The sequence below is a fragment of the Pseudomonas fluorescens Q2-87 genome, from assembly GCF_000281895.1.
GTDB classification, from domain to species: Bacteria; Pseudomonadota; Gammaproteobacteria; order Pseudomonadales; family Pseudomonadaceae; genus Aquipseudomonas; species Aquipseudomonas fluorescens_S.
Map to the genome: position 1 here is coordinate 4,514,104 of NZ_CM001558.1, position 111,080 is coordinate 4,625,183.

Annotated in this window: 112 protein-coding genes, 2 tRNA genes, 7 pseudogenes and 1 riboswitch (2 of these 122 only partly in view); of the genes and pseudogenes, 55 read left to right on the forward strand and 66 right to left on the reverse strand. The window is 60.0% G+C overall.

The features are described from left to right. From PFLQ2_RS08085 to aceK, 3 genes are all read right to left on the reverse strand, one after another. On the reverse strand, positions 1-95 hold the 5' end (the start) of the coding sequence (locus PFLQ2_RS08085) for a beta-ketoacyl-ACP synthase III (protein WP_003184207.1). It extends 1,027 nt beyond the left edge of the window; only the first 95 of its 1,122 coding nucleotides appear in the window; the start codon lies at positions 93-95; the stop codon falls past the left edge of the window. 338 nt (positions 96-433) lie between these two features. Next, a complete protein-coding gene (gene hrpA, locus PFLQ2_RS08080) occupies positions 434-4,345 on the reverse strand; it encodes an ATP-dependent RNA helicase HrpA (protein WP_003184209.1) in 3,912 nt (1,303 codons plus the stop codon). 215 nt (positions 4,346-4,560) lie between these two features. Further along, positions 4,561-6,282, reverse strand: coding sequence for a bifunctional isocitrate dehydrogenase kinase/phosphatase (aceK, locus tag PFLQ2_RS08075; protein WP_003184211.1), 1,722 nt, complete (start codon positions 6,280-6,282; stop codon positions 4,561-4,563). A 131-nt stretch (positions 6,283-6,413) separates the two neighbouring features. On the opposite strand from aceK, the gene PFLQ2_RS08070 reads away from it, so the two are divergent. Beyond that, on the forward strand, positions 6,414-7,322 hold the full coding sequence (locus tag PFLQ2_RS08070; protein ID WP_003184212.1) for a DMT family transporter: 909 nt from the start codon (positions 6,414-6,416) through the stop codon (positions 7,320-7,322). 120 nt (positions 7,323-7,442) lie between these two features. On the opposite strand, the gene PFLQ2_RS08065 is transcribed toward PFLQ2_RS08070, so the two are convergent. From PFLQ2_RS08065 to cysK, 5 genes are all read right to left on the reverse strand, one after another. Beyond that, the gene (locus PFLQ2_RS08065; RefSeq protein ID WP_003184215.1) at positions 7,443-8,306 is read right to left on the reverse strand and encodes a DMT family transporter; all 864 of its coding nucleotides are present in this window, start codon (positions 8,304-8,306) and stop codon (positions 7,443-7,445) included. A 95-nt stretch (positions 8,307-8,401) separates the two neighbouring features. Then, positions 8,402-8,566, reverse strand: a complete 165-nt coding sequence (locus tag PFLQ2_RS30485; RefSeq protein WP_172680621.1) for a hypothetical protein — start codon at positions 8,564-8,566, stop codon at positions 8,402-8,404. 77 nt (positions 8,567-8,643) lie between these two features. Next, a complete protein-coding gene (locus PFLQ2_RS08060) occupies positions 8,644-9,582 on the reverse strand; it encodes an aspartyl/asparaginyl beta-hydroxylase domain-containing protein (RefSeq protein WP_003184217.1) in 939 nt (312 codons plus the stop codon). Position 9,583: 1 nt separating this feature from the next. Then, a complete protein-coding gene (locus PFLQ2_RS30855; protein WP_256217232.1) occupies positions 9,584-9,706 on the reverse strand; it encodes a hypothetical protein in 123 nt (40 codons plus the stop codon). A gap of 237 nt (positions 9,707-9,943) precedes the next feature. Continuing rightward, positions 9,944-10,918 (reverse strand): cysteine synthase A, encoded by a 975-nt coding sequence (gene cysK / locus PFLQ2_RS08055; protein ID WP_003184219.1) that lies wholly within the window; start codon positions 10,916-10,918, stop codon positions 9,944-9,946. A gap of 132 nt (positions 10,919-11,050) precedes the next feature. On the opposite strand from cysK, the gene PFLQ2_RS08050 reads away from it, so the two are divergent. Continuing rightward, positions 11,051-12,127: a DUF748 domain-containing protein gene (locus tag PFLQ2_RS08050; protein WP_003184220.1), complete on the forward strand. Its 1,077-nt coding sequence runs from the start codon at positions 11,051-11,053 to the stop codon at positions 12,125-12,127. Here the strand turns inward: PFLQ2_RS08050 and PFLQ2_RS08045 are convergent. Together PFLQ2_RS08045 and PFLQ2_RS28985 are read right to left on the reverse strand one after the other, a co-directional pair. Beyond that, complete coding sequence (locus PFLQ2_RS08045) at positions 12,124-12,624, reverse strand: DUF2442 domain-containing protein (RefSeq protein WP_003184222.1); 501 nt, start codon at positions 12,622-12,624, stop codon at positions 12,124-12,126. The two genes, PFLQ2_RS08050 and PFLQ2_RS08045, sit on opposite strands and share 4 nt — an antisense overlap. Next, positions 12,612-12,844 (reverse strand): annotated as a pseudogene (locus tag PFLQ2_RS28985) (DUF4160 domain-containing protein). The gene PFLQ2_RS08045 and the pseudogene PFLQ2_RS28985 overlap by 13 nt, the downstream one beginning before the upstream one ends. Before the next feature lie 200 nt (positions 12,845-13,044). On the opposite strand from PFLQ2_RS28985, the gene PFLQ2_RS08040 reads away from it, so the two are divergent. Together PFLQ2_RS08040 and PFLQ2_RS08035 are read left to right on the forward strand one after the other, a co-directional pair. Further along, positions 13,045-13,890, forward strand: a complete 846-nt coding sequence (locus PFLQ2_RS08040) for an AAA family ATPase (RefSeq protein WP_003184225.1) — start codon at positions 13,045-13,047, stop codon at positions 13,888-13,890. A gap of 33 nt (positions 13,891-13,923) precedes the next feature. Beyond that, positions 13,924-15,102, forward strand: a complete 1,179-nt coding sequence (locus tag PFLQ2_RS08035) for a vWA domain-containing protein (protein WP_003184227.1) — start codon at positions 13,924-13,926, stop codon at positions 15,100-15,102. Between the two features lie 104 nt (positions 15,103-15,206). Here the strand turns inward: PFLQ2_RS08035 and PFLQ2_RS08030 are convergent, their stop codons facing one another. The 7 genes from PFLQ2_RS08030 to PFLQ2_RS08000 all read right to left on the reverse strand — a co-directional run bounded on the left by PFLQ2_RS08030 (position 15,207) and on the right by PFLQ2_RS08000 (position 21,132). Further along, a complete protein-coding gene (locus tag PFLQ2_RS08030; RefSeq protein WP_003184230.1) occupies positions 15,207-16,127 on the reverse strand; it encodes a biotin-dependent carboxyltransferase family protein in 921 nt (306 codons plus the stop codon). Next, positions 16,124-16,828: a 5-oxoprolinase subunit PxpB gene (gene pxpB / locus PFLQ2_RS08025; RefSeq protein WP_003184232.1), complete on the reverse strand. Its 705-nt coding sequence runs from the start codon at positions 16,826-16,828 to the stop codon at positions 16,124-16,126. The genes PFLQ2_RS08030 and pxpB overlap by 4 nt, the downstream gene beginning before the upstream one ends. After that, positions 16,825-17,577 (reverse strand): 5-oxoprolinase subunit PxpA, encoded by a 753-nt coding sequence (locus PFLQ2_RS08020; RefSeq protein ID WP_003184233.1) that lies wholly within the window; start codon positions 17,575-17,577, stop codon positions 16,825-16,827. The genes pxpB and PFLQ2_RS08020 overlap by 4 nt, the downstream gene beginning before the upstream one ends. Before the next feature lie 63 nt (positions 17,578-17,640). After that, positions 17,641-18,927 (reverse strand): MFS transporter, encoded by a 1,287-nt coding sequence (locus tag PFLQ2_RS08015; protein WP_003184235.1) that lies wholly within the window; start codon positions 18,925-18,927, stop codon positions 17,641-17,643. 344 nt (positions 18,928-19,271) lie between these two features. Next, the gene (locus PFLQ2_RS08010; RefSeq protein WP_003184238.1) at positions 19,272-19,814 is read right to left on the reverse strand and encodes a DUF2937 family protein; all 543 of its coding nucleotides are present in this window, start codon (positions 19,812-19,814) and stop codon (positions 19,272-19,274) included. Between the two features lie 12 nt (positions 19,815-19,826). Then, a complete protein-coding gene (locus PFLQ2_RS08005; RefSeq protein ID WP_003184239.1) occupies positions 19,827-20,603 on the reverse strand; it encodes a class II glutamine amidotransferase in 777 nt (258 codons plus the stop codon). A 31-nt stretch (positions 20,604-20,634) separates the two neighbouring features. After that, a complete protein-coding gene (locus tag PFLQ2_RS08000) occupies positions 20,635-21,132 on the reverse strand; it encodes a hypothetical protein (protein WP_003184240.1) in 498 nt (165 codons plus the stop codon). 157 nt (positions 21,133-21,289) lie between these two features. Between PFLQ2_RS08000 and PFLQ2_RS07995 the strand changes: the two genes are divergently transcribed. Further along, positions 21,290-23,344, forward strand: a complete 2,055-nt coding sequence (locus PFLQ2_RS07995; protein ID WP_003184241.1) for a S9 family peptidase — start codon at positions 21,290-21,292, stop codon at positions 23,342-23,344. A 188-nt stretch (positions 23,345-23,532) separates the two neighbouring features. Then, positions 23,533-24,006 carry a cyclic nucleotide-binding domain-containing protein gene (locus PFLQ2_RS07990; RefSeq protein ID WP_003184242.1) on the forward strand — a complete coding sequence of 158 codons (474 nt, stop codon included), beginning with the start codon at positions 23,533-23,535 and terminating at the stop codon, positions 24,004-24,006. 127 nt (positions 24,007-24,133) lie between these two features. On the opposite strand, the gene PFLQ2_RS28990 is transcribed toward PFLQ2_RS07990, so the two are convergent. Next, positions 24,134-24,421, reverse strand: coding sequence for a hypothetical protein (locus tag PFLQ2_RS28990; RefSeq protein ID WP_088021792.1), 288 nt, complete (start codon positions 24,419-24,421; stop codon positions 24,134-24,136). Between the two features lie 74 nt (positions 24,422-24,495). Here PFLQ2_RS28990 and PFLQ2_RS07980 point away from each other — a divergent pair, with 74 nt between their 5' ends. The 4 genes from PFLQ2_RS07980 (at position 24,496) to PFLQ2_RS07965 (ending at position 26,771) form a co-directional block, all read left to right on the forward strand. After that, positions 24,496-25,182, forward strand: a complete 687-nt coding sequence (locus PFLQ2_RS07980) for a spermidine synthase (RefSeq protein WP_003184244.1) — start codon at positions 24,496-24,498, stop codon at positions 25,180-25,182. Positions 25,183-25,230: 48 nt separating this feature from the next. Further along, a complete protein-coding gene (locus PFLQ2_RS07975; protein WP_003184246.1) occupies positions 25,231-25,605 on the forward strand; it encodes a YajD family HNH nuclease in 375 nt (124 codons plus the stop codon). 240 nt (positions 25,606-25,845) lie between these two features. Beyond that, positions 25,846-26,316, forward strand: coding sequence for an RNA methyltransferase (locus tag PFLQ2_RS07970; protein ID WP_003184248.1), 471 nt, complete (start codon positions 25,846-25,848; stop codon positions 26,314-26,316). Positions 26,317-26,393: 77 nt separating this feature from the next. Then, positions 26,394-26,771 carry a YgaP family membrane protein gene (locus tag PFLQ2_RS07965; protein ID WP_003184253.1) on the forward strand — a complete coding sequence of 126 codons (378 nt, stop codon included), beginning with the start codon at positions 26,394-26,396 and terminating at the stop codon, positions 26,769-26,771. 128 nt (positions 26,772-26,899) lie between these two features. On the opposite strand, the gene PFLQ2_RS07960 is transcribed toward PFLQ2_RS07965, so the two are convergent. Together PFLQ2_RS07960 and PFLQ2_RS07955 are read right to left on the reverse strand one after the other, a co-directional pair. Next, positions 26,900-28,129, reverse strand: coding sequence for a hypothetical protein (locus tag PFLQ2_RS07960; RefSeq protein ID WP_003184255.1), 1,230 nt, complete (start codon positions 28,127-28,129; stop codon positions 26,900-26,902). Between the two features lie 32 nt (positions 28,130-28,161). Further along, complete coding sequence (locus PFLQ2_RS07955) at positions 28,162-28,611, reverse strand: YcgN family cysteine cluster protein (protein WP_003184256.1); 450 nt, start codon at positions 28,609-28,611, stop codon at positions 28,162-28,164. A gap of 160 nt (positions 28,612-28,771) precedes the next feature. Between PFLQ2_RS07955 and PFLQ2_RS07950 the strand changes: the two genes are divergently transcribed. Continuing rightward, the gene (locus PFLQ2_RS07950) at positions 28,772-29,365 is read left to right on the forward strand and encodes a nitroreductase family protein (RefSeq protein WP_003184258.1); all 594 of its coding nucleotides are present in this window, start codon (positions 28,772-28,774) and stop codon (positions 29,363-29,365) included. Positions 29,366-29,499: 134 nt separating this feature from the next. Here PFLQ2_RS07950 and PFLQ2_RS07945 read toward each other — a convergent pair whose 3' ends face one another. The 6 genes from PFLQ2_RS07945 to PFLQ2_RS07920 all read right to left on the reverse strand — a co-directional run bounded on the left by PFLQ2_RS07945 (position 29,500) and on the right by PFLQ2_RS07920 (position 36,041). After that, entirely contained in the window at positions 29,500-30,432 is a 933-nt protein-coding gene (locus PFLQ2_RS07945) for a D-2-hydroxyacid dehydrogenase (RefSeq protein WP_003184260.1), read from the reverse strand. 125 nt (positions 30,433-30,557) lie between these two features. Next, on the reverse strand, positions 30,558-30,851 hold the full coding sequence (locus tag PFLQ2_RS07940) for a YcgL domain-containing protein (protein WP_003184263.1): 294 nt from the start codon (positions 30,849-30,851) through the stop codon (positions 30,558-30,560). After that, positions 30,848-31,981, reverse strand: a complete 1,134-nt coding sequence (gene rnd, locus PFLQ2_RS07935) for a ribonuclease D (RefSeq protein ID WP_003184265.1) — start codon at positions 31,979-31,981, stop codon at positions 30,848-30,850. The genes PFLQ2_RS07940 and rnd overlap by 4 nt, the downstream gene beginning before the upstream one ends. 121 nt (positions 31,982-32,102) lie before the next feature. Beyond that, positions 32,103-32,744 carry a class I SAM-dependent methyltransferase gene (locus PFLQ2_RS07930; protein WP_003184268.1) on the reverse strand — a complete coding sequence of 214 codons (642 nt, stop codon included), beginning with the start codon at positions 32,742-32,744 and terminating at the stop codon, positions 32,103-32,105. Positions 32,745-32,813: 69 nt separating this feature from the next. Further along, positions 32,814-34,463, reverse strand: coding sequence for a phosphoethanolamine transferase (locus PFLQ2_RS07925; RefSeq protein ID WP_003184271.1), 1,650 nt, complete (start codon positions 34,461-34,463; stop codon positions 32,814-32,816). 195 nt (positions 34,464-34,658) lie between these two features. Further along, positions 34,659-36,041: a glutamine synthetase family protein gene (locus tag PFLQ2_RS07920; RefSeq protein WP_003184273.1), complete on the reverse strand. Its 1,383-nt coding sequence runs from the start codon at positions 36,039-36,041 to the stop codon at positions 34,659-34,661. Positions 36,042-36,562: 521 nt separating this feature from the next. Between PFLQ2_RS07920 and PFLQ2_RS07915 the strand changes: the two genes are divergently transcribed. Beyond that, entirely contained in the window at positions 36,563-37,495 is a 933-nt protein-coding gene (locus PFLQ2_RS07915) for a LysR family transcriptional regulator (RefSeq protein ID WP_003184276.1), read from the forward strand. Positions 37,496-37,498: 3 nt separating this feature from the next. On the opposite strand, the gene PFLQ2_RS07910 is transcribed toward PFLQ2_RS07915, so the two are convergent. From PFLQ2_RS07910 to PFLQ2_RS07885, 6 genes are all read right to left on the reverse strand, one after another. Beyond that, positions 37,499-37,864 carry a 5-carboxymethyl-2-hydroxymuconate Delta-isomerase gene (locus tag PFLQ2_RS07910; protein WP_003184278.1) on the reverse strand — a complete coding sequence of 122 codons (366 nt, stop codon included), beginning with the start codon at positions 37,862-37,864 and terminating at the stop codon, positions 37,499-37,501. A gap of 103 nt (positions 37,865-37,967) precedes the next feature. Continuing rightward, the gene (locus PFLQ2_RS07905) at positions 37,968-38,891 is read right to left on the reverse strand and encodes a LysR family transcriptional regulator (RefSeq protein ID WP_003184280.1); all 924 of its coding nucleotides are present in this window, start codon (positions 38,889-38,891) and stop codon (positions 37,968-37,970) included. Between the two features lie 72 nt (positions 38,892-38,963). Then, positions 38,964-41,048, reverse strand: coding sequence for a DUF6311 domain-containing protein (locus PFLQ2_RS07900; RefSeq protein WP_003184283.1), 2,085 nt, complete (start codon positions 41,046-41,048; stop codon positions 38,964-38,966). Next, entirely contained in the window at positions 41,045-41,428 is a 384-nt protein-coding gene (locus tag PFLQ2_RS07895; RefSeq protein ID WP_003184285.1) for a GtrA family protein, read from the reverse strand. Before PFLQ2_RS07895 ends, PFLQ2_RS07900 begins: the two co-directional genes overlap by 4 nt. Then, on the reverse strand, positions 41,425-42,135 hold the full coding sequence (locus PFLQ2_RS07890; protein ID WP_003184287.1) for a class I SAM-dependent methyltransferase: 711 nt from the start codon (positions 42,133-42,135) through the stop codon (positions 41,425-41,427). Before PFLQ2_RS07890 ends, PFLQ2_RS07895 begins: the two co-directional genes overlap by 4 nt. A gap of 2 nt (positions 42,136-42,137) precedes the next feature. Beyond that, the gene (locus PFLQ2_RS07885; protein ID WP_003184289.1) at positions 42,138-43,106 is read right to left on the reverse strand and encodes a glycosyltransferase family 2 protein; all 969 of its coding nucleotides are present in this window, start codon (positions 43,104-43,106) and stop codon (positions 42,138-42,140) included. A gap of 298 nt (positions 43,107-43,404) precedes the next feature. Between PFLQ2_RS07885 and PFLQ2_RS07880 the strand changes: the two genes are divergently transcribed. The 3 genes from PFLQ2_RS07880 to PFLQ2_RS07870 all read left to right on the forward strand — a co-directional run bounded on the left by PFLQ2_RS07880 (position 43,405) and on the right by PFLQ2_RS07870 (position 45,084). Next, positions 43,405-43,596, forward strand: a complete 192-nt coding sequence (locus tag PFLQ2_RS07880) for a YegP family protein (protein ID WP_003184291.1) — start codon at positions 43,405-43,407, stop codon at positions 43,594-43,596. Between the two features lie 211 nt (positions 43,597-43,807). Continuing rightward, complete coding sequence (locus tag PFLQ2_RS07875) at positions 43,808-44,614, forward strand: AraC family transcriptional regulator (protein ID WP_003184293.1); 807 nt, start codon at positions 43,808-43,810, stop codon at positions 44,612-44,614. Positions 44,615-44,715: 101 nt separating this feature from the next. Next, positions 44,716-45,084, forward strand: coding sequence for a cupin domain-containing protein (locus PFLQ2_RS07870; protein WP_003184294.1), 369 nt, complete (start codon positions 44,716-44,718; stop codon positions 45,082-45,084). 11 nt (positions 45,085-45,095) lie between these two features. Here the strand turns inward: PFLQ2_RS07870 and PFLQ2_RS07865 are convergent, their stop codons facing one another. The 3 genes and pseudogenes from PFLQ2_RS07865 to PFLQ2_RS31055 form a co-directional block, all read right to left on the reverse strand. Continuing rightward, complete coding sequence (locus PFLQ2_RS07865; RefSeq protein WP_003184297.1) at positions 45,096-45,842, reverse strand: phytanoyl-CoA dioxygenase family protein; 747 nt, start codon at positions 45,840-45,842, stop codon at positions 45,096-45,098. A 13-nt stretch (positions 45,843-45,855) separates the two neighbouring features. Next, positions 45,856-46,644, reverse strand: a complete 789-nt coding sequence (locus PFLQ2_RS31050; protein ID WP_371261222.1) for a methyl-accepting chemotaxis protein — start codon at positions 46,642-46,644, stop codon at positions 45,856-45,858. Positions 46,645-46,713: 69 nt separating this feature from the next. Next, positions 46,714-47,508: pseudogene (locus PFLQ2_RS31055) on the reverse strand (MCP four helix bundle domain-containing protein); the annotation flags it as partial. 500 nt (positions 47,509-48,008) lie between these two features. Between PFLQ2_RS31055 and PFLQ2_RS07855 the strand changes: the two are divergent. From PFLQ2_RS07855 to PFLQ2_RS07840, 4 genes are all read left to right on the forward strand, one after another. Beyond that, positions 48,009-48,275 (forward strand): hypothetical protein, encoded by a 267-nt coding sequence (locus PFLQ2_RS07855; RefSeq protein WP_003184301.1) that lies wholly within the window; start codon positions 48,009-48,011, stop codon positions 48,273-48,275. 287 nt (positions 48,276-48,562) lie between these two features. After that, positions 48,563-48,979, forward strand: a complete 417-nt coding sequence (locus tag PFLQ2_RS07850; RefSeq protein ID WP_003184303.1) for a type II toxin-antitoxin system YafO family toxin — start codon at positions 48,563-48,565, stop codon at positions 48,977-48,979. Positions 48,980-49,139: 160 nt separating this feature from the next. After that, positions 49,140-49,943: a hypothetical protein gene (locus PFLQ2_RS07845; protein WP_003184304.1), complete on the forward strand. Its 804-nt coding sequence runs from the start codon at positions 49,140-49,142 to the stop codon at positions 49,941-49,943. Positions 49,944-50,123: 180 nt separating this feature from the next. Continuing rightward, entirely contained in the window at positions 50,124-50,693 is a 570-nt protein-coding gene (locus PFLQ2_RS07840) for a recombinase family protein (protein WP_003184305.1), read from the forward strand. Between the two features lie 250 nt (positions 50,694-50,943). Here the strand turns inward: PFLQ2_RS07840 and PFLQ2_RS07835 are convergent, their stop codons facing one another. Together PFLQ2_RS07835 and PFLQ2_RS28375 are read right to left on the reverse strand one after the other, a co-directional pair. Beyond that, positions 50,944-51,876: a hypothetical protein gene (locus tag PFLQ2_RS07835; protein ID WP_003184307.1), complete on the reverse strand. Its 933-nt coding sequence runs from the start codon at positions 51,874-51,876 to the stop codon at positions 50,944-50,946. Positions 51,877-52,129: 253 nt separating this feature from the next. Then, complete coding sequence (locus PFLQ2_RS28375) at positions 52,130-52,726, reverse strand: hypothetical protein (protein WP_003184309.1); 597 nt, start codon at positions 52,724-52,726, stop codon at positions 52,130-52,132. 111 nt (positions 52,727-52,837) lie between these two features. Between PFLQ2_RS28375 and PFLQ2_RS07830 the strand changes: the two genes are divergently transcribed. From PFLQ2_RS07830 to PFLQ2_RS28065, 4 genes are all read left to right on the forward strand, one after another. Beyond that, positions 52,838-53,320: an OB-fold protein gene (locus tag PFLQ2_RS07830; RefSeq protein WP_003184311.1), complete on the forward strand. Its 483-nt coding sequence runs from the start codon at positions 52,838-52,840 to the stop codon at positions 53,318-53,320. Positions 53,321-53,499: 179 nt separating this feature from the next. Then, complete coding sequence (locus tag PFLQ2_RS07825; RefSeq protein ID WP_003184313.1) at positions 53,500-54,150, forward strand: hypothetical protein; 651 nt, start codon at positions 53,500-53,502, stop codon at positions 54,148-54,150. A gap of 55 nt (positions 54,151-54,205) precedes the next feature. Next, positions 54,206-54,934: a hypothetical protein gene (locus PFLQ2_RS07820; protein ID WP_003184315.1), complete on the forward strand. Its 729-nt coding sequence runs from the start codon at positions 54,206-54,208 to the stop codon at positions 54,932-54,934. Between the two features lie 381 nt (positions 54,935-55,315). Then, positions 55,316-55,894, forward strand: coding sequence for a hypothetical protein (locus PFLQ2_RS28065; protein WP_033046209.1), 579 nt, complete (start codon positions 55,316-55,318; stop codon positions 55,892-55,894). A 179-nt stretch (positions 55,895-56,073) separates the two neighbouring features. On the opposite strand, the gene PFLQ2_RS07815 is transcribed toward PFLQ2_RS28065, so the two are convergent. The 5 genes from PFLQ2_RS07815 to dapA all read right to left on the reverse strand — a co-directional run bounded on the left by PFLQ2_RS07815 (position 56,074) and on the right by dapA (position 59,762). Further along, positions 56,074-56,163 (reverse strand) — tRNA-Ser (locus PFLQ2_RS07815). A gap of 83 nt (positions 56,164-56,246) precedes the next feature. Next, positions 56,247-56,960, reverse strand: a complete 714-nt coding sequence (purC, locus tag PFLQ2_RS07810) for a phosphoribosylaminoimidazolesuccinocarboxamide synthase (RefSeq protein WP_003184316.1) — start codon at positions 56,958-56,960, stop codon at positions 56,247-56,249. Positions 56,961-56,987: 27 nt separating this feature from the next. Further along, a complete protein-coding gene (locus PFLQ2_RS07805; RefSeq protein WP_003184318.1) occupies positions 56,988-57,746 on the reverse strand; it encodes an MBL fold metallo-hydrolase in 759 nt (252 codons plus the stop codon). A gap of 4 nt (positions 57,747-57,750) precedes the next feature. Then, positions 57,751-58,866, reverse strand: a complete 1,116-nt coding sequence (gene bamC / locus PFLQ2_RS07800) for an outer membrane protein assembly factor BamC (RefSeq protein WP_003184321.1) — start codon at positions 58,864-58,866, stop codon at positions 57,751-57,753. Positions 58,867-58,883: 17 nt separating this feature from the next. Continuing rightward, entirely contained in the window at positions 58,884-59,762 is an 879-nt protein-coding gene (gene dapA / locus PFLQ2_RS07795) for a 4-hydroxy-tetrahydrodipicolinate synthase (protein WP_003184323.1), read from the reverse strand. Positions 59,763-60,077: 315 nt separating this feature from the next. Between dapA and PFLQ2_RS07790 the strand changes: the two genes are divergently transcribed. Then, complete coding sequence (locus PFLQ2_RS07790; protein ID WP_003184325.1) at positions 60,078-60,638, forward strand: glycine cleavage system protein R; 561 nt, start codon at positions 60,078-60,080, stop codon at positions 60,636-60,638. A 10-nt stretch (positions 60,639-60,648) separates the two neighbouring features. Then, positions 60,649-61,122, forward strand: a complete 474-nt coding sequence (locus tag PFLQ2_RS07785) for a peroxiredoxin (protein WP_003184328.1) — start codon at positions 60,649-60,651, stop codon at positions 61,120-61,122. A 138-nt stretch (positions 61,123-61,260) separates the two neighbouring features. Here PFLQ2_RS07785 and PFLQ2_RS07780 read toward each other — a convergent pair whose 3' ends face one another. Together PFLQ2_RS07780 and PFLQ2_RS07775 are read right to left on the reverse strand one after the other, a co-directional pair. Further along, positions 61,261-62,331, reverse strand: coding sequence for an AI-2E family transporter (locus tag PFLQ2_RS07780; RefSeq protein ID WP_003184330.1), 1,071 nt, complete (start codon positions 62,329-62,331; stop codon positions 61,261-61,263). Between the two features lie 30 nt (positions 62,332-62,361). Next, positions 62,362-62,601, reverse strand: coding sequence for a sulfurtransferase TusA family protein (locus PFLQ2_RS07775; protein WP_003184334.1), 240 nt, complete (start codon positions 62,599-62,601; stop codon positions 62,362-62,364). 98 nt (positions 62,602-62,699) lie between these two features. Here PFLQ2_RS07775 and PFLQ2_RS07770 point away from each other — a divergent pair, with 98 nt between their 5' ends. Beyond that, a complete protein-coding gene (locus PFLQ2_RS07770) occupies positions 62,700-64,133 on the forward strand; it encodes a M48 family metalloprotease (protein ID WP_003184336.1) in 1,434 nt (477 codons plus the stop codon). A gap of 61 nt (positions 64,134-64,194) precedes the next feature. On the opposite strand, the gene PFLQ2_RS07765 is transcribed toward PFLQ2_RS07770, so the two are convergent. The 4 genes from PFLQ2_RS07765 to rpoE form a co-directional block, all read right to left on the reverse strand. Beyond that, the gene (locus PFLQ2_RS07765) at positions 64,195-65,625 is read right to left on the reverse strand and encodes a DegQ family serine endoprotease (protein WP_003184338.1); all 1,431 of its coding nucleotides are present in this window, start codon (positions 65,623-65,625) and stop codon (positions 64,195-64,197) included. 227 nt (positions 65,626-65,852) lie between these two features. Then, positions 65,853-66,797: a MucB/RseB C-terminal domain-containing protein gene (locus PFLQ2_RS07760; RefSeq protein WP_003184339.1), complete on the reverse strand. Its 945-nt coding sequence runs from the start codon at positions 66,795-66,797 to the stop codon at positions 65,853-65,855. 8 nt (positions 66,798-66,805) lie between these two features. Continuing rightward, on the reverse strand, positions 66,806-67,393 hold the full coding sequence (locus PFLQ2_RS07755; protein ID WP_003184342.1) for a sigma-E factor negative regulatory protein: 588 nt from the start codon (positions 67,391-67,393) through the stop codon (positions 66,806-66,808). A 30-nt stretch (positions 67,394-67,423) separates the two neighbouring features. Further along, positions 67,424-68,005: an RNA polymerase sigma factor RpoE gene (rpoE, locus tag PFLQ2_RS07750; protein ID WP_003172477.1), complete on the reverse strand. Its 582-nt coding sequence runs from the start codon at positions 68,003-68,005 to the stop codon at positions 67,424-67,426. Between the two features lie 547 nt (positions 68,006-68,552). On the opposite strand from rpoE, the gene nadB reads away from it, so the two are divergent. Further along, positions 68,553-70,169 carry an L-aspartate oxidase gene (nadB, locus tag PFLQ2_RS07745; protein ID WP_003184344.1) on the forward strand — a complete coding sequence of 539 codons (1,617 nt, stop codon included), beginning with the start codon at positions 68,553-68,555 and terminating at the stop codon, positions 70,167-70,169. Here nadB and PFLQ2_RS07740 read toward each other — a convergent pair. Both PFLQ2_RS07740 and PFLQ2_RS07735 read right to left on the reverse strand, forming a co-directional pair. Then, complete coding sequence (locus tag PFLQ2_RS07740) at positions 70,138-70,590, reverse strand: protein YgfX (protein WP_003184346.1); 453 nt, start codon at positions 70,588-70,590, stop codon at positions 70,138-70,140. The genes nadB and PFLQ2_RS07740 overlap by 32 nt on opposite strands. After that, positions 70,574-70,828 carry a succinate dehydrogenase assembly factor 2 gene (locus PFLQ2_RS07735; protein WP_003184348.1) on the reverse strand — a complete coding sequence of 85 codons (255 nt, stop codon included), beginning with the start codon at positions 70,826-70,828 and terminating at the stop codon, positions 70,574-70,576. The genes PFLQ2_RS07740 and PFLQ2_RS07735 overlap by 17 nt, the downstream gene beginning before the upstream one ends. Positions 70,829-70,977: 149 nt before the next feature. Here PFLQ2_RS07735 and PFLQ2_RS07730 point away from each other — a divergent pair, with 149 nt between their 5' ends. Both PFLQ2_RS07730 and PFLQ2_RS07725 read left to right on the forward strand, forming a co-directional pair. Further along, complete coding sequence (locus tag PFLQ2_RS07730; RefSeq protein ID WP_003184349.1) at positions 70,978-71,919, forward strand: YgfZ/GcvT domain-containing protein; 942 nt, start codon at positions 70,978-70,980, stop codon at positions 71,917-71,919. Between the two features lie 34 nt (positions 71,920-71,953). Beyond that, positions 71,954-72,775: an HDOD domain-containing protein gene (locus PFLQ2_RS07725; protein ID WP_003184351.1), complete on the forward strand. Its 822-nt coding sequence runs from the start codon at positions 71,954-71,956 to the stop codon at positions 72,773-72,775. Positions 72,776-72,820: 45 nt separating this feature from the next. Here the strand turns inward: PFLQ2_RS07725 and PFLQ2_RS07720 are convergent, their stop codons facing one another. Together PFLQ2_RS07720 and PFLQ2_RS07715 are read right to left on the reverse strand one after the other, a co-directional pair. After that, a complete protein-coding gene (locus tag PFLQ2_RS07720) occupies positions 72,821-74,212 on the reverse strand; it encodes a sensor histidine kinase (RefSeq protein ID WP_003184353.1) in 1,392 nt (463 codons plus the stop codon). Beyond that, a complete protein-coding gene (locus PFLQ2_RS07715; protein WP_003184356.1) occupies positions 74,205-74,876 on the reverse strand; it encodes a response regulator in 672 nt (223 codons plus the stop codon). The genes PFLQ2_RS07720 and PFLQ2_RS07715 overlap by 8 nt, the downstream gene beginning before the upstream one ends. A 447-nt stretch (positions 74,877-75,323) precedes the next feature. Between PFLQ2_RS07715 and PFLQ2_RS07705 the strand changes: the two genes are divergently transcribed. The 4 genes from PFLQ2_RS07705 to PFLQ2_RS07690 are packed head-to-tail and all read left to right on the forward strand — an operon-like array spanning position 75,324 to position 79,368. Next, complete coding sequence (locus tag PFLQ2_RS07705) at positions 75,324-76,301, forward strand: Bug family tripartite tricarboxylate transporter substrate binding protein (protein WP_003184360.1); 978 nt, start codon at positions 75,324-75,326, stop codon at positions 76,299-76,301. A gap of 56 nt (positions 76,302-76,357) precedes the next feature. After that, positions 76,358-76,819, forward strand: a complete 462-nt coding sequence (locus tag PFLQ2_RS07700) for a tripartite tricarboxylate transporter TctB family protein (RefSeq protein ID WP_003184362.1) — start codon at positions 76,358-76,360, stop codon at positions 76,817-76,819. A gap of 1 nt (position 76,820) precedes the next feature. Then, positions 76,821-78,335, forward strand: a complete 1,515-nt coding sequence (locus tag PFLQ2_RS07695) for a tripartite tricarboxylate transporter permease (RefSeq protein WP_003184364.1) — start codon at positions 76,821-76,823, stop codon at positions 78,333-78,335. Next, entirely contained in the window at positions 78,328-79,368 is a 1,041-nt protein-coding gene (locus PFLQ2_RS07690) for an AbrB family transcriptional regulator (RefSeq protein WP_003184366.1), read from the forward strand. Before PFLQ2_RS07695 ends, PFLQ2_RS07690 begins: the two co-directional genes overlap by 8 nt. Before the next feature lie 90 nt (positions 79,369-79,458). Here the strand turns inward: PFLQ2_RS07690 and ung are convergent, their stop codons facing one another. After that, positions 79,459-80,154 (reverse strand): uracil-DNA glycosylase, encoded by a 696-nt coding sequence (gene ung / locus PFLQ2_RS07685; RefSeq protein ID WP_003184368.1) that lies wholly within the window; start codon positions 80,152-80,154, stop codon positions 79,459-79,461. Between the two features lie 131 nt (positions 80,155-80,285). Here ung and PFLQ2_RS07680 point away from each other — a divergent pair, with 131 nt between their 5' ends. Continuing rightward, positions 80,286-81,398 (forward strand): enoyl-CoA hydratase/isomerase family protein, encoded by a 1,113-nt coding sequence (locus PFLQ2_RS07680; protein WP_003184369.1) that lies wholly within the window; start codon positions 80,286-80,288, stop codon positions 81,396-81,398. 172 nt (positions 81,399-81,570) lie between these two features. Here PFLQ2_RS07680 and PFLQ2_RS07675 read toward each other — a convergent pair whose 3' ends face one another. Then, positions 81,571-81,966, reverse strand: coding sequence for a hypothetical protein (locus PFLQ2_RS07675; protein ID WP_003184370.1), 396 nt, complete (start codon positions 81,964-81,966; stop codon positions 81,571-81,573). 304 nt (positions 81,967-82,270) lie between these two features. Next, positions 82,271-82,372: riboswitch (guanidine-I (ykkC/yxkD leader) on the forward strand. 60 nt (positions 82,373-82,432) lie between these two features. On the opposite strand from PFLQ2_RS07675, the gene PFLQ2_RS07670 reads away from it, so the two are divergent. The 13 genes and pseudogenes from PFLQ2_RS07670 to PFLQ2_RS30700 all read left to right on the forward strand — a co-directional run. Continuing rightward, entirely contained in the window at positions 82,433-83,503 is a 1,071-nt protein-coding gene (locus PFLQ2_RS07670) for a putative urea ABC transporter substrate-binding protein (RefSeq protein ID WP_003184372.1), read from the forward strand. Positions 83,504-83,518: 15 nt separating this feature from the next. Beyond that, a complete protein-coding gene (locus PFLQ2_RS07665) occupies positions 83,519-84,334 on the forward strand; it encodes an ABC transporter permease (RefSeq protein ID WP_003184374.1) in 816 nt (271 codons plus the stop codon). Continuing rightward, complete coding sequence (locus PFLQ2_RS07660) at positions 84,331-85,119, forward strand: ABC transporter ATP-binding protein (protein WP_003184376.1); 789 nt, start codon at positions 84,331-84,333, stop codon at positions 85,117-85,119. Before PFLQ2_RS07665 ends, PFLQ2_RS07660 begins: the two co-directional genes overlap by 4 nt. A 12-nt stretch (positions 85,120-85,131) precedes the next feature. Further along, positions 85,132-85,857, forward strand: coding sequence for an urea amidolyase associated protein UAAP1 (locus tag PFLQ2_RS07655; protein ID WP_003184378.1), 726 nt, complete (start codon positions 85,132-85,134; stop codon positions 85,855-85,857). An 11-nt stretch (positions 85,858-85,868) separates the two neighbouring features. Continuing rightward, a complete protein-coding gene (locus tag PFLQ2_RS07650; protein WP_003184380.1) occupies positions 85,869-86,510 on the forward strand; it encodes an urea amidolyase associated protein UAAP2 in 642 nt (213 codons plus the stop codon). Between the two features lie 302 nt (positions 86,511-86,812). After that, positions 86,813-90,493: an urea carboxylase gene (gene uca, locus PFLQ2_RS07645; protein WP_033046212.1), complete on the forward strand. Its 3,681-nt coding sequence runs from the start codon at positions 86,813-86,815 to the stop codon at positions 90,491-90,493. A 22-nt stretch (positions 90,494-90,515) separates the two neighbouring features. Continuing rightward, positions 90,516-92,294, forward strand: a complete 1,779-nt coding sequence (atzF, locus tag PFLQ2_RS07640) for an allophanate hydrolase (protein WP_003184384.1) — start codon at positions 90,516-90,518, stop codon at positions 92,292-92,294. Positions 92,295-92,550: 256 nt separating this feature from the next. Next, positions 92,551-93,162, forward strand: a pseudogene (locus PFLQ2_RS07635) (GGDEF domain-containing protein); the annotation flags it as partial. Beyond that, positions 93,155-93,373: a cysteine-rich CWC family protein gene (locus tag PFLQ2_RS07630; RefSeq protein ID WP_003184387.1), complete on the forward strand. Its 219-nt coding sequence runs from the start codon at positions 93,155-93,157 to the stop codon at positions 93,371-93,373. The pseudogene PFLQ2_RS07635 and the gene PFLQ2_RS07630, both read left to right, overlap by 8 nt. Before the next feature lie 35 nt (positions 93,374-93,408). Then, positions 93,409-94,101, forward strand: coding sequence for a pseudouridine synthase (locus PFLQ2_RS07625; protein WP_003184389.1), 693 nt, complete (start codon positions 93,409-93,411; stop codon positions 94,099-94,101). Positions 94,102-94,411: 310 nt separating this feature from the next. Further along, the gene (locus PFLQ2_RS07620; RefSeq protein WP_003184391.1) at positions 94,412-95,296 is read left to right on the forward strand and encodes an alpha/beta fold hydrolase; all 885 of its coding nucleotides are present in this window, start codon (positions 94,412-94,414) and stop codon (positions 95,294-95,296) included. Between the two features lie 160 nt (positions 95,297-95,456). Next, a tRNA-Gly gene (locus PFLQ2_RS07615) sits at positions 95,457-95,530 on the forward strand. A 677-nt stretch (positions 95,531-96,207) separates the two neighbouring features. Continuing rightward, a pseudogene (locus tag PFLQ2_RS30700) lies at positions 96,208-96,544 on the forward strand (PIN domain-containing protein); the annotation flags it as partial. 248 nt (positions 96,545-96,792) lie between these two features. Here PFLQ2_RS30700 and PFLQ2_RS28075 read toward each other — a convergent pair. Continuing rightward, complete coding sequence (locus PFLQ2_RS28075; RefSeq protein WP_025212339.1) at positions 96,793-96,987, reverse strand: hypothetical protein; 195 nt, start codon at positions 96,985-96,987, stop codon at positions 96,793-96,795. 300 nt (positions 96,988-97,287) lie between these two features. Further along, positions 97,288-97,401 (reverse strand): annotated as a pseudogene (locus PFLQ2_RS30705) (SDR family oxidoreductase); the annotation flags it as partial. A 152-nt stretch (positions 97,402-97,553) separates the two neighbouring features. Here PFLQ2_RS30705 and PFLQ2_RS07610 point away from each other — a divergent pair. Then, on the forward strand, positions 97,554-98,132 hold the full coding sequence (locus PFLQ2_RS07610) for a hypothetical protein (RefSeq protein ID WP_003184397.1): 579 nt from the start codon (positions 97,554-97,556) through the stop codon (positions 98,130-98,132). Between the two features lie 62 nt (positions 98,133-98,194). Here PFLQ2_RS07610 and PFLQ2_RS07605 read toward each other — a convergent pair whose 3' ends face one another. Beyond that, a complete protein-coding gene (locus tag PFLQ2_RS07605; RefSeq protein WP_003184399.1) occupies positions 98,195-98,671 on the reverse strand; it encodes an Lrp/AsnC family transcriptional regulator in 477 nt (158 codons plus the stop codon). Positions 98,672-98,817: 146 nt separating this feature from the next. Between PFLQ2_RS07605 and PFLQ2_RS07600 the strand changes: the two genes are divergently transcribed. The 3 genes and pseudogenes from PFLQ2_RS07600 (at position 98,818) to PFLQ2_RS07595 (ending at position 100,370) form a co-directional block, all read left to right on the forward strand. Next, a complete protein-coding gene (locus tag PFLQ2_RS07600) occupies positions 98,818-99,447 on the forward strand; it encodes a LysE family translocator (protein ID WP_003184400.1) in 630 nt (209 codons plus the stop codon). Positions 99,448-99,742: 295 nt separating this feature from the next. Beyond that, a pseudogene (locus PFLQ2_RS29020) lies at positions 99,743-99,919 on the forward strand (type II toxin-antitoxin system HicA family toxin); the annotation flags it as partial. Positions 99,920-99,959: 40 nt separating this feature from the next. Then, on the forward strand, positions 99,960-100,370 hold the full coding sequence (locus PFLQ2_RS07595) for a type II toxin-antitoxin system HicB family antitoxin (RefSeq protein WP_003184405.1): 411 nt from the start codon (positions 99,960-99,962) through the stop codon (positions 100,368-100,370). A gap of 134 nt (positions 100,371-100,504) precedes the next feature. Here the strand turns inward: PFLQ2_RS07595 and PFLQ2_RS30490 are convergent, their stop codons facing one another. Next, positions 100,505-100,651: a hypothetical protein gene (locus PFLQ2_RS30490; RefSeq protein WP_003184407.1), complete on the reverse strand. Its 147-nt coding sequence runs from the start codon at positions 100,649-100,651 to the stop codon at positions 100,505-100,507. A 174-nt stretch (positions 100,652-100,825) separates the two neighbouring features. On the opposite strand from PFLQ2_RS30490, the gene PFLQ2_RS07590 reads away from it, so the two are divergent. Then, positions 100,826-101,230, forward strand: a complete 405-nt coding sequence (locus PFLQ2_RS07590; RefSeq protein WP_003184410.1) for a low affinity iron permease family protein — start codon at positions 100,826-100,828, stop codon at positions 101,228-101,230. A gap of 48 nt (positions 101,231-101,278) precedes the next feature. Here the strand turns inward: PFLQ2_RS07590 and PFLQ2_RS07585 are convergent, their stop codons facing one another. The 4 genes and pseudogenes from PFLQ2_RS07585 to PFLQ2_RS29030 form a co-directional block, all read right to left on the reverse strand. Then, positions 101,279-102,187 (reverse strand): SDR family oxidoreductase, encoded by a 909-nt coding sequence (locus tag PFLQ2_RS07585; protein ID WP_003184412.1) that lies wholly within the window; start codon positions 102,185-102,187, stop codon positions 101,279-101,281. Positions 102,188-102,262: 75 nt separating this feature from the next. After that, on the reverse strand, positions 102,263-102,766 hold the full coding sequence (locus PFLQ2_RS07580; protein WP_003184415.1) for a DUF4142 domain-containing protein: 504 nt from the start codon (positions 102,764-102,766) through the stop codon (positions 102,263-102,265). 345 nt (positions 102,767-103,111) lie between these two features. Further along, the gene (locus tag PFLQ2_RS07575; RefSeq protein ID WP_003184418.1) at positions 103,112-104,461 is read right to left on the reverse strand and encodes a sensor domain-containing protein; all 1,350 of its coding nucleotides are present in this window, start codon (positions 104,459-104,461) and stop codon (positions 103,112-103,114) included. Positions 104,462-104,552: 91 nt separating this feature from the next. Next, positions 104,553-104,699, reverse strand: a pseudogene (locus PFLQ2_RS29030) (glutathione transferase); the annotation flags it as partial. Positions 104,700-104,973: 274 nt separating this feature from the next. On the opposite strand from PFLQ2_RS29030, the gene PFLQ2_RS07570 reads away from it, so the two are divergent. Together PFLQ2_RS07570 and PFLQ2_RS07565 are read left to right on the forward strand one after the other, a co-directional pair. Then, positions 104,974-106,209: an aminotransferase class I/II-fold pyridoxal phosphate-dependent enzyme gene (locus PFLQ2_RS07570; RefSeq protein ID WP_003184422.1), complete on the forward strand. Its 1,236-nt coding sequence runs from the start codon at positions 104,974-104,976 to the stop codon at positions 106,207-106,209. A gap of 13 nt (positions 106,210-106,222) precedes the next feature. Further along, positions 106,223-107,386: an MFS transporter gene (locus PFLQ2_RS07565; protein ID WP_003184424.1), complete on the forward strand. Its 1,164-nt coding sequence runs from the start codon at positions 106,223-106,225 to the stop codon at positions 107,384-107,386. Here the strand turns inward: PFLQ2_RS07565 and yiaY are convergent. After that, positions 107,383-108,531 (reverse strand): L-threonine dehydrogenase, encoded by a 1,149-nt coding sequence (gene yiaY, locus PFLQ2_RS07560; protein WP_003184426.1) that lies wholly within the window; start codon positions 108,529-108,531, stop codon positions 107,383-107,385. The two genes, PFLQ2_RS07565 and yiaY, sit on opposite strands and share 4 nt — an antisense overlap. Before the next feature lie 138 nt (positions 108,532-108,669). On the opposite strand from yiaY, the gene PFLQ2_RS07555 reads away from it, so the two are divergent. Continuing rightward, on the forward strand, positions 108,670-109,689 hold the full coding sequence (locus PFLQ2_RS07555; protein WP_003184429.1) for a DUF4917 family protein: 1,020 nt from the start codon (positions 108,670-108,672) through the stop codon (positions 109,687-109,689). 176 nt (positions 109,690-109,865) lie between these two features. Here PFLQ2_RS07555 and PFLQ2_RS07550 read toward each other — a convergent pair whose 3' ends face one another. The 3 genes from PFLQ2_RS07550 to PFLQ2_RS07540 form a co-directional block, all read right to left on the reverse strand. Then, a complete protein-coding gene (locus tag PFLQ2_RS07550; protein WP_003184431.1) occupies positions 109,866-110,210 on the reverse strand; it encodes a YegP family protein in 345 nt (114 codons plus the stop codon). Positions 110,211-110,303: 93 nt separating this feature from the next. Next, positions 110,304-110,885: a DJ-1/PfpI family protein gene (locus tag PFLQ2_RS07545; protein WP_003184433.1), complete on the reverse strand. Its 582-nt coding sequence runs from the start codon at positions 110,883-110,885 to the stop codon at positions 110,304-110,306. A gap of 159 nt (positions 110,886-111,044) precedes the next feature. After that, on the reverse strand, positions 111,045-111,080 hold the 3' end of the coding sequence (locus PFLQ2_RS07540; protein ID WP_003184435.1) for a class I SAM-dependent methyltransferase. Its footprint extends 1,179 nt past the window's final position; only the last 36 of its 1,215 coding nucleotides appear in the window; the start codon falls outside the window, past its right edge — the gene reads right to left on this strand; the stop codon is at positions 111,045-111,047.

A 111,080-nucleotide genomic window follows, 5' to 3' on the forward strand; every position in this document is an offset into this window, starting at 1 on the left:
GCGACATAGGTATTGAAAGATTGCACCAGCTCTTCGTTGGAAATGCTGTTGGCCGGGGTGTACAGGCCGGTGCCGCTGATGACGACGTTATGCATGGTCGTGTCTCTGATCTGTTCAGGCAGAAAGTATTGGCACCGACGTACCAATACGCAAAGGGACTTTTCCCATCCCGGGAAGCAGCCCTGGCATCGCTTTATTCCGATCCGCCCGTGGCATTGAAGCTCAAAACCACGGGACCGGCATTTATAGGCGCGAAGTTTGCCATAAACCCGGGGGGATTGGCTCATTCTCCCTTACTTAACGCCATAACCCCTGTGGGAGCGGGCTTACTCGCGAAAGCGGTGGGTCAGCTTGCATCAATGTTGAATGTGCAATTGCATTCGCGAGCAAGCTCGCTCCCACAGGGGTCCGGTGGTGTTCAGCTGATTGGGTTTCAACCCTCCACCAACCCCCACTGCTTGCCCAGGCGCTTGTCGGAAATCGGCACCTTGGTCCCCAGTTGCTGGGCGAACAGCGATACCCGGTATTCCTCCAGCCACCAGCGGTACAGCTCCAACTGCGGGTCGCGCTTGCCTTCCTGGGCGTGTTTGCTGGCGCGGGCCTGGTATTGGGCCCAGAGGTTCGACAGTTCGCCGCTCCAGACCCGGTCCTTTTGCACCTGGCTGCCCAGCTTCTCGAAGCGTTGCTCGATGGCCTTGAGGTAGCGCGGCATTTCCTTGAGCCACTGATGCGGGGTTTCGCGCACGAAGCCCGGGTACACCAGATGGCTAAGCTGTTGCTTGATGTCGTTCAGTGCCACGGCCTGGGCCAGGTCGATCTTGCCCTTGAAGCGCTTTTGCAGGCCGTGCCAGAGCTTGAGGATGTCCAGGGTCAGCTTCGCCAGGCGTTCAGCATGCTCGGTCCAGCCGCCACGCTTGCGCTCGGCCAGGGCAGCGAGCGCGGCGCCGTCGCGGGGCAGGCTCGCTTCGCCTTCGAGCACGCAGCTGTCGAGGCTGGTAAGCAGGATGTCTTCCACCAGGCCGTCGATGCGGCCCAAGTCGCGGTACAGCAGGCCCAGTTCCGTCAGCCCCGGCAGCTTGCCGCGCAGGAATTTGGCCGACTCGGCCAATTGCTGCATCAGCAAGCGCTGCAACGCGCGGCGATGTTGGAATTCGGCTTCGGCCGGTGTGGGAAAACGGCCTTCCTTGACCACGCCACCCTCTTCCACTAGCGCCGGATAGACCGTCATCGACAACCCGGCGATCTTCTGCTGGGTCTTCTCGGCCACCGGCGCGAAGACTTTTGCCTCCACCGGCGCCTGGCTCTTGGCCGTTTGCGGCACGGCCAGGGCCGCCTGGCTGGCTTCGGCAAAACGCGCCGTCAGTTCGGCCAGGTCACGGCCTTCGCCCAGGAATTTGCCTTGGGCGTCGACGATTTCCAGGTTCATGCGCAGATGGCTTTCCACCTGCTGCGCGGCTTCCGCCCAGGCTTCGTCGCTGACCCTTGCGCCGGTCATGCGCAACAGCTCACGGCCCAGGGCTTGTGGCAACGAACCTTCGGCGAAGGTGATGCGTTGCAGCGCCGCCTTGACAAAGTCGGGCACCGGCACGAAGTTCTTGCGCAAGGCCTTGGGCAGGTTGCGCACCAGGGCGATGCACTTGGCCTCGATCATCCCCGGCACCAGCCATTCCAGGCGCTCCGGCGGCAACATCGGCAGCAACGGCGCCGGCACGCGCAAGGTCACGCCGTCGCGCGGATGGTTGGGCTCGAAGTGATAGCTCAGCGGCAAGGTCAGGTCACCGACGCGCAACGTGTCGGGGTAATGCGTGGCGGTGACTTCACTGGCCTCGCGGGCCAGCACGTCTTCTTCGCGCATGATCAACAACTGTGGATCTTTCTGGCTGTTGATCCGGTACCAACTGTCGAAGGTCGCGGTCTGGTGGATCTCGGCCGGCAACCGTGCGTCGTAGAAGGCGAACAGGGTTTCCTCGTCCGCCAGGATGTCACGGCGACGGGCCTTGGCTTCCAGCTCGTCGAGCTGTTCCAGCAAGCGGGTATTGGCGCTCAGGCATTTGGCCTTGGACTGGATCTCGCCACGCACCAGCGCCTCGCGGATGAACAACTCACGGGACACCACCGGGTCGACCGGCCCGTAGTGCACCGGTCGGCGACCGACCACGATCAGCCCGAACAGGGTGATCTGCTCATAGGCCACCACTTGTCCACGTTTCTTCTCCCAATGGGGTTCGAAGTGGTTTTTCTTGATCAGGTGCCCGGCCAGCGGCTCGATCCAGTCTGGTTCGATCTTGGCCACCATACGCGCGTACAGCTTGGTGGTTTCCACCAGCTCGGCGGTCATCAGCCACTGTGGGCGCTTCTTGCCCAGGCCCGACGAGGGATGAACCCAGAAGCGCCGCTGGCGGGCACCGAGGTAGTCGCCGTCTTCGGTTTTCTGGCCGATCTGGCTCAGCAGACCCGAGAGCACCGCTTTATGCAGTTTCGGAAAATCCGCCGGCTCCTTGTTGAGGCTCAGTTGCATGTCCCGACAGATGAGGCTCAATTGCCGATGGGAATCGCGCCATTCGCGCAGACGCAGGTAGTTGAGGAAGTTCTTGCGACACCAGTTGCGCAGCGGGCTGGCGGTCAATGCCTGGCGCTGCTCCTCGAAACCGCGCCACAAATTGACCAGCCCGGCGAAATCCGAGTCCGGGTCTTTCCATTGGGCGTGGGCCTGGTCGGCAGCCTGTTGGCGCTCGGGCGGACGCTCGCGCGGATCCTGGATCGACATGGCGCTGGCCACGATCAAGACTTCCTGCAAACTGCCCAGCTTCGCCGCTTCCAGCAGCATGCGGCCCATGCGCGGGTCCACCGGCAAGCGCGCCAACTGGCGGCCCAGCGGGGTCAGTTGACTGTTGCGATCCACCGCCGACAGCTCTTGCAGCAGGTTGAAACCATCGCTGATGGCCTTGCCGTCCGGCGGCTCGATGAACGGGAAGTCGGTGATCTCGCCGAGGCGCAGGTGCAGCATCTGCAAAATCACCGCCGCCAGGTTGGTGCGCAGAATCTCCGGGTCGGTGAATTCGGGCCGACCGAGAAAATCTTCCTCGCTGTACAGCCGCACGCAAATCCCCGGCTCGACGCGCCCGCAACGGCCCTTGCGCTGGTTGGCGCTGGCTTGGGAAATCGCTTCGATGGGCAGGCGCTGGACTTTGGCGCGATAGCTGTAGCGGCTGATACGCGCGGTGCCGCTGTCGATCACGTAGCGGATGCCCGGCACGGTGAGCGAGGTTTCGGCGACGTTGGTCGCCAGCACTACACGGCGGCCCGGGTGAGACTGGAAGATCCGTTGTTGTTCGGCCGGCGACAGGCGCGCATACAGCGGCAGGATCTCGGTGTGCTTGAGCTGGGCCTTGCGCAGCATCTCCGCCGCATCGCGAATCTCGCGCTCGCCCGGCAGGAACACCAACACATCGCCAGGGCTGCGGCGCTCGCTGCGCTCGTAGGCGGCGATTTCGTCGAGGGTGGCGAGGATCGCCTGGTCGACGGTCAGGTCGTCCTCGACGCGGTTGCCCTCCTCGTCCTGCTCCAGGGTCAGCGGGCGATACCAGGTTTCCACCGGGAAGGTGCGCCCCGAGACTTCGACGATGGGCGCGTCATCGAAGTGTTTGGAGAAGCGCTCCAGGTCGATGGTCGCCGAAGTGATGATGACTTTAAGGTCAGGACGGCGCGGCAGCAGAGTCTTGAGATAACCCAGCAGGAAGTCGATGTTCAGGCTGCGTTCGTGGGCTTCGTCGACGATGATCGTGTCGTAGCGCTCGAGGTAGCGGTCGTTCTGGGTCTCGGCCAGCAGGATGCCGTCGGTCATCAGTTTGATCAGGGTGTTGGCGTCGCTCTGGTCCTCGAACCGCACCTGATAACCCACCAGCGCCCCCAACGGCGTCGCCAGCTCCTCGGCCACACGGCTCGCCACGCTACGGGCGGCGATCCGGCGCGGCTGGGTGTGGCCGATCAGGCCATGCTGGCCACGACCGATTTCCAGGCAGATCTTGGGCAACTGGGTGGTTTTACCCGAACCGGTTTCGCCGGCAATGATCAGGACCTGATGCTTGAGCAAGGCGTCCTTGATTTCGTCGCGCTTGGCGGCGATCGGCAAATTGTCGTCATAGCGGATCACCGGCAGGCTGGCCTTGCGCGCCAATACCTGGTCGCACGATGCTTGCATGCGCACCACCCATTGGGCCAGCTTGGCCTCATCGGGCTTCTTGCGCAGCTCGAGCAACTGACGCCGCAACCGGTGACGGTCGGCGAGCATGGCGTGGTCGAGGTTTTTCAGCAGCTTGTCGATAGCGGGGGCTTGGTCAGTCATCAGGTACGCAGGGGTCGTCGGTTTGTGCAGGGGGCGGATTGTCGCAGATTTGTGCGCAAGACGACGAATGCAACCCGTTTAATGGTCAAGCAGGCTTTTGTGGCGAGGGAGCTTGCTCCCGCTCGGTTGCGCAGCAGCCGCAAAAACTTGGGGCCGCTACGCGACCCAGCGGGAGCAAGCTCCCTCGCCACATGAGGCTTCGTTTGTCTGCCGGGTTATTCGTTGTCCAGGTCTTTTCGCCGATACGGGAACACGTCGATCACTTTCCCCGCCCGAATCGCCTCTTGCAGGCTTTTCCAGTAATCGGCGTTGTACAGCTCGCCATGCAACTGGTCGAACAACTTGCGCTGCCCCGCGTCGGCGAACAGGAACGGAGGGAATTCCTCGGGGAATACGTCCAGTGGCCCGATGGAATACCAGGGCTCGGAGGCCATTTCGTCTTCCGGCGTGCGAGGTTGGGGGATGTGCCGGAAGTTGGCCTCGGTCAGGAAGCAGATTTCATCGTAGTCGTAGAACACCACGCGGCCGTGGCGGGTCACGCCGAAGTTCTTGAGCAGCATGTCGCCAGGAAAAATGTTCGCTGCCGCCAGTTGCTTGATGGCCAGGCCATAGTCTTCCAGCGCCTCGCGCACCTGGGCCTCGTTGGCGTTTTCCAGGTAAAGATTGAGCGGCGTCATGCGCCGTTCGGTCCAGCAGTGGCGAATCAGCACCGTGTCGCCTTCCACCGACACCGTCGAGGGCGCCACGTCCAGCAGTTCTTCCAGGCACGCCGGCTCGAATTTACTCAAGGGAAAGCGGAAATCGGCAAACTCTTGGGTATCGGCCATGCGCCCGACCCGGTCGACACTTTTCACCAGGCGATACTTCTCGATCACCGTGGCCCGGTCGACGTTTTTCGATGGCGAGAAGCGGTCCTTGATGATCTTGAAGACCGTGTTGAAACCCGGCAGCGTGAATACACTCATGACCATGCCGCGCACGCCCGGCGCCATGATGAACTGGTCGTCGGTGCTCGCCAGGTGATTGATCAAGGCCCGGTAGAACTCGGACTTGCCATGCTTGTAGAACCCGATGGAGGTGTACAGCTCGGCGATGTGCTTGCCCGGCAGGATGCGCTTGAGAAAACCGATGAATTCGGCCGGCACCGGCACGTCCACCATGAAATACGAGCGGGTGAACGAGAAAATGATCGACACCTGCGCCTCGTCGGTGATCAGCGCATCGATCTGGATGCCCCGGCCTTCACGGTGCAGCAATGGAATCACCAGCGGCCACTGGTCATCCCGGGTGAAAATCCGGCCCACAAGGTATGCGCCCTTGTTGCGATAGAGCACCGAAGAAAACAGCTCCACGGTCAGCTCCGGGTCCTTGCAGACCCAGTCCGGCAGGTTCTCTCGCAGTTGGGCTTCAAGGCGTTGCAGGTCGCCCGGCAAATCGGCGTAATCCTGGCTGAAACGGTAGTCGGCAAAAATTTCCGTCAACATCCGGTCCAGTTGCCCCTGGGGTTTGTAGGTGCGGGTCTGGGCGGCACGGGCCCGGCGCAAGCTGGGCCGGGTGGTGTGGATAAACATGGTGCCGTCGCTGATCAGGTCGTGGCTGAACAGCCCGCAGAAGATCGAGTTGTACCAGGTCTCCGACAGTTCATCGTCAAAACGCAAGTCAATCAAGCTGATGTAGGCGCTCTTGACCAGCGGCCAGCAGCCCACGTCCATCAGCGCGTCGGGCTCGAATGCCTTGCGCAGTCGCGCCACGGTCTCGAAGACTTTTTCTTCATACAAGTTGATGCGCGCCGCCGAGGCCGTTTGCGCCTCCAGCCACTGGGCCTGTTCGAACCGGGCGCGGGCGCCGTCGGTGATCTGCCGGAAATGCTCACGATAATCATCGAAGCCTTCGAGGATCGAACGGGCGATATCGGTGGCGGGCCATGGCTGCGGCATAGGGTGAACCTCGGCGGGTCATGCTTGTTATTGGCGACTGAGCTTAGAGGCCAATCGCGCGGCAACGCAACCATTGCCATCGGTCTTTCGGGCGGCGACACTTGCCGCCCCAAACAAGGAAGGAATGACTCGTGAACCCCGTCGATATCCTGCGTTTGCTGTCACTGGCCGCCATCTGGGGGGCGAGCTTCCTGTTCATGCGCATCATCGCCCCCGTCATTGGCACGATCCCCACTGCATTTTTCCGCGTGTCCATCGCCTTCGTCGGGCTGCTGGTGATCCTGGCCCTGATGCGCGTCGACTGGAATTTTCGCGGCAAGCTGAAAGTGGTGATGGTGCTGGGCCTGATCAATTCAGGCATTCCGGCGACGTTCTACTCGCTGGCCGCCCAGGTTCTGCCGGCCGGTTATTCGGCGATATTCAACGCCACCACGCCGCTGATGGGCGTGTTGATCGGCGGCTTGTTCTTCAGCGAAAAACTCACCACTGCCAAAGTCAGCGGCGTGTTCCTTGGTTTGCTCGGCGTCGGCATCCTCACCCGTGCCGGCCCGGTGGCGTTCGACCTGCAATTGCTGATGGGCGCCCTCGCCTGTCTGCTGGCGACCACGTGTTATGGCTTCGCCGGGTTCCTCACCCGCCGCTGGCTCGATCATCAAGGCGGGTTGGACAGCCGCCTCTCGGCGCTGGGCAGCATGTTCGGCGCCACGGTGTTTTTGCTTCCAATGTTTGGCTACAGCGTCATCAGCCACCCGCCGGCCAGTTGGGGCGGCTGGAGCGTCTGGCTATCGCTGCTGGGGTTGGGCCTGGTGTGCACGGCGCTGGCGTACATCCTTTATTTCCGCTTGCTCAGTTCCATCGGCCCGGTGAAATCCATGACCGTGACGTTCCTGATTCCGCCGTTCGGCGTGTTGTGGGGGGCATTGTTGTTGGATGAGCCGTTGGGCATGGCGCATTTGTATGGCGGGGTGTTGATTGCGGCGGCGTTGTGGTTGGTGCTCAAGCCTGGGGCGGTGAAACCGGATGCGGCGCCGGCCCGGTAGGGTGTCGGTGTGGCGAAAAATGCCTTCGCGAGCAAGCCCGCTCCCACAAGGCCTGCACAAGACCTGTGGGAGCGGGCTTGCCCGCGAAAGCGATTTAACAGTCAGCAAAAAATCTAACGGTCAGCGGCTTTTACGAAACACAAACACCAACCCGACGATGATCAGCCCCATCCCCAGCCAGCTCAACAACGCCAACCGGTTGCCGAACACCAGGTAGTCCATGATCGCCGTCACCGCCGGCACCAGGTAGAACAGACTGGTGACATTCACCAGGTTGCCCCGGGCGATCAGACGGTACAGCAGCAACGTTGCCAGCACCGACACCACCAGCCCCATCCACAACACCGGCACGATGAAGCCCGTGCTGTACTCGACGTGAAACGGCTGGAACGGCACGAACACCGCGCACAGTACGAGCCCGGCCAGGTATTGCACCGGCAGTGTGCCCAGGGGATTGTCGGTGATGCGCTTCTGCATGATGGAACCTGCCGTCATGCTCACCAGCGCGAGCAACCCGTAAAGCATTCCCGCCAGGGACATGCCAGCCAGGCCGATGCCCTGGTACACCACCATGACCAGCCCCACCAACCCGAGCATCAGGCCGAACATCCGCTGCCAGGAACGCTGACGCTCCATGAGCACCACCGTCAGGATCGGCTGAACACCCATCAGGGTCGCCATCACCCCAGGGGTGACGTTCATTTGCAGGGCCAGCAGATAAAAAATCTGATAGGCGCCCAGCAGCACCAACCCGGTGGCCGCCGCGTACAGCATCGGTTTGCCGGGCTTGGGCAGCTTGAACTTGAGCAGTGGAATCAACAGCACCAGCGCGCTCAACGCAATGGCAAAACGGATCAACAGGAAAGCGAAAGCGGAAGCATGGGCCAGGCCCAGTTTGGAAAAAATCGCCCCGCTGCTCCATAGCAAAACGAACAGGCTCGTGGAAGCCGCCGCCAATAAGGCGTTTTTGGAAACGGAAAACATGAGATACCACCTGTAGTCAGGCAAAAGCCAACTCAGCCGAGGCTGAAGTCCAGTAGTTGTTCCAGGCGAGCACAGGGGATGACAGCAGTTGCCGATCAGCCCTTGGCGCCAACACCCGGCGGTGATACGACGGCGTACACCGGTGGGTTACTGGCAGGTGGGGGGTATTGACCGATCTGCGCAGGCTGCTGATTCCCGCACGGCACGACGCCAGCGCTGAACGCTGGAACGACAACCGCGATGACAGGGGATGCAGGCATGAGCCGATCTCTTGGAGGGTGGGTTCGAAAACCCAAGAGCGCTGACTATAACCAGCGCTCGAAGTGTTACGCAATGTTTAAACGAATAACCAGTAGCCAAGGGCCGTCAGCACCGCGACCGCCAATATCGGCCGCATCACCCGGTAGGCCTTGGGGTGCTTGCGTTTGAATTGCTTGACCCTACCGCTGATGCCGTCGCTGAACGACTTGCTCCAAGCATAAGCGCGGTTAATCCCGCCGACACGTTCGTCATCGAGGTTCTGCGGCGCGGTAGCGCGGCCGAGAAAGGCGCTGATGGCACGGTTGAGACGGGTCATCAACCGGCTTTTCAGCGGGCGCTCAACGTCACAGAACAGGATTACGCGGGTTTGCGGCGTTTCATTCTTGACCCAGTGCACATAGGTCTCATCGAACATGACGTCTTCGCCGTCGCGCCAGGCATAGATCTGCCCATCGACGAAAATCCGGCAGTCATCGGAATTGGGCGTGGACAGCCCCAGGTGATAGCGCAAGGAGCCGGCGAACGGATCACGGTGGGGATTCAAGTGGCTGTCGCCCGGCAGCAAGGCAAACATTGCCCCCCGGACATTGGGGATCCGGTTGACCAGCTCGACGGTGCGGGGGCACAGCAATTCAGCCGACGGCAGCGCTTTGTCGTACCACTTGAGGTAGAAGCGCTTCCAACCTTTCTTGAAGAACGAACCAAAACCGGCATCGTTGTTCTTTTCCGCCGCGCGGATGTATCCCTCGTCAAACAGGTGCATGGCCTCGTCGCGGATGACTTGCCAGTTGTCCTTGAGCACGTCCAGCTCGGGAAATTTGCTGCGGTCCAGGTAAGGCTTCGAGGGCACGCCGGAAAACAGGTACATCAAGGCGTTATAGGGCGCGAACAATGCCGAGTGGTTGACGAACTGGCGCAAGACCGGCAAACGCGCCTTACCGCGCAGATGCACATAAAGCGTGCTGCCCAAAAACAGCAGCAACACCGAGGCCTTGGCGACAAACGAAACGGTCATTTTACAACTCCTTGTCCAAAAACAACTGACGCAACGCCATCAGCCCGACGCAGCAGCCGGCCATGTTATAGATCGCAGCCTGGCCAAGAAACCGCCCGACGCAACATTCACTGTTGAAAATCACGCAACAATGCCCTTCTTAACATGCTTGACCTGAACGTTGGCTGACGTCGGTCAAACGTCTTTCCCGATCCCGCCCACCACATCAAGGAGCAAGGGCTTCTGTGGCGAGGGAGCTTGCTCCCGCTCGACTGCGAAGCAGGCGCCTGCGACTTGATGCGGATCGCCTGTTTAGGGGTGCTTCGCACCCCAGCGGGAGCAAGCTCCCTCGCCACAAGAGCGCCCACCGTATCCGTTGCCGTTACTGTTGAATCTCCTGCTCGGTAAACAGATCGCTGAACAACATGCTCGACAGATACCGCTCGCCCGAGTCCGGCAGGATCACGACGATGGTCTTGCCTTGCATTTCCGGTTTTTCCGCCAGGCGCACCGCCACGGCCATCGCCGCGCCACAGGAGATCCCGCAGAGAATGCCTTCTTCCTGCATCAGGCGCAGGGCCATGGCCTTGGACTCCTCGTCGGTGACTCGCTCGACCTGGTCGACAATCGACAGGTCGAGGTTCTTTGGCACGAACCCGGCGCCAATCCCCTGGATCTTGTGAGGGCTGGGCTTGATCTCCTGCCCCGCCATCGCCTGGGTAATGACCGGTGAAGACTCGGGTTCGACGGCTACCGAGAGAATCGGTTTGCCACAGGTGTTCTTGATATACCGCGACACGCCGGTAATGGTTCCGCCGGTGCCCACGCCCGCGACCAGGACATCCACCGCACCATCAGTATCGTTCCAGATTTCCGGCCCGGTGGTTTTTTCATGGATTGCCGGGTTCGCCGGGTTATCGAACTGCTGCGGCATGAAGTATTTGGATGGATCGCCGGCGAGGATCTCGGCAGCCTTTTCGATGGCCCCTTTCATTCCCTTGGCCGGTTCCGTCAGCACCAACTCGGCGCCCAGGGCCTTGAGCACTTTGCGTCGTTCGATGCTCATGGAGGCCGGCATGGTCAGCGTCAGCTTGTAGCCGCGGGCGGCGGCGACGAAGGCAAGCCCAATGCCGGTATTGCCGGAGGTTGGCTCGACGATAGTCATGCCAGGCCGCAGCTTGCCCGAGCTTTCAGCGTCCCAGATCATGTTCGCGCCGATACGGCACTTGACCGAATAACCTGGGTTACGCCCTTCGATCTTGGCCAGGATGGTCACGCCGCGCGGGGCAATGCGGTTGATCTGCACCAAGGGCGTGTTGCCAATGGAATGGGCGTTGTCAGCGAATATGCGGCTCATGGCTGGGGTCCTTAATGCAGCGGGAATTTAAGCGCTTAAAGGTAAGCCTGTTGCTAAAGGGCGTCCAGTTGCACCGAACGTTCCAGTTGTTACAACAGTCAATGGCTTTAATAACGCTGGAGACTGATTGCCATGAAGCGTCGATACAGCTGGCCCCTGTGGGGGCTCGCCGCCATCGTTGCGGTGCTGGTGGCCCTGCACTTCACGCTGCCTTACCTGGTGCGCGACTACCTCAACGACAAGCTGGCCGACATGGGCGATTACCGCGGACAGGTCACCGACGTGGACTTGGCCCTCTGGCGCGGGGCCTATCGGATCAACGGCCTGAAAATCGTCAAGGTCGACGGCAAGGTCCCGGTACCGTTCGTCGATGCGCCGCTGGTCGATCTGTCGGTCAGTTGGCACTCGCTGTGGTACGACCATGCGGTGGTGGCCGAAGCGGAGTTCGCCCGCCCCGAAGTAAATTTCGTCGACGGCGGGACCAATCGACAGGACTCCCAGACCGGCCAGGGCACCAACTGGCGCGAGCAACTGAGCAAATTGCTGCCGATCACGTTCAACGAAGTGCGGATCAGGGACGGCAAGCTCACCTTCCGCAACTTCAACTCCAAGCCACCGGTCAATCTGCGAGCCACGGACGTCGACGCCAGCTTCTACAACCTGACCAACGTCGTCGACACCGAAGGCAAGCGCGACGCCCGCTTCGAGGGCAAGGCCCTGGTGGCCGAACACGCGCCGCTTGAAGTGCAAGCCACCTTCGACCCGCTGAGCAATTTCGAGGATTTCGACTTCCGTCTGCGGGCCCGGAACATCGAACTCAAGCGTCTGAACGATTTCGCCGCGGCCTACGGCAAATTCGATTTCAATGCCGGCCACGGCGACGTGGTAATCGAGGCCCAGGCCGATAACGCCAAGCTCAGCGGCTATATCAAGCCATTGTTGCGGGACGTGGATGTATTCGACTGGCAGCAGGATGTGGAAAACAAAAACAAGAACATCTTCCGTTCGGTCTGGGAAGCCTTGGTAGGGGCGGGCGAAACGGCCTTGAAGAACCAGCGCAAGAACCAGTTCGCAACCCGGGTGGAGCTCAGCGGCAACGTTCATCAGCAGGACATCAGCGCCTTCGAAGCCTTTTTGCAAATCCTGCGCAACGGTTTCGTCCAGGCGTTCAACGCTCGCTACGAGCAGCCAGCGCCCTCCAACGACTAGGACTTGCGTGTGACAGTAGAGCTGCCGGCCGACTCCGCCGCCGCTATTGCCGTTCCACGCTGCAGCGAGTCCCAACCCAGGCACGCGAGGGCCAGCGAACGCGGTACCGCCTCACGCCCGCTGCTGTAGCGACTGATACTACGAGCACTGACCCCAAGGGCTTCGGCCGCTTTGTTCAGCGGCAGGCCGGTACGGGCGCGCCAACTGATGAAGATGCGGGTATTTTCATCCACGGCGTTTTGCGCCAGCGAGTCCAGGTACAACGTATCGGCACCGATCTGGATATCCAGTTCGGGCCATTCCACGCTCCAGCCATCGTCGCCCAAGGTCGCACCGCCAAACGCCTCCTCTTCAAGCAACGGGCGCAAGCCTGGGTAACGTTGCACATCGACGCTCAGGTCCAGCGTCAATTCTTGTCCGTTGATGAACGTCAGTTCGAGACTGAACGGCAATAAAACCTGCACGGCCGAGAGCCGCGGTCGTTTCATCGATAGCATCGTTGCCAATCCTCCAACAATTTTGCACCTGATGGGCCCTGACCCAGTCCAGTGCTTCTTTGATGATCAACGGCGGCGCCCGACCCACCATCACTTCGACGGTTTCCAGGCTCAGGATCACGTCCAATCCGCCGCCGGTGAGGTGGACATGGGGCGGTGGGTGATCCCTTTCGCGCAGTTGAATGCGGTACGTATTTTTGAATCGATATTTAGTTGTCATGCGTCAAACATATCGCCAAATTGGCGATATGCAATACTGGCAAGCAGCCGAGACTGAGTCAACATGTGACGCTCCATTCAGAGACTGAATACGGCGTCTACGTTCACAGTCGGCGGGACCTCGCGTTATAGTCGGGGCATGTCATTTATTTCGTGCGCCCTGCCCCGCCAGGCCGTCGACCCCGCTCGAGGAAACTGCAGATGAAGTTCGAAGGCACCAGCGCCTACGTGGCCACCGATGATCTGAAACTGGCCGTGAATGCCGCTATCACCCTGGAGCGGCCGTTGCTGGTCAAGGGAGAGCCGGGCACTGGCAAGACCATGTTGGCCGAACAACTGGCCGAGTCCTTCGGCGCGCGACTGATCACTTGGCATATCAAGTCCACCACCAAGGCCCACCAGGGTTTGTATGAGTACGACGCGGTCAGCCGCCTGCGCGATTCCCAGCTGGGCGTGGACAAGGTCCATGACGTGCGCAACTACTTGAAGAAGGGCAAGCTCTGGGAAGCCTTCGAGTCCGAGGAGCGGGTGATTCTGCTGATCGACGAGATCGACAAGGCCGACATCGAGTTCCCCAACGACCTGCTGCAAGAACTCGACAAGATGGAGTTCTACGTTTATGAGACCGATGAAACCATCAAGGCCAAGCAGCGACCGATCATCATCATTACCTCCAACAACGAAAAAGAACTGCCGGACGCATTCCTGCGCCGCTGCTTCTTCCACTACATCGCCTTCCCCGACCGCGTCACCCTGCAGAAAATCGTCGACGTGCACTATCCGGACATCAAGAAAGACCTGGTCAGCGAAGCGCTGGACGTGTTCTTCGACGTGCGCAAGGTACCGGGCCTGAAGAAAAAACCTTCCACTTCCGAACTGGTGGACTGGCTCAAGCTGTTGATGGCCGACAACATCGGCGAAGCGGTGTTGCGCGAACGTGATCCGACCAAAGCCATCCCGCCATTGGCCGGTGCCCTGGTAAAGAACGAACAGGATGTGCAATTGCTCGAGCGCCTGGCGTTCATGAGCCGTCGCGGCACGCGCTGATCCTCTTCGTTAACAAGAGCGAGGGCGATTGCCATGCTGCTTAACCTGTTCAATGAGATGCGCGCCGCCAAGGTGCCCGTGTCGGTGCGCGAACTGCTGGACCTGATCAATGCGCTGAAACAGCGGGTGATCTTCGCCGACATGGACGAGTTTTATTACCTGTCCAGGGCGATCCTGGTCAAAGACGAACGGCATTTCGACAAGTTCGACCGGGCCTTCGCCGCGTATTTCAACGGCTTGGAAAAACTCGACGATCATCTCCAGGCGCTGATTCCCGAAGACTGGTTGCGTAAGGAATTCGAGCGTTCGCTGACTGACGAAGAACGGGCGCAGATCCAGTCCTTGGGCGGTCTGGACAAACTCATCGAAGAATTCAAGAAACGCCTCGAAGAACAGAAGGAACGCCACGCTGGCGGCAACAAGTGGATCGGCACTGGCGGCACGAGCCCGTTCGGCTCCGGCGGTTTCAACCCCGAGGGCATTCGTGTCGGCGACGCGGGCAAGCGTCAAGGCAAGGCCGTGAAAGTCTGGGATCAGCGCGAGTACAAGAACCTCGACGACCAAGTGGAGCTGGGCACCCGCAACATCAAGATCGCCCTGCGTCGCCTGCGCAAGTTCGCCCGCCAGGGTGCGGCTGAAGAGTTGGACATCGACGGCACCATCGACCACACCGCCCGGGACGCAGGCCTCTTGAACATCCAGATGCGCCCGGAGCGACGCAACACCGTGAAGTTGTTGTTGCTGTTCGATATCGGCGGCTCGATGGACGCTCACGTGAAGATCTGCGAAGAACTGTTCTCAGCCTGCAAGACCGAGTTCAAGCACCTGGAATATTTCTACTTCCACAACTTCGTCTACGAGTCGGTGTGGAAGAACAACCTGCGCCGCACCTCCGAGCGCACCTCGACCCAGGACCTGCTGCACAAGTACGGCGCCGACTACAAAGTGATTTTCATCGGTGACGCCGCCATGGCCCCTTATGAAATCACCCAGGCCGGCGGCAGCGTCGAACACTGGAACGAAGAAGCCGGTTACGTGTGGATGCAGCGTTTCATGGAGAAGTACAAGAAGCTCATCTGGATCAATCCGTACCCCAAGGACACTTGGGGCTACACCGCTTCGACCAACATCGTGCGCGAGTTGGTGGAAGACCGGATGTTCCCGCTGACCTTGCGGGGGTTGGAGGAAGGGATGCGGTTTCTTTCCAAGTAGATCTTTGTTGCCTGACAGGACCTCTTCGCGAGCAAGCCCGCTCCCACAGGGATCTTATGTACGACGGAGATCCAGTGTGGGAGCGAGCTTGCTCGCGAAGCTTTTCAGCGCTTCAAAAACACCTGCAAACACTCCACCTGCTGCCGATGCGCAACCTCCTGCACCACCGGCCGCAACCGCACCTGCGCCCCCGGCAGGCATTGCGCCAGTCGGGCCAGGGCCAGCGGTGTCAGGGCGCCCAAGCGTGGATAACCACCGATAGTTTGCCGGTCATTGAGCAACACGATCGGCTGGCCGTCCGGTGGCACCTGCACGGCGCCCAGGGGAATGCCTTCGGAAATCATCGACGGGCCCTGGTATTCCAGCGCCGTGCCCAGCAATCGGATGCCCATGCGGTCGGCGCGGCTGTCCAGCGTCCATAGGCTGTTGAACGCATCGAACAAGCTCTGTCCCGCGAACTCGCCATTCTGCGCCCCCAGGATCAAGTCCAGCGGCGCGGTCTGTTGGAAATCCGGAATCAACCTGTGCGGCATGGGCCGCGGCGTTGCCGAGCCTGAGTAGCTCAGGTGCGCACCGCGCTCCAGCGCCCTGCCCCGGCCGTCCAGGCCACCCAGTTCCTCGCGCACCACCGTCGCCCGGCTGCCCAGCACCGCCGGCGCATCGAATCCGCCGGGAGCGGCCAGGTAGGCCCGGGCGCCGAGCACAGGCTGGGTAAGCGCCAGGGACTGTCCTTTACGCAGGCTGAAAAAACGCCACGAAGCGACTGGCTGGCCATCGATTCGTGCCCCCAGGTCCGCCCCGGCCAGCGCCAGCACGCAATCGTCTTCGGCCAGCACCGTAAAGCCGCCAAGGGTGATTTCCACCGCCGCCGCGCCCAAGGGATTACCGAGCATCCAGTTGGCCCAGGCCATCGATAGCCAGTCCGCGGCGCCGCCCTGGGTCACGCCCAGATGTCTAACACCGAAACGGCCGGCGTCCTGCAACAGGCACAGCGGGGTGCTGGCCTGGATCGATAAACGGCTCATGCCTGGACCTCCAGCGGTGTGTCATCGCCGCCCAGCGCAACGAATTCGGCATGGTCTATGGCAGCGAAACGCACGGTATCGCCAGGTTGCATCAGGCTGTAGCCGTCACGCTCGCGATCAAACAGTTTGGCCGGGGTGCGACCGATCAGGTTCCAGCCACCAGGCGACACGACCGGATACGCCGCGGTCTGACGCTCGGCAATCCCGACGCTACCTGCCGCCACGCGCTTGCGCGGCGTGCCGAGGCGCGGCGCGGCCAGCACTTCGTCGACCAGCCCCATGAAGGCGAACCCTGGCGCGAAACCCAGGGCGAACACTTGGTATTCACGCTCGCTGTGGCGGCGGATCACTTGCTCCACCGTCAACCCGCTGCGGCTCGACAGCAGGCCCAATTCTGGCCCGACACAAGGGTCGTACCACACCGGCAGTACATGGCATTGGCCGGCCATGCGGGCATCGGGTGAAAGACCATTCAATGCTTCGTGAACCAGCTCCCGAGCCTGCGAGGGCGTCAAGGCGAGCAAATCGTAATGCACCATCAGCGTGGTATAGGACGGCACCAGGTCGATCAGATGTTCGGCGAATACGGCTCGCAAGCGCTCGCTGGCCGCGAGCATCCACGGCATATTGGCTTCGGCGATTTCATCGAACAGGCGCACCATCAGGCAGTCCACCGCCACCACTTCCAGGCGTGGCTTCATGGCGCGCTCTGCCGGTCCAGGGCTTCGCGAATACGTTGCACCGCGGCCACGGAACTGGCGTTGTCACCGTGCACGCACAAGGTGTTGGCCCTCAGGTGCAATGCGCTGCCGTCATTGGCGGTCAGCGCATCGCCGCGAGCGATGGTCAGGGCTTGCTCGATGATGACCGCCGGATCGTGGTGTACCGCACCCGGCGTTTGTCGCGACACCAGATGACCGGCACTGTCATAGGCACGATCGGCGAAGGCTTCGAACCACAGGGTCAAGCCGTATTCATCGCCCAAGGCCTGGGCTGCGCCGTTGTCCCGGGTCGCCATGAGCATCAAGGGCAGCGACGAGTCGTAGGCGGCCACCGCCTGGATCACCGCGCGCAGTTGCGCCGGGTTGGCCATCATGTCGTTGTACATCGCCCCGTGGGGCTTGACGTAGCTGACCCGTCCGCCCTGGGCCCGGCAGATGCCGTCGAGCGCGCCGATCTGGTAATGCAACAGGTCCTGCAGTTCCTGGGCGCCATAGGCCATGGAACGGCGGCCGAAACCTGCCAGGTCCTGATAGGCCGGGTGCGCCCCGATCCGCACGCCATGGCCCAGGGCCAGGCTGACAGTCTTGCGCATGATGCTTGGGTCGCCGGCGTGGAAGCCACAGGCGATGTTGGCGCAATCGATGAAGGGCATCACCTCGGCGTCCAGACCCATGGTCCAGTTGCCGAAGCTTTCGCCGATGTCGCAGTTCAATAGCAGGCGGTTCACGGTGAACGCTCCTGTAGGATCTTTTTTATTTAACAGCGGGACAACAGCCTCGCCGCTTATCGGTTATTCGGCTTCCAACTGCTTGCCTTGGGTTTCCGGCAGGCTCAGGGCCGCCAGGATCACCACGCCGTAAGACACCGCGGCGAAGGCGCCGATGCCCACGCTCAGTGGTACTTTCTGGCTCAGCAGGCCGATCAACAGCGGGAACAGTGCCGCCACCGCCCGGCCAATGTTGTAGCAGAAGCCCTGCCCCGACCCGCGGATCCGCGTAGGGAACAGTTCGGTAAGGAACGAGCCCATGCCGCTGAACATCCCAGACGCGAAGAACCCCAGGGGAAAGCCCAGCCAGAGCATCACGTTATTGCTCACCGGCACTTGGGTGTACAGCAGCACAATAGTGAACGAGCCGACAGCGAACAGGACGAAATTTTTCTTACGCCCGAGGATGTCCGACAGATACGCACTGATGACGTAACCGACGTAGGAACCGACGATCACCATTGCCAGGTATCCGCCGGTGCTCAATACGCTCAAGCCGCGCTCATTTTTCAGGAACGTCGGCAACCACGAGGTAATCGCGTAATAACCACCCAGGGCACCGGTAGTCAGCAGCGAGGCGCGGATGGTGGTGAAGAGAATGCCGGGAGCGAAAATTTCATAGAACTTGGCCGGGTTGCTTGGCGTTTGCCGGGCCTTGGCCTGGTTATAGACTTCCGGATCCTTGACCAGCCGACGGACGAAAATCACGAATATCGCTGGGACGATGCCGAGGATGAACAAGGCGCGCCAGGCGTCTTCCGGCGGTAGCACCGAGAACAACAACGCATACAGGATCGCCGTCATGCCCCAGCCCAGCGCCCAACCCGACTGCACCATGCCCACCGCCTTGCCACGGTCCTTGGCGCGAATCACTTCGCCCATCAGCACCGCACCGGCGGTCCATTCGCCGCCGAAGCCGAAGCCCATCAGGGTGCGGGCGATCAGCAACTGTTCGTAGCTCTGGGCAAAGCCACACAGGAAGGTGAAGAACGCGAACCACAGCACCGTCAGTTGCAGGGTGCGCACCCGACCGATGCGGTCCGAGAGGATGCCCGCCACCCAGCCGCCGATGGCCGAGGCGATCAGCGTGCTGGTGTGGATCAGTCCCGCCTGCCCGGTGGTGATGCCCCACATCGCGATCAGCGTCGGCACGACGAAACTGAGCATCTGCGTGTCCATGCCGTCCAAGGCGTAGCCAACCTTGCAACTCCAGAATGTCCGACGCTCCTGCTGGTTGATGTTGCGATACCAGTCAAACGGCCCGGAACGGGCCTGGGGGGTGGGGACGCCGAGCGTGTCGGGTGCACTCATGGTGGTTCTCCGCAGTTTTATTGTTCTAAGCCTCGACGACGCAAACGTAGAGACCGGATGCCCCGATTCTTGAGCGGGCACGCCATCGCGTCCAACGAATAAAACCTTGGTTGGGTCATAAGAAAAAGTTGATTGGTTGCATCGGTGAGTCTGACTGAACACCGTTGTGGCCCAGCTGCACACCGTTGTGGCGAGGGGATTTATTCCCGTTGGGCTGCGAAGCGGCCCTGATAAGGCCACCACATGTGTCAGGCAGGATCATTTCTAGTGCTGCATTGAGGCCTGCTTCGCAGCCCAGCGGGGATAAATCCCCTCGCCACAAAAGCACTTCGACCGCGGTGCAATCAGAGCCCGCGCAAATCCCGCTCTTCAATCGGTCGGCTCTGGCGCAGGCGCTTGCCACCCAGCACCACCCAATCGATCAGGCGGAACAGGCATTCCAGGCCGAACGACAACAGCATGGCGCCGCTGATGCCCCAGATCATCGCCTCGGGCGTGAGCAGGATCTGGTAGCTGTAGCCATTCCAGGTTTCCTTGCGAATGTCCGGATCGGCGGCCAACGCCACTTGCAGCAGGCGGATGTACCACGGCCCCTGCATCGCCTGGAATTGCTTGTCCAGGGCCTGCTGACGCACCAGCAAGGTGTTCAGGCTGTCGGCGTCGCTGCGAAAGATCGGGTCTTCGCTGGCACGGTAATGAGCCACCAGGGCCTGCATGTCGCCTTTGAAAAACTGATTGGCGGTGCCCTGGAACCCTTGCAGGCCGGTCTGCGCCTCGATCAGGTGGGCTTCGACCCGTTTGGCATAGTCGTTGATGAAGCCCGGTACTTGCACCCCGACCAGCAGGCCCACCGCGAACAACACCAGGCGTAGATAACTGAGCAGCATAACGTGACGTCCTTATTCGGTCCGACCGTGACTGACGCATTCGCCGCGTCGCCACAGGCTCCATTGGCCCGGTTCATAGCGGGTCCAGTTTTCGTTTTCGGTCAAGGGTTCGGTGGCGATCACGGTGACCACATCGTTGGGCGTGGTTTCAGCCTGGAAATCGACGATTACATCCACATCCTTGAGCCTCGCCGGGCCGAACGGCGCGCGGCGGGTGATCTGGGCCAGTTTGGTCGAGCAATAGCAGAACAGCCAGTCACCATCGCTCAGCAGGCAATTGAACACGCCTTTGCTGCGGTATTCGGCGCAGGCCTCAAGCAGCGAAGGTAACAGTTGCTCGACCTCAACCGGTTCCGGAAATGCCCCGCGCACGCGGTTGAGCAGGTCGCAAAACGCCGCTTCACTGTCGGTATCGCCGACCGGGCGATAGAAGCTCACACCCGGCTGGAAATCGGCGAGTTGGCCGTTGTGGGCGAAACACCAGTTGCGCCCCCACAGCTCTCGCACGAATGGGTGGGTGTTGGACAGGCAGACCTTGCCGACGTTGGCCTGGCGAATGTGGCCGATCACCACTTCGCTCTTGATTGGATAACGCTGCACCAGGTTTGCCACTTCCGACTCGCTGCTCGCGGCCGGGTCCTGGAACAGGCGCAGACCACGGCCTTCGTAGAAAGCGATGCCCCAGCCGTCGCGGTGTGGCCCGGTCTTGCCACCGCGCTGCATCAGCCCGGTGAAGCTGAACACGATATCGGTCGGCACATTGGCACTCATGCCCAATAACTCACACATGCTCGAACTCTCGCTTCAAGGGGCAGGCCTGCTACAGGCGCGGTTCGATACGCGAACGCTGGGGGTTGCTCGGCACGGGCGGGCGACCGTAGCGATCATCCCCTGCCACGCCGAACGGCGGCTCGTCTTGCGGTTCATCGGCGGCGGCAGCGGCTTTTGCGGCGGCAGCGCGCTCCTTGCGAGCGTTGGATGCACGCTCGATAGGAAAGCGGATCAACACCAGAACCAGGTAGAGGCCGAAAGCGATCATGCCGTACATGAGCAGATCGGACACGGCCCGCCAGGCGTTGTTGCCAACCTTGAACAACGCGTCCAGGGCGACAATGGCCACGGCCGGGGCGACCTTGTCCTTCACAGGGTCGACAATGGTGGGGCTGAACAGCAACACCGCCATCAACAGCCGCAGCGGCTCGCGCAACCAACGCCACATCCAGCGGGTCATGCGCATCCACACCAGCAGGCAGCCCAGGGCGGCGAAGGCGTAGAGGCCCCAGGCGATCAGATAGTCGTTCTCGGTCATGGTGTCCATGGCAAGGCAGGCAAAGAGACGCTTATAGTAACGGCTTTTCGCTCGTCAGGCTGCCCCGGTGTCTGCACAGTGGCCGGTGTGTCCGGTTCGATGGACTGGACAGAACTAACCAGGCCGGCCGCTGGTCCCTTTTTCGTACAATGTTCGAGAGTCTTCCATGTCCCTATCTGCCCACGTTTCCAACGCCCCGATCGCCCGCAAGGACCCGGGTGTTGACCCGTACGCCTGGCTGCAGGAGCGCGACACCGACGCCGTGCTCGACTACCTCAAGGCTGAAAACAGCTATCAGGAGGCGCAACTTGCCGACCAGGCCGGACTGCGCGAAACCTTGTTCCAGGAGATCAAGGGCCGGATCCTCGAGACGGACCTGTCCCTGCCCTCGCCCTGGGGCCCCTACTTGTATTACACCCGCACCACGGCCGGTGATGAATACCCGCGCCACTACCGCTGCCCGCGTCCGGCCGACGACAGCCTGACCGTGGACGAAAGCCGCGAACAATTGCTGCTGGACCCGAACGAGCTGGCCGGCGGCGGTTTCTTTTCCCTCGGCGCCTTCAGCATCAGCCCCGACCACCAGCGCCTGGCCTACAGCCTGGATACCTCGGGCGATGAGATCTACACGCTGTTCGTGAAGGAATTATCCAACGACAAGGTCAGTGAACTGTCCTTCGAGGACTGTGACGGCAGCATGACTTGGGCCAACGACAGCCTGACGCTGTTTTTCGGCGAGCTGGACGAGACCCACCGCCCGCACAAACTCTGGCGCTATCGCCTGGATGGCACTGCCGCCGAAGAGGTGTTCCATGAGCCGGACGGGCGTTTCTTCCTGCATTGCTACCGTTCAAGCTCTGAACGGCAACTGATCCTGTCCCTGGGCAGCAAGACCACCAGCGAAATCTGGGTGCTGGACGCCGCGCAACCGCAGCAGCCCTTCACCTGCCTGGCGCCACGGCGGGAAAACCATGAATACGACGTCGACCACGGCCTGCTCGATGGCCAGTGGGCGTGGTTGATCCGCAGCAACCGCGACGGCATCAATTTCGCGCTGTACCAGGCCGCCGATACCGGCGTGGCACCGACCGAGGCCGACTGGCAGAACCTGATCGCCCACAGCGACACCGTGATGATCGACGGCCTGAGCCTGAACGCCGGGGCCTTGACCCTGAGCTTGCGTGAAGGCGGCCTGCCCATCATCGAAGTTCATCCACAGGGCTTGCCGGCGTATCGGGTGCAACTGCCGGACGCGGCCTACAGCCTGCATGTGCAGAACAGCCTGGAGTTCGTCAGCGAGCGCATTCGCCTGCGCTACGAGGCCCTGAACCGCCCGGCACAGATCCGCCAACTGGACCTGGCCAGTGGCGAACAGGTCGTCCTCAAGCAAACGCCGGTGCTCGGCCCATTCGACGCCGATGCCTACGTCAGCCAGCGGCTATGGGCCACGGCACCGGACGGCACGCAAGTGCCCATCAGCCTGGTGGTCAAGCGCGAAGCCCTCGGCAAACCTGTGCCGCTGTATCTGTACGGCTACGGCGCCTATGGCGAAAGCCTCGACCCGTGGTTTTCCCACTCACGGCTGAGCCTGCTCGATCGTGGCGTGGCGTTTGCCATCGCCCACGTGCGCGGCGGTGGCGAGCTGGGGGAAGCCTGGTACCGCGCCGGCAAGCAGGAGCACAAGCCCAACACATTCAGTGATTTCATCGCCTGCGCCGAGCATTTGATTGCCAACGGTTTCACCACTGCCGAGCAGTTGGCGATCAGCGGCGGCAGCGCCGGTGGCCTGTTGATCGGCGCGGTGCTCAACCAGCGCCCGGAGCTGTTCAAGGTGGCGATCGCCGAAGTGCCGTTCGTCGATGTCCTCAACACCATGCTCGACCCGGACCTGCCCCTGACCGTCACCGAATACGACGAATGGGGCAACCCGCAGGAGCCAGACGTCTATGATCGGATACGCGCCTACGCCCCCTACGAAAACGTCAGCGCCCAGGCGTACCCGGCGCTGCTGGTCATCGCCGGCTACAACGACAGCCGCGTGCAGTACTGGGAAGCCGCCAAGTGGGTGGCGAAATTGCGGGCCACCAAGACCGACGGCAACCCGCTGCTGCTCAAGACCGAACTGGGCGCCGGCCACGGCGGGATGAGCGGTCGCTACCAGGGATTGCGTGACGTAGCGCTCGAATATGCATTTGTCTTGAAGGTTTTAGGGCTGGCCTGAGGAACTCTGTGGGGCGGCCCGGTCTTAGGGAACGATGCAGCCTCAAAAATGTGGGAGCGGGCTTGCTCGCGAAGGCGGACTGACATTCAGCTGATGTGTCGACTGACACACCGTCTTCGCGAGCAAGCCCGCTCCCACAGGTATTTCACCCAAACACGTAGCAGCCACAAGAAAAAGACCGTGACGACATGTCAGAACCGACCTTATTGAACAAAGAAATCCGCGACTGGCTGATGGACTGCGGTCTGTTCGACCAGTTGCTGCCCGTGGACTTCGCCGCAGCCTCGGGCTATTTCAGCATCAGTGCCATCGCCGAGGGCGAGGCGATTTTCCGCGAGGGCGATGCCGGCAGCTTCATGTGCATCATCCACACCGGCCAAGTGGCCGTGCAGAAAACCGGCCCCGACGGCCAACCGGTGACCATTGCCACGTTGCGCAGCGGCCGGGCATTCGGCGAAATGGCCGTGCTCGATGGCGAGCGACGCTCGGCCAGTTGCATTGCCGCCAGCAATTGCCAGTTGCTGAACCTGGGCAAGGATTCGTTGGAAAAAATGCTCAACGACGCACCCAAGATCGCCGCCAAGATCATTCGCGCCCTCGCCGTCTCCCTGTCCAAGCGCCTGCGCATGGCCGATGGGCAGCTGCTGTCGCAGCAGGTCTAGCCGCAAACCCGGTGACTTGTGGGAGCGGGCTTGCTCGCGAAGACGTCAGATCAGTCAGGATCCTTGTTGCCTGACACACCGCTTTCGCGAGCAAGCCCGCTCCCACAGGAATCCATCGCTTATAGGGCTAGCCACCCGGCGACTTGGCCTTCGGCGGTTTCGGTTCCATGCCCGGTATCGGCTGGTCCTTGGGCGGCCGGGGCATTTCGATGGGCGGCAGCAAGGGCGGCCCGCCGTTTCCCGGGGCCACTTTGGGCACGCCGTTGGGCGTGACCGGCGGATACGGCATGGGAGTGGCGGTGCCTGGCGAGCCAGGGACGCTGGAGGGGCTGACCGGAATCGTCGGCTGCTGGGCCTGTGCGCAACTTATTGAGAGCGCCGCCAGGGCAATGGCCGTTAGAATGATGCACTTCATCAATGGCTCCGTGGCTATTGTCTACCTTCAGGCTAGTCCTTACCGCGCCGGTTTGCCCTCCTCTTGAGATATCCATGAAACGTTTCGTTCTGCTCGACACCACGCCCATCCCTGATAACGGCGGTGCCCTGTGCCTGTTCGAGTATGGCGAAGACTTCGTCATCAAGATCCAGGGCGGTGACGGCGGGCAGTTGATGAATACCCGCATGCACGGTTCCGAAGACGCCCTGGCGGAGATTCCCTGCCGCAAGGTTGCCGGCCGTCCTGGCTCGCGCGTGCTGATCGGCGGCCTTGGCATGGGATTCACCCTCGCCTCGGCGCTCAAGCACCTGGGCAAGACCGCCGAGGTGGTGGTGGCCGAGCTGGTGCCCGGGGTGGTGGAGTGGAATCGGGGGCCATTGGGAGAAAAGGCCGGGCGACCGCTGTCGGACCCGCGCACCGTGATTCGCATGGAAGACGTGGCCAAGGTGCTGCAAGCCGAGCCCCAGGGTTTCGACGCGATCATGCTGGATGTCGACAACGGCCCCGAAGGCCTGACCCAGAAAGCCAACAGCTGGTTGTATTCGGCCGGCGGCCTGGCAGCCTGCGCCAAGGCCCTGCGGCCCAAGGGTGTGCTGGCAGTGTGGTCGGCCAGCGCCGATCGGCAGTTTTCCGACAAACTGAAGAAGGCCGGTTTCAAGGCCGAAGAGGTGCAGGTGTTCGCCCATGGCAACAAAGGCACCCGTCACACCATCTGGATTGCCGAGAAGCTCAAGGGCTAAGCTAAACTGTGCTCAACCGTCATCAGTCTTTTCTACAAAGGTGAACCCATGAGTTCGTCAACGCCACCGTCCAACACCGCCAAGCTGGACCGCATCCTCGCCGATGCCCAGCGCGACCGGGAAATGGGCTACCGCGACAAAGCCCTGAAAATGTACCCCCATGTCTGCGGCCGCTGCGCCCGTGAGTTTTCCGGCAAGCGCCTGAGTGAATTGACCGTTCACCACCGCGACCACAACCACGACAATAACCCGCAGGACGGTTCCAACTGGGAACTGCTATGCCTGTATTGCCACGACAACGAGCACTCGCGCTACACCGACCAGCAATATTTCGGCGACGGCTCCCTGAGCACTCCGAAAATCGCCAAGGCCACCCATAACCCGTTTGCGGCGCTGGCCGGGTTGATGAAGAAAGACGAGTAGCTGTCATTACCAGAGAGCTTTCCAGTCTGTAAGGCCGCCTTCGCGAGCAAGCCCGCTCCCACAGAGATTTCCAGCATCCTGGGGAGCGGGCTTGGTCCATTGACTCTCTCCAACGCTCACGAAACCCTGTGGGAGCGAGCTTGCTCGCGAAGGCGATGCACCCTTCACCACCAATCGCGAAACTGACCACCCTCCCGCATTCCCCGTATAATCGCGCCTTTTCCCCAAAGGCACCCGCCCGTGGCCAACAAACGCTACAGCTGCATCGGTCTGTTCAACCCCAAGTCACCGGAAAACGTCGGTTCGGTCATGCGCGCCGCCGGCTGCTACGGCGTGGCGTCGGTGTTCTACACCGGCAAGCGCTACGAGCGCGCCGCCGACTTTGTCACCGATACCAAGAAGGTCCACTACGACATCCCGCTGATTGGCATTGACGACCTGAAGAAAATCCTGCCCCTGGGCTGCGTGCCGGTGGCGGTGGAACTGGTGGACGGTGCGCGTCCGCTGCCTGAGTACACGCACCCGGACCGGGCGCTGTATATCTTTGGCCCCGAAGACGGTTCGCTGGACAAAGACATTCGTGACTGGTGCGAAGACGTGGTGTACATCCCCACCACCGGTTGCATGAACCTGGCCGCCACCGTCAATGTCGTGCTGTACGACCGCATGGCCAAGGGCAATAACACCCGTTCGGGGCCGCAATTCCGCTGATCGGTGCGAAATCCGATTGAACAAGGCCAGCGCTCGGGCAGTCAGCTTTATACCAATCCCCACACTGGAGACAGATCATGAGCGATAACAATCCGTTCGAGCCAATCGAGAGCACCCCGTTCCAATCCCATCCGCCACAGAACGTGCATGGCTGGGAACGCATTGGCTCACTGGCTGGCGGTGTGCTGATGATGGGCAAGGGGCTGCGCCGTGGCGGTGTGATCGGTCTGGCTCAACTGGCTATCGGCGGTATGGCATTGGCAAGGGGTATCACCGGGCATTGTTCGGCCAAGTCGCTTTTGGAGAAGAATCGCCAGAACCTGAACAGCGCCCGCGCCCGGATCGAACAGGCCGGTGATGAGCTGACTCGCATGAAAGCCAATGCCGAGGCGGCGACGGGTACAGCTACTGTGACGGGGAATGATTCGCTGAGTTCACCGCGGGCTGGCCTTTGATTCAATAGGTGCGGTGAGGCTGATAGCCTCTTCGCGAGCAAGCCCGCTCCCACAGTAATCCAGTCATACACAAATGATGTGTTCACTGAAGATCCACTGTGGGAGCGGGCATGCTCGCGAATGCGGTACTACTGAAGTAACCGGCTATCAAGCACAGTAGAAGGCCCATCCAAGATGCTTTCACTGAGCTGCACAAACTCCTTGGTATCGACTGTCTCCAAGCGCATCGCCCCCTGCAACACATCATCCAGCGAACGCTTGTTGCGGGTCTTCAGGCGAATCTCGCGGTCCAGTTCCTGTAGCAGCAATACCGCCTTGGCCACCGTCGCGGGGCCGATCTGTTCGCCGCGCAAGGTCGTCACGCTCCGACTGTCACGGGCGAGCCGGTCATTGAGGACCTGATAGCGTTCATCGCTCATACCGCCGGCACGGCGCAGCAGCTCGATGGCGTAGTACTCGGTCAACCCTTCGCTGATCCAGTCGCTACGATCCTGGTCGTTGATACGCGCAAGCGCCTGCACCAATTCACGCAGCAACGGACTGGCACCTCGCTCGCTGACCAGGGGCGGACGGCTGTGCAGATAGATTGAGTCATGGCCGGCCTGGGCGCCGCGCCACAACGGGTCCCCCGCGCCGACGATCAACAATTTGGCCGGATGGCGCGGCACCAACGCTTGCACCTGCGGCCAGACAAACGTCAACAGCGTCAGAACATCCATCCGGCGCATGCCCTGGCCCCGGGGCGAGGCCACGGTGACCTCGGTTTCCCCCAGGCGGGTGCGACGGCTGCCAAGCTTGCCGGCAAGCATCCAGCCGGTGGGACGGTCGAACAGCCGCGAAGGGTTGTCGATGCGAAAGCGTTGCTTGCCGATGCGCGGCCAAGGCGTCTCGATGCTTGTCCAACCGTCGGGCAATTCAACGTCCAGGCGGGCCACCAGTTCGACGCCGTCCTGCTGGTCGAGCTTGGCCGACGGCACCAGGTCATCGCCGCGCAGCAAGGCCCAGGTCGGGGTCATGCGGGTTTCGAAGGTGGCGTTCTTGCGGGCATGACCGATACGCACCCGGTAGCTCAGGCTCGCCTTGTCGGCCGTTGGACGCCAGACGCCGCGCGCTTGCTTGCCGGGACTCAACTGCCATTGACCGTCTGCCTTGAAGTCGCTGTAGCGGCTGCCGTCACCCAGGTCGAAATCCAGGCTGCGCACCGCCGAACCCCGTGCCAACGTCAGGCGCACCTCGGCCTGATCGCTTTGCGGCAACAGGTGCACGTGATAATCCAGATCGACTTTCTGCGCCGCCCATAACGGCCCGCACACCACCAGCAGCCCGGCCGCCAGCATCCGTTTCAATCCAGCTGCCATGAATTCTCCCTGGTCGTGCAATACCCGGCGATTCAGCCGGCGCGGAAAATCAGATGATCTTCCCAATCCTCTTCCGCCACGCTGCCTTCGGCCAACATGCGCCCGGACTGGGAAATGCGTTCATGGTGCACGGCATCACGGTCGCCGCAAACCAGGTGGTGCCACAAAGGCAGGTCCTTGCCCTCGCTGACCAATCGATAACCGCAGGTCGGTGGCAGCCATTTGAATTCATCGGCCTTGCCCGGCGTGAGCTGGATGCAATCGGGAACGAAGTCCCGACGGTTGGGGTAATCGGTGCACTGGCAGGTTTTCAGGTCCAGCAGTTTGCAGGCGATGCGTGTGTAATAGACGCTGTTGTCGTCTTCGTCTTCGAGCTTTTGCAGGCAGCACAGGCCGCAGCCGTCGCACAGCGATTCCCATTCCTGCGAATCGAGCTGATCGAGGGTTTTGCGTATCCAGAACGGTTCGACTTTGGCGGCCATGGTTCAAGTATCAATATCAAATGGTGAAAAGGCCGACAGTCTAGTGCCGGGGCCTCTCAAGGCCAAGCATTGGCGACTGTCGGTATGGCGGGGCTTGTCAGGCCGTGCGCCGGAACGTAGGTTGCTTCATTCACTTTCTTCAATCCGGTCAGGTAACCCCATGAGCGCTAACTCCCGCATTGCCGATTACGCCATTCATCCCCAATTCATCGAGCGCTGGTCGCCCCGCGCCTTTACCGGCGAAGGCATTGCCGAAGAAACCCTGCTGGGCTTTTTCGAGGCTGCGCGCTGGGCACCCTCGGCATACAACTCGCAACCGTGGCGTTTCCTTTATGCGCGCCGTGACACGCCGAACTGGGAGCGTTTCCTGGGCCTGCTCAATGAATTCAACCGTGGCTGGGCGCAACATGCCTCGGCGTTGGTGATCATTGCGTCGAAAACCACTTTCGCCGTGCCTGGCGCCACCGAGGAAACCGCGGCGCTGTGCCACACCTTCGACACCGGTGCGGCCTGGGGCCACCTGGCACTGCAAGCCAGCCTCAGCGGCTGGCACACCCATGGCATGGCCGGTTTCGATCAGGAACTGACCCGCCAGGAACTGAAGATCCCGCAAGGCTATGCCCTGCACGCCGCCGTGGCGATTGGCAAGCTGGGCGACAAATCCACGCTGGCCGAATACCTCCAGGCCCGCGAAACCCCAAGCCCGCGCCGGCCGTTGAGTGAGCTGGTGGCTGAGGGTGATTTCACTTTGTAAACCCATTGAGTGATCACTGAAACAACCACTGTGGGAGCGGGCTTGCTCGCGAAGGGGCCAGTACATTCAACAAATATGTTGATTGACACACCGCCTTCGCGAGCAAGCCCGCTCCCACAGAATCTTATCGTGGTTCAGTAGCCCCGGCTGAAATCCACTTCCCCGCGTAGCGTTTCACCGGCCTGGTAGGCCTGCAGGTTCTCCAGGAACAACTGCACCATCATTGGCGGTGAGGTCGGAGCGGAGCTGTGGCCGGTCAGCAGCAGGCCCCAGGCGGTCCAGAACGGATGGCGTTGCGGCAGCGGCTCCTGGCGGCAGACGTCGATGACCGCACCGGCCAAATGACCCTCTTTCAACGCTTGGACCAGGTCCGCGTCCACCACCGCCACGCCGCGCCCAACGTTGATGAACAGTCCGCTGGGCTTGAACTGCTTGAACAGCGCCGCGTCATACAGGTCGTGGGTGTGGGGGGTGTTGGGCAGCAAGTTGATCACGTAATCCACCTCACCCACCAGCCGAGGCAGATCCTGCAGCGCTCCAACTTCGATGAATGGCGCCAACTCACGGGCTTCGCTGGCAATGCCATACAACTGCACGCCAAACGGCAGCAGAAATTGCGCCACGCGCTGGCCGATATCGCCGGTCCCGACGATCAGCACCTTGCGCCCCGCCAGGCCCTGCCCCTGGCGATTGTCCCACTTGCGCTCGACCTGGCTGACCAAGCGTGCCAGCACCTCGCGCTCGTGGCCGAGCATATAAGTCAGTATGTACTCGGCCATCACCTGGCCAAAAATGCCCACCGCACGGGTCAAGCGATAATCACGGGTCAGGCCCTCGGCCAGCAACGGCGTGATGCCCGCCCAGGTCGATTGCAGCCAGAGAGGTCGGTGACTTTGACGCAACAGGGTGGCCAGCAGATCGGGCTGACCAAGCCAGACCGGGCAATCGGCGGCCAGACGCGACAGTTCGGCGGAATCGCCGCTGGTCAGGACTTCGATCTCGGGTGCAGCCTGGCGCAACAGCTGGGCGTATACCGCGTGGTCGTGTTCGGCAATCAGAACGCGCATGAATCAAACCTTTCAAAAACAGTGCGGACGACCGCCGACGGAGTGTCGCTCCATCCAGGCGGGCATCGCCAATAAATCATTCCAGTGTTTCAAGAGGCCCCCAGGACGGGTGCCTGAGGATACCGTCAGACCGGGTCGTTGCGTCGCAGCAACTCTTCGGGCAGGTGTTCGATGTATTCATCCTCGGCCGGTGGCATCTGCAGGTGGTAACCCTGGCTGTCGAGGTTTTCCAGCACCTTGTTAATGTCTTCCCGGGACAGCTCCCGCTCGGGGCTCAGCACCAGGTCGAAGGCATGGATCGCCTTGCCAAAGGCCGCCATCAATGGCTCAGGCACACGCTTCAAGGCATCACTCTTGAGCACATACAGGTACATCTCGTTTTTCTTCGAGCTTCGGTAGATGGAGCAGATACGTTTCAAGGCTGTTCTCCGGCAGTGGCCAGGCTGTCGAGCAGCGCCTGGCCCATCAATTCGCGACGCCAGCCACGCAGCGAATCGGGCAATTGGTAAGGTCCCTCGGGGAAGCCGCTCTTGATCAGCGCTTCGAGGGTTTTCTTGCGCAGCATCAGTTCCGGTGCGATACCCAGGCGCTCGGCTTCAGCCTGCCCCAACGCCCGCAGGCGCTTGACCAGCGCCGAGGCCTCGATAGGCAATGGCTCGGCCACGGCCGGGGGCCATTGCTCAGGCGGTACGCTGGCGGCGCGCTTGATCAGATCCAGCAGGAACTCGCCATCCTGGCGCACAGTACGCGGATGCATGTCTTCGATTTTCGCCAGCGCGCCGAGGTTATCCGGCTGCGTGCGGGCCAGGGGCCACAGCGAATGCTCACGGATGATGCGGTTGCGCGGCAGGTCACGGGCGCGCGCCTCGCGTTCGCGCCAGGCGCACAGCTCACGCAGCACGGCCAACTGAGCCCGGGAAAGTTTCCAGGCCAGCTTGGCCTCGCGATAAACCTCATAGGGGTCCACTTCGCGACGGAGGTTGGCCACCAGTTCGGCACCGTCCTCCAATACCCAGGCAGATTTTTCGTCGGACAGTTTTGGACGCAGCTGTACGAAAACTTCCGCCAGATGCACCGCATCCTCCGCGGCGTAGCTGATCTGGGTGTCAGACAGGGGCCGTTGCAACCAGTCAGACCGGGTCTCGCCCTTGGGCAGCTCGATACCCAGCACTTCCTGCACCAGCCGCGAGTAACCCATGGAGAAACCCAGGTTCAGGTAGGCGGCGGCCAGTTGAGTATCGAACAAGGGCGCGGGCAGGCTGCCGGTCAGGCGCAGCAGCACTTCAAGGTCTTCACTGCACGCGTGGAGCACCTTGAGCACCGCCGGGTTTTCCAGGAGCGCGGCCAAGGGTTGCCAGTTGTCGATGGTCAAGGGGTCGATCAGGTAGGCACGCTTGCCGTCGCCAATCTGCAGCAGGCCGGCAATCGGATAAAAGGTGTCGACCCGCATGAATTCGGTGTCGAGGGCGACGAATGGCAACTGTTGCCATTCGGCGCAAAACTGCCCGAGGCTATCGTTGTCGCGAATCCAATGAATATCGATGGCCACACGGCTCTCCCTTGAAGAATGGCGCGCAGTATATATCGCCGTCAGCGATTGCGAGCATCCATAGAGCATGAGCCTGAGAGAAATCGCCTTCGCAAACGCAAGAATAGTCCTACATCCGGATCTAACCGGTCTTACGAAGTACATAAACCCGCGTCAACGCAAAACCGGGCAGGAAATCCTGATGCCACAGCACGGTGAAACCGGCCTGGCGGAACTCGGCTTCAATCTCGGCCTTGACGGCCAGCCTTCGTTGCGCCGAATGGCCGATGTTGAGGCGCCCCTCGATTTGAACCGACACGATCACCGTGTCACGACTGACCCGATGAAATTCGCGCAGCAACGCCAGGCGATGCTCGCTGGCGCTGATGTGCCGAAACAGTTGCAGACAAAAAATGCAATCCACAGCGTTCGCCGACAGCCCAAGGGTGAACGCCGAGCTGGGGAACGTCTTGACCCGTTCGAGTAACGCACCGCCATGGTGGGTAAGCGCATGATCGAGCATGTCCGCAGACGAGTCCGCCGCCAGGATCACCCGATTGGCATGCTCGGCCAGCACCGGCCAGTACCGCCCCGCCCCACATGCCACATCCAGCACCAACCCCGGCTCGCCGGCCGCTTTCAAGGCATTGCGCACCATCTGATCGTCACGCCAGAGCGCCAGGCGCAACCGTCGAGGCGCCGGCTGGCAGCAAACCTGCGCATGCTCCTGGTCATGTTGCCTGGCGAACTCAAGCTCAACGGTGGATGGGGGTGGCCCGGACATACGAACAGCTCTTGGAAAATGAATGGATGACAGGTTAACCAATACTGCGTGAAAAAAAGGTGTAGGCGATCACTCCCGGGCCAGCACGCCGTCGATCACCGCGCCGCGACAACTGGCGAACATATCCAGGTCCGGGTTGTAGACCTTGCTGTTGACCTCCAACAGCCCGAGCATCGAATGAAACAGGTTGTCCTGGCTCAGGGGCTTCTCGCGACTCAGCTGCAGGCAATGGGTGTCGACCGAGAAGGACTTCTGGTAGCTGTCGGAGAACCAGGCCAGCATCGCCACATGCTTCTGTTGTTCCGGGGCGAGCATGTAAGGGGTGCCGTGGAGGAACAGGTTGTATTCACCCAGGGATTCACCATGGTCCGACAGGTACAACATGGCCGTGTCGACCTTGTCCTGATTGGCCCGCAACAAGTCGATCAAGGTCGACAGCACGTGGTCGGTATAGACCAGGGTGTTGTCGTAGCCGTTGACGATGCTCTCGCGGCTGCAATTGTTCAGCGCGTTGCTTTCGCACACCGGGGTGAAATGCTCGTACTCCTTGGGATAACGCTTGAAGTATTCCGGGCCGTGGCTGCCCATCTGGTGCAGCACCAGCACGGTGTCCTTATCAAGCGTGTCGATGAAATGCTGAAGTCCCTGGAGGAGGATTTCGTCACGGCATTCACTGCTGGCGCAAAGGGCCGGATCCTTGAGATTGCTGACATCCTGCAAGGTGACCCGGTCGCACGTACCCTTGCAGCCGGATTGGTTGTCCCGCCAGATCACGTCCAGCCCGGCGCGCTTGAGCACATCCAGCAGGCCCTCTTCATTCTTGGCCTTGCTGGCGTCGTAGTTCTTGCGCCCCATGTTGGAAAACATGCATGGCACTGATACAGCGGTTTCGGTGCCGCAGGAGTGGACATCGGTGAAAGCGATCAGGCCCGCTTCCTTGTTTAGCTTCGGCGTGGTGTCGCGGTTATATCCAAGGATGCCGAAGTTCTCGGCACGAGCGCTCTCCCCCACTACCAGTACAGTCAGGGACTTGCGTGCGTGGGTTTGCCAGGCCGGGTTACGGCTTGCGTCTTCACCGACAGCGATGAACGGCTGCTTGGCCGATGCGACTTGCTCGCGCAGGTAACCGATCGATGCGCCGATGTAATTACTCGGCACGATCATCAACCGCAGTTCATGATGGTTGCGAAACAGTGAAGACAAACCCTGATAGTTGGCCAGGGCAACCACGCCGATCACCGCGGCCGAGGCCACGCCGACCAATAGCTTACTTAGCAAATCCTTGGGCCAGCGCCGATAATTAATCGGAGTCTTGAACAATAACCAGGAGGGCAAAACGCCTAATAAGCCGATATAGGCAAACAACTTCAACGACAACAGGTCACGAACTTCCGTGGCATTGGTTTCGGCAAAGTTGCGCAACATGCCGGCATCGATCAGCACACCGTATTGGGCCATGAAATACGCCACGCCAGCGCTGATCAGAAACAGGACCATCAGCACAGGCTTGAGCACTGGACGGAACGCCACGAGCGTCAACACCAGGTTGAACGCGCAGAAAATCATCACACCGAATGCCAGGCACATCAGCAGGCCTCGGGCATCAGCCGTCGTGATCGCTTGCAAGTGTTGCCAGAGCACGACGTTGAAGCCCAATAATAAAAAGGCACTGGCGACCAGCGTCACCCACTCGGGGCGCACGGCTTTGATTGTCGGCATGGTGATTGACGGTTTCCTGAAAGTTGCTCTTTAAAAAAGAAGTGCGGTAGCGAATGTGAAAAATTCGTTTCCTACGGCACCACAAACTTTAGGTAGCCCACCATCAATTTTTCGTGAAAAAGTTGCCATTAAATAATTTTTTAAGCAGCACGCCACAAATTTTAACCCGTCTGCAGCGTGCGGCCGGCCGCCGCTTCAAGCTTGATTCAGGTACCAGCGCCAGTCCTGCTCCCCCACCTCGCCCATGAATTGCCGGTACTCGGCGCCCTTGACCGCCAGGTAAACGTCCAGAAACGCTGTGCCAAAGGCTTCCCGCGCCCAGCTCGAAGCTTCAAGGGCGCGCAAGGTGGTGAGCCAGTCGGTCGGCAGCAATTCGGTTGCCTGGGCATAACCGTTGCCTTCAACCGGCGAGCCGGGATCGCATTGCTCGCGGATACCGCGATGGATGCCGGCCAATATCGCCGCCGCCGCCAGGTACGGGTTGGCATCTGCGCCGCAAATACGATGTTCGATGTGCCGCGACGAGGCCGGGCCGCCGGGCACCCTCAGGCTGACCGTGCGGTTGTCTACGCCCCAGGTCGCAGCCAGCGGTGCGTAGCTGTTGCTCTGGAACCTGCGGTAGGAGTTGGCGTTAGGGCAGAACAGCAGCAGCGAATCGAGCAGGGTGTCGAGCATGCCGCCCACCGCGTGACGCAGCAGCGGCGTGCCGTCGGCGGCTTCGCTGGCAAACAGGTTGTTGCCGTCCCGGTCCGCCAGGCTGACGTGCATGTGCATGCCGGAACCCGCCAAGTGATCGAATGGCTTGGCCATGAAACATGCCACCATGCCGTGCTTGTGCGCCACGCCCTTGACCAGCCGCTTGTAGCGCACCGCTTCGTCCATGGCTTGCAAGGCATCGGGGCGGTGCTGCAGCGTGATTTCCACCTGTCCGGGCGCGTATTCGGAAATCGCTGTGCGTGCCGGAATGCCTTGCAACCTGCACGCGGCATACAGGTCTGCCAGAAACGGCTCGATCTGTTCCAGTTCGCGCAAACCGTAGACCTGGGTGGCGCGCGGTCGGCCGCCGTCGGCGTCCCGCGCCGGTTGCGGCCGGCCCTGGCTGTCGCGCTGGGCGTCCAGCAGGTAGAACTCCAGCTCTGCGGCCATCACCGGGTAATAACCGTCGGCCTGCAAGGCCTCGATCACCCGCCCAAGCAGATAACGTGGATCGGCAACCGTCGCGGGCATCCCTTCCTGGGGGTGCATGGCGACCTGCACGGCGGCTGTCGGGATGAGCCGCCACGGCATGCGTTGCAAGCTACCGGCGATGGGATAGGCGCGGCAGTCGATGTCGCCGACGTCCCACACCAATCCGGAGTTTTCCACGTCATCGCCATTGAGGGTCAACCCGAGGATCGTGCTGGGCAACGGTCGGCCACTTTCGTAGACCGCCAGTAACTCGTCCCGGTGCAACAATTTGCCCCGAGGCACGCCATTGCTATCGAGGATGAACAGCTCGAACAATTCGATATCTGGGTGTTGTTCAAGGAATGCGTGGGCGTGTTGCACGGGTGCGAAAGAGAGTTGGGCAAGGCTCATGAGCAGGCTCGTATTTGCATGTCGGACGGCGACAGGGCGCCGTCAGTCTGTGTCCGTCTTCGACGGGCACCACGAAGGATCAACAGGCAATACGAAAATCCGGAGGACGGGCATGACGACAGTGCCACAGCGCCCAGAAGGCCAGTTCGGAGGGCAACGCACTGAGGGATGGGGTGCCGGCAGGCGTGAGTCTGCCGACCGGATCAATCGCGGCGAATGACGGGTGCGAGAATGTTAGAGGCCGACCGTCCATGAGTGCATCACAGGAAGTACATCGAGCAAGCGTTGCACGACACCCAGGGAGCTTAAACCTGGATTTGACGGAGCTTGGATCGTGGCAGGCTAAACAATGGGATAAACCAAACACTCGTTGATCGAAGGTCGTGTTCCCTACATTATCTGTCCCACTCCCGACCGTGAAATAGCCTGCATGGCATTTTCCTGGGACCATCGTTCCGTTAGGATCACCAGCCTGGTTTGCGCAAGATCCGCGCAAGGAAGCACAGCGAGAGACAGAACGGATGCTGAACAGTAATTCCCTCAGAAAGCTCGATATGCAAGACCTCATGGTGTTTAGCGCCGTGTACGAGCAAAGCAGCGTCTCTGGCGTGTCCGAGGCATTGTGTGTCAGCCAGTCAACCGTCAGTTACTGCCTCAAGAAATTGCGGACCTGTTTCGAAGACGAACTGTTTATCAACACCCGCACCGGCATGCGCCCCACCGACCGAGCCGAGGGCATGTACGACCATGTGCGGGCCATTTTGCAAAGTATCAATTTGTGCCATGCCGGCGCGCCAACGTTCGACCCGACGGGGCAAGCCGTCACGTTCAATATCTGCGCACCGGAGTATTTCGAACACCTGATCCTGCCGCACCTGCTGCGGGGCTTCGATTACGCCGATTTGCCGGTGATAGTCAACGTGCACAAGCTACAGGCCGACATACCCGCCCAGGAACTGCGCGACGGCAGTCTGGACTTGGTGATCTGCTTCGGTCCGAACTTCCACAGCAATCATGCCGACTTCAAATCCCGGCAACTGCTGGAGGAAGACCTGGTCTGCGTCGTGGATAAACAGGCGACGCCGCTGGAACCGCAACTGAGCCTTCAGTCCTTCGTCCAGCGCCGCCACGTTTTCCCGACGCCCTGGGCCTCCGCCACCAACATGGTGGACGGCTGGCTGTCGCAACAGGCACAACAGCGGCAGATCGCCGCTCGCGCCAACAGCTACAGCGCCGCATTGAAATTGATCACCGGTACCGACTTCATCCTGACCCTGCCCCGTCGCATCCAGAAACTGCTGGCCAGCGAGGCAACCTTCAATCATCACGAAGCGCCCAGAGGCCTGCCCGGTTTCACCTTGAACATGCAGTGGAGCCAGGCCGCTGACCAGGACAGCGCCAACACCTGGCTGCGCGAGCAGATCATCAAGGCCTGCGTCGCACGCGACGCTTGATCGTCAATTGCCGATCAAGGCCTTGGCATAAGGGCCGCGATCGATGTCGAGGATTTCCACGCACAACTGCACCGAAACATCGGCCGGCCATGGGCCGAGTTCCTGGACAACGGCCAGCAGGCTGTCGGCCAGTTGCTTCTTGATTTCCGGCGAGCGGCCGCTCAGCAAGGCCAGCTTCACGTGCACGAAACCCCGTTCCCCCATGCCCGTGCCTACCCGGAAAGTCTCGAGTTTCACGGCCCGGCTCTTGATATCGGACTCGGCGGCGAACTGACCGGACGCCACCAGCGCGTTGTTCAGGCGCAACAGTGCGACATCGGCTTTCAACCCGGCCAGATTAGCGGTGTACTCCATGTGCAGGTGAGGCATGTGTTCGACTCCTTTTCGAAAATATGACGATGTGGTTTCAGCCGCACAACCTTACCTCGACTCGCTTCGTTGAGGCAGGATTTTGTTTCGTCGTTTCACGCTTTCATGGTTGTGCCGAGACGACGCGCTCGCCCATGAAAGCCTCCAGCCGGGAGCGTAACCAGCGTTCGGCCGGATCACTGTCGACATGGCTCAGCCAGACCATGGACAAGTCCAGCGCCGGGGTCGTGAAGGGAAAGGGTTCGCTGAACAGTTGCCCCGAAGCGGCCATGGCGGCTGCGGTGTAGTCCGGCAAACTGGCGATCAGATCAGTGCCGGCCAGCAACGCCGGCAATGCGCTGTATTGCGGAACCGAGAGCACCACTTGGCGCGTGCGACCGATTTCGGCCAGCCATTCGTCAGCAAAACCGGCTACGTTGGCGGTGTGGGACACCAGCACATGAGGCCGCGAGCAGTACTCATCCAGGGTCAGCGGCGTATCCGACGCATCGGCGCGCAGTACGCGGGGCTGGATGTGTCGCAACAATTTGCGCTTGGCATTGGCCGGCAGCCCGCGCGTCTGGCTGATGCCCACGGTGATGTCGCCCGATGCCAGCAAATCGGGGATACGCCAGTAGTCGACGTGCTGGACCACAAACACGATGTTCGGCGCTTCTTGCCGCAGGCTGCCCAATAGCGGCGGCAACAGGCCGAACTCGACGTCATCGGACAGGCCAATGCGAAACGTCATGGTGCTGCTGGCAGGCTCGAAATCGTGCGTCAGGCTCAAGGCCACCGACAGCGAATCCAGTGCCGGCGAAAGATGCCGGATAATTTCCTCGGCCCGGGCCGTCGGCTCCATGCGGTGACCGACGCGAATGAACAGCGGATCATTGAACATCTTGCGCAAGCGATTGAGAGCAGAGCTGATGGTTGGCTGGCCCAGGAACAGTTTTTCCGCCACCCGCGTCACGTTGCGCTCAAGCATCAGCGTTTCGAAAACCACCATCAGGTTGATGTCGGCCTTGCGCAATTCGTTGCGATTCATCCCCTGCCCCCGATTCCTTGACCCAATGCAGTGTAGGAAGGCCGGGGGCTGCGCGTCTATGCGCCGAAAGCCTCACTTCACCGTCATGGACTTCAATCCCAAGGCCATGATGCGTTCATCCATACCCAGGCCTAGGGCCTTGGGACTGATTGCATCGGGCAAACGAAAATGCACGCGCACCTGCCCATTCACGCCAATCGTTTCGCGAATGGCCGGCGTCAGGGGCAGTTCCAGGGTGTTGTCCTGCATACGTGTGAACTGCGTCGACAACGCCGCAACGCCGTTGATCGAAACCTCGACTCGCTGGCGCGTGTGCTGCGGCTGCACGAACGCCGCCGCCTCGATGCTAATGACCCTGGCCTCTGGCGGCACCCGCAAGACCATCTCAGCCTCGCTCCCCTGGGACCACACGCCCCACTCCTCGACGCGGCCCCAACCGCCGACCAGCATCCCATGGCTACGACTGAAAACCTGGCGCTCGCCGAGCTTCACTTGCACATCAAGCGTTTCGTCGGCGAACGGCGGGCACTGGGTGCACGTTTTCCAGCCCGGCGCCAGGACCACGAGGCCGTCGATGCGGGTCAGCAGATCGGTCTGGCGATTGACGGTTTGCGCCGCCAGCAGCGTGGCGCGACTGTCGAGAATGTACAGCGAATCCGCGTCATATCGGCCCGTGGCAAGCATCTGGTCGGCATGTCGCTGCGCTTGCTCGATCGCCCGATCGCCCATGCGCCCCAGGTAGACCCCATCGGTCTCCAGGCCATAGGTCAAGGCGTATTGGCTGCTCAACATCCAACTGTCCGGCTGGTTCTGCGGCATCAACGTCCGGACTTTTGAATAGTGACCGGCGGCGCTGGCCCAGAAAGGATCAACCAGCGAGGTCGGCCAACTCGAGGCGGACGCGATCATCCGACTCTTGCGCAGGCCGGCCCATCCAGCGTGGGTATCCAGGATCTGCACCACCACGGCAATCGCCAGCAGACACACCGCGGCCCGCGGTTTGTTGCCGCGGATCACCAGGAAAATCACGGCAAACACGATGGCATAGAACACCGGCCAGAACATCCGACCGGCTGCGCGAAACACATTCGCCGCCTTTTCAAGAATGTCTGGCAGCCAATAATGCACACTCACCATGCCGATACCGAGGGTATTGGTCAGGGAAAAAAGCGTCAGCCCGATCAATGCCCACAGCAATAACCGCCTATGGCGCACCGCGCGGACAAGACCGGTACTGCCTTGCAGCAGCGCCACACCGGCGCAGATCGCCAACATCAAGACGCCCAGCCCCAGATAGTTGAACCCCTCGTAGTCGCCCGGGCCCTGAGGCATGTCTCGCAACGTGTGCGACCAGCCACTGGGGTTGATCAGCGACATGACGTTCAGGCGATACAATCCATAGCCGCCCGCCACCGTCCCGCCGCCAACACTGAAATAACCCGCCTGCCAGCAGCAGAACGCGACGAGTAGGAACAGTCCCGCCAGTTCAATCAACGCATCGCCTCGGGACATCCGACGCCTGACGACCTGAGTGGCGAGGTCAGCCAGCCAGATCAACGCCACCATGGCCAACAGGTATGCGTGCACCAGCGCCGTCGCAGCCAGCAGCGCGCCCCAGGCCAGCCGGCGCCTGTGCAAGTCGGGCCGCAGCGCCAGGTACAGGGCGGCCAGGATCAGGAAGTGCCCGGACAGGGACAGATGCCCGCCCATGCGCAGGAACATCGGAGGCGAAAACACGAACAAGCCCGCGCCCAACAGCCTGATCCACACCGACGGCGTCAGCAGGCCAACCAGTTTCCAGGCGAACCATGCTTGCAAGATGAAACAGGTCAGCAGCCACAGGCCAAAATACTGGAATGTCTCGGGAAGCCAGGCGCTGAAGGGCTTGAACAGCAATGCCAGCAGCGGATTGGAATCGGAAAAAATGATGCCGTTGCCCAGTTCCAGGCCATAGGAAGGGTTCATTCCCAATGGAAAGGTCCAGGGCGAATGACGGAAGAACGCCCAGCCCATGTAGTGGGTCGCCGCGTCGCCCTCCCCCAACCAGGCAATGTTCGTCGGGTCCAGCACCCGGGGGCCTATCACCAATAAAAAGGCCAACACACCCAACAGCACGGGCAGCGAGGAAATCAGGTAGTGCTTGCCACGAACGATCATCGATACGTCCAGAAATTATGCAGAATGAAGGTGAACACCGGAATGATCAGCGCGACGGCTGCAATGCCGGCCAGGTAACCCAGGCCGGCATTTTGGGCGATCCAGGCAACCAGCATCGCCAGCCAGAAACCGCCAATTGAAACCACCAGGAAACGGCCAAGGGTGCGGCCATGCAACCGTGCGGAAAAGCTCCAGAGGGTGTTGATCAGATACGACAGCACGGTCGCTACTACGAAGGCGAAACCATTGGCCAGCGGCGGATTCGCCAGGATCAGGTGCATGAACAGCACAGCGGCCACCACGTGCACCCCGGTAACGACCAGGCCCGTCAGGGCAAAGCGCAAGGCACGTCGCAACAACGGCGATTGCGTCCAGGTCACGGCTTCTGCGCCAGGCAGAACACAGTCAGGCCGGCGATACGGTTGGCGCCCATGAACGGACGTTCCAGGCTGCACAATGACTTCAGCACGCCATTGACCAACGGAGAATGCCGCGACAGTTGCGACTTGGCCGGCACCTCGGAACGGGCGCGCGGCAACAGGCGCAGGGCGGCGGCAATGGGGAATACCAGGCCGAAATAATATGCACCTTGTTGCACCTGCAAACCGGCCTGCGCCACGACGCGCTCCAGTTGCCCAAGGGTATAGCGGCGCTTGTGCTCGAGAAAATCATCGTGGCCGCTCCAGAGAAACTGGAACGCCGGCACCGTGATCAGGAAGCGACTGCCGGACGGCACCTTGTCGACATACATCTTGAGCAGTCCCAAGTCATCATCCACGTGTTCAAGCACATCCATCAGCAACACCAGGTCGGCGTCCAGCGCATCGATGGCCCGTCGGTAGCGGACCGGTTTGCCGGCGGTGCTGGCATCGGAGTCGGCGGGATAACTGATGTCCACGCACCAGGCCTGGGCCGTATCGGTATGGGTCAACAAATGATGGGAGAAAAAACCCGAGCCGGCGCCGACGTCCAGCAGCGTCCTGGCCGAGGTGCCCTTGAGCATGTGGAGCATGGCCCGCGCTTTCGAACGGTAATACCAATGCCGGTCGATATCAGGGCCCAGGATGTCGGTTTCCTTGAGATCCATGGTCAGTCCTTGGCGTCATAGACGCGCCGCACCAGGAAAACCGGCCGACGCTTGGATTCGATATAGGTACGGCCCAGGTATTCACCCAGCACGCCGATGCCGATCAGTTGCAAACCGCCCAGGAACGTGACCGCCACCATCAGCGAGGCATAACCCGGCAGGTCGACCCCGGAAATCAAGGTGCGCAGCACGATGAAGATGGCGAATGCAAAGGACACCAGCGAAACGCAAAGCCCCAGGTACGTCCAGATACGCAGCGGTTCGGTGCTGAAGCTGGTGATGCCTTCGAGGGCGAAATTCCATAGGCGCCAGCCGTTGAACTTGCTTTCGCCGGCCGCGCGCTCGGGCCTGACGTAATCCACATGGGTGGTTCGAAAACCCACCCAGGCAAACAGCCCCTTCATGAAGCGCCGGGACTCGGGCAGCGTTTGCAAGGCCTCGATCACGCAGCGATCCATCAAGCGAAAATCGCCGACGTTTTCTGGCAGCTTGTGGTCGGCGATTCGATTGTGCAGACGGTAGAAGCCGTTGGCCGAAACTTGTTTGGCCCAGGAGTCGGAGTCGCGGTTGATTCGGTGTCCCAGCACCACTTCGGCGCCGTTGCGCCAATGAGCAATCATTTCCAGGATCACTTCGGGCGGGTCCTGCAAATCGACATCGATCGGCACCACCGCTTGGCCGCGAGCGGCTTGCAGGCCGGCACTCAACGCCGCCTCCTTGCCGAAGTTGCGGCTCAGGTCGACGATGCGGATACGCGGGTCGGCCTTCTGCCGTTCCAGCAACAGCACCAAGGTGTCGTCAATGCTGCCGTCGTTGACGAACACCAGCTCCAGGTCAACCAGCGACTCACGGGCGAAGACCTGGTCGATCCTGGCGATGAATAGATCGATGGACTGGACTTCGTTATAAACCGGAATGACAAGCGAAAGCGCTAGACGCCCCTGTAGATCCGCTCCTGGATATTCAGTCACTTGATGGCTCTTTTTCTTATAGTGTTTTGGTCCCATCGGGCTTCCGGCCCTTGGCGTCGAAACGTATTAAGCAGGAGCGGACAAGGCAACGCAAGGATCAAACCTGAACCGCAACCCACCGGGTGCTCGCAACATGACTTTTTCCTACAAAGGGTCGCATGACCGATCCAGGCTCACTCCCAGCAACACTTGATAACCAATGGAAACGATTTCCCCATGGCCAAAATCGTCCACTTGGCTAGGCTTGCAGCCACATGTTCCACACATGTCATGACTGAATATCGCAGGGAGCGAACCCATGTATTTTGAGATCTATCGACAGACCCGAGGCACCCCGAACACTGGCAAAGGCCAATGGCGCTGGCGCCTGAGGGCCGGCAACCACGAAACGATCGCCAGTGGCGAATCCTATGTGAACAAGGCTGACTGCCTTCACGTCATCGGCCTGATCAAGAACGTCCAGGGCGAGACGCCGGTAAAAGAGATCTGAACAGCGCCGTGGGAGCTCGGCCTTGATCGAGGGTTGAATCACTGTGGCGAGGGAGCTTGCTCCCGCTCGACTGCGCAGCAGGCGCGATGCTTCAGGGCCGCTTCGCAACCCAGCGGGCACAAGCGTCCTCGCCAGAGAGATTCTGATTTTTTGCTGTGACGAAAGTTTTCAGGCAGGTAGGGTATACGAACCAAAGCAGGAGCCCGGTGCAATGACTCGATCCATCCCCAATCGCGACTGGCTGGTGCGTGCGCCCGAATCGCGGAAAATGGAACGCATCGAGGCTTATTTCAGTGGCCATGGCTACAGCACCCATCGCCATGACACCTACGCCATCGGAATCACGCTTTCCGGCGTCCAGAGCTTCAACTATCGCCACAGCAAACGTCATAGCCAGCCTGGCGGCACCATCGTCTTGCACCCGGACGAGGTACACGATGGCGAAGCTGGAACGAGCGAAGGTTTTCACTACCGGATGTTCTACATAGAACCGTCGCTGATCCAGCAAGTACTTGGGGGCAAGCCATTGCCCTTCATCGAAGGAGGATTGTCCAGCGACCCACGCCTCAACATCGCGACCCGTCGATTATTGAATGGCATGGATCATCCCCTCGATCCGCTAGAAGAAGAGGACGCCCTCTACGACGTGGCCCAAGCACTCGACATCGCGGCGGGCAGCCGACGCGGACGGCGGCTGATCGACTACCCGGCGGCGGAACGTGCCCGCCTGTTCATCCACGATGCCCTCGACCAGGTGATCACGCTGGATGATCTGGTGCAGGCAAGCGGCAGGGACCGATGGAGCTTGTCACGAGACTTTCGTGCGCTGTACGGCACCAGCCCCTATCGCTACATCACCCAGCGGCGCTTGAATCAAGCCCGTCACCTGGCGTTCCAGGGCATACCGTTGAGCGAAGTGGCCCTGGCTTGTGGATTTTACGATCAAAGTCACATGACCCGGCTGCATACCCAGGCCTTCGGCATCTCACCGGCACGCTGGCTGAACATGCTGCGCTAAGGCAGCCGCTACGCGCCGCAAAAAGCTGCACGATCATCCAATACTCACGTTGGCCCGGACAATAAAGTAGGACGCACCAACAGACCAAGGAGTATGCCTCGATGACCGTTTATTCCCCGATCAACTTCGCCCAGAAATACGCGCTCTTCCAAGAACAGTGGATGCCGAAAGTCGTGGCTGAAATGAACGATTACCAATTCAAGATCGCCAGGCTCGAAGGCGATTTCATCTGGCACACCCACGCCGATACCGACGAAACCTTCATCGTCCTGGAGGGCGAACTGCGTATCGATTTTCGTGACGGCGCCGTGACCATTGGCGCGGGCGAGATGTATGTGGTCAAAAAGGGCGTCGAGCATAAGCCCAGCGCCGCCCAGGAAGTGAAACTGCTACTGATCGAGCCGCGCGGTGTCATCAACACCGGCGAAGAAACCAACGAGCGCACGGCGGTCAATGACGTCTGGATCTGACTGAGCCAGGCTCAATCGTATTCAGCTTCCTGATGCTCGCCCAACAACCGCCGCTGACGAGGTGTCGCGGCGGCCAGGACCTCGGGATTGAATCGCCAGTGCAGATAAGGCGAAAACTTCTGTGCGACCATCCGCCGACCATAGTGCACCTGGAGCATGTATCGCGTGCGGTCGGCGGTCCGGTTGTCGCTGCCGGCGTGCCATAGCTCGCTGCGCAATATCAGCACATCCCCTGCCCGGCACAGTATCGGTTGCGCGGTACGCCCTTGCCATTGCGTTTCACCTGCAACCGGCGCCCGACCGGCCTTGTGGCTGCCAGGAATGACCTGTGTGGGGCTCAAGTCCGTGTCGATATCGTCCAAGTAAAACTGTGCGGTAAACACCTGCACCGGCAGTTCAAAGCCAGGCTCGGCCAGCAGGCTTGGCGGCAATGGCATCGCCAGGTAATCCAGGTGCAACGGGGCCCCGGTGAAACCGGGATGGCAGCGCCAGGCTGTCTGGCCAATGATGTGGCAATCATCGCCCAAGGCCGCCTCGGCCAGTTCGATCACTACGCCCACATCCAGGAACGGCAGCCAGAACGGATCGCGATTGAACACACATTTGTAGTGATCGATCACGCCGCTGTAGTCCCAATGCTGAGGCTGCAATTGGTCGATGGCATGGCGCAGGTCGGCAATTTGTGCGGCGCTCAATACCCCAGGCAGCAGGACGAAACCGTCCCGGTGCAGGGCTCGCAGATTCTCGCTGACAGACACGGCCACACCTGCCTCAGGTACGGAAGCGGCCGGTCAGCTCTGCCAGGTTTCTCGACAGGCTGGAAAGCTGCTGGCTGGCGTGCATGCTCTGGGCAGAATTGGCAGCCGCCTCGTTGGACAAATCCCGGATATCAGAAATATTACGGGCTATTTCTTCAGTGACGCTGCTCTGCTCTTCACAGGCATTGGCGATTTGCGCGGCCATGTCATTGATTCGCTGGATCGAACCACCGGTGCCGCTGAGCACCTGATCGACACCCGCGGCCCGTTCGACGCTGTCCCGAGCTTTGCTGCTGCCCACTTGCATGGCTTGCACCGCTTTGGCCACACCGGATTGCAGGCGTTCGATGCGGACCTGGATGTCCTTGGTCGAATCCTGGGTACGCGCCGCCAGCGCCCTGACTTCGTCGGCCACCACGGCAAAACCACGGCCCTGCTCGCCCGCGCGTGCTGCCTCGATGGCGGCATTCAGCGCAAGCAGGTTGGTTTGTTCGGCGATGCCACGGATCACTTCAAGCACGGCGCCGATGCTGGAAGTTTCCTGGGCCAATGCTTCAATAGTGCCCGAGGCGCTCTCCACTTCCTGGGCCAACTGACGGATCGACTCGATGGTGCTGCTGACCACCGCGGCGCCATCGCGAGACTGGCTGCTGGCTTGCTGCGCCGCGTCGGACGCGCCTACCGCGTTGTGGGCCACCTCGTGCACGGCGGCGCTCATTTGGGTCGCAGCGGTACTGACCTGATCGAGCGCAGCATGCTCGCTACTGATCAGTTGATCATTGGTCGCGGCCATTTGAGCCATGGCCCGCGCGGCGGCATCAACTTCTCCGGTGACCCGGCCCACCTCGGCAATCAACGGCTGCAATTTGTCGAGAAAGCGATTGAAGGCACTGCCGAGCTGCCCCAACTCGTCAGCCGAACGTACTTCGAGGCGACCCTTCAGATCACCGCCGCCCTCTGCAATCTGCTCGACGCGGTGCAACAGCCGCCGCATGGGACGCAGCACAACCATCGGCAGGGCAACAATCAGCAGGATGCAACCCAGCAGCCCAATCAACAGGATGCCCCCTTGCTGCACGCCGACAGCCTGGCCATGGTCAATCGCCGCCTGCCCCTCACGAAGCGACGCTTCATCCTCCAACTCGCCCAGCTTGTCGATGGCATCACGCATGGTGTCGAACTTGCTTTCACCGTCGCCAAAACTTAGCGCACTGGCCGCCTGCGGATTGCTCGTGGCTTGCTCGACCACTTGCCGCGAAACCTGCGACCACTGGGCAAAACGGTCATTGAACTGGCTGACCAGCGCCAAAGCCTCGGCACTGGGCTGCATCGCGGCATACTTCTGCACACGATCATAAGCTTGCTTGAGATTGTCTCGGTGACTGGCACGCAGCGCCTCGACATGACTGCCCGCATTGCCACCGAGGAGGCTCCGCTCGGCCACGAATGCCTGGTAAAGATCGCGATCGGCGTTGAGCAACAGACTGATCGCCGGCAAATAACGCTTGGTCAGTTGCGTGCTGGACTCCGTCACCTGGCCGATACCGCGCATGCCCGACCAGCCCATCAGCACCAACAGCAGCGCCAGGAAAGCAATGGGCAGGGTGATTTTCCAGCGAAAACCCAGATCGGCAAAGAAGCGCGGCATGGGGGTGACTCCTTTCATGGCATTGACTAGCTCATCGGCATGGATGCATTGAGCTATAGCCCATTTGTCGCATTGTCACAAAGAAGTGACAGGGTTGATCGCGCTTCGAGGGGTTAGTAGGAGCCTGCGCTTAAGTGATGTTTCTGATGCGGTTGGCCACGTTCAACGCAGCGGTATTGATAAGAGAACCAGAAGTTTTATCTGACAGTAGCCCCTTACCTTATTTCCAGAATTGTCCTACGCATCAGCTTGTTGCTGACTTTCTGGAGGAAGCCCTATAGTCCAGGGGTCGTACATACGGTCGACACGGGTTTGGCGACTCGAAAACAAATGTTCAGAAGCTTCCGCGAGTTTGCGGAACGCGTCTGTGCGCAATATGCTGCTTTCCGGTAGCTGTGCGTGGGAGACCTTCGGGTCTGCCGGCTTTCTCCATTTGTTCCGGTTCGCCAACCCGCGTACAGCTACCACCTTGTCGTTTGGCGACGTTCAAGGCGGCTCACAATCAAATGGAAACTGAAATGAATAAATATATGGCTCTCACCAGCAATGCCGACGATCAACCTCTCTTCGTCGATACCACCGCACCGTTACACATACTGCTTGATACGGCAGGCTATAGAATTCGCGCGGTCACCCAACTACTAGAAAACCTCGCAATGCGAGGAGACATTCCGAGTGACTCGGTAGTCCTTCAGGATTTCGCACAACTGTGCTGCATTCCGTTGAGGGATGGTTGCGACATGCTTGATGTCATCGCCCGACGCTTGGACGCAGAGCCGGCCTAGTATTGAAGGGCCTCTCACGGGGCCCATTTCGTCAAAACGCGCATGGTTCGATTACACCGAAACCCTCCCGTTTGCCCGGACTCCATTAATCACATAAGCTGATCAGTATGAATACACACACCTCGGAGGCTCCGATGGCTACCACAAAAAAAGTCGAAAAAGCGCGCAGAAAAGTCACTCACGAAGAGCTGACATTTCTTGACGTTCGACAAGCTGCACGTGATGGTCAGAAAGTGTTCGATAAATTTGTAATCACTGGCAAGCTTCCTATTACGAAGTAGGCGTGGATGCCAGACGTTAAAATTTCCGCACTTTTTGAAGAAATACAGAACTGGAAAAATATTGCCGCACACTTTTATAACTACAAAGTGTGCGGCGAGCTTCCGGCTATCTTTGGCAGAGATGAAAAGCTCGATCTGAGCGATATGTGTCACATCCATTTGGCGAGCACTGTAGAAACACAAGCTCGCTGGACTCAAATCGGCCGCCAGTACTATCGCACAGCCCTAACGGAAAACCCTGACAACGACTTCTGGCTTATTTATGCATATGATGACTTCAAAGATGCGTACCTACTGCTGACGATCATTGGGCCAGACGCTCACAACCGTAAGGAATGGGGATCGTTTTTACGTACGGTTCATAGTGACATTGTGGAACCTTGGATTGTGGGAAAAATCACTTTTCCTGAGCTAGATGACTGACGGCATCTAACTCTAAGCAAAATATTCGTGCTCCCACTTGCCTTCAACGGTGATGATCAGTGCTCGGGGCTTGTTCACAAATCACGCGCTCGATTGCTTGATGATTTCCCATCGTAGCAGCCGCACAATGGCATTACACCATCACAAAGGAGACAATCGTATGTCGAAGAAACGTAACGGTGTCCCCGAGATCCCCCGTGACGACTATGTGTATGGCCACACAACCGATCTCGTGTCGCAACTCACAGTGATATTTGATCCAAAAGGCGGCCTGACTATAGCCGAAGTTGACCCCAGTTCCATTCACCGCAAGCTGTCGCACCCAAAGACCAAGGGTGACAAGATCATTCTGTCCACCCCTGCAAATGATTTCAGCTTGCAAGGGACCTATACGCAGGAATTGCAGACCCGTTTCGACTACCTCGCAGCGGTGGACACAAACACAATCGCTGATGACCAAGGGCCGACGAGATTCGACGGTTACGTGGTGAGTGCAGCCACCGTCAGCGTGATCACTGAGCCGTTGCAATCCCTTCACGAGAAATCGATCTTCCAACCGCTCGTTACTTTTCTAATCCTAGATCCAGACTTCGTTGCTTCGCACGAACCATTGGGCTGGCACCTGGCTTTGACTCGGCACATGGACACCCCCTACCTACGCTCAAGCCGCCTAGGTGTCGTCGTAGATCATGACTTGAGAGCACACCCTGCAATCAATGCCCGCCAACTTCCATATTACGGCGATTATCTGCTACCCAGCCATGTTTCTCTGATCTATGCCTCGGCAGATAAGAGAGACACGATTGGCAATCGCATGATTTGTTATTGCGACAACATTGCCCGGCAGATTCTGGATCAGTTCAAGAAGTACGGAATAGCAGCAGTGCTGAAGCAGAAAAGCTTTCGAGTAGGTTCTGCTGTGTGTATCGCCATTCCCCATCCGGAACAAAAAGTCCCTGTTTAGCCGGTTCTTTACGTCGATCACATGAATCATGTGTAATTTGGCAACATCAAACGAACGTCAAGTGGACCTGCCGGGAATAGCTAGTTGGATGGGCCATAAAATAGGGTTGAATCCAAATCGACCCTTCGATATTATGGACCCACGTTAAAGCGACCCACCCGGTCAAATAGGAGCCACACAATGTCTCGCACTTTCGTTTATGCCCGCGTATCGACCAGCGATCAGACAACTGACAACCAAGTCCAAGAAGTGCAACGTGCCGGGTTCGATGTGCAGGCGAATCGGGTGGTGGTTGAGACGGTATCGGGTTCGGTAAGCGCCAACGAACGCAAAGGGTTTCAATCCCTCCTGCACAAGATGGAAGCCGGAGACGTGCTGATCGTGACTAAGCTGGATCGTCTAGGACGTAACGCCATGGATGTACGCGCCACTGTCGAACATCTGGAGTCAATAGGTATCCGTGTTCACTGTCTCGCTCTTGGCGGTGTGGACCTGACAAGTGCAGCGGGCAAGATGACAATGCAAATCCTTGGCGCTGTCGCTGAGTTCGAACGTGACTTGCTGATCGAACGCACACAAGCGGGTTTGGCCCGTGCCAAGTCCGAAGGTAAGACGTTGGGTCGCCCTGTTGCAACTGCCACCATCGAAGGTGTGAAAGCCTGCAAGGCAAACGGCCTGACACAAGCTCAGACGGTCCGTCACCTATCTATCGGCCTCACTACAGTGAAGCGCTACTGGAAGGCTTCATAACCTCCGCGACTCCCTCTAAAGGATTTCACGACGCCCTAGAGCCCCGCCTTCGCGGGGCTTTGTCGTCTCTGTGTTTGAGAACGCTTCAACTTATTTTCAAAAAGCACCAGCATCCAATGGGGGACTATGGTTTTTGTTAAGTGGGTGTGACGGGGCGCCAGATTATATTTCCAGCCAAAAAACCAAACGACTATCGAAGCGCATCAAAAAAAATCGGGGAGGGGGGGGATAATTTCCAGATGCCTTCGTGCTATCTGCCAGGATCGTAGAGCGCCATCCTTGAATCAGATATCGTTCTATCCCATCGCTCAATGAATATCAGAAATTTATTGTAGTCATCCGCATATGTTTGAAGCCACTTGCCTATCCCTTCGCACACAGCAAGATAGAATTGATGGAGATTGAAATAATAGATGTCACCTACACCTTGTGCTTCCTCTGGCACGCTTCCTATCGATATTGAAATTCGTCGAGCCTTCTTCTTTAATACCTTGTTTGAATCAAGATTCGACATATGCAACATTCCATTTCTCACCTCCCAAAGTTCGTCGGCGGTGACGCCTATAGGCTTCAAGTCAACATAAGCGTCAAGCCATCTGCTAAACACGGCACGCTCTGATGGTTTCTTGTCGTAACCATATTCAACATGTGCAATGCTGTCGATACAGGACATGAATAGCTTGGCAGCAGATGCATAGTGCTTGTTATTGAAAAGGAGTTTGTAGGCCAACAAAAAATCGTCGTTAATAAGATCGGCATAGTGAAATGTATTGTCTCTTGTATATTTTGCCAGCCAATCATCCATGACGCTTTTTTCTCCCATCTCCTTATTCACGTCATCCATATCTAGTGGAGCGTGATCCGAGACATAATTTATCGAGGGCTTTCCGTCGAGAATTATTGTGATTCCATAGAGTGGTGTCCGTGTTTCGTGCGGCTCAAATACATGCTCGAATAGTTCAAGCGCTGTACCCAAGCGACAGCGTGCAGTATACGCACCGATTGTCAAACCTACTGGAGCTTTCGTTAGTGTTGCCTTTTGATAATCCCGCTCTACCGAAGCTTTCAGGTACGCAAGTTTGTCTTCATCCGCGCCATCAACTTCGTAGCGTATATATCCGAGAAAGCCTACCCTTTCTTGTGCGTCTGCAATCAAGTAGAAGCTGTAAATTGTTTCCCTCACGCTTTGCTCTCCCTGTTGCCTTGGCTACTTCTGCAAGTGCTTCTCGTGCTTTTCAATGAGTTCCGCAGTCCAGTCTGTAGACCCGCTCCAGCGTTTCAACTCTTCACCGCAGACGCTGCAATCTATAGAGCCCGGATCTCGTACAGGGAATTTTTCTCCTGTGAGCTTGTAGATGGAGCCACATTTACTGCAAGTAGTTTCATTATTCATACACACCTCCAGTCATTATGTCGTCTGCCCCAACACAACTCGATCAGCCACCAAAGACCGTAGGTTTTTCTATCAGTGAAATGCTGTATTCGCCGTAGGTCAGTGTTTGATGCAATTCAATTTCAGCAGCCGCAATCCATTCGCTCCAGATTTGGTCGATGTCGTCGGAACATTGCCTCACGAAGTCGACGGTTAGAAATGCCTCCCACTCGCCTCGAAGATCGAAATCGTCATAGTTCTTCCCCGGTTCAAAGTCCACCGTTTCATCTACCTCGATGGTGTCCGGCTTGCCATGTGCAATGGTGTCACGGAAGTTTTTCAACTCTTTGATGGAAGAGTACGGACGCACTGAAAAGTCAGGTTCCAATCTCAGTGCCTTCAATACAATCTCAACCTTCTTGTCGAACCACCGCCTTTCCTTAAAATCCGCAACCTTCTGTTCTCCAATGAAGTTAAGGCGCGATTCAAAAGTGAACGCCAACATCACGAGGCAGGCAGTGATGTCGAGAGCGATTCCATGCCGGTCTCCTGTCGCCTCCTTTTCCTCGATTCGAGTCTTAAGGTAATGAGCTGTATTGGAGATGTCATTGTGTATGTGAATGTTCTTCTTGGCCGTCTTTTGCACCCGAAGCTTTGTCATACCACGTCCTTGATACAGTGCCTGTACCGTCCAGAGCTTACGCCACGTACTGGACGCTCGCCATGCCATCCTGCCACCATATGGCCTCATCATCACTTCAAGGAATGAGCTATGTCAGCAAAAAGGACTCTCGGCATCGTGCTTGCGGTTGGCCTCGCGTACATCGTAATCAAGGGCGTAGCCAACGACACATCGCAGTCCAAAGCATCCGCATCTAACGGCGTCTATGTCGATGAAATGGCTGAACGACAGAAAGAAGCAGAGCGGGTTGCCACCTTGGAATCCTTCACCGCAGCAGACATTGCAGAAGCTTACAGCCGCAACACTTATGCTGCCGACATGACCTTTAAAGGGAAGCCTTTCAAGGTGACGGGCACCATAGCCAGCATCAACACCGATTTCCGAGGCAAGCCATACGTCACCATGAAAGGCGGCGTTAACCAGTTTATGGAACCTCAGTTCGCACTGGCGAAGAGCAACGAGAAATTTGCTGTCACGTTGAAACCGGGCGACAAGATCACCTTGGCTTGCACTGGTCGCGGTGATGTCGCCAAGACGCCAATGTCCAATGAGTGCACATTCATCTGGTTCTAGGGCTGACGACTGGCCCTCGCGCTTTGGCTAGGCCACCTCGATAGAACCACAAGCTAATTTTCCAGCTAAAAACATATCGCAGCTATCGAAGTGCCCCAGAAATTTTGGCGGGGCATGGCATTGGCTGAGAATTTCAATCGCTTCCAGCTAGTCTCCGAGCGTCATCACAGGGAGTTACCATGAATCCTAGATTTCTTCTGATTGTCGCAGGCATAGCCTTGTTCTTCATGGCGGCAGTCGTTGCCGTCTACCTCAGTATGTTCGGTATTGATCGCGTATACGACCAAGCGAAATGGGGCGCTTTCGGCGATTACTTCGGCGGCATCTTGAACCCGATATTTGCGCTGTTTGCCTTTCTCGGTGTGCTTTGGTCGCTTGACCTGCAAATGAAGCAGGTTAGGCAGCTCGCATTGGACAAAAAGGCAGACGAAATCTTGCAGGTCGTGAAAGACATTGATGCCCGTCTCTCATCTCTTCAGTTGACGTTTGTGGGGAAGACATCAGACATTGATCTTCACATACTACACATGGTCGCAGAGGCCGAGCGTGGAGCGAAGAAAGCTGGTGATTCACCCGCCTATACAAATTTTCTGCGAATCTCAAATGAACCCGGAGCAGTGATTGAATCAGCGGTCAGGGAAATGGGGTATCAGGTTTCAATGATGTTTGAATTCCTTAAGCGCCACCCCCAGCAGCAGGATGGTGGATATGCTCCGATTATCGACTACTACACCGCCAAAACCTCCCGCCTAATCCCGATGCTGAATGACATCGGGGGACTGCCCGAGCCCACACGAGCATTTTTCGAAGCAAAGATCAGGAATGCATAAACGCCAATCTCTAATGTGATTGCGATTGAGCTATTGAGAACCAGGAGAGAAGATTGTGGGTGAAACGGATACGCCAGATTTCAACAAAGCCCGAGGCTACTTGATTGGCTTTTCAACTGTAGTCCTGCTGTTGTGGTACTTCGGTGCTGACCTCTCGACTTTCAAGCTGCTCGGGAATGAGATCAGACTCAAGGAAAACGTTCAAAACGTCTGGATGGTTCTGGCTGGTATCAACACCTATCTGTGGTTGAGGCTGTATCAACGAACCCCTGAAGGTAGCTTCCGTTTTGACCTTGCAATGCATGACTTGTATGAGAAGACACTCATCGGAGTGGTCAGGCGTCTAGGTAAGAAACAGATGCGAAATCATGTTCTGGAGCTAATTGAAAAGGCACCCGGTACTGTTGAAGGCGAATCCAAACTGATTAGCTTCAAACCCAAGGGAAAGATGACTCACCTCGAAAGAACCCCACCAAAAGGCACAGAGCCTCCAGACCAACTCGCGATAATTCGAAATCTGGACAGCAGGACGAGAAACGAAATTCGCTACTCTTTTTACATCCATTACACGGTAGGTGGAAACGAGCACCATCAGAGTGGTGGTCAGGCATTCACGACGACGCCCTCTCGCCTCGTTGCGAAGTTGGTCGAATGGTACGTTTTTGCCAGAGGCGCGATTGTGTCGCCTTGGTTCTTCGATCATGTCACCCCTTTCGTTTTGGGAGGCATGAGCATATGCGTTGCTTTGTTCAACTGGTGGCAGATCAACTACCCGCACGCATGAACACGCCTGTAGAGACGTGATCCACACGGACAGAATCGGCTGAAAGCCTTGTGCTACTTGGCGTAGAGTTGGTTTTCAGTGTGCGTAAATCGCACCCGCCAAGAATGCATTCGAGACTTACAAGTTCCGACATATACCGATACTTGTATTACGGTCGCATAATATAAGAGCGAAGCGAACGCCTTCGCAGCGTGCATCCCTCGCATCCCCCCACCTTCCTGCCCCCCCCAAAACATCATATCGAATCTGGGAAGCCCTTTGCTTTGGCTTGCAATCTCCCCTGTGATATTGGCTCCGTACCGCTGGAGTGGTCGCCACTCTGGTAGCATTTGGAATAACAACCGGAATGGGGGCAGCGATGGAACGAGAGGTGAAAAAAGGATGAAACCAAAACGCAAAGTGGTTCTGCTGTCGCTGGGAGGTGTCGTTGGGACACTCTTTCTGGGTGCCGTCAGTGGTGCAGGTAAAATGCTCACGACAGATCTGTGGCCTTCCCTTCGCCCGTTTATCTCCACGGCTTGGACTTGGACACTTGAACTCTTTACGTGGCTTGCACACCCCGTAGCGTTCCCGCTGTGGTCATTCATTGTGGCACTGCTGGTAGTTGTTGGGGCAATTGGGTTTCTTGCCTTTATCGCCGCATCGTTCGGTTCGGATTTGAACGCTGCAAATGCAAAGTTTAACCCCGCACTTCCTCCCCTCAACGAGAGTGCCCAACAAGTCCTGGCAGTGATTGCAATTCATGGCGGCAGGAACGAAGGGCTGTATCTAAGCCAGATTCCTTCAACTGCTGGATTGTCGCAGTTGGTCTATGAAGGCGCTATGGACGTTCTCTACCATTGGAATCTGATCTCCATCTCCTATTCCAATTGGGGTGATCAGGTTTCGTTATCCGCCCTCGGGCGGGCATACGTTCTGCACCCTCAATCGCCGTTAGCGTGGGTGGTCAAGAGCGCGTAGCGGGTGGAATACGTACGACCAAGGGCCCGCCATTGAGCGGGCTTTCCTTTACCTGATTTTCCTGATGCCAACGGTGTCATACCGCTTCAAAACAGCTTGGCTTGAGTAGTACAACAAAGTAGTACAATCGGAAAACAAAAAAGCCCCGTAGACCTTGATCTACGGGGCTTTCATTTGTATGGCGGAGAGATAGGGATTTGAACCCTAGGTACTGTCGCCAGTACAACGGATTTCGAATCCGTCCCGTTCGGCCACTCCGGCATCTCTCCAGTGGCGCGCATCATACCAGCACATTCGCCGGAAGCGAACCCCCGAGCGAATTTTTTTCCGTGCTATCAGATGCTTGCGTCGATTACAGCGGCACGCCCAGGCGCTGGGCGACTTCTTCGTAGGCTTCGATGACGTCACCGAGGCCCTGGCGGAAGCGGTCCTTGTCCATTTTTTTCTTGGTGTCCTTGTCCCAGAGGCGGCAGCCGTCGGGGCTGAATTCGTCGCCCAGGACAATGGAACCGTCACGGAACACGCCGAATTCGAGCTTGAAATCCACCAGCAGCAGGCCAGCGTCGTCGAACAGCTTGCTCAGCACTTCGTTGACCTTGAGGGACAACTCTTTCATGCGAACCAGTTGCTCGGCGGTGCCCCAACCGAACGCCACGACGTGGGATTCGTTGATGAACGGGTCGCCCTTGGCGTCGTCCTTCAGAAACAGCTCGAAGGTGTAAGGGTTGAGCTTCATGCCCTCTTCCACGCCCAGACGCTTGACCAGGCTGCCGGCGGCGTAGTTACGCACGACGCATTCGACCGGAATCATGTCCAGCTTCTTGACCAGGCATTCGTTGTCGCCCAACAGCTTGTCGAACTGGGTCGGCACGCCGGCGGCTTCGAGCTTCTGCATGATGAAGGCGTTGAACTTGTTGTTCACCATGCCCTTGCGATCCAACTGTTCGATGCGCTTGCCGTCGAACGCCGAGGTGTCGTTGCGAAACAGCAGGATCAAGCGGTCAGCGTCGTCGGTCTTGTAAACCGACTTGGCTTTGCCGCGGTAGAGTTCTTCACGTTTTTCCATGATGGGCTCCGCTTGCTAAGTAGTGGGCTAGGCGATATGTCGCCAGTCGAGCCCTGAATCTTGATCGGCCAGTTGCAGCCAGTCCGGGTCGCACCCGAGGGTGTCGACAAAACATTGCCGGGCCAGCTGCGGCAGGTTGTTCTTGCTGCTCAGATGGGCCAGGACCAGGTGTTGCAGGCCTTGCCAGCCCAACTCGGCCACCAGGAACGCTGCCTGGTGGTTATTCAAATGTCCGTGTTCCCCGCCTACCCGCTGCTTGAGGAAGTACGGGTAATACCCCCGCGCCAGCATGTCGCGGCAGTGATTGGACTCGATCATCAACGCATCGAGCTCCCGGTAACTGTCCATGACCCTGTCGCAATACGAGCCCAGGTCGGTGAGCAACCCGAAACGTCGCTCGCCGTCGCTGAACACATATTGCGTCGGCTCGCGCGCGTCGTGCGCGACGCTGACCACGCTGATATCCAGGGCGCCAATGCGCAACTGCTCGCCACCGGCTACGAAACCCGCCGGCTCGATGGGCTTGCGCAGGCCATCCAGCGTCCCACGGCTCAGGTACACCGGCAGATTGTAGCGCCGAGACAGCAAACCCACGCCATGCACATGGTCGGCATGTTCGTGGGTTACGAGTATCGCGCTCAGTTGCGCCGGGTGCACACCCAGGCGCAACAGGCGTTTCTCGGTTTCCCGCAAGGAGAAACCACAATCGACCAGCACGTACGTGCCGGCGCTGGCTATCAGCGTGCCGTTCCCCTGGCTACCGCTGCCGAGAACGGCAAAACGCATCGGATCAGCCCAGGTTATCCTGAATCACGCCCAACACTTTGCGCGCCACTTCAGCCGGCGCCACGGTGTTGATGTTCTTCTCGACGGTGACCTGGACGTTGTCGCCTACCTTGCTCAGGCGGACCTGATAACGCTCGGCGCGGGCTTCGATTTCTTCCTTGTCCGGCTTGCTGCCGAACAGGCCACTGAAGAAGCCAGGCTTCTCGTCCTTCTTCTCGGCTTTCTCAGCCAAGTTGATGTAGTACAAGCCCAGGCTGCGGTTGATGTCCTCAACCCGCCATTCGCCCTGCTCCAGCGCTCGGCCGACGCTCGACCAGGCACGGTCCAGGTCAGAACCGACGTTGAGCACCGGGTTGCCGCTGCCGTCTTCGCTCAGGCTGACACGGCTCGGCGCATCGAATTGCTTGGATGCCAGCATCGACACCGAACCGCCCTGCTCCGCAGTACGGCTCATGCTCGCCAGCATGTCGTCCACCAGTGCAGCGTCCAGGCCAGTATTGACCGAACGGTTGGTGAACGCGACGTCGGCGGTGCTGCCTGCGGGACGTTGGGCGCTGACCACGTAGATTTCGCTGGTGTTGCGCTGCACGCCCGGCTCGATACGCACCCGCACGCGGGTTTCGCTGTCGGCCGAGACGCCGGCGGCGCCCAGGCGCTTGGCCATGGCGGCAGACAGTTCATCGGCGCGCTGCCAGGTGGTGGTGAATTCGCCAGTTTGCGGACGCTGTTCGTCCAGGCGGAAGCCGTTGTCCTGGAAGAACTGGATTGCCACGGGCCAGACTTCGGCCGGTGGATGCTGGCCCATCACCCAGCTGGAATCGCCACTCTTCTGCAAGGTGTAGTCGCTGGCATCGGCCACGGCCGACAGCGGTTGTGGACGTGGAACGACGTATTCGCCCTTGACGCTGTCGTCGGCGACGTTGCGCGGGATCGGCAGCAGCGGATCCAGGCGCTTGGCGACGTTGGCGTCTTGCGGCAGTTGCATCGGTGCTGTCTGTTGCGCCTGCAGGTAATCGCTACCACGGTCGCGGAAGTAACCTTCCGGTCCCCAGATCCATCCGCAGCCGCTGGTGCTGGAGATAATCAAGGCAAGTGCGGAAAGTCCGGCCATTCGCTTCATGCGTTGTACTTCCTCAATTAAACCAGGACGCCGGACTGGCGCAGGGCCTGCCGCAGCGGTTCATGACAGGTTTTGCTCAGCCAGGTGAGTGGCAGGCGGATGCCTTCGTGCATCAGGCCCATTTCGACCAAAGCCCATTTCACCGGAATCGGGTTGGCTTCGAGAAACAGGTCCCTGTGCAGCGGCATCAGCTTTTCGTTGATCGCCCGCGCGGTCTCGGCATCACCCTTGAGCGCCGCCTCGCACAGGTCGGCCATTTCACGCGGGGCGACGTTGGCAGTCACGGAAATGTTGCCCTTGCCGCCCATCAGGATCAGCTCGACCGCCGTCGGATCGTCGCCCGACAGCAGGACGAAATCCTTGCTCACGCCATCAAGGATGGCCTTGGCGCGCTTCAGGTCGCCGGTGGCTTCCTTGATACCGATGATGTTCGGCACGCTGGACAGGCGAATCACGGTCTCGGCCTGCATGTCGCAAGAGGTACGGCCGGGAACGTTATAGAGGATCTGCGGGATGTCGACGGCTTCGGCGATGTACTTGAAGTGCTGGTACAAGCCTTCCTGGGTCGGCTTGTTGTAGTACGGCACGACCAGCAGGCAGGCGTCGGCACCGGCTTCCTTGGCGTTGCGGGTCAGCTCGACGGCTTCGCGGGTCGAGTTGGCGCCGGTGCCGGCGATGACCGGAATGCGGCCATTGACCTGCTTGACCACGGCACGGATGACTTCGATGTGCTCGTTGACGTCGAGGGTTGCCGACTCGCCGGTGGTCCCGACGGCGACAATGGCATGGGTGCCGTTTTCAAGGTGGAAGTCCACGAGTTTGCTGAGGCTGGCCCAGTCAAGATGCCCTTGTGCATCCATGGGTGTGACCAGTGCCACCATACTGCCCGCAATCATGAAACCGCTCCTGCCGGAAAAAGAGAGCGGTAATGGTACTGGCGCCAAGATGCTTGTACAAGCGAACTACCATTCCCCTTGGCGATGGTTTTCGCTACCCTTCAGGCTTTGATCGGTACCGATAGGCTCATACGCCGGTTTCCAGCCTCCGTTTTCGCCGCCACGAGCCCCGCTCCCGGGTTTTTCCAAGGGCATTGCTGCCACCGCGCAATGCACTGTACCCCCGGGCAAAAGGCTTCAGGCACGTGTTCTGGCAGGCCTGGCACCGTGTCGAGCTGCAAAGGTATCGACCGCTCATCGCTTTAGGAATGCTGCATGTCCACCCCCACAGTCCGCGAACAATTCCTTGTTATCAGTGCCCTTGGCGCCAACCCCATGGAGCTGACTAACGTCCTGTGCCGCGCCAGCCATGAAAATCGCTGCGCCGTCGTGACCTCACGCCTGACCCGTCACGGCGAATGCAGCGCGCTCGTGCTCGAAATCTCCGGCAGCTGGGACGCCTTGGCGCGCCTGGAGGGCAGCCTGCCGGTGCTGGCCAAGAAGCACGCCTTCACCGTCAACGTGGTACGCAGCGCCGCACTGGAGAATCGTCCCCAGGCCCTGCCCTACGTTGCCTATGTGAGCTCGGCCTACCGACCGGACATCATCAACGAGTTGTGCCAGTTCTTCATGGACCACCACGTTGAGCTGGAAAACCTGACCTGCGACACCTACCAGGCCCCGCAGACCGGCGGCACCATGCTCAACGCCACGTTCACCGTGACGCTGCCGGCCGGCACGCAGATCAGTTGGCTGCGCGATCAGTTCCTGGATTTCGCCGATGCGATGAACCTGGATGCCCTGATCGAACCGTGGCGCCCACAAAACCCAATGTAAGGAAGCTTTCATGGCCGTTGCCGTCGATCAGCCGGTTACCGATTTCCAGGCCCCTGCCACCAGCGGGCAAACTGTCAGCCTCGCCGCCCTCAAGGGCAAGCAGGTGGTGGTCTACTTTTACCCCAAGGACAGTACCCCCGGCTGCACCACCGAGGGCCAGGGCTTTCGGGACCAGTATGCGCAGTTCAAGGCCGCCAATACCGAAGTGTTCGGCGTGTCCCGGGACAGCCTCAAGTCCCACGAGAACTTCAAGTGCAAGCAGGAATTCCCCTTCGAGCTGATCAGCGACAAGGACGAAGCCGTCTGCCAACTGTTCGACGTGATCAAGCTGAAGAAGCTCTACGGCAAGGAATACCTGGGTGTTGATCGCAGCACGTTCCTGATCGACAAGGACGGCGTGCTGCGCCAGGAATGGCGCGGCGTGAAGGTGCCGGGGCATGTGGATGCGGTGTTGGCGGCGGCCCAGGCGCTGAACAAGGCCTGAGACTTTCGCTGTCGATACTGGCGCTATCGCGAGCAAGCTCGCTCCCACACTGGGCTGATGGTGTTAATCAATTTCCTGTGGGAGCGAGCTTGCTCGCGAAGAGGCCATGAGCCTCACAAGAGAATTCAAGCCCGACCATCAAAGCAACGGCGCCACAATCGGCTCCTTGCTCGGCCACGCATCCAGCACCGCCTTGAACAGCGTCGCCAGGGGAATCGCAAAGAACACACCCCAGAACCCCCACAGCCCGCCAAACAGCAACACCGCGCAGATAATCGCCACCGGATGCAGGTTCACCGCCTCGGAGAACAGCAGCGGCACCAGCACGTTACCGTCCAAGGTCTGGATGATCCCGTAGACCGCCATCAGGTAGATGAACTGATCGCTCCAGCCCCACTGGAACAGCGCAATCAATGCCACCGGCACGGTCACCACCACGGTGCCGACGTAAGGCACCACCACTGAAATACCCACCAATAGCGCCAGCAGGGCCGCGTAATTGAGCCCCAAGGCTACGAAGCCGATATAGGTCACGCCGCCGCAGATGAAAATCTCGATGACTTTTCCGCGAATGTAATTGGCGATCTGGCGATTCATCTCCTGAGCCACCCGGGTAATCAGCGCCCGCTCGCGCGGCAAATAGCCACGGACCCAGCGCCCGATCATTTCCCGGTCCTTGAGGAAGAAGAACACCAGGATAGGTACCAACACCAGGTAGATCATGATGTTGACCAGCAGCGGCAAACTGGACAGTGAAAACGTCAGCGCCCATTGGCCAAACTTGCCGATCTCGCCACGCACCACCTCGATGGTCTGCAGCACCTGTTCATCGGATACCAGATGCGGATAGCGCTCGGGCAGCAGCAACAACAGTGACTGCCATTTGGCGAGCATCCCCGGCAGCTCGTTGAATAACGTGACCAACTGGTGCCAGAGCAGCGGCACAATCACCACCATGAACACCACCAGCAACCCCATGAACAGGGCAAACACCAGACCGACCGCCACGCTGCCTGGTAGCCGCAGACGTTCGAGCGTCACGACCAGGCCTTGCATCAGGTACGCCAGGACCATTCCCGCCAGCACCGGTGCCAGCATACCGCCCAAGGTGAGCACGGCAGTAAACCCCAGGAACAACAGCACTGCCAGGACCACGGCCTCCTCATCGGAGAAGTAGCGCTGAATCCAGTCGCGTAACACTTTGAACATTAAAAATCCTTAAGAGACGCTGTCGGTTTTTCAGGCTTTTTTCAGCCAGTAACGGTAAACGCCGTTTTCGTCTTCTTCATGTAGCAGCGTATGACCGGCCAACCGGGCGAAGGTGCGGAAATCACGCTGGGAACCCGCATCGGTGGCGATGACCTTGAGCACGGCGCCGCTGGCCAAGCGATTGAGTTCCAGCTTGGCCTTGAGCAACGGCAACGGACAGTTCAGGCCACTGGCGTCCAGTTCGGCATCGTGGGCTACAGCATCGGTCATTGGTTCACTCCGCAGCAGGTCGTTGAGCCGCTTAGAATATCTGGTCCCGGGCCCGGTGTCCGGCTACAGTAAGGTCTTTGTCGACTAAGGCTTCGTGCATGACATTTCTGCGCCCCACCCTGCTGACGCTCGCTTGCCTGCTTGCCTCACCGGGCTTCGCCGACGACCTGCCGTCACTTGGCGACGCCAGTTCTGCCATCGTATCGCCGGAACAGGAACACCAACTGGGTCGTGCCTGGCTGGCCCTGCTGCGCAGCCAGGTGTCGCAGCTCAACGACCCACAGCTCAAGGACTATGTCGAGTCCAGCGTCTACAAACTGGTGGAAACCAGCCAGGTCAATGACCGACGCCTGGAATTCATCTTGATCAATAGCCCGCAACTCAATGCGTTCGCCGCTCCCGGCGGCATCGTCGGGGTCAACGGCGGCCTGTTCCTCAATGCCCAGACCGAAGGGGAATACGCCTCGGTCATGGCCCACGAACTGGCGCACTTGTCGCAACGCCACTTTGCCCGCGGCGTCGAAGCCCAACAGCGCATGCAGGTACCGATGATGGCCGCGTTGTTGACCGGCATCGTGATTGCCGCTGCTGGCGGTGGCGACGCCGGGATCGCCGCCATCGCCGGGACCCAGGCCGCCGCTATCCAGGAACAACGGCGCTTCTCCCGCCAGAACGAACAGGAAGCCGACCGTATCGGCATCCTGAACCTGGAGAAGGCCGGCTACGATCCGCGCTCGATGCCAACCATGTTCGAGCGCCTGATGCGCCAGTATCGGTTCGATGCCAGGCCTCCGGAATTCTTACTGACTCACCCGGTGACCGAATCGCGGATCGCCGACACCCGCAACCGCGCCGAACAGGCCAAGCCGGGCGGCATCGAGGACAGTGTGCGCTATCAACTGATTCGCGCACGGGTCCAGTTGATCTACGAGGAAACTCCGGGCCTGGGTGCGAAGCGATTCCGCGCGCAGTTGGACGAAAACCCGAAAAACGACGTGGCCCGCTATGGCTTGGCAATCGCCCAGATCAAGGGTGGCCAGCTGAATGAAGCCAGGGAAAACCTCAAGCCGCTGCTGGCCAGTTCGCCTAACGAGATTATCTACAATCTGGCCCAGGTGGACCTGGACATCACCAACAACAAGCTGGCCGATGCCCAGGCTCGCGTCGACCGGATGCTGAGCCAGTACCCTGGCAATTATCCGCTCAATCAGGTGCGCGTCGACCTGCTGCTCAAGCAGAACCGTCCTGCCGACGCCGAGAAGGCCTTGGAAAACCTGCTCAAGACCCGCCCTGACGATCCGGACGTCTGGTACATGGTGGCCGAAACCCGCGGGCTGTCGGGCAACATCATCGGCTTGCACCAGGCGCGTGCCGAGTACTTCGCACTGGTGGGCGATTACCGCCAGGCGATCCAGCAGTTGGACTTCGCCAAGCGACGCGCCGGCACCAATTTCCCGCTGTCCTCACGCATCGATGCTCGTCAACGGGAGCTCATGGAGCAGGAGCGCATGGTCAAGGACATGATGGGTTGAGCTTGTACCGCGCATAAAAAAACCGCCTCTTTCGAGGCGGTTTTTTTTAGCCGCTAGCCGGTCATTCGGCCAGTTTGAAGGTAATGAAGCTCGCGCGCCCCTGGCGCAGAACCCGCATCGAAACCGAGCGATTCTTCGGCAGCGCCTTGGCGATATCGGTGAATTCCTTGGCGGAACCGATCGCCTGATTGTTCAGGTGAGTGATGATGTCGCCGGGTTGCAGACCGATCAGGGCAGCGGGACCGTCCTGCACTTCCTTGATCACAACGCCACCCTGGAGCTCCAGCGTGCGCTTCTGCTCTTCGGTCAGCTCGGCCACGGCCACGCCCAAACGGTTGCTGCTGCGCTCGACGCCCGACTTGGGCAGCGAATCCAGCTCCTTGCCCTCTTCAGGAATGGCGCCGACGGTCAACTCGACGTTCTTGCGCTTGCCTTCACGAATCACTTCCAGATTGGCCTTGGCACCCGCCTTGAGAGCGCCAACCAAGTGCGGCAGGTCAGCGGACATAACGATCGGCTGGCCATTCATGCTCAGGATCACGTCGCCTACCTGCAGGCCACCTTTGGCCGCCGGACCGCCTTCCTGGATCTGCGCCACCAGCGCACCGGCAGGTTTTTCCAGCCCGAACGACTCGGCGAGATCCTTGTTCACTTCCTGAATCACCACGCCCAACCAGCCACGGCTGACCTTGCCTTCGCTTTTGAGCTGGTTGGATACGTCCATGGCTACGTCAATCGGAATCGCGAAGGACACGCCCATGAAGCCGCCCGAACGGGTGTAGATCTGGGAGTTGATCCCCACCACTTCACCCGCCAGGTTGAACAACGGACCACCGGAGTTACCCGGGTTGATCGGCACGTCGGTCTGGATGAACGGCACGTAGTTCTCGTTGGGCAGGCTGCGCCCGATGGCGCTGACGATGCCTTGGGTGACAGTGTGGTCAAAGCCGAACGGCGAACCGATGGCCACGACCCATTGGCCGGCCTTCAGGTCCTGGGACTTGCCCAGCTTGAGTACCGGCAGATCCTTGCCTTCGATTTTCAGCAGTGCCACATCGGAGCGTGGATCGGTGCCCACCAGCTTGGCCTTCAGTTCGCTACGATCGGCCAGGCGTACCAGGATTTCGTCGGCATCGGCGATCACGTGGTTATTGGTCAGGATGTAACCGTCGGTGGAGATGATGAAACCCGAGCCCAGGGATTGAGCTTCGCGCTGGCGTCCACCGTTGGGCGAACGTGGCTGCTGTGGCATGCCGCGTTCAAAGAACTCGCGCAGCATCGGCGGCAACCCTTCCAGGTCCGGCATCTGCTGGTCCGACACGCGACGATCCGGCAGCTTCTGGGTCGTACTGATATTCACCACGGCGGGCGACGCCTGCTCGACCAATTGCGTGAAGTCAGGCAGCTCGACCGCCATGGCGGGAACAGCCTGGCCGAGCACAAGCACGGTGGCGAAAATGGAGAGATAGGTTTTCAAGCGTGGTATCGACATACGGCTCCCGTTACGACGAGCATGGTTAAGCGATATGGAACAAGGAATACCGGGAGAAAGATACGCCGGTATTTTTGTTCCGGAAACAGACAAGGCCAGAGCCGAGCGGCTCTGACCTATAGAAAAAAAGTCGTGTTTTTGCAAATGAAAATGCTGACAGGAAGTTTCGGCATTTCGATCAAGCCCTGGCGCCATCAGCCTTTTGCACAATCGAATCACCCAGCGTGTTATTGAGTCGCTGTGACGTCGGAGCGCATGGACAGCGCGATCCGTTCCGCCGTACCGATAGGAATCTCGCCAACCACCGTGACCATCATTTCGCCCTGTGGCGTTGTGAGTCGACGAGAGACGGCGGCCGTCGGGCCAAGTTGGGTTCGGGTATCGGTGGCGGTAGCGCCATTCAAGGGTTCGAGGAACACGGAAAAGCGAGCCAGGCCATCGTCATACATCAGGCTGTTGACTTGGACCTTGGTGTCCGGATCCTTTCGTGCGGTGCTGCTGGACAATACGAAGCCCGGCGGGAGCCAGTCCGAGTGCCAGGCTGCCTTTACCGCAGTCGGGGCTTGATCCTGCGTCACCGCCTTGCACTCGGCACTGGCTTGCAGATCGCCCTCTGTCGGCGCGCCTACGGTCAGGCGAGTGAACTGGAAACGCTCCAGCAACTGCCCCTTGTCATTGAGCAACAGCGACTTGAGCGCCAAGCCGGTCTCTTTGTCCAGGTGCAGCTCGAAGCCGTAACGATGCTGGTCCTTGGGCGTTAATGCCACAATCACGGCCTGACGCCCGGCCACGCGCGACTTGCCAATGACGGCAAGGTCATACCAATTCTTGAGTTTTTGCGGATCGAGCGCATGGCCTGCACTGTCGGGAGTATTCCCCAGCCCTGCAATCAAGGAGCCGCTGACGCATTGAGTATGCCCATCAATGCGCAGGACTTCCTGTGCCGAGCCGTCGAGCTGGAGTAACCGCTCGCGGACTTTGCCATCCTGGACGCGATGCCAGATGTTATGGGTAGAAAAACTACCGTTGCGCTCGTAAACGAAAGTGCCCTGGAAGCTTTGCTGCTGCTCGGCTTGACTCAGGCGGTTCAACCAATCCTGAGCTTCACCTGCATAGGCTGGAACAGCACACCAGCCACCCAGCAGAAGCGTAAATAGAGGTATGGCGCGCATGGTCCTCCTTAACGGTTTTCCAAACTGGCTGCACGGGCATAAGGCAGTGCGCTTTCAGTACCTTTGAGGGCAGCTTCCTGGGCATGCTGACGCAGATAGTTGGGCAGACGCTGGTCATGCCAGCCTGGCTGACCTTGCAGAACACCGTTGACCATAGGGCCAGCAGCTTCCGAACCTTCGCTGTAGCCGGCCAATACCGCCGGGCCCTTGACCTGTGGAGTGGCCAAGCCAGGCTGGTTGGACTGCTGCGCCATTTGCACGCCGGCAATCTCATCCTGGTTGTACAGCCGTACACCGGCCAATACGGCTACGGTGACCGAAGCGGCAACTGCCAGGCGACCCAGGCTGCGCCATGGTCCGCGGGAAGCTTTTGCCGGTACGGCTTCGTCAGCCAATGCAGCAGAAACGGCCGCAGCGATGTCCAGACGCGGAAGCAGCAAGTCCTTGTGCATGACAGCCCGGGCGATCTGGTAACGAGCCCAGGTCTCACGGGTTTCAACATCGTCAAAGGCATTCAATACCCGACGCAATTCCAATTCGTCCGCTTCGTTATCCATCACTGCGGACAGCGATTCCTGCAGGGCTTCACGACTCATGGCGTTCCTCTCTTGGCTGTCGCCGCTGTCTCAGTTTTCCTGCAACAACGGTTGCAGGGCTTTATCGATGGCCTCCCGAGCGCGGAAAATCCGGGAGCGCACGGTACCCACCGGACACTGCATGACGCTCGCAATGTCCTCGTAACTCAGACCGTCGAATTCACGTAAAGTTAAAGCCGTACGCAAATCTTCGGGCAGTTGCTGGATGGTTCGATGGACAGTGCCTTCGATCTCATCCCGCAGCAACGCTCGTTCCGGTGACTCGAGATCCTTGAGGCCGTGATCGCCATCGTAGAACTCTGCATCTTCGGAACTTACATCGCTATCCGGCGGCCGGCGGCCGCGTGAAACCAGATAGTTTTTCGCCGTGTTAATGGCGATGCGGTAAAGCCACGTATAAAACGCGCTATCCCCGCGAAAATTACCAAGCGCGCGGTAGGCCTTGATGAAGGCTTCTTGGGCAACGTCCTGGGCTTCATGGGTGTCGTGCACAAAACGCACGATCAACCCGAGAATTTTGTGCTGGTATTTCAGCACTAGCAGATCGAAAGCTCGCTTGTCGCCGCGTTGCACGCGTTCGACCAGCTGCTGATCCTCTTCCTGGGTTAGCATGAACACTCCTCGATAAGCTCGAAGGAGGCTTGCATTACTAATTGACCTGGCTTGCAAACATAGACTCGGGCTTTTCGCAAAAGTTCTCCCCCTTTCAAGCAAGTTTCCGGCGCGCTCTGATCTCGGCACGCACGAAAAACGCAGCACGAGACTCCCCGGCTGCGCGAATAATCTGTCGCCGAGCCTGTCGGCAGAGACTCCAATCGAAATCTTGCACCAGCTCGACGCTGCTCCCTTCTGCAGACAACCGTCTATTGAACGTAGGCGCTTGGCAAAAGTTCCCACTCTTTGTAGCACTGTGAATTGGATCTGAGGCAACCATGCCGAGATTCTCCTCGAAACAAGCGTCATGTCGCTCATCCACCGGAACCGCGATCCGACGAAGCGCATGCTTTTCCTGTCACACTGGTTTCACATTGCCATGACCGCACGGCTATTGTGCCGCTCCCCCCCTCTATATACTAGTGGGCTGCGTGGCTGCCTGACCCAATTAAGCGGTGTCTTGCGCCAACCCCGACCCGGGTCGCCTTGAGCGGAAACCATTCGAATGAGCCAACAGTTCCAACACGATGTTCTGGTAATCGGCAGCGGCGCCGCCGGATTGAGCCTTGCACTGACTTTGCCGGAGCATCTGCGCATCGCAGTGCTGAGCAAGGGCGACCTGGCCAACGGTTCGACGTTCTGGGCCCAGGGCGGCGTCGCCGCCGTGCTGGATGATACCGATACCATTGAATCCCACGTCAACGACACCCTCGATGCCGGTGGCGGCCTGTGCGATCCGCAGGCGGTGCGTTTCACGGTAGAGCACAGCAAGGAAGCCATCCAATGGCTGATCGACCAGGGCGTGCCCTTCACCCGTGACGAGCAGTCCGGCACCGAAGACGGTGGTTTCGAATTTCACCTGACCCGCGAAGGCGGCCACAGCCACCGACGCATCATTCACGCGGCCGATGCCACTGGTGCGGCCATCTTCAAGACCCTGCTCGCCCAAGCCCGGCAGCGACCGAATATCGAATTGCTGGAGCAGCGCGTCGCGGTCGACCTGATCACTGAAAAACGCCTGGGCCTGGACGGTGATCGTTGCCTGGGCGCCTACGTGCTCAATCGCGGCACCGGCGAAGTCGACACCTACGGGGCGCGCTTCGTCATCCTGGCGTCTGGTGGCGCAGCGAAAGTCTATCTCTACACCAGCAACCCCGACGGCGCCTGTGGTGACGGTATCGCCATGGCCTGGCGTTCGGGTTGCCGGGTGGCGAACCTGGAATTCAACCAGTTCCACCCCACTTGCCTCTATCACCCGCTGGCCAAGAGCTTTCTGGTGACCGAGGCGCTGCGAGGCGAAGGCGCGCACCTGAAGCTCCCCAACGGCGAACGCTTCATGCAACGCTTCGACTCCCGCGCCGAACTGGCACCGCGGGACATCGTGGCCCGCGCGATCGACCATGAAATGAAGCGCCTGGGGATCGATTGCGTCTACCTGGACATCAGCCACAAGCCCGAAGCGTTCATCAAGAGCCATTTCCCGACGGTGTACGAGCGCTGCCTGGAGTTTTCCATCGACATCACCAAGCAACCGATCCCGGTGGTACCGGCGGCGCATTACACCTGTGGCGGGGTGATGGTCGACCAGTTCGGCCGCACCGATGTTCCGGGCCTGTACGCCATTGGCGAGACCAGCTTCACCGGCCTGCATGGCGCCAACCGCATGGCGAGCAATTCGCTGCTCGAATGTTTCGTCTATGCACGCTCGGCGGCGTCGGACATCCTCGAGCAATTGCCGCAGATCGCCATTCCAGCCGCCCTGCCCTCGTGGGATGCCACCCAGGTCACCGACTCGGACGAAGACGTGATCATCGCGCACAACTGGGACGAGTTGCGACGTTTCATGTGGGACTACGTGGGCATCGTGCGCACCAACAAGCGCCTGCAACGGGCGCAGCATCGGGTGCGCCTGCTGCTGGATGAAATCGACGAGTTCTACAGCAACTACAAAGTCAGCCGCGACCTGATCGAATTGCGCAATCTGGCCCAGGTGGCCGAATTGATGATTCGCTCGGCCATGGAGCGCAAGGAGAGTCGGGGGCTGCATTACACCCTCGACTATCCGAACCTGCTGCCGGAGGCACTGGATACTATTCTGGTGCCGCCCACCTACGCCGGCTGAACCTGAGCCTCACCCGCAAGCGCCGGTGCACATCCGGCGCCAGCGCGTCGCGGGGCACGCACAGCGAGCGGACCTGCCGCTCGCCCTGCAAGCGAAAACGCAACACGACGATCAGCGGCAGCGCCAGGCTATCTGGACGCAACTGGACGGCTTGCCAGCCATCGGCCCTGCTCCAGAGCTGCCAACCCGCGGCATTGCGACGCAAGCCCCGAAAAGCTTGGCGATGGGTCAGCAGGATATGCCGTGGCAGTACCCAGGCCCCATGGGCCAGGCACAAGGCGACGCCAAGCGTGATGAACCCGTAAGGGACAGACAACAGGAACAACGAACCCAGGGCGAACGCCTGGGCCACGAGGTAGGCCGCCAGCAACTGCCCGGAGGCTTGCCAGCGGCATTCGAAGCGATTACTTGGGCTGGACACGGTCCAGAATCATCCGGACCATGCGTTGCAGCTCCGGATCCTCGGATTCGCTGCGCTCCATGAACCAGCCGAACATGTCCTGATCCTCGCATTCGAGCAGGCGAACGTAGCACGCACGGTCCACTTCATTGAGATGGGGATACACCTCTTTCACGAACGGCACCAGCAACACGTCCAGCTCAAGCATGCCGCGACGGCTGTGCCAGTAGAGGCGATTGAGTTCTACATCTTCGACCATGGAGCGCTCCTCAAATAGAACGCAAGTATACAGGCCCCGCCGCGGCGGAACAGACCGCTTTGGTCGGGCACCACCGATCCTTTGTGAACTACCCATTTCAGAGGCGTCCCCTTATGATGTCCACCAGACTTTTTATCCTGCGATGACCCATGGCTGATTCCGCTTTTTTCTGCACCCTGTCCCACGAAGGCGTTCTCGCGGTCCGCGGCGTGGATGCCGGCAAATTCCTGCAGGGCCAACTGACCTGCAACCTCAACTACCTGAGCGACAGCCGGGCCAGCCTCGGTGCCCGTTGCACTCAGAAAGGCCGGATGCAATCGAGTTTCCGCATCCTGCTCGAAGGCGACGGCGTGCTGATGGCCATGGCCAGCGAATTGCTCGAACCGCAACTGGCGGACCTGAAAAAATACGCCGTGTTCTCGAAATCCAAGCTCACTGACGAAAGCGCAGCCTGGGTTCGCTTCGGCCTGGAGAATGCCGATAAGGCCCTGATCAGCCTGGGCCTCGAACTGCCGACCGAAACGGACAGCGTGGTTCGTCGTGAAGCCCTGCTCGCGATCCGCGTCTCTCCGGGCCGCGCCGAACTGTGGGCGCCGGTCGCACAGGCGCAGACACTGAAGGCCCATCTGCGCGCCGAACTGGCCGAGGCGGACCTGAACGGCTGGCTGCTGGGTCAGATCCGCGCCGGCATCGGCCAGGTCATGCCCGCGACCCGCGAGTTGTTCATCCCGCAGATGCTCAACCTGCAAGCCGTTGGCGGCGTGAGTTTCAAGAAGGGTTGCTACACCGGCCAGGAAATCGTCGCCCGCATGCAGTACCTGGGCAAGCTCAAGCGACGCCTGTATCGGCTGCAACTGGACGCCAGCGAATTGCCTGAACCGGGCACCGCATTGTTCTCCCCCACCCACGGCAGTTCCGTCGGCGAAGTGGTGATGGCGGCCCGTGCCGAGCGAAACATTGAACTGCTGGCGGTGTTGCAGGCCGAAGCAGCGGAAGATGACAATCTGCACCTCGGTGCTCTGGAAGGCCCAAGCCTTCAACTGTTGGACCTGCCTTACGAACTGGACCGCGACCGCGAGATCCAGCGTTGATCGCAGCATTGCCGCAAGACTCTAGAGAAGCGAAATGAGCGATTTGGCGGAGAAGGTCCTGAGGGATTTGGTGGAGGCCATCGATAACGATGACCTGGTTCTGCCAACCTTACCGGAAGTGGCCCTGCAGATTCGCCGGGCCGCCGAAGACCCGGAAATCAGTGTCAGCAACCTGAGCAAAGTGATTGGCCGCGACACGGCCCTTTCAGCACGCCTGATAAAAGTGGTCAATAGCCCGTTGTTGCGTGCCACCCAGGAAGTCACCGACCTGCATACAGCCATTACCCGGCTGGGCGTCAACTACAGCAGCAACTTGGCCATCGGCTTGGTCATGGAGCAGATTTTCCATGCACGCTCCGAAGTGGTGGAACACAAGATGCGCGAAGTCTGGCGTAAAAGCCTGGAGATCGCCGGCGTCAGTTATGCGTTGTGCCGTGGCTATACGCAGCTCAAGCCTGACCAGGCTGCGCTGGGAGGGCTGGTGCACCAGATCGGCGTGCTGCCGATCTTGACTTATGCACAGGACAACAACGAATTGCTGTCGGACCCGGTCAGCCTCAACCATGTCATCGAAACGATTCATCCCATACTTGGGGACAAGTTGCTCAGCGTTTGGGAGTTTCCGGAAAGGCTGGTGAAGCTGCCTGGGTTGTATCTGGACTTTACCCGGGAATCGAAGCAAATCGATTACGTCGACCTGGTACAGATCGCCGCGCTGTATTGCTACAAGGACACCGACCATCCCTTGAGCAAGATCGACGTATATGGGGTTCCGGCATTCAAGAAGCTGGGGATCGACACGGATAACAAGGACCGCTGTGCCGATATTGAAGAAGCGCGGTCGATGTTTTATTGAGCCCTGGCTGACAATCAAGCAACCAGGGCCAGATGCCGACCTGGCTTAATCTGAACCTGGGATAAAACTCACCCGCACTTTCAGCCCCCGCGCCTGCCCGTCGTGCAGCGTGATCTGTGCCAGATGGGCGCGGCAGATCTCACCGACGATCGCCAACCCCAGGCCAGTACCGGCCACTTGCTGGTTGCGTCGATAGAAGCGCTCGAAAACCCGGTCCCGCTCATGGGGCGGAATGCCCGGCCCATCGTCTTCCACTTCGAGCACAGCCGGCGTCAAGACCCGCAGGATAACGTTGCCGCCGGACGGAGTATGGGCCAGCGCGTTGTCCACCAGATTGCTCAACAACTCGTTCAGCAGGGTCGGCTCGCCCCGCAACCACACCGGCTCGTCTGCTTCCAGGGCCAGCGCCACACCTCGGGCATGGGCCAACGGGGCCATGGCCATGCCCAACTCCCGGGCCAATTGGCTAAGGTCGAGCAACTGCGCACCACCTTCAGCGATGGCCCGAGCGCCGTTTTCGACACGCGCCAGGGATAAGAGCTGGTTGGCCAGATGAGTCAGTCGATCGGTGCCCTGGGCTGCGGTTTCCAGGGTTTCGCGCCAGATCGCCGGTTCGCTGGCACGCAAGCCCAGCTCAAGACGCGCCTTGAGCGCCGCCAGGGGCGTACGCAGTTCGTGGGCGGCATCGGCGATGAATTGCGCCTGGCGCTCGAATTGCCCGCGCAGGCGCTCGGTGAAATGATTGAGAGCGCGTACCAGCGGCCACAATTCGTGCTGCACCTCCACCAACGGCAACGCCCGCAGATCGTCCGGCTGGCGCTCCTCCACTGCGGTGCGCAAGCGCTCCAACGGGCGGAGCGCGGCACTGACCGCGAACCACACCAGCAACAACGCTCCCACCGCCAGCATGCCCAGGCGCAACAGCGTGTCGGCCATCAGGCTGCGGGCCATGCTGACCCGCGCCTCCTCGGTCTCTGCCACGCGAATTTCCGCCATGCCATTCATGTTCGGCTCGCTCACCGCCTTGAGCAGGCTCACCACCCGCACGTTCTGGCCCTGGTAGCTGGCGTTGTAGAAGCGTGCAAGGGCCGGATAGTCGTCCGTGCGTGGCGTGCCGGGCGGCGGGCCGGGAAGATTTTCGTAACCGGAAATCAGCTTTTTGTTGATGTCGTTGACTTGATAGTAAATGCGCCCAGCGCTGTCGTAGGCAAAGGTATCCAGGGCGACATAAGGCACGTCCGCGCTGAGGCTGCCATCGCGCTGCGACAGACCGGCGGCGATGGTCCGGGCCGAGGCCAGCAGCGTCCGGTCGTAAGCGGTATCGGCGGCTTCGCGACCGTTCCAGTAGGCGCTCAAGCCACTGGCGAGCATCAGCACCACCAACAGCAACGCCAGGTTGCGGAGCAGCCGCCAGCGCAGGCTGTCGGGTTTATGCATCGCGGTTTTCCAACAGATAGCCCAGCCCCCGGAACGTCACGATCGCCACGGCATGACCATCGAGCTTCTTGCGCAGGCGATGAACGTAGATTTCGATGGCGTCGGGGCTGGCCTCCTCGTCCAGGCCGAACACCTGGGCCGCCAGTTGCTCCTTGCTCATGACCCGCCCCGGCCGGGCGATCAACGCTTCCAGCACCGCTTGCTCGCGGGACGTCAGGGTCAGCAGTTCCTCATCGAGGGTGAAGCGGCGGGTGTCCAGGTCATAAACCAGGCCACCACAGCGTTGCTGGCGCTCGCCACCCAGTACGCTGCGGCGCAGGAGCGCCTTGACCCGCGCCTCCAGTTCGGTGAGTTCGAATGGCTTGGCCAGGTAGTCGTCGGCGCCGAGGTTCAGGCCATGGACGCGGTCCTTGACGTCGCTGCGGGCAGTGAGCATCAGCACCGGCAGCGTCTTGCCCCGGGCGCGCAAACGTGCCAGCACCTCGAAACCGTCCATGCGCGGCAGCCCCACGTCGAGGACAGCCACGGCGTATTCCTCGCTGCTCAAGGCCAGGTCGGCCGCCACCCCATCGTGCAGGACATCCACCGTCAAACCGGTGCTCTTGAGCGCCTGGGCAACGCTTTCGGCGAGCTGCAAATGGTCTTCGACGAGCAGGACACGCATGGGTTTTTCCTCGATTCAGGGATGGTCGGCGCCATTCTTTGGCGCGGAGTTTACAGCTGCATCCACCGCTGTGAAGTCAAAAACTTGCTGAAAGCTTTTGAAAGGTTAGCGAAAGGTTAGGCCGCTAGAGTCCTTATGCGGACAGTTTCGACTGCCGGTCGCGACGCCCATCGCGAACGAAAAGCGCCTCGAAGCGTTTTCGTCAAACAAGAACAATAAAAGCGGAGTATTCACCATGCTGTCCATGCAGCTCCAGGCCCCAATGCCTGCCCGCTCGACCCCATTCCTTCAGGCCGTCCCGGCCCGCGCCGCCATTCTTCAGGCGGATGAATTGCCACGCCTTCAAACCCACCATCAGCCTGCGCCGGCCCTCGATGATGACCAGAGCGCGGACATGGCAGCACCCTATTCGCACCACACACAACAACAACTCCTGTGGAGACAATCATGAACCTATCACTGCGTAAAGTAGCCCTGGCCGCCGGATGCCTGATGTTCGCCGGGCAATTGCTTGCCGAACCGAAGCGTCCCGAATGCATCGCACCGGCCTCTCCTGGCGGCGGTTTCGACCTGACCTGCAAACTGGCGCAAAGCGCGCTGGTCAACCAGAAGCTGCTGACCAAGCCGATGCGTGTCACCTACATGCCGGGCGGCGTCGGTGCGGTGGCCTACAACGCAGTGGTCGCCCAACGTCCGGCCGACGCCGGCACGCTGGTAGCGTGGTCCAGCGGTTCGCTGCTGAACCTGGCCCAGGGCAAGTTCGGTCGCTTCGATGAAAGCGCCGTGCGCTGGCTGGCCGCCGTCGGCACCAGCTATGGCGCCATCGCGGTGAAAAGCGATTCGCCCTACAAAAATCTCGACGATCTGGTACAGGCCCTGAAGAAAGATCCGGGTTCCGTGGTCATCGGTTCCGGCGGTACCGTCGGCAGTCAGGACTGGATGCAAACGGCACTCATCGCCAAGGCCGCCGGCATCAACCCGCGCGACCTGCGCTACGTAGCCCTCGAAGGCGGCGGCGAAATCGCCACCGCGCTGCTCGGCGGCCACATCCAGGTCGGTAGCACCGACATCTCCGACTCCATGCCGCACATCCAGAGTGGCGACATGCGCCTGCTGGCCGTGTTTGCCGAGAAGCGCCTCGACGAGCCAGAGATGAAAGACATTCCAACCGCCAAGGAGCAAGGCTACGACATCGTCTGGCCAGTGGTCCGCGGCTTCTACCTCGGACCAAAGGTCAGCGACGAAGACTACGCCTGGTGGAAAGACGCCTTCGACAAACTGCTGGCCTCCGAAGAGTTCGCCAAGCTGCGTGACCAGCGCGAGCTGTTTCCGTTTGCCATGACCGGCCCGGAACTGGACACCTACGTGAAGAAACAAGTAGCTGATTACAAGGTGCTGGCCAAAGAGTTCGGCCTGATCCAGTAACCGTCTCTGTTCTCGCGGCGGCGCTGGCACTCACCGGCGCCGCCCAGGAGTTAGTCATGCTCACCATCCAACGTATTTTTGCTGCGGTGCTGCTGCTGGCCTGCATCGGCCTCGCGCTGATGGCTTGGCCGTATCAGGCCGCCTTTTCCTACGAACCGGTCGGTCCACGCGCCTTCCCCTTGCTGATGCTCGGACTGATGGGCCTGGCGCTGCTGTACATGGTGTTTCGCCCCACACCGATCGTACACAGCGACGATGATCCGCAACTGGACCGTGAAACCCTGCAGAAGATCGGCATCTGCGTCGTTCTGCTGCTGGTATTCGCCGGCACCTTCGAACCCCTGGGCTTCATCGTTGCCAGCATCTTGATCGGCGTGCCGATGGCGCGCCTGTATGGCGGCCGCTGGGTGCCAAGCGTGGTGATCATCAGCCTGATGGCCGTTGGTCTCTACCTGTTGTTCGACAAGCTGATGGACGTGCCGCTGCCCCTGGGCCTGCTCGACGTCCTGGAGAATTGATATGGATACCCTGAATTATCTCGGCCAGGGTTTTGGCGTCGCACTGACCCCCTATAACCTCGTCACCGCACTGAGCGGCACCCTGATCGGTACGGTGGTCGGCCTGCTGCCAGGCCTGGGCCCGATCAACGGCGTGGCGCTGCTGATCCCGATTGCCTTCGCCCTGGGGCTGCCGCCGGAATCAGCACTGATCCTGCTGGCGGCGGTGTACTTGGGTTGCGAATACGGCGGGCGCATCAGCTCGATCCTGCTCAACATCCCGGGGGAAGCCTCCACCGTGATGACCACGCTCGATGGCTACCCGATGGCTCGCCAAGGCCTGGCCGGGGTGGCGTTGTCGCTGTCGGCGTGGAGTTCGTTCATCGGCGCGTTCATTGCCACCTGCGGCATGGTGCTGTTCGCACCGTTGCTGGCCAAATGGGCGATTGCCTTTGGACCGGCGGAATATTTCGTCCTGATGGTCTTCGCCATTGTTTGCCTGGGCGGCATGGCCGGCGATCGACCGCTCAAGACGTTCATTGCGGCGCTGATCGGTTTGTTCCTGTCCAGCGTCGGGATCGATGCCAACAGCGGCGTCTACCGCTTCACCGGTGACAACATTCACCTGACCGACGGCATTCAGTTCGTGGTGCTGGTGCTGGGTTTGTTTTCCATCAGTGAAATCCTGTTACTGCTGGAAAAAACCCATCGCGGCCAGGAAGCCGTGGAGGCCACCGGGCGGATGATGTTCAACCTCAAGGAAGCGGCATCAGTCTTTACCGTTAACCTGCGCTGTGGCGTGCTGGGTTTCATCATGGGTGTGTTGCCGGGTGCCGGTGCGACCCTGGCCAGTGCCGTGGCCTACATGACCGAGAAGCGCATCGCCGGTGCCGATGGCAAGTTCGGCCAGGGTGACAAGCGCGGCCTCGCCGCTCCGGAAACCGCTATCGGTGGCGCAGCCTGCGGTGCCCTGGTGCCCATGCTGACCCTCGGCGTTCCCGGCTCGGGCACTACGGCGGTGATGATCGGCGCACTGTCGCTGTACAACATCACGCCCGGTCCGCTGCTGTTCCAACAACAGCCAGACATCGTCTGGGGCCTGATCGCCTCGTTGTTCGTCGCCAACATCATGCTGGTGATCCTAAACATTCCGATGATCCGCATCTTTACGCGCATCCTGGCCGTGCCGAACTGGGCACTGGTGCCGGTCATCGCGATCATCACCGGGATCGGCGTCTACGCCGTGCATGCCACGACCTTCGATCTGTTCCTGATGATCGGCATCGGCATCTTCGGCTACATCCTGCGCAAGTTGGATTTCCCGCTGTCGCCGGTCCTGCTGGGCTTCATCCTGGGTGGCCTGATGGAGCAAAACCTGCGTCGCGCCCTGTCGATTTCCAACGGTGCGCTGGAAATCCTCTGGTCGAGCCCGATCACCTTCGGTTGCTGGGTCCTGACGGCGATCATGCTGTTCATGCCTTTGCTGCGGATCTGGCGTCGCCGCGCCGCCCAACGTCGCGCCCTGGCCAATGTCTAAGGCGGCATTCAGACAATGGTGGGGAACACCGCTGGTCGGTCTGGCCGGCGGTTACCTGGCCAGCCTGATCGGCTGGCCTTTGCCCTGGATGGTCGGCTCGTTGCTGGCGATCATCCTGGTGCGCTGCCTGACGCCGTGGCAACTGATGGAAATCCCCGGAGGCCGTAAATGCGGCCAATGGGTGGTGGGCATCGGCATCGGCCTGCACTTTACCCCTGTGGTGATGGAACAGGTGCTGAGCCACTTCGGCCTGATTTTCTTCGGCGCGCTGGTGACCAGCGTGTCCAGTGTGGTGGGTGTGTGGCTGATGCGCCGCACCGGCGAAGACCGCGCCACCGCTTTCTTTTCCAGCATGCCGGGCGGTTCCGGCGAAATGGTCAACCTCGGCGCCCGCAACGGTGCGGACCTCAGCCGCGTCGCTGCGGGCCAAAGCCTGCGGGTGCTGGTGGTGGTGCTGTGCGTGCCGGCGGCCTTCAAATATCTGCTGGGCGAAGGTACCCCGGCGCAGCACGCCACTGCGGTGGACTGGCTGTGGCTGGCCGTGCTGTTTCCGGCCGGTGCCCTCCTCGCCTGGCTATGGGAACGCTTGCGCCAACCCAACCCGTGGTTGTTCGGGCCGTTGCTGGTGAGCGCTGCGGTGAGTGTCGGCTGGGACCTGCACATCGGCCTGCCCAACGGCGCCAGCCAGATCGGCCAATGGCTGATCGGCAGCGGATTGGGTTGTCATTTCAACCGGCAGTTCTTCCGACGGGCACCGTCGTTCATGGGGCGCACTCTGATCGGCACAGTATTGACGATGCTCATCGCCACCCTTGCGGCGCTGGGACTGAGCACCCTGACGCACCTGGACCTGCGTTCGCTGACCCTCGGCATGATGCCCGGTGGTATCGCGGAAATGAGCCTGACCGCTGAGACGTTGCAATTGTCGGTGCCATTGGTGACGGCCTTGCAAGTGATGCGATTGCTGTTTGTTCTATTTCTGGCCGAGCCGTTGTTCAGGTATTGGATGCGCAAGCCGGGTTCGGACTTGTAGACCGGGTTGCCTTCATCGCGAGCAGGCTCGCTCCCACAGGGGACTTGTGTTGCCCTAGCCCCTTGCTCGCGATGAGGCCCTCATTGTCGATCACTCAACCGGCGGCAATCGCCAGTCGATCGGCGCCTCGCCATTCTGCTCGAGAAATTTGTTGGTCCGGCTGAAATGCCCGCATCCCAGGAAACCTCGATAGGCCGAGAGTGGCGACGGGTGAACCGAGGTGAGCACCAGATGCTTGGTGGCGTCGATCAGTTTCTGTTTGCTTTGCGCATGGGCGCCCCACAGCAGGAAAACCAGGTGCGGCTGATGTTCGCTGACCACTTCGATCACCCGGTCGGTGAAATGCTGCCAGCCTTTGCCCGCATGGGCGTTGGCATTGGCGCGTTCCACCGTCATGGTGGTGTTGAGCAGCAACACGCCCTGGTCAGCCCAGCTTTGCAAATAACCGTGGTTGGGAATGTCGATGTTCAGGTCGCGCTTCAATTCCTTATAGATATTGACCAGCGACGGTGGTGCCGGTACGCCCGGCTGCACCGAGAAGCACAAACCATGGGCCTGGCCCGGGCCGTGGTACGGGTCCTGCCCGAGAATCACCACCTTGACCTTGTCCAGCGGCGTGGAGTTGAGGGCATTGAAAATCAACGGCGCCGGTGGATAGATTTCCTTGCCGGCGGCGTGCTCGCTTCGCAGGAATTCGCGCAACTCTGTCATGTAGGGCTGGTCGAACTCGGCACGCAGCGCCTGCTTCCAGCTCGGTTCGAGTTTGATACGGTCGTCAGCAGTCATGGTTGCACCCGGTAAAAACAATGGGCGCACCCTAGGAAAGCCTACTTGGCTTGTCAATTGATCTGACGCAGAACCGGCACTTTCCCACGCAGCGATCATACTGATCATTCAAATTGCTGATCGAGGTCACGATGAATCTGCACTTCGAAGAACTCACCGGTATCGACGGTGCCCGTATCGGCATCGCCACCCTGGATGCTGAAAAATCCCTGAATGCCCTTTCCCTGCCGATGATCAATGCCCTGCGTGATCGTCTCGATGCCTGGGCCAAGGATCCGCAAATCGTTTGTGTGTTATTGCGTGGCAATGGCCCCAAGGCCTTCTGTGCCGGCGGTGAAGTCCGCAGCCTGGTGGAGGCCTGTCGCGCCACGCCCGGCGAAGTACCGCCATTGGCCGCGCAGTTTTTCGCGGCGGAATACCGCTTGGACTTCAACCTTCACACCTACCCCAAGCCCCTGCTCTGCTGGGGCCACGGCTATGTGTTGGGCGGTGGCATGGGCTTGCTGCAAGGCGCGAGCACGCGGATCGTCACGCCGAGCAGTCGCCTGGCAATGCCGGAGATCAGCATCGGCTTGTATCCGGATGTCGGCGCCAGTTGGTTTTTGTCGCGCCTGCCGGGCAAGCTCGGCCTGTTCCTCGGCCTGACCGGCGCCCACATGAACGCCCGCGATGCCATCGACCTGGACCTGGCCGATCGCTTCCTGCTGGATGAACAACAGGACGACCTGATCGAAGGTTTGCTGCAACTCAATTGGCAAGAGCAGACCGCCATGCAGCTCAACAGCCTCCTCAGGGCCTTGCAGCAGGAAGCCGTCGGCCAAATGCCGGAAGCCCAATGGTTGCCGCGTCGACAAAAAATCGATGAATGGCTGGACGTCAGCGATGTGCGCTGCGCCTGGAAAGCCCTCAGCCTGCTGGTGGACCATCCTGATCCATTGATCGCCCGGGCCGCCAAGACCATGACCGACGGCGCCCCTTTGACTGCTCACCTGGTCTGGGAGCAGATCGCTCGTGCCCGGCATCTGTCACTGGCCGGCGTGTTCCGGATGGAGTACACCTTGAGCCTCAATTGCTGTCGCCATCCGGAATTCAGCGAAGGCGTGCGGGCGCGGCTGATCGACAAGGATCACAAGCCCCATTGGCACTGGCCGGACATCAATCATGTGCCCGAGGCGGCGGTCGAGGCGCATTTTCACAAGGCGTGGGAAGGTCGGCATCCGCTGGCGGATTTGTCTAACGAATGAACGACCTGAATGATCTCCTGTGGGAGCGGGCTTGCTCGCGAAAGCAATGGACCAGCTTGCATCAATGTTGAATGTGCCGTCGCGTTCGCGGGCAAGCCCGCTCCCACAGGTTCGTTTTATGGCAGGCACAAAAAAGCGGCGCTTCATGCGCCGCTTTTTATTTGCCTGCCGATCAGCGGTGGCCGCCCCGGCCGTCATGATCGCCACGTCCTCGATGATCACGCCCACCCCGACCGCCCCGGTCGTCGTTCCAGCCCCCACGGTCATGGCCGCCCCAGCCGCCCCGGTCATGACCGCCCCAGTCACCCCGGTTCGGATAAGACCGGTACGCCGCTCGCGGTGGCGAGTAATAGCGCGGGCCTTGCTGGTAGTAACGCGGCGCCGATTGGTAATAACGCGGGGCGTAATAGCCACGCGGCGCCGAATAATAACTCCCGCCACCGTAATAGACCGGCGCCGGTGAGGTGTAGACCTCGGAACGGTAGTAGTTCGAGTCTCCATCGTAGTAAGGCTCGCAGGCCGAAAGAGTCAAACCGAGAAACGCAAGGAGCAGCAGTCGTCGATACATGGCGGCCTCCTGGACCGCGAATGGGCCGCATCAGCGACGCTGATGGGCGGCAGTCAACTTTCAGTGACTGACGAATATTCAGACAGCAAAATCGGAATCTGGTGCGATGCGGTAACAACTGGAAACATGTAGCGCTTTGCCCTCTTCCGGTGCGCGACGGCACCACAATCACGCATCCCTTTGCGTTCAGTTGCGCATTTCCCGCCCTCGCCCGCTCTGCTCCGGGCCTTTGCCTGAATTGGCACGGCTCTCGCTTTAACAAACCTTGTGCAGGAGTCATCACAGGTTCGCGGCACCACAATTTGCAATGGCTGACTAGGGTTCCGGCTCGCCTCTGGCGAGTGGCTGGTCCGAGAGTTGGCGACCTCCAGTTGAGGTTACACGGCGGGACAAAAGCCCGGGAGACAAGCCACCGTTCGCGGTGCCGCGTTGCTCCTGTCCGCCCTTGATCAACTGGAGAACCACCATGCTCAAGCTTCGTCTATCTGCCCTGCTCCTCGCCGCCGTCTCGGCCCTTGCGAGCTTTTCATCCACCGCCGCAGAAAAAAAAGACCACTTCAACGTCTGCTGGACGATCTACGCCGGCTGGATGCCCTGGGAATACGCCGGTAGCCAAGGCATCGTCGACAAATGGGCGAAGAAGTACGGCATCAAGATCGATGTCGTACAGCTCAACGACTACGTCGAATCCATCAACCAGTACACCGCCGGTCAATTCGATGGTTGCACCATGACCAACATGGACGCCCTGACCATTCCGGCCGCCGGTGGCGTGGACAGCACCGCGCTGATCGTCAGCGATTTCTCCAACGGCAACGACGGGATTGTCCTCAAGGGCGACGGCAAGAAAGTCGCAGACCTCAAGGGTATGGACGTCAACCTGGTGGAACTGTCGGTTTCCCATTACCTGTTGGCCCGTGCCCTGGATTCGGTTGGCCTCACCGAGAAAGACCTGAAAGTCGTCAACACCTCCGACGCGGATATTTCCGCCGCCTTCAATACCGACCAGGTCCGCGCCGTCACCACCTGGAACCCGATGCTCTCAGACATCAAGGCCCAGCCCGGCGTAAGCGAAGTGTTTAATTCCAGCCAGGTTCCCGGAGAGATCATGGACATGATGGTGGTCAATACCCAGACCCTCCATGACAACCCTGCGCTGGGCAAAGCCTTGACCGGCGCCTGGTTTGAAGTAGTGGCGCTGATGAACGCGAAGAACGCCGCGAGCAAGGCCGCACTGGAACACATGGCCAAAGCCTCAGGCACCGACCTGGCCGGCTTCCAGTCGCAATTGGACACCACCAAGCTGTTCGCCACGCCCAAGCAAGCCCTCGATTTCGCTACCAGCCAGCAACTGCCCACGACGATGCGCAAGGTCGCCGAGTTTTCCTTCCAGCACGGCTTGCTGGGCGAAGGCGCCAAGGACGCCGACGCGGTCGGCATGGCCTTCGCCAATGGCGAGACACAGGGCGACAAGGCCAACCTCAAGCTGCGCTTTGACCCGACCTACGTCCAGCAGGCCGCCGACGCCAAGCTGTAAACCGGAGGAGCTGGCATGCGCCTGATCAACCGCTACCCGGACCGCCCCAGCCGCTTGTTGCTGGTAATCCTGCCGTTCGCATTGGTGTTGTTCGCCTATTTCATGGGCTCGGCCGAACGCCTGACGGACAACCCCAACGACAAACTGCTGCCCAGCGCCGTGCAAATGGTCGATGCGGTGAAACGCCTGGCCTTCACCGCGGATGCCCGCAGCGGCGATTACCTGCTTTGGCAGGACACCGCGTCGAGCCTGCAACGGTTGGCAGTCGGCTTGGGCATCAGCGCCCTGGCCGGATTGTGCCTGGGCATGGCTGCCGGTACGTTGCCGCTGCTCGGCGCGCCGTTGTCGCCGCTGCTCACAGTGGTGTCGATGGTGCCGCCACTGGCCATCCTGCCGATCCTGTTCATCGTTTTCGGCCTGGGTGAACTGTCAAAAGTGATGCTGATTGTCATCGGCGTCACGCCTTGCCTGGCCCGGGACCTGGAACAGCGCGCCCGGGAAATTCCGTCCGAACTGCTGATCAAGGCGCAGACCCTCGGCGCGTCGACCTGGACCCTGATGCTGCGGGTGGTGCTGCCGCAATTGCTGCCGCGCCTGCTGATATCCCTGCGGTTGATGCTCGGTTCGGCCTGGCTGTTCCTGATCGCCGCCGAAGCCATCGCTTCCACCGATGGGTTGGGCTACCGGATTTTCCTGGTCCGTCGCTACTTGGCCATGGACGTGATCCTGCCCTATGTGGTGTGGATCACCCTGCTTGCCTGGCTGATGGATTGGGGCATCAAGCGCCTGACCCGCCAAGCGTTCCCTTGGTATGAAGGGGCGAAAGCATGAGCTTCATTACGGTGAGTAACGTCTGGCAGGAATATGCCGACCAGGTGGTGCTCGAACGCCTGAACCTGAGTGTCGCCGAAGGTGAATTCTGCACGCTGGTGGGCGCGTCGGGTTGCGGCAAGTCGACCTTCCTGCGGCTGTTGCTGGGCCAGGAACGCGCCAGTCGCGGACAGATTCTGCTGGATGGCGAGCCCTTGGCCGGTGAGCCGGACGCCAGCCGGGGCGTGGTGTTCCAGCGCTATTCAGTGTTCCCCCACCTGAGCGTGTTGGACAACGTCGCCCTGGGCCTGGAACTGCCGCGCTCGCCACTGCTGGGGCGCCTGTTTGGCAACGCCAAGCGCCTGGTCCGCGAAGAGGCGGCGCATCTGCTGGACAAGGTCGGACTCGGCCATGCGCTGGACAAATATCCGGCGCAGTTGTCCGGCGGTATGCAACAACGGCTGGCCATCGCCCAGGCATTGATCATGAAGCCGCGCGTCCTGCTGCTGGACGAGCCGTTCGGCGCCCTCGACCCGGGCATTCGCAAGGACATGCACGCCTTGTTGCTCAATCTGTGGCGCGAAACCCGGCTGACGGTGTTCATGGTCACCCATGACCTGTCCGAAGGTTTCAGCCTCGGCACCCGCCTGTTGGTGTTCGACAAGGTCCGCGTCGACCCCCATGCCCCCGGCGCCTATGGCGCACGCATCACCTATGACATCCCACTAAACAGCGACCGCCGCACCGCCCGTGCCGCCGTCGACGCCCTGCCCGCCGAACTGGCCGGCACGTTGCGTATCGCTTGAAAGGAGTTTTCCATGACCGACTCAACCCACTTGTTCGAACCCTTTGCCGAAGAACTGCTGCCCGGTGGCGGCCACCGTTCCTTCGTGCTCAAGCGCGGCCAGCTGTTGCGCCTGACCGACCTGCGCGGTGGTGCCAACGTGAGCCTGATGCTGCTCAACGCCAACGAGAAAACCGAACGCCTGAACCTGCCCGACAGCCTCAAGTGCCAACACACCGCCAAGCTCACCACCGGCCATTGCCTGTACTCGGACATGGGGCGGGTGCTGCTGGCAATCACCGCCGATACCTGTGGCTGGAGCGATAGCCTTGGCGGCGTGCTCTGCGCCGAGGAAGTCGCTGAAAAGTACGGCCAGGGCCGTTATCAGGAACTGCGCAACGGTTTCTTTCGCAACGGCACCGACAACCTGCTGGTGGAGCTGGGCAAATGGGGTTTGGGCCTGTCTGACCTGCTGATGACTCTCAACCTGTTCAGCCGGGTCAATGTCGACGAGGCCGGCGGTTTCCACTTCGTCGAAGGCCACGCCAAGGCCGGTGACTTCATCGAATTGTATGCGCCGATGGACACTCTGGTGGTGCTGACCGCGCTGCAACACCCGATGGACCCGAACCCGCACTACGCACCGCAACCAATCAAGCTCAGTTGGATGAATGCCGACCCCAGCGTCGCCGAGCACTGCCGTCTTTCGCGCCCGGAAAACCAGCGCGGTTTCATCAACACCGACCGTCTGTTCGCCTGAGGATCGCCGCCATGTCACTTGCTCTCGCCACCGCACAAAAGCAGCCGGAAACGGCCGTCTACCGCGCCACTATTCCCGCCGGGGAACCTTGGTTGACAGAGGTCAAGGCCGGCCAGACCGTGCGCATCCTCGACCTGGAAGGCAACCAGGCGGTCGATACGCTGTTCTACAGCGTGGCCAACCCCAAGGAACGCTACGACGTGCAGCGCACCCTGCGTCGACAAAACAGCGTTTATCTGAGCACCGGCAGCGTGCTCTATTCGAACCTCGGCCACCCGATGCTGACCATCGTCGAAGACACGTGCGGGCGCCACGACACCCTCGGCGGCGCCTGCGCCCAGGAAAGCAACACCGTGCGCTACGCCCTGGAAAAACGCTACATGCACAGCTGCCGTGACAACTACCTGCGCGCCTGCGCCCACGATGGTCGATTGGGCAAAGGCGATATCGGGCCGAACATCAACTTCTTCATGAACGTGCCGGTCACTGCCGACGGCGGCCTGACCTTCGAAGACGGCATCTCGGCGCCAGGCAAATACGTCGACCTGCGGGCTGAAATGGACGTGATCGTCCTGATCTCCAACTGCCCGCAACTGAACAACCCGTGCAATGCCTACAACCCGACCCCGGCGGAGCTTTTGATATGGGACTGAAACTCACCCGCCTGCGACGCTGGCTGTTTGCGTTGTGCCAGAGCCGGTCGGGGCAATGCATCAAATAAACGCAGATTTTATTAACACCACCCATGCCCTGTGGGAGCGAGCTTGCCCGCGAAGACGTCGGCGCATCCAACATCGCCGCCAACTGACCCACCGCTATCGCGAGCAAGCGCGCTCCCACAAGGGATGAGGTGTTTGGAAGTTTCGCCACCGGGGACGACCCCGGCGGCCATCGAAAACTGCGGGACGGCCCGCATCCCAGGTCAGGCAGATATTCGTGCCTGAGGGGTAACGCCATGTTCGAAAAAATCCTGATCGCCAACCGTGGCGCCATTGCCTGCCGCATCCTGCGCACCCTGCGCGAACTGAAGGTTCAAGGCGTGGCGGTGTATTCCCAGGCCGACGAGGCGAGCTTGCATATCCTGCAAGCCGATGAAGCCCACTGCCTGGGCGAAGGCGCAGCGGCCGGCACTTACCTGGCAGTGGACAAGCTCCTGGCAATCGCCAGAAGCAGCGGCGCAACGGCAATCCATCCCGGCTACGGTTTTCTCTCGGAAAACGCCGCTTTCGCTGAAGCCTGCGAGGCCGCCGGTATCGCCTTCATCGGCCCGACGCCGGAGCAATTACGCGTCTTCGGCCTCAAGCACACTGCCCGCGACCTGGCTCGCCAATATGGCGTGCCACTGCTCGAAGGCACCGACTTGCTGGACAGCCTCGACGCCGCGTTGGAGGCAGGAGCGCGGGTCGGCTATCCGGTGATGCTCAAAAGCACCGCGGGCGGCGGCGGGATCGGCATGCGCGTATGCCGCAGCGCGGCCGAGCTGAGCGAATCCTTCGAAGCCGTCAAGCGCCTTGGCCAGAACAACTTCAGCGACGCCGGCGTGTTCATCGAGAAATACATCGAACGCGCCCGGCACCTGGAAGTGCAAGTCTTTGGCGATGGCGCGGGCGAGATCATCGCCCTGGGTGTGCGCGACTGCTCGGTACAGCGGCGCAACCAGAAAGTCCTTGAAGAAACCCCGGCGCCCAATCTGCCCGAAGGCATGGCCGACGCGCTCTGCGCCGCAGCGATCCAACTGGCCAAGGCTGTGAACTACCGCAGCGCCGGCACCGTGGAGTTCGTGTTCGACAGCGATGCGGGGCGCTTCTATTTCCTGGAAGTGAACACCCGCCTGCAAGTGGAGCACGGCGTCACCGAGCAGGTGTGGGGCGTGGACCTGGTGCGCTGGATGGTGCAACTGGCGGCCGGTGACCTGCCGCCACTGAGGGAGTTGAGCCAGGGATTGAAAGCCGAGGGCCATGCAATTCAGGCACGCCTGTACGCCGAGGATCCCGGCCGGGATTTCCAGCCCTGCCCTGGCCTGTTGACCGCCGTGAAATTTCCCCAGGCCGACGGCAAGCACTTGCGCATCGACACTTGGGTCGAAGCCGGTTGCCAGATCCCGCCCTACTTCGATCCGATGATCGCCAAGGTCATTCGCTGGGCACCCACCCGCGAACAGGCGCGCCTGGGCTTGCACCAGGCACTGGGCGAAAGCCTGCTGTACGGCGTCGAAACCAATCGCCAATACCTGCAACAGATTCTCCTCGATACGCCTTTCGCGGACGGCCAGCCTTGGACCCGCTGCCTCGAGACGCTGGTCTATCGCGCCAATACCTTGGAAGTACTCAGCCCCGGCACCCAGACCAGCGTCCAGGACTACCCCGGCCGCCTCGGCTATTGGGCCGTGGGTGTGCCGCCGTCGGGGCCGATGGACAGCCGCTCGCTGCGCCTGGGCAATCGCCTGCTGGGTAATGAAGAAGGTGCGCCCGCGTTGGAAATCACCATGAGCGGGCCGCTGCTGCGCTTCAATTGCACGGCACGAGTGGCCGTGACCGGTGCGCAGATTGCGCTGACCCTCGATGGCGAAACGGTGCCGATGAACACGCCGCTGTCGATTGGCGCCGGCGCTACGCTGGCCATCGGCACGATTTCGGGAGCAGGAGCACGCAGCTACTTATGCCTGCAAGGCGGCTTGCAAGTACCCGATTATCTTGGCAGTAAAAGTACCTTCACCCTCGGCCAGTTCGGCGGTCACGGTGGTCGGGCGCTACGCACCGCAGACGTGCTGCACCTGGCAGCGCTGGAAGCGCACACCGTGGCGCCGGCCATGAGCGCGCCGGCCCTCGAACTGCCGCCCTTGCGCCAGATCCGCGTGATCTACGGTCCTCACGGCGCACCGGAATATTTTACCGAAGACTACATCCAGACGTTCTTCGACACGGCATGGGAGGTGCATTTCAATTCCAGTCGCACCGGCGTCCGGCTGATCGGGCCGAAACCCGAATGGGTGCGCGCCGACGGTGGCGAGGCCGGGCTGCACCCGTCCAACATCCATGACAACCCGTACGCCATCGGAGCCGTGGATTTCACCGGCGACATGCCCGTCATCCTCGGCCCCGACGGCCCGAGCCTGGGTGGGTTCGTCTGCCCGGTGACGGTGATCGAGGCGGACCTTTGGCAACTGGGCCAACTCAAGGCCGGCGACAAAGTACAGTTTGTGCCGGTGGACATATCAACCGCTCGGTCATTGGCGACACACTTCCCTTGTGGCGAGGGAACTTGCTCCCGCTCGAGTACGCAGCACTCGCCAGACAATAATCCTACCGATAAAGAGATGGGGCCGCTTCGCGACCCAGCGCGAGCAAGCTCGCTCGCCACAGGTTTTGGGTGTACACAGAAATGGGGGTCGCCTGTGGTGTTGGATATCGGCCACGGCGACACTCGGTTGGTGGCGAGATTGTCCGGCGATACCCATCTGCTGCTGGAAATCGGCGCGCCCGAACTGGACCTGGTGCTGCGCTTTCGCGCCCACGCCTTGATGCAGGCCTTGGAACACAAGCAACTGCGCGGTGTGATCGACCTGACGCCGGGCATTCGATCGCTGCAAGTGCACTACCAACCCGAACAGATGCCCCTGGCCGATCTTCTGAGCATCGTCGCGGGTGAATGGGACGCGGTGTGTGCCGCGCAGGACCTGCAAGTGCCGTCGCGCATCGTGCACCTGCCCTTGTCCTGGGATGACCCGGCCTGCCAGCTCGCCATCGAAAAATACATGACCACCGTGCGCAAGGACGCGCCTTGGTGCCCGAGCAATCTGGAATTCATCCGGCGCATCAACGACCTGCCCAACCTCGATGAAGTGCAGCGCACAGTGTTCGATGCCAGCTATCTGGTGATGGGCCTGGGGGACGTCTACCTCGGTGCGCCGGTCGCCACGCCATTGGACCCACGGCACCGGCTGGTCACCACCAAATACAACCCGGCGCGGACCTGGACCGCGGAAAACTCGGTGGGCATTGGCGGCGCCTATATGTGCGTATACGGCATGGAGGGCCCGGGTGGCTATCAGTTCGTCGGGCGCACGTTGCAGATGTGGAATCGCTATCGGGACGTCGCCGCATTCGATGGCAAACCTTGGCTGCTGCGGTTTTTTGACCAGATCCGCTTCTACCCGGTCAGTGCCGATGAACTGTTGCGCATCCGCCGGGATTTCCCGCTGGGGCGCTTCGACCTGAAGATCGAGCACAGCCAGCTCAACCTCGCCGATTACCAAGGCTTTCTCGCCCGCGAAGCGGACAGCATCGCCGCGTTCCGACGCCAACAACAAGGCGCCTTCGACGCCGAGCGCGAACGCTGGATTGCCAGCGGCCAAGCCCATTTCGACAGTGAAGAAGCCACGCCCGTGGCCAGTGAAGACACGCAGTTGGCCGATAATCAATTAAGCATCGACAGCCACATCGCCGGCAACCTCTGGCAGGTCCAAGTGGAGATGGGCGCGCGGGTCGCCGCCGGTGATGTGCTGGTGATTCTGGAGTCAATGAAGATGGAAATCCCGGTACTCGCGCCGGTGGCCGGCGTGGTGCGCGAGGTCCGCGTCCAGCCTGGTTCGGCGGTACGCGCCGGACAGCGTGTGGTGGTGCTGGAACGTGACTGAACTCAACCAAAGGATCAATGCCATGAACCTCTCTCTTCGCCTGGACGACCTGCGCAACACCTATCGCCGCGGCGACCTGACGCCTCGTAAGCTGCTGTTGAGCCTGCGGGAAAAAGCCGCGGCACTGAACCCCGATTATCATCTGTTCATTCATTTGCTGACGCTTGAGGAACTGGAGCCCTACCTGGCCGCCTTGGAAGACCAGGACCTGGAAAGCCTGCCCTTGTACGGCGTGCCCTTTGCGATCAAGGACAACATCGACTTGGCTGGCATTCCTACCACCGCTGCCTGCCCGGCGTATGCCTATGTGCCGCAACGCTCGGCCACCATCGTCGAGCAATTGCTGGCCTTGGGCGCGATTCCCCTGGGCAAGACCAACCTTGACCAGTTCGCCACCGGGCTCAATGGCACTCGTTCGCCCTATGGGGCTTGCCACAACAGCGTGCTGCCCGACTATCCGGCGGGCGGTTCCAGCGCCGGCTCGCCTCTGGCGGTGGCCTTGGGAGTAGCAAGTTTTGCCTTGGGCACGGACACCGCCGGCTCCGGCCGGGTGCCCGCGGCGCTGAACAATTTGGTCGGACTGAAAGCCACCAAAGGATTGATCTCCACGGCTGGCGTGGTCCCGGCCTGTCGCACGCTGGACTGCGTCACGACTTTCACCGCAACGGCAAGGGAAGCCAGCCATTTGCTGGCAATGACGGCCCGTCTCGATCCACGCGATGAATACAGCCGCAACAATCCGCAGTGGAACGATGGCCCGGCATTCGGCGCACCGCGACGCTTTCGCTTCGGTGTGCCACGCCAACAGGACTTGGCGTTTTTCGGCTGCGAAGAAGGGCCGCGCCTGTTTCTGGAAGCCGTCGAGCGACTCGAGCAGCTGGGCGGCGAAGCGGTGGAGCTGGACCTGTCGCCCTTCCTCGAGGCCGCGCGCCTGCTGTATGAAGGACCGTGGGTGGCCGAGCGCTACAGCGTTGCCGGTGAGTTGATGGAGCGTGAGCCCGAGGCCGTATTGCCGGTCATCCGCGCCGTATTGGCGAAGGCTCCTACGGTGAATGGCGTCCAGACCTTCCGCGCCCAGTACCGTCTACAGGCCCTCAAAGCGCGCTGCGATCATCTGATGGAGACGCTCGATTGCGTGGTCACGCCGACCATTGGCCGCCCGGTGACGCTCGCCGAACTGGCCGCCGAGCCGGTGCTGCGCAATTCGGAACTGGGTTACTACACCAACTTCATGAACCTGCTGGACTACGCCGCCGTTGCTGTCCCGAGCGCGTTCATGGCCAACGGCTTGCCCTGGGGCGTGACGCTGTTCGGTCGAGCGTTTACCGATCAATACCTGCTGAGCGTGGCCGATGCGTTGCAGCGCCAGCAGGACCCTACGCTGCCAATACCGGCCAGTGCGGCGCGTCACGACCGGGCGCGGCTGGTGGTGTGCGGCGCACATTTGGACGGGCTGGCGCTGAACTGGCAGCTCAAGCAACGCGGTGGCCGTTTGATCGAGGCCACCCAAAGCTCGCCGCACTATCACCTCTACGCCCTGGCCGGCGGCCCACCCTTGCGCCCTGGAATGGTTCGGGTGAATGAGGGCGGCGTGGCGATCGAAGTCGAAGTCTGGGAGCTGCCAAGCAGTGAATTGGGCTCGTTCCTGACCGGTATCCCCGCACCGTTGGGACTGGGCAAAGTGCAGTTGGCCGATGGTCGCTGGGAAAGCGGCTTCATTAGTGAGCCGTATGGCCTGGAAGGGGCAAGGGACATCAGCCACTTGGGAGGATGGCGGGCCTATCTCCACAGCCTGAAATAATCTCGCCCCCGTGGCGAGGGCATTTGCTCCTCGTCACGTTCCTACAAACCTGCAAATCCGAGTGTTTTTTCCTACAAGGCCACTAGACTGATTTCATTGGGTCTGCGCCAAGGGAATCGCCATGTCGCTCCGTTCGCCGTTGTACGCCCAGCGCAAGCCGCTCCTGATCACAGTGGCGCTGCTCGGTGCGGGTTTCCTGGTCATTTCATTGCTGGGTTATTACGCAGCACCTGCCTCGGTACGCGAGCACCTTCTCAAGGCGCTGTACCTGAACCTGCTGATCGGCCTGCTCGTGGCGCTGACTGCGCTCGCACTGCTCTATCGCCTGATCAACAATTTTCAACACCGTATCGATGCCCAGGCGACCCTCGACAGCCTGACGGAACTGCCCAACCGTCGTGGCTTCGACCTGCTGGCCGTCCAGGCCCTGCACGAAGCCCAGCGCGACCCCAAGCCCTTGACCGCGCTATTGCTGGAACTGGACGATTTCAAGCGACTGGACGCCGCTCATGGCCATATCGTCAGCGACCAACTATTGACCGGATTCGCGCGCAACCTGGCTGAAAGCCTGCGGCACTCGGACATTGTGTGTCGCTGGGGTTACGAGATATTTGTCGTCCTGCTCAAGGACACCGATGGACAGACCGGTCTGAAAATCGCAGAGAAAATTCGTCAGCACATCGAAAAACAGCGTTACTTCTGCAGCGGGAAGCAATTGCTTGTCACTGTCAGCATCGGCCTTACCACCTTGCAGGACGAGGACACCTTGCACAGCCTGCTGTCGCGGGCTGATCATGCGCTGCAACGCGCCCGACAGACCGGATGCAATCGAACCTGCGTGGAACTGCCTCACTCCAGTTATGAATAAACCCGACCTTTGCCCAGCCTGCGGCGGCGCCAACGACTGCACGCTGGCCAATCCGAAAACGGCCGACCGGCCCTGCTGGTGTTTTAGCGTGAGTATCGACCCGGCGGTGCTTGAAGCATTGCCGGCCGAACTGCGCGATCAATCCTGCCTGTGTCCGCGCTGCGCCCAGGTCCAAGCCCACCTGCAAGCCAGGCCCCGGCCGATCGAGTAAGATGCGCGCCCTCTGCCTTCATGCCTGTACTGCCCATGCGCGTTGACCGTTTCCTCAGCAATCTGCCGTGTTTCAACCGTCAACAGGTCCGGCTGCTATTGGTGGAACGTCGGGTGCGGATCGACGGCCAGACTGTCAACGATCCGCATGCGCAAGTGCGTGAATTCAGTCGCGTCGAAGTCGACGATCAACTGCTGCAGGCGGGCCGCCCGACGCGCTACTTCATGCTGCACAAACCATCCGGCTGCGTCAGCGCCACGCGCGATCCGCAACACCGCACCGTCCTCGACTGTCTGGAGGAACCGGACAAGGAAGACCTGCACATCGCCGGGCGCCTGGATTACAACACCACCGGCCTGATGCTGATTACCAACGACGGCGCCTGGTCGCGGCGCCTGACCCAACCGCAGACCAAACTGCCAAAGGTCTATTACGTCGAAACCGAGCAGGCCATCACCGACGAGTACACTGAGGTCTTTGCCCGAGGCCTGTATTTTGCCTTTGAAAATCTCACCACCTTACCGGCGCAACTGGAGCTGCTGGGACCGAGATCGGCGCGACTGAGCATCGTCGAGGGGCGCTATCACCAGGTCAAACGCATGTTCGGCCACTTCAATAACAAGGTGTTGCGCCTGCACCGTGAACGCATGGGGCCATTGCTGCTGGACGCTCTTCTGGAGCCGGGCCAGTACCGCGCGTTGAGCCCTGAGGAAGTCCGTCTCGTCTGAGTCCGGCGACCGCTGGGCAGAAGTGTCAAACAATTTGCTGCGCGGCACTTGCGCAACGGCCGCCCCCCTGCTTGAATCAGACCGTCGGCCGAAATGTGACCGATGAGTCACAACATACTTCCAAGAAACTTTTTGCCGGCCGGAACCCTCAGGTTCCGCCTTGTCCCTCCGGCAGACTGCCCGCCATAACAATACCCGTCGACCGTTTTATGGATCGACATGGGCCTTATCTTCCAGGCGAATGCCTACCTGTCACATTGCCCGTGCAATCTCATTGCGCGCATACCCGCTTGCCTAGGAGTCTTATGACATGAGGCCAGAAATCGCTGTGCTGGATATACAGGGTCAGTATCGGGTTTACACGGAGTTCTATCGCGCAGACGCCGCACAAAAGACCATCATCCTGGTCAACGGCTCGATGGCCACCACTGCGTCGTTTGCACAGACCGCAAAAAACCTCTACCCGCAGTTCAATGTCGTGCTGTACGACCAGCCCTACGCGGGCAAGTCCAAGGCCCACAACCTGCACGAGACAATGCTGACGAAGGAGATCGAAGGGCAGATTCTCCTGGAGCTGATCGACCATTTTGCCGCCGAGCATGTGCTGTCGTTCTCCTGGGGCGGCGCCGCCACGCTGAGCGCCTTGGCGCAACGCCCGCGACGCATCGAGAAAGCCGTGATCAGCTCGTTTTCACCGGTGCTCAATGCACCGATGCGCGACTACCTGGAACGCGGCGTGGATTACCTGGGTAGCCTGGACGGCGACCGGGTCGGGCACTTGGTCAACAGCACCATCGGCAAGCATTTGCCGCCGCTGTTCAAGCGCTTCAACTATCGCCACGTCAGCAGCCTGGCCGAGCATGAATACGGGCAGATGCACTTCCACATCAGCGACGTGCTCCACAGCGACCAGCAGTGCTACATCAACGCGGCAAAAAAAATCAACGTCCCGGTGCTGTTCCTGAACGGCGAGTGGGACGAATACACCTCGGCCACGGACGCCAGGCTCTTCGCCAACCACGTGCAGCACAGCACCTTCAACACGCTACAAGCCACCGGGCACTTCCTGGACATGGAGCACAAGGCCGCGTGCCGGGACAGCCGCAACGCCTTGCTGGGTTTCCTCACACCGGAACACCACGAAAGCCGACCGCGCTATAACTACGTGCAGGATTACCATGCACTGGCCATCTGAAACGAGTCCTGGCGAGCAAGCCCCTGCTGCCCCTCCAGCAATGGGGCTTGCCCGCCAATGACCGCTCTGGTTTGAGGCTCGCGTAGACGACTGGCAGCACGCGAAGTGAAGAAAAACTTCAAATCCGCGCCCACATCTGGTACAAAGTCAGCCGCTCTGAGCGGGTGTCGTATAATGGCATTACTCCAGCTTCCCAAGCTGATAACGAGGGTTCGATTCCCTTCACCCGCTCCAATCGAATTTTTCCCACGTTGGTATCGACGGGGGATGCAGGAAAAGAAAAACCGGCCTTGATGGCCGGTTTTTTTATATCCGAGACTTGACTCAAGGTACGTAAGAATCCGCCGGCTTGTGCGTTTTTGGAGTGGGTTCTATCGTTTTTCGGTCGCTGGAAAAACAGCGATCGGGTTTGGTAGCCCCTCCGCATCGACGCATAGTGTCACCTTGCACGGCCATCTCTAGGCCGGCGCTTTATGGTGGCCATGCGCAGGGCTCCCTCCGGGGACGCCGGTTCCGATGCCCGGCCTACCGACCTTCGATGACCACTACCCTCCGTTTGGTGCCTGTGCAGGCATAGTGTGGGAATCAAGCCGTAGCTACGTAGGGAGTCGACAAAGCCAATCGCTCAAAAAACGCCTCCAAACATGTGTTACCTCAAAGCCATTTCCACAACGGCAAGTCGTAGAACTACCCACGTATGCAATTCGCCTACTCGGTGAAGCTCTGAGCGAGCTTGCGTTGGGCAACACCGTTAAAGTTGTTCCGATTCATGCAGAGCTGCCCCCCCTGGAAGGGGCTGATCTGCTCAAGTTTGCTGACTTGATGGAATACAAAAACCGACGTGAACAGGACAGTCACGCGATTCAGGATGAGCTAGCCACTTAGGCGCAGGTGCTGGGGATGGTGTACGAATCAGGCGTTCACCTTACACGGCAGTTTATGACGCGAATGTTCTCTACCCTGCACCCTTGCGTGATTTTTTGATGCGTCTTGCAGTGACCGGTGCGTATCGCGCGCGCTGGTCAGCGCAGATCCACGATGAATGGAAGCGCAATCTATTGGTGAAGCGACCAGATCTCACGGTCGATCAAGTAAACCGCTCTTCAGCGCTCATGGATCGGGCCATCCCGGATGCCCTCACTGATTACGAATCGATTTGTCGCGCAGCTGGATCTTCCGGACGCTGATGATCGGCACGTTCTCGCCGCTGCTCAAACATGCTTAGCGACAAAAGCGACGACGACGAACACGGTCAGAGCGAACGCTGCACCGATGCTGAACGGCAACCACGTAACGCGGAATGTGGTCGGGGCCGGGCGCCTCATCTCTTCTGCTAAAGCCTCTACTTCTCGATGTAATTGCTCAATGCTTGCCTGATGACTTCGATGTGTGGACATCTCTTTTCTCCTCCGAGGTCGCGGGGCCCTGCTGAGTCATTGAAACGTTTCTAGCAATCCTGAGCCATGTGATATTGACGCATTGTTGCGATCCAGCACTCAGATTTTAACCCAAACACTCGTAAAGGCGACAATGGCGGTCACTACCCCAGCCCCTACTGCGTATGGGTACCAGAAAGCTTCATGCTTCAGCTTCGTTTCTTCGGCTGTAAGCTTGCGAGTCTCAGCCAACAACTTTCGAGTTTCGATCAATAGCTTATCGAGCTCTAAATTATCGCGGTCGTTCTGAAGCATTGATCATCCTTCCAGGGTTTAAACCATCGCCCTAAGCGTCGCTTTCTGCGCAGCCGGCGAAATCTGTCGGACGTCGATCGCAATGCCAATCGAATAGTCCATCTGCGGAGCACTATTTCCTATCTGCCCAGTTGTAGATAGCGGGCGGCGCCCCATGAATTTGTAGGCAAACTCAGCGAGTTGCGTACAACAGAGGATCAACTGCTTTTCGGTCAAATCATCTTGTTAACGCTTGTTTTTGGTAGAGCCAACCTCGGACATAGTAATGAGAAAAATGAATGCCGTGGTGAGGGAGCTTGGCATCCTGCTCATCGTGCTGTTCGCAATATCCGGCCGCCCAACTGTCGCCACGGCATCACTGAAGAGCTTTTCCACGGCACCGGCTGTGGTCAGGTCAGCTTGCAAGGCCACGGCCTAGGATAAGCACGCTCGGGCTGGATGGACTGTTCAGTATTGACGCCCAATCACCCATCATTCGATCCCGCATTCATCGGTCATGTTTAGCCTGAAATTAGGGTTTTGAGCCAGTGAAAGTCACACTGCGTAAAACACGGAGCAACGCCTGAATGCAACTTATCGATTCGCACCTTCCTAGGTATCACTTCAGCGAATTGCATTATTTAGACATACCCGCAGATCCTTCCCATGCCATGGCGGCAATCCTCGCCCATCGCCCTGAAAACGACCGGTTTTTTCGATATGCAATCAAGCTGCGTGAGCTACCGATGCGCCTGTTGGGTCAGCTTCGACATCGCAGAGCTGATCGATCCGCTTCTTTCGGCATGGATAACTTCACCCTACTCCAGCGCAATGGCGACACGGAGATCGCTTACGCGCTCGCAGGGAAGCTTTGGAAAGCCGACTACGGCCAGGTCCTTGTCGCTGATGCCGAGGCGTTCCGGATATTCAACGAACCGGGGCAGGTGAAGCTGATCATCAGTTTCAGCTGCCGGTTGCTGCGGCCAGGCTTGACGAGAGTCACCACGCAAACGCGGGTACACTGCCTCGACGCCGATGCGCTGCGCCGTTTTAGGTCGTACTGGTACCTCATTCGCCCCGTCAGCGGCCATATCCGTCGGCGCATGCTTAAGGCCATCGCGAGACGTTGCGCTAGTCCAACAACGGAACCTATCCAGGGAAGCTAGACGATAGGCCCCTGCGGCAGGAGCCCACTCCCGCTTGAATGCGACCCGCTCAAGAGAAGCCTTCAAACCCCCGGCAAATGCCCCAACGGCAGCGCCCCCGGCGTCTTCACCGTATTGATCGCAAAGTTGCTGCGAATGTCGCTTATGCCCGGCAGTTTTAGCAGATGGCCGGTGACGAAGCGGTCATAGGCCCGCAAGTCCGGCACCACGACTTGCAACAGGAAATCCGACTCGCCTGACACCAGAAACGCCGAAATCACTTCCGGCAACGCCGTGACCGCCTGGCGAAATGCTTCGGCTCGTTCGTCGGTGTGTCGCTCAACCTTGACCCCGACAAAAATCGTCAACCCCAGGCCGACTTCGTCCCGATCAAGGATGGCTTGGTATCCGCGAATCACCCCGGCCTCTTCGAGCATCCGAACCCGACGCAGGCATGGGGAGGCGGACAGGCCAATTTCTTCAGCCAGCTGCACGTTACTCAGGCGACCGTCCCTTTGCAGCGCGGTGAGGATTTTGCGATCGAAGGCGTCTAATTTCATAGATTGGCAGTTTCCGATTCATTCCGTCGAGTTTGTGGCAGATTATGCCAAATCAGAAGGCTTTAGAAGCTGATTTCGCAACCACCTGCCCTGCCCATCGGTTCTAGACTGGCACCTCCCCATTCATCGCAAAAAGCAGGTGCGGCATGGCAGAGCTCTGGTTGTTCTTGATGGCGTTGACGGTGGCGTTCCTGCTGCCAGGACCGGACATGATTGTGTTGCTGCAAACCGGCGCCCGTCGGGGCCGGGGCGCGGCGTTAGCAACCGCGGTAGGCCTGGGGATTGCTCGGGGATGCCATGTTGCGCTGGCGGCGTTGGGGCTCTCGGCGTTGTTCAAGACTGCGCCGTGGACCTTTGACTTGGTACGCCTGGCCGGGGCAGCCTATTTGATGTGGATCGGTTTCCAATGCTTGCGCACTCCATTGTGGTCCAGCTTCGAAGAGAGGGAGGCCCAGACAGGAAAACACAGTGGATACCAGGCAATTCGTCGAGGCCTGCTGACCAATTTGCTCAATCCCAAAGCGCTGCTGTTCTGCTCGGTGCTGTTGCCGCAGTTCATCGCCCCCACAAGCGGGCCGGTACTGGAACAGTTCGCGATCCTGGGCGTGGTGTTGGTCAGCGTGGGTTTCCTGTTCGATAGTGCCTATGCGCTGGTCGGCGTAGCGCTCGGCCGCTGGATCCAGCGTTCGCCTTCGGCCCAGCGCGTGCAGCAGTGGTTGTTCGGCAGTCTCTTGATTGGCTTCGCGGTACGGCTGACGTTTGTGCAGCAGTCATAGGACCTGGGACAGGCTGATCGGACTCACAGAGGGGAGCTCGGCAAATCGTGCCGAAAACACTGAGGGCTGCTTCGCACCCCAGCGGGAGCAAGCTCCCTCGCCACACAAGCATTACGTTCGGCTTCACATCCCGAAATAAACCCGCCCCGCGTCGCTACCGCCCTTGTGCGAAGCCACTTCTAGACTTCGTTGCAGTGACTGCGCGAACCTTCCGAGATCGTCTTTGGTGGTTATAGTGTTGATCATTAATTTCCAGTAGGTATAGTACCCACCAAGAACACCACACGGAGGTGTTGTGAATAGCCGATTTTTGATAAGCCAGATCATTGCAGACGGTTGGTATCTGGTGCGGGTTCGGGGCAGCCACCATCACTTCAAGCACCCAACCAAACCGGGACTGGTCACGGTCCCTCATCCAAAGAAGGACCTGCTCAAGAAAACGGCCATCAGTATTTTGCAACAGGCGCTGCTTCAGCCGGCCCGTTGCGCGACGTTCCCGGAGGACGATGAAGATGCTTTACCCGATTGCGATTTCCATGGGCGATGACACGCACGCCTGGGGGGTTGAGGTGCCGGATATACCCGGTTGTTTTTCCGCAGGCGACGACCTGGACGAGGCCATGGCGATGGCGCGTGAGGCGATCGAGGGTCATTTCGAGATCCTGGCTGAAGACGGCTCGCCGATCCCCCCGGCCAACACCGTCACCCTGCACGCAGCCAATCCGCAATATGCTGGCTGCACCTGGGCACTGGTGGACATTGACGTGACCAAGTACCTGGGCAAGGCGCAAAAACTCAACATCACGTTGCCTGGCTACCTGCTCAACCGCATTGACGAATATGTATTGCACCATCCTGAAGAGAAGAGCCGCTCCGGCTTCCTCGCTTCAGCAGCGCTGAAGGTGTTGCAGCAAGGGCGGTGAGGAAGCGGTCATGACTTGGGGGCGAGCTTGCTCGCGATAGCGGTGTGTCAGGCACCTTGATATTGCTGACCCGACGCCATCGCGAGCAAGCTCGCCTCCACAGTGCTTTACATAGCCACCCCAGGGCTACGCAGCTATTTATTCTCTGATTTGGACTCCTGCATCTGCACCGAAGACTTGGTGCCGTCGGTGTTGTCCTTGGTCTCGTTATCCGAGTTGTCGAAGCAGCCGTGCAGGGCAAACAGGCAGCAGGCGAGGCAAAACGTGCGGGTGAGATTCATGATGTACTCCGATGCTGAGGGCTTTCAGGAGTGACCTGCGAGAGTGCCAATGGTTGCGACTGTCATCGTGCCGGACGATGAACGTCGACGGATGCCTGCGAGGAAATGTAATTAGAATTTTCACCGCTTCGTTGCTGTCACACCAGGCAGGTGTATTCAAAAAGGATCGCAGCAATGACCTTCGCAAAAATCGCTCAAAAACTGGCCCTCTGGGCCGGCAGTCCAAAGACATTTCTCGGGGCCATCGTGTTGTTGGTGCTGTGGGCCGCCAGCGGGCCTTTTTTCCAATTCAATGACACCTGGCAACTGATCATCAACACGTCGACGACCATCATTACCTTCCTGATGGTGTTCCTGATCCAGAACACCCAGAACCGCGACACAGATATCTTGCACCTGAAGGTCGACGAATTATTGCGCGCGACCAAAGAGGCGCAAAACGCAATGCTCGGACTCGAGTCGCTGGACCTCAAGCAATTGGAGGCACTGAGAAAGCATTACCAGGCCATGGGCGAAGGCCAGGCCAAGGGCCTCGACGGTCTGGAAGAACCGAACAAGGTCGACTTGAACCAGTGCTGACGAAGAATGCGCGAGGGACATGAGGTCACTCGCGCAGCCCCGCTAACGTCAGGGCAACGGATTGCCACCCGTCACGCCAAAGACTTCCCCTGTGATGTAACTCGATTCCTGTGACGCCAACAGCACATAAAGCGGTGCGCATTCGGCCGGCTGGCCTGGTCGCTTCATGGGTACCTGGGAGCCGAAGGTAGGAATTTTCTCTTGCGGTTGTCCGCCACTGGGTTGCAAGACGGTCCAGATCGGACCCGGTGCCACTGCGTTGACGCGGATGCCCTTGCTGATCACCTGCGAGGCCAGCGACTTGGTGAACGCCACGATTGCCGCTTTGGTGGTTGAATAATCCAACAACGTCGCGGACGGATCATAGGACTGGATCGAGGCCGTATTGATAATCGTCGCCCCCGCCGGCATCAGTGGCAGCGCCTTTTTGCAGAGCCAGAACATCGCATAGATATTGGTTTTCAAGGTGTCGTCGAACTGCGCGGTGGTGATATCGGCGATGTCTTTTTGCGCTTCCTGTTTACCGGCAACGTTGACCAGGATATCCAGGCCACCGAGTTGCTCGTGGGCCTTTTCCACCAGTTGCACACAGAAAGCCTCGTCCTTGAGATCACCCGCAATGGCAATCGCCTTTCGGCCTTCGGCTTCGATCAGTTCGACGACCTCTCGCGCATCGCGCTCTTCGCTGGGCAGATAGTTGATCGCCACATCGGCGCCTTCGCGGGCGTAGGCAATGGCAGCCGCGCGGCCTATTCCTGAATCCGCTCCGGTGATCAAAGCCTTGCGCCCCTCCAGGCGGCCAAAGCCTTGATAGGTTTTTTCGCCATGATCAGGCCTGGGCACCATGTCCTGGTCGATACCCGGCGGCGATTGCGGCTGGTCAGGAAATGGCGGATGGGGATATTGCGTCAGCGGGTTCTGCATCGCGTATTGGTTGGGTTCTCGGCGTGTAGACATCGAGGTTCTCCTTTTCGGCGGGCAAAAATCAGCCGGGGCGCGACCGCCCGGGCTGGAATATGAATGTGCGACGGATCAACGGCTGGCCTGTAGCGCCCTCGCCATCTCGAGATGGGTCTGCAATTTAGGCAAGGTCTCGTCGGCGAAGGCCTTTATCTCCGGCACCTCAGTGGTCTGGGCCTCCTGTTGAATTTGCGCAATCGCTTCCTCGGTGGCCTTGACCTGGCTGGCGGCATAAGCGGCCTCGAACGAATCGCCTTCCTGTACCTGGGGTATCAGGGCTTTGGCCTTGTCTGCCACTTCTTCGCGTGGTGCGACGGGCAGGTCGAGCTTCTTGGCGATTTTTGCCAAGTGCTGGTTGGCGGTGGTGCGGTCGTTGATCACCATGATCGTGTAATCCTTCACCTCCCTGGATTCGGCTTTTCCATGGGCCATGCGACTGGCCTCGATGTCCGCCATGCCTTTGGCGGAGGCATCGTTGATGAATTCGGCAGGCGATTGGGCCCAGGCACTGTGGGCACCCAGGCCCATCAACACGACAAGACTGGCGGTGCGAAAAAAGATGGCCAAGCGGCTCATGATCGCGCCCTCCTCTGATAAAAGTTCTGGCGAGTTCTACGCCACAGAATCAGAACCACCGTTGACGATTCAGCGACACGTCTGGCCTGGCTTGCGGCCAATTTCGGCTTTCGGCGGGTGCCTATCAGCGGTCGTGATGGTGGTTCTCCCACTTTTGCGACCCGCTTCAGACACCTTCGTTCGATCATGGGCGTTATTAGCAGGATGATATTTTCCCGGACCAGGCATCATTCAATCCTCCAGATTCACGGATGTTGGCGAGCAAGGCCCGCCTGATATTCGAAAGGCTGGAGAACTGAAAGGTTTGAAAATCCGTTCGCTGCCACGACGAACGGTGACGTGTCGTCAGATGCCAAAGGCCTGGTGGTTATGGCGCTTGACGGCGTACATCGCCTCGTCGGCGTGACGGAACAGCGCGACGTCTTCGACGCCATGGTCGGGAAAACAGGCCACGCCGATGCTCGGTTCGATGCTCAGGTAATGCCCGTCCAGGCGTAACGGCTGGGACAGTGCATGACGGATTTTTTCCTGCACCCGGTAGGCATCTTCCAGTGCCTGGATGCTATGGAGCAAAACCACGAACTCGTCTCCACCAATGCGCGCGACGGTGTCGCTGTCGCGGATACATCCCTTGAGACGATTGGCCACCGTTTGCAACAACATGTCGCCCACACCGTGGCCGTAGGTGTCGTTGACCTGCTTGAAGCGATCCAGATCGATATACAGCAAGGCCATTCGCCCTGACGTGGCGCGTGCGACAGCCAGCGCAGCCTTGAAACGCTCGCGCAGCAATTCTCGGTTGGGCACCTGGGTCAGTTGATCGTATTGCGCCATGTGCTGTAACCGGGCGTGTAGCCGCTGGCGCTCGATGGCGATGGTGATCTGTGCACAGACGTATTGCAGCAGCTCCTTGTCCTGCTCGGTGTACCGTTCGCTGTCGGCAGCGCTCTTGACAATCAGTGCGCCGATCGTGCCGCTCTGTGAGTTCAGCGGCACGCCCAGCCAACAAGGCGCGTCTGGCTGCGCCATGAGGTCGCAAAAAACCGGTGACAGTTGACTGCAGCCAGGCGTCAGCAGGATTGGCTGGCCACTGCGAATCACCTCGGCGCACAAACGTCCGGTGACCGTGCCTGGCAGTTCAGGCTGCCGCTCCCGGTCATCGACGTGATAAGCGAAGTCCAACTGCGCACACTGCTCGTCATATAGCGCGACCGAAAAATTCAGCGCCGGCAGCCATTCGCCAATGATCAGGTGGATACGTGTGAACAACGCCAGCAGGTCCGCAGCGGCATGGGCGGCCTCGGAAATCGCATACAACGCCGCCTGTCGGGACTCGGCCAGCTTGCGCTCGGTGATGTCTCGCGCCACGGCGATCCGCAACTGGTCCGCCGACGACCAACGGGCCGACCAAAGGATATGCACCACGCGACCGTCCTTGCGCAGGTAGCGGTTCTCGAAATTGAGCTTGGGCTCCCCGCCCATGACCTCGCGAGCCGCCTCAAGGGTCCGCTGACGGTCGGCGGGGTGCACCAGATCGATCATCTGCCGGCCGATCAGCTCCTGCGGGGTGTAACCGAAGATGCGTTCGCAAGCGGCACTGACAAACACGAAGCGCCCATGGGCATCGACCGCACATACAGCGTCCAGCAGTAGGTCGAGGTAACTGGCCAACGGCGTGGCGTTTGGAGTGTCCATGAAGCTGAAGGCCATCCGGATAATGCAGCGGTGGGCGAAGCCTAGCGATGAGGATAGCCTATTGCAATCAAGGGGCGCTGAGCGAAAGTGCTCATTGATCGGTAAAAAACACCATGGCGGCGTAAGGAGCCTGCCGACAGGCCTTGAGCCGCGACGCCAGGTCGCCAACATGTACTTCGAGTTTATGTCCGTCTGGGTCGAGAAAGTAGAACGAGTCGCCTTCGCTGCGATTATGTTGAGCCACAGCGCATCGACAACATCTATGCAGATATGGATGAACTAAACCGCAGCAAAACCTGGGGCAAACGGCCGTATTTCCGTGCTCCGACAGCGCGCCCGGATTCGCCGCCCAAACCCTTAGGCAAAGTCCTACATGGAAGTCTCCAGTAACACTCAAACATGCCAGAAACGGCCGATTCAAAGCCCTGCACGACGATCTGTAAAGTCCGGAAACATACAAACAACGAAACACCCCACGGACAGCAACGTTAACCAAGGAATGTAATCGCACCATGAACCAGACTGCGCAACCGACTCATCGCTTCAGCAACTACCGCAAGGTCATTTCCCTCGCAGATCAGGACTGGCAGAGTGCCGAAGCTGGGAAAATCTCAGGGCTGAATGTCGAGGTCAAGACGCCCAACGTGCTGGTCGACCAGTACGGCCGGACTTTTCATCACTTCTGTACCACGTCTTACCTGGGGCTGGATTACCACCCCGCGCTGCTGGACGGCGCCATGACCGCGCTGTGGGAAACCGGGACCCTGCGGGTCGCCAACTCAAGGAACCGCTGCAAGCTGGCGCTCCTGGACCAGTACGAAACCCAATTGTCGGAACTGTTCGGCGCCAGTTGTCTCAGCGCACTGTCGTGCAGCGCGGCAAGCGCCGGGATCCTGCCGCTGCTGGCCAGCGGCACGTTCACCGATGATCATCCGCCAGTCATGGTGTTCGACAAGCACGCCCATTATTCAATGAATCACCTCAAGGCCGCCTGCGCCGATGAAACCCAGGTCATCACTTGCCCACATAACGATATGAATTTCATCGAAGACTTGTGCAAGCGGCAACGCAACGTCGCCTATGTCGCCGACAGCGCCTACAGCATGGGCGGCATGGCGGACCTCGACAGCCTGTTCTATCTCAAGCAACGCTACGGCCTGTTTCTCTACCTGGACGACTCCCATGCCCTGTCCGCTGTCGGGGACTGCGGCAGCGGCCTGGTCCGTTCGCGTTTGCCCGCCGTGGACGAGCGCACCCTGATCGTCGCCTCGCTGGCCAAGTCATTCGGGGCCAGTGGTGGCTTGGTCATGTTCGGCAGCGAGCGGCATAAAGCGCTGGTGCAACGCTATGGCGGCCCGAGCAATTGGTCCCAAAGCCTGAACGCCGCGGCCATTGGTGCCGGCATGGCCTCGATACGCCTGCACAGCGGCCCGGAGTTCAGCGCCTTGCAGGCGCGGTTACAGGCTAATATCCGTTTCTTTGACACCCTCATTCGTACCGAACAGCATGGCAGCCCCATGGCGATTCGCCTGGTGCCTTGCGGTGAAACACCCCTTGCCAACCGCGTGGCGGTCGAATTGGCCGAGCTGGGGTATTTCACCTCAGCGGTGTTTTTTCCGGTGGTACCGCAAGGCAAGGCCGCCATTCGCATTACTTTGCGCGCCGATATGGAACAGGACGTGATTCGTACTTTCTGTGAACGGATCACCCATCTTCTGCTGGTCCATGGTCGCGATATCCGCCCTTGAAACGAGTCTCTTGATGAAGAACCGTACAACCCTGGCCGTCACTTGCACGACCGTGTTCCTGGCTCAGTTGGGCATGAGCATTTATCTGCCGGCCCTGCCTGACATCGCCCATGACTTGGGCGCCGATCCGTCCCGGGTGTCCTGGGGGCTGTCGGTGTACCTCATCGGCATGGCGCTGCCCATGTTGCTGTGGGGCAGTCTGAGTCAGCGCCTGGGACGCAAACCGGTCTTGCTGGCGGCATTGGGGTTGTATGGCCTGGGCAACCTGGCATTGCCGCTGGGCACCACGGTCGAGGCGTTCCTGGCCCTGCGGTTGATCCAAGGGATCGGCGCCAGTGGTATTTCGGTAATGGCGCGGGTGCTGATACGCGACAATTTCAGCGGCGATCTACTGGCCAAGGCGCTCTCATGGATCTCGATCGCTTTCGTGATCGCCCTCGGCATCGGCCAGTATCTGGGTTCGCTGATCCAGGCCGCTTTCGGCTGGGAAGCAATCTTCCATGGCCTGGGCGCCGCCAGCCTGGTCATGGCAGCGGTCGTTTCCCGGGGCCGGTTCGCGGCGCTGACGGAAACCAGCAACGGGCAATCGGCGTTGCGCACCTACAGGCAGTTAGTGGGATGCCGGAGTTTTCTGCTTCCCGCGCTGGTGGGTGGGTTGGGGTACGGTGTGATCGTTGCCTTCAATACGGCGGCGCCGCTGATTCTCCAGGAAAGTTTTCACTGGTCGCCGATCGAGTACGGCCTGCTGGGCTGGCCGATCAGTGCAGCGTATCTGCTCGGTGCGCTGGCGGTGAGCGCTTGGGTGGTGCGTACAGGCCAACGACGGATGATGGGCTGGGGTGTCATGCTGGTATTGGCCGCCAGCGCGACCATGCTGGGGGGCAGTCTGGTCTTGGGCGGCATCGCGCTGGTTTTCTGGCTGCCCTATTGCTTCGCGGTGTTCGGCCAATCGTTGAACTACCCCGTCAGCCTGTCACTGGCCAACGAAGGCTCGCCGGTGGCCGGTGCCTATGCCATGGCGCTGAGCGGTTTTCTGCATCAACTGATGGCAGCGGTGATCGGCGCCATGGCAAGCCTGCTGTTGAGTCAACAGGCCTGGCCGCTGGCAGCGTTGTGTACGCTGTTGGGGGCGGCGGCGATGCTCTGTGTGAAGCTGATGCCGCCCCGAGTCGCTTAGTACGCGCTGCGGAAAATCTCTTCGATCTGCCGCTGGTCCGCCGCCCTTGGGTTGGTCAGGCCGCACGCGTCTTTCAAGGCATTGGTAGCAAGCACCGGTACGTCATTGAGGCGCACGCCCAAGTCACGCAAACCGGCCGGAATGTCCACGTCACGGGCCAGGCTGCGGATCGCTGCAATGGCGGCCTGGGCCCCCTCTTCCGGGCTGAGCCCGCGCGTATCGCCCCCCATCGCATGAGCCACATCCGTCAGGCGATCAGCGCACACCGAGGCGTTGAAGCTCTGCACATGAGGCAATAGCACCGCGTTGCATACACCATGAGGCAAGTCGTAGAAACCGCCCAACTGATGCGCCATTGCATGGACGAAACCCAGCGAAGCATTGTTGAAAGCCATCCCCGCGAGGAACTGGGCGTAGGCCATGTTCTCCCGCGCCGCCAGATCGCCGCCGTCGCGCACGGCAAGACGCAAGTTGTTGCTGATCAGCGTGACGGCCTTCAGGGCGCACGCATCGGTGATGGGGTTGGCGACCGTGGACACGTAAGCCTCGATCGCATGGGTCAACGCATCCATGCCAGTGGCGGCAGTCAATCCCTTGGGCATCGCCACCATCAGCGCCGGGTCATTCACCGACATCAGCGGCGTCACGTTGCGGTCGACAATCGCCATTTTCACGTGGCGGCTCTCGTCAGTGATGATGCAAAAGCGGGTCATCTCGCTGGCGGTGCCGGCCGTCGTATTGATGGCGATCAGCGGCAACTGTGGCTTGGTAGAACGATCAACGCCCTCATAGTCACCGATATGCCCACCGTTGGTGGCACACAGGGCAATCCCTTTGGCGCAATCATGGGGCGAACCGCCGCCCAGTGACACGACGAAATCGCACTGGCTCTCCTTCAGCAACCCCAGCCCGAGCTCGACATTGGCGATGCTTGGGTTGGGCTTGGCACCGTCGAAAATCACCGAGTCGATATCCTGAAGCGCCAGTAACCCGGCCACCTTGCTCGCAACGCCGGCCTTGGCCAGCCCCGTGTCGGTGACGATCAGCGCCTTGCGAAAGCCATAGTTACGAATGGCCGTCATGGCCTCGTCGAGACAACCCAGGCCCATGACGTTCACGGCGGGAATGAAAAAAGTACTGCTCATGGGACACGCTCCTGGGGAGACCGAGGTGACAGGGCCTACAGAATGACCGAGTAGTCGGGGCGTATCTTGATCTGGCTCAAGACTGGGTCGTGATAAAGTCGCGCCCTGCCTTTGCCACGTTTTGAGATGAGTTTCGCAATGACCGATTTCCAGGAATATGACACCCGGCTCGAAGACTGGGAGGCCTTGCGCGCTGACATCGCGTTCAGTGGCTTGCTGGTAGGCAACGGTGCCAGCCGTGCGGTGTGGGACGATTTCGGCTACGACTCGCTGTTCGAAAATGCCCGCACCGTCGAGGAAAAACCCCTGAGCCCGTCGGAACTGAGTGTGTTCGAAGCGATGCGGACCCGCAGCTTTGAGCAAGTGCTCGGTGCGCTGAAGACCACCAGTCGGGTCAACAAAGCCCTGGCCGTCAGCTCCGCCGCTCCTCGCAATCGCTACTACGCGATCAAGGAAGCGCTGATCAACACCGTGCATGCGGTGCACATCCCGTGGCGCCTGGTGCAACCGTCGACGCTGGCGGCGCTCAGCCAGGAGCTGGGCCGCTATTGCACGGTGTTCACCACTAACTACGATCTGCTCAACTACTGGTCGATCCAGCACGCGCCCGGCAGCATGACCGACCTGTTCCAGGACGGCGACCACCGTTTCGACCTGAGCCAGGTGAGCACCGATAAACCGCGCCTGCTGTATCTGCACGGCGGCCTGCACCTGGTGCGCAACCAGGACGGCACGGCACGCAAGCTTCCCGCCACCGAAGGCACATTGCTGGGCAGCTTCGCCATCAACAACACCCTCAAGACCCTCGACGACGTACCTTTATTCGTCAATGAAGGCCCGAGCGAAGACAAGCTCAAGACCATTCGCAGCTCCGATTACCTGTCGTTCTGCTACGACCAGTTGCTGCACCACAGCGGTAGCCTGTGCCTGTTCGGCCATGCGCTGGGCGAGCAGGACCGGCATATCGTCCACGCCCTTCGCCAAGCGGCCCCCAGCACTGTGGCTATCTCCATCTACCCGCGCAGCCAGGCGTTCATCCAGCACCAGAAGCGCCATTACGCCAAGGTCTTCGAGGGGCTGGATGTGCAACTGCGGTTCTTTGATGCCAAAAGCCATCCGCTGGGCGATCCGAAGCTATCGGTGCCGGTGGAGGTGTAGCGTCTGTGGCGAGGGAGCTTGCTCCCGCTGGACCGCGAAGCGGTCCCATTGGCTTTCAGACATCAAGCTGCCAGACGACTGCTTCGCAGCCGAGCGGGAGCAGGCTCCCTCACCACATTGGTCATTGCCACTTCACAGCCGTCATCGCGAGCAAGCTCGCTTCCACAAGGATGGGTTCAAAGCGCAACCACGGTCTTGTCCTTGATCACGGTCGTCGGGCCGTTGGCCTGGACGCTGGCGATGCCTTTGTCCCGGGCGGCCTCGGATGAGTAGGCTTCGCTGCTGCCAATCACTTCGTGGTTACCGGCCTTGAGGTTGAAGTACGGATGGCCATCCTTGGTGTTCTTCAATTCGTAGCGTTCGGCCAACGGACTGTTCTTCTGCACCGACGCAATGCCGCTGTCGGCACCGCTGCGGGCGGCGTACAGCTCGCTGCTCAATATCGTTTCAGCGTTGGCCGCCTTGAGCACAAACCGAAACTGGCCGCTGCTGCTTTTGCTGACTTCATACCATCCGGACATGATTGTTCTCCTGGCAATTGGGGCAAGCTCCGAGAGTAAAGACCCGCTTCGCTTGCTCCGCCAGTTCACTGCGCAGCGTGACGAATAGGGGTGCTACAGGGAGATGGCCGTACCCAGCAGAGTCAGGAATCCCGCCAGCCAATTCGGATGCGCGGGCCAGGCTGGGGCGGTGGCGAGGTTGCCCTGGACATGCCCTTGCGTCACGGGAATGTCCATGTAGGTCCCGCCGGCCAGGCGCACTTCCGGAGCGCAGGCCGGATAGGCGCTGCATTCGCGCCCTTCGAGGATGCCCGCCGCCGCCAGCAGTTGCGCACCGTGGCAGACCGCGGCAATCGGCTTGCCAGCCAAATCGAAATCACGTACCAGCTGCAGGACTTTTTCATTCAGGCGCAGGTATTCCGGCGCACGACCGCCCGGCACGAGCAGCGCATCGTAATCGGCGGCTTCGACACCGGCGAAATCATGATTGAGGGCAAACAGATGCCCGGGTTTTTCGCTGTAGGTCTGGTCGCCTTCAAAGTCATGGATCGCCGTGCGCACGGTCTGGCCGGCGCGCTTGTCCGGGCAGACCGCGTGCACGGTATGGCCGACCATCTGCAAAGCCTGGAACGGCACCATGACCTCATAATCTTCGACGTAGTCGCCGACCAGCATCAGGATTTTCTTGGCCGCCATGGGGTGGGACTCCTTTGGGAATGCGTGGGGAAGTGAACGCATTAAAGGTAGCCCGGTAAGTCAGTCGCTGAAGGATAACCGGTGATTTCCTGACGGGCTGCACGACATGCAACGCATCCTGTGGGAGCGAGCTTGCTCGCTCCCACAGGGCCCCTCGCGCTAGAGGGTGCCATCAGCCCGCAGCAGCGTTTCCAG

Bases quoted from the DNA above. Each gene is read 5' to 3' on its own strand.
- hrpA (WP_003184209.1), bottom strand. From the start codon at position 4,345: ATGACTGACCAAGCCCCCGCTATCGACAAGCTGCTGAAAAACCTCGAC.
- aceK (WP_003184211.1), bottom strand. From the start codon at position 6,282: ATGCCGCAGCCATGGCCCGCCACCGATATCGCCCGTTCGATCCTCGAA.
- PFLQ2_RS08065 (WP_003184215.1), bottom strand. From the start codon at position 8,306: ATGTTTTCCGTTTCCAAAAACGCCTTATTGGCGGCGGCTTCCACGAGC.
- PFLQ2_RS30485 (WP_172680621.1), bottom strand. From the start codon at position 8,566: ATGCCTGCATCCCCTGTCATCGCGGTTGTCGTTCCAGCGTTCAGCGCT.
- PFLQ2_RS08060 (WP_003184217.1), bottom strand. From the start codon at position 9,582: ATGACCGTTTCGTTTGTCGCCAAGGCCTCGGTGTTGCTGCTGTTTTTG.
- cysK (WP_003184219.1), bottom strand. From the start codon at position 10,918: ATGAGCCGCATATTCGCTGACAACGCCCATTCCATTGGCAACACGCCC.
- PFLQ2_RS08050 (WP_003184220.1), top strand. From the start codon at position 11,051: ATGAAGCGTCGATACAGCTGGCCCCTGTGGGGGCTCGCCGCCATCGTT.
- PFLQ2_RS08045 (WP_003184222.1), bottom strand. From the start codon at position 12,624: ATGCTATCGATGAAACGACCGCGGCTCTCGGCCGTGCAGGTTTTATTG.
- PFLQ2_RS08040 (WP_003184225.1), top strand. From the start codon at position 13,045: ATGAAGTTCGAAGGCACCAGCGCCTACGTGGCCACCGATGATCTGAAA.
- PFLQ2_RS08035 (WP_003184227.1), top strand. From the start codon at position 13,924: ATGCTGCTTAACCTGTTCAATGAGATGCGCGCCGCCAAGGTGCCCGTG.
- PFLQ2_RS08030 (WP_003184230.1), bottom strand. From the start codon at position 16,127: ATGAGCCGTTTATCGATCCAGGCCAGCACCCCGCTGTGCCTGTTGCAG.
- pxpB (WP_003184232.1), bottom strand. From the start codon at position 16,828: ATGAAGCCACGCCTGGAAGTGGTGGCGGTGGACTGCCTGATGGTGCGC.
- PFLQ2_RS08015 (WP_003184235.1), bottom strand. From the start codon at position 18,927: ATGAGTGCACCCGACACGCTCGGCGTCCCCACCCCCCAGGCCCGTTCC.
- PFLQ2_RS08010 (WP_003184238.1), bottom strand. From the start codon at position 19,814: ATGCTGCTCAGTTATCTACGCCTGGTGTTGTTCGCGGTGGGCCTGCTG.
- PFLQ2_RS08005 (WP_003184239.1), bottom strand. From the start codon at position 20,603: ATGTGTGAGTTATTGGGCATGAGTGCCAATGTGCCGACCGATATCGTG.
- PFLQ2_RS08000 (WP_003184240.1), bottom strand. From the start codon at position 21,132: ATGGACACCATGACCGAGAACGACTATCTGATCGCCTGGGGCCTCTAC.
- PFLQ2_RS07995 (WP_003184241.1), top strand. From the start codon at position 21,290: ATGTCCCTATCTGCCCACGTTTCCAACGCCCCGATCGCCCGCAAGGAC.
- PFLQ2_RS07990 (WP_003184242.1), top strand. From the start codon at position 23,533: ATGTCAGAACCGACCTTATTGAACAAAGAAATCCGCGACTGGCTGATG.
- PFLQ2_RS28990 (WP_088021792.1), bottom strand. From the start codon at position 24,421: ATGAAGTGCATCATTCTAACGGCCATTGCCCTGGCGGCGCTCTCAATA.
- PFLQ2_RS07980 (WP_003184244.1), top strand. From the start codon at position 24,496: ATGAAACGTTTCGTTCTGCTCGACACCACGCCCATCCCTGATAACGGC.
- PFLQ2_RS07975 (WP_003184246.1), top strand. From the start codon at position 25,231: ATGAGTTCGTCAACGCCACCGTCCAACACCGCCAAGCTGGACCGCATC.
- PFLQ2_RS07965 (WP_003184253.1), top strand. From the start codon at position 26,394: ATGAGCGATAACAATCCGTTCGAGCCAATCGAGAGCACCCCGTTCCAA.
- PFLQ2_RS07960 (WP_003184255.1), bottom strand. From the start codon at position 28,129: ATGGCAGCTGGATTGAAACGGATGCTGGCGGCCGGGCTGCTGGTGGTG.
- PFLQ2_RS07955 (WP_003184256.1), bottom strand. From the start codon at position 28,611: ATGGCCGCCAAAGTCGAACCGTTCTGGATACGCAAAACCCTCGATCAG.
- PFLQ2_RS07950 (WP_003184258.1), top strand. From the start codon at position 28,772: ATGAGCGCTAACTCCCGCATTGCCGATTACGCCATTCATCCCCAATTC.
- PFLQ2_RS07945 (WP_003184260.1), bottom strand. From the start codon at position 30,432: ATGCGCGTTCTGATTGCCGAACACGACCACGCGGTATACGCCCAGCTG.
- PFLQ2_RS07930 (WP_003184268.1), bottom strand. From the start codon at position 32,744: ATGTCCGGGCCACCCCCATCCACCGTTGAGCTTGAGTTCGCCAGGCAA.
- PFLQ2_RS07925 (WP_003184271.1), bottom strand. From the start codon at position 34,463: ATGCCGACAATCAAAGCCGTGCGCCCCGAGTGGGTGACGCTGGTCGCC.
- PFLQ2_RS07920 (WP_003184273.1), bottom strand. From the start codon at position 36,041: ATGAGCCTTGCCCAACTCTCTTTCGCACCCGTGCAACACGCCCACGCA.
- PFLQ2_RS07915 (WP_003184276.1), top strand. From the start codon at position 36,563: ATGCTGAACAGTAATTCCCTCAGAAAGCTCGATATGCAAGACCTCATG.
- PFLQ2_RS07910 (WP_003184278.1), bottom strand. From the start codon at position 37,864: ATGCCTCACCTGCACATGGAGTACACCGCTAATCTGGCCGGGTTGAAA.
- PFLQ2_RS07905 (WP_003184280.1), bottom strand. From the start codon at position 38,891: ATGAATCGCAACGAATTGCGCAAGGCCGACATCAACCTGATGGTGGTT.
- PFLQ2_RS07900 (WP_003184283.1), bottom strand. From the start codon at position 41,048: ATGATCGTTCGTGGCAAGCACTACCTGATTTCCTCGCTGCCCGTGCTG.
- PFLQ2_RS07890 (WP_003184287.1), bottom strand. From the start codon at position 42,135: ATGGATCTCAAGGAAACCGACATCCTGGGCCCTGATATCGACCGGCAT.
- PFLQ2_RS07880 (WP_003184291.1), top strand. From the start codon at position 43,405: ATGTATTTTGAGATCTATCGACAGACCCGAGGCACCCCGAACACTGGC.
- PFLQ2_RS07875 (WP_003184293.1), top strand. From the start codon at position 43,808: ATGACTCGATCCATCCCCAATCGCGACTGGCTGGTGCGTGCGCCCGAA.
- PFLQ2_RS07870 (WP_003184294.1), top strand. From the start codon at position 44,716: ATGACCGTTTATTCCCCGATCAACTTCGCCCAGAAATACGCGCTCTTC.
- PFLQ2_RS31050 (WP_371261222.1), bottom strand. From the start codon at position 46,644: ATGGCTCAAATGGCCGCGACCAATGATCAACTGATCAGTAGCGAGCAT.
- PFLQ2_RS07855 (WP_003184301.1), top strand. From the start codon at position 48,009: ATGAATAAATATATGGCTCTCACCAGCAATGCCGACGATCAACCTCTC.
- PFLQ2_RS07850 (WP_003184303.1), top strand. From the start codon at position 48,563: ATGCCAGACGTTAAAATTTCCGCACTTTTTGAAGAAATACAGAACTGG.
- PFLQ2_RS07845 (WP_003184304.1), top strand. From the start codon at position 49,140: ATGTCGAAGAAACGTAACGGTGTCCCCGAGATCCCCCGTGACGACTAT.
- PFLQ2_RS07840 (WP_003184305.1), top strand. From the start codon at position 50,124: ATGTCTCGCACTTTCGTTTATGCCCGCGTATCGACCAGCGATCAGACA.
- PFLQ2_RS28375 (WP_003184309.1), bottom strand. From the start codon at position 52,726: ATGACAAAGCTTCGGGTGCAAAAGACGGCCAAGAAGAACATTCACATA.
- PFLQ2_RS07830 (WP_003184311.1), top strand. From the start codon at position 52,838: ATGTCAGCAAAAAGGACTCTCGGCATCGTGCTTGCGGTTGGCCTCGCG.
- PFLQ2_RS07825 (WP_003184313.1), top strand. From the start codon at position 53,500: ATGAATCCTAGATTTCTTCTGATTGTCGCAGGCATAGCCTTGTTCTTC.
- PFLQ2_RS28065 (WP_033046209.1), top strand. From the start codon at position 55,316: ATGAAACCAAAACGCAAAGTGGTTCTGCTGTCGCTGGGAGGTGTCGTT.
- purC (WP_003184316.1), bottom strand. From the start codon at position 56,960: ATGGAAAAACGTGAAGAACTCTACCGCGGCAAAGCCAAGTCGGTTTAC.
- PFLQ2_RS07805 (WP_003184318.1), bottom strand. From the start codon at position 57,746: ATGCGTTTTGCCGTTCTCGGCAGCGGTAGCCAGGGGAACGGCACGCTG.
- bamC (WP_003184321.1), bottom strand. From the start codon at position 58,866: ATGAAGCGAATGGCCGGACTTTCCGCACTTGCCTTGATTATCTCCAGC.
- dapA (WP_003184323.1), bottom strand. From the start codon at position 59,762: ATGATTGCGGGCAGTATGGTGGCACTGGTCACACCCATGGATGCACAA.
- PFLQ2_RS07790 (WP_003184325.1), top strand. From the start codon at position 60,078: ATGTCCACCCCCACAGTCCGCGAACAATTCCTTGTTATCAGTGCCCTT.
- PFLQ2_RS07785 (WP_003184328.1), top strand. From the start codon at position 60,649: ATGGCCGTTGCCGTCGATCAGCCGGTTACCGATTTCCAGGCCCCTGCC.
- PFLQ2_RS07780 (WP_003184330.1), bottom strand. From the start codon at position 62,331: ATGTTCAAAGTGTTACGCGACTGGATTCAGCGCTACTTCTCCGATGAG.
- PFLQ2_RS07775 (WP_003184334.1), bottom strand. From the start codon at position 62,601: ATGACCGATGCTGTAGCCCACGATGCCGAACTGGACGCCAGTGGCCTG.
- PFLQ2_RS07770 (WP_003184336.1), top strand. From the start codon at position 62,700: ATGACATTTCTGCGCCCCACCCTGCTGACGCTCGCTTGCCTGCTTGCC.
- PFLQ2_RS07765 (WP_003184338.1), bottom strand. From the start codon at position 65,625: ATGTCGATACCACGCTTGAAAACCTATCTCTCCATTTTCGCCACCGTG.
- PFLQ2_RS07760 (WP_003184339.1), bottom strand. From the start codon at position 66,797: ATGCGCGCCATACCTCTATTTACGCTTCTGCTGGGTGGCTGGTGTGCT.
- PFLQ2_RS07755 (WP_003184342.1), bottom strand. From the start codon at position 67,393: ATGAGTCGTGAAGCCCTGCAGGAATCGCTGTCCGCAGTGATGGATAAC.
- rpoE (WP_003172477.1), bottom strand. From the start codon at position 68,005: ATGCTAACCCAGGAAGAGGATCAGCAGCTGGTCGAACGCGTGCAACGC.
- nadB (WP_003184344.1), top strand. From the start codon at position 68,553: ATGAGCCAACAGTTCCAACACGATGTTCTGGTAATCGGCAGCGGCGCC.
- PFLQ2_RS07735 (WP_003184348.1), bottom strand. From the start codon at position 70,828: ATGGTCGAAGATGTAGAACTCAATCGCCTCTACTGGCACAGCCGTCGC.
- PFLQ2_RS07730 (WP_003184349.1), top strand. From the start codon at position 70,978: ATGGCTGATTCCGCTTTTTTCTGCACCCTGTCCCACGAAGGCGTTCTC.
- PFLQ2_RS07725 (WP_003184351.1), top strand. From the start codon at position 71,954: ATGAGCGATTTGGCGGAGAAGGTCCTGAGGGATTTGGTGGAGGCCATC.
- PFLQ2_RS07720 (WP_003184353.1), bottom strand. From the start codon at position 74,212: ATGCATAAACCCGACAGCCTGCGCTGGCGGCTGCTCCGCAACCTGGCG.
- PFLQ2_RS07715 (WP_003184356.1), bottom strand. From the start codon at position 74,876: ATGCGTGTCCTGCTCGTCGAAGACCATTTGCAGCTCGCCGAAAGCGTT.
- PFLQ2_RS07705 (WP_003184360.1), top strand. From the start codon at position 75,324: ATGAACCTATCACTGCGTAAAGTAGCCCTGGCCGCCGGATGCCTGATG.
- PFLQ2_RS07700 (WP_003184362.1), top strand. From the start codon at position 76,358: ATGCTCACCATCCAACGTATTTTTGCTGCGGTGCTGCTGCTGGCCTGC.
- PFLQ2_RS07695 (WP_003184364.1), top strand. From the start codon at position 76,821: ATGGATACCCTGAATTATCTCGGCCAGGGTTTTGGCGTCGCACTGACC.
- PFLQ2_RS07690 (WP_003184366.1), top strand. From the start codon at position 78,328: ATGTCTAAGGCGGCATTCAGACAATGGTGGGGAACACCGCTGGTCGGT.
- ung (WP_003184368.1), bottom strand. From the start codon at position 80,154: ATGACTGCTGACGACCGTATCAAACTCGAACCGAGCTGGAAGCAGGCG.
- PFLQ2_RS07680 (WP_003184369.1), top strand. From the start codon at position 80,286: ATGAATCTGCACTTCGAAGAACTCACCGGTATCGACGGTGCCCGTATC.
- PFLQ2_RS07675 (WP_003184370.1), bottom strand. From the start codon at position 81,966: ATGTATCGACGACTGCTGCTCCTTGCGTTTCTCGGTTTGACTCTTTCG.
- PFLQ2_RS07670 (WP_003184372.1), top strand. From the start codon at position 82,433: ATGCTCAAGCTTCGTCTATCTGCCCTGCTCCTCGCCGCCGTCTCGGCC.
- PFLQ2_RS07665 (WP_003184374.1), top strand. From the start codon at position 83,519: ATGCGCCTGATCAACCGCTACCCGGACCGCCCCAGCCGCTTGTTGCTG.
- PFLQ2_RS07660 (WP_003184376.1), top strand. From the start codon at position 84,331: ATGAGCTTCATTACGGTGAGTAACGTCTGGCAGGAATATGCCGACCAG.
- PFLQ2_RS07655 (WP_003184378.1), top strand. From the start codon at position 85,132: ATGACCGACTCAACCCACTTGTTCGAACCCTTTGCCGAAGAACTGCTG.
- PFLQ2_RS07650 (WP_003184380.1), top strand. From the start codon at position 85,869: ATGTCACTTGCTCTCGCCACCGCACAAAAGCAGCCGGAAACGGCCGTC.
- uca (WP_033046212.1), top strand. From the start codon at position 86,813: ATGTTCGAAAAAATCCTGATCGCCAACCGTGGCGCCATTGCCTGCCGC.
- atzF (WP_003184384.1), top strand. From the start codon at position 90,516: ATGAACCTCTCTCTTCGCCTGGACGACCTGCGCAACACCTATCGCCGC.
- PFLQ2_RS07630 (WP_003184387.1), top strand. From the start codon at position 93,155: ATGAATAAACCCGACCTTTGCCCAGCCTGCGGCGGCGCCAACGACTGC.
- PFLQ2_RS07625 (WP_003184389.1), top strand. From the start codon at position 93,409: ATGCGCGTTGACCGTTTCCTCAGCAATCTGCCGTGTTTCAACCGTCAA.
- PFLQ2_RS07620 (WP_003184391.1), top strand. From the start codon at position 94,412: ATGAGGCCAGAAATCGCTGTGCTGGATATACAGGGTCAGTATCGGGTT.
- PFLQ2_RS28075 (WP_025212339.1), bottom strand. From the start codon at position 96,987: ATGCTTCAGAACGACCGCGATAATTTAGAGCTCGATAAGCTATTGATC.
- PFLQ2_RS07610 (WP_003184397.1), top strand. From the start codon at position 97,554: ATGCAACTTATCGATTCGCACCTTCCTAGGTATCACTTCAGCGAATTG.
- PFLQ2_RS07605 (WP_003184399.1), bottom strand. From the start codon at position 98,671: ATGAAATTAGACGCCTTCGATCGCAAAATCCTCACCGCGCTGCAAAGG.
- PFLQ2_RS07600 (WP_003184400.1), top strand. From the start codon at position 98,818: ATGGCAGAGCTCTGGTTGTTCTTGATGGCGTTGACGGTGGCGTTCCTG.
- PFLQ2_RS07595 (WP_003184405.1), top strand. From the start codon at position 99,960: ATGCTTTACCCGATTGCGATTTCCATGGGCGATGACACGCACGCCTGG.
- PFLQ2_RS30490 (WP_003184407.1), bottom strand. From the start codon at position 100,651: ATGAATCTCACCCGCACGTTTTGCCTCGCCTGCTGCCTGTTTGCCCTG.
- PFLQ2_RS07590 (WP_003184410.1), top strand. From the start codon at position 100,826: ATGACCTTCGCAAAAATCGCTCAAAAACTGGCCCTCTGGGCCGGCAGT.
- PFLQ2_RS07585 (WP_003184412.1), bottom strand. From the start codon at position 102,187: ATGTCTACACGCCGAGAACCCAACCAATACGCGATGCAGAACCCGCTG.
- PFLQ2_RS07580 (WP_003184415.1), bottom strand. From the start codon at position 102,766: ATGAGCCGCTTGGCCATCTTTTTTCGCACCGCCAGTCTTGTCGTGTTG.
- PFLQ2_RS07575 (WP_003184418.1), bottom strand. From the start codon at position 104,461: ATGGACACTCCAAACGCCACGCCGTTGGCCAGTTACCTCGACCTACTG.
- PFLQ2_RS07570 (WP_003184422.1), top strand. From the start codon at position 104,974: ATGAACCAGACTGCGCAACCGACTCATCGCTTCAGCAACTACCGCAAG.
- PFLQ2_RS07565 (WP_003184424.1), top strand. From the start codon at position 106,223: ATGAAGAACCGTACAACCCTGGCCGTCACTTGCACGACCGTGTTCCTG.
- yiaY (WP_003184426.1), bottom strand. From the start codon at position 108,531: ATGAGCAGTACTTTTTTCATTCCCGCCGTGAACGTCATGGGCCTGGGT.
- PFLQ2_RS07555 (WP_003184429.1), top strand. From the start codon at position 108,670: ATGACCGATTTCCAGGAATATGACACCCGGCTCGAAGACTGGGAGGCC.
- PFLQ2_RS07550 (WP_003184431.1), bottom strand. From the start codon at position 110,210: ATGTCCGGATGGTATGAAGTCAGCAAAAGCAGCAGCGGCCAGTTTCGG.
- PFLQ2_RS07545 (WP_003184433.1), bottom strand. From the start codon at position 110,885: ATGGCGGCCAAGAAAATCCTGATGCTGGTCGGCGACTACGTCGAAGAT.